This window comes from Streptomyces maremycinicus, assembly GCF_001184025.1.
Classification (GTDB): Bacteria; Actinomycetota; Actinomycetes; order Streptomycetales; family Streptomycetaceae; genus Streptomyces; species Streptomyces maremycinicus.
The window spans coordinates 55,971-169,566 of the sequence record NZ_BBYG01000008.1; the positions used below are offsets into that span (position 1 = coordinate 55,971).

The following is a 113,596-nucleotide window of genomic DNA, read 5'->3' on the forward strand; positions in this document are numbered from 1 at the left end:
CCGGCCGGGCCCGGATCGCACTGGCCGCCGCCCTGCACAACATCCCGGTCTGGAACCAGCCGACGCAGCCCCGGCCCGCCGCGACCGACTGGGACGCGCAGCAGGCCAACCAGTACGACGCCGTCAAGGGGCTGCTGAAGGTCGCCGCCTTCGACTGGCGGCAGGAGGCCGAGGTCCGGGCCGGCGGCAACATGTCCTGGAACACCGGCGTCGACTACGCGAAGCTGCTGGGCCGGTCCTCCGTCCGCAAGGAGGTCACCGAGCTGTACCGGAAGGCCGGACTGTCCCTGGCGGCGGACCTGGCCACCCTGAACCACGCCCCGCGCATCGCCGCCGACCCGGCCGCGGTGGCCTGGATGAGCGGCACCAGCTCCTTCACCGGTGAGCTCACCAAGCCGCAGCTCTCCGTCCACACCGTCGGTGACGCGCTCGTCCCGGTCCAGACCGAGAGTGCCCTGCGCCGGGCCGTGACCGCCGCCGGTTCCTCCGCCCTGCTGCGCCAGGCGTACGTCGACAACGCCGGCCACTGCACCTTCAGCCCCGCCGAACAGCTCGCCGCCCTGCACGCCCTGGAGAACCGCCTCACCACCGGCCACTGGCGGGGCAGCGACCCCACGGCTCTCAACTTCCTTGCCACGGAAGCCGATCCGACGACACCGGCCCGCTACGTCTCGTACCGTCCCACCGCCTACCTGCGCCCCTACGACCTGGCCCACCCGGGCGACCGCCGATAGACAGCCCCCACGACCGCCCGCCGCACCCGTCGGCGGGCGGTCGTACCCTTTCCCCCGTGGAGGACGACGACATCCCGGACACCATGCGGCACGACGTGCCGGACCCCTCGGACGACGGTGCCCCTCAACTGCGCCCGCAGTCCCTCATGCTCGCCTTCTTCGGCAACCACGTCCTGGAGGAGGGCGACCTGTGCGTCTACTCGGGCAGCATCATCGACGTGCTCGGCCGGGTCGGCGTCGGTGAACAGGCCGTACGGTCCACGCTGACCCGCATGGTCAGCCGGGGCCTGCTGCGACGCCAGCGGGAGGGCCGCAAGATGTATTTCGGCCTGACCGAGCAGGCCACGCGCGTCCTGCGGGACGGCCGCACCCGCATCTGGCGCGAGGGCGCGGTCAACGACGAGTGGGACGGCGACTGGACGCTGCTCGCCTTCTCCCTGCCCGAGTCCCGCCAGCGTGAGCGCCACGACCTGCGCTCGCGGCTCGCCTGGTCCGGTTTCGGCGCGCTGTACAGCGGGCTGTGGATCGCGCCGGGCAGGGTCGACGTGGCCTCCGTCGTCGCCGAACTCGGTCTGACCGCCCACGTGAAGATCTTCCACGCCTCGGCCGACGAGGCCACCGACATCGGCCTCATGGTCCGCGACACCTGGGACCTGGAGAGCGTCGCCGCCCGCTATGTCTCCTTCGACAAGCGCTGGACCGCCCACCTGGACGCGGACGCGGGCGAGGACCCGATCGGCACCCGCCTGCGCCTCGTCAGCGAATGGCTCTGGACGATCCGCACGGATCCCCGGCTCCCGGCCCGCCACCTCCCCCCGGACTGGCCGGCCGGACCCGCCCAGGAGACCTTCCGCCGCGTGGCCGACCGGACCGAAGCCCCGGCCCACCACGCGGCCCACAGCCTCCTGGAGACAACTCCCCTACGCTGACCGGCCGGTCCCGTCGGTCAGCCGTTCTTGCGGGCTACTCCGCCGTAGATGCCGATCGGTGGGGCGTCTCGCTGCGAGGGCTCCTCCGGGCGCCAGTCCGGGACCGGCACCAGGCCCGGGTCGAGGAGGGCGAAGTCGCCGAAGAGGTCCAGGACGCGGGCGTGGGGGCGCAGGTTCAGCGAGGCGCTGGCCTTCTTGTAGACGGAGGCCGCGTCCTCGCGCCGGTCCTCGTGGACGTCGCCCGTGGCGTGCGACAGGACCAGGTAGGAACCGGTGGGCAGCGCGTCCCGGAGTGTCGCGACGACCGCGTCCGGGTCGTCCGCGTCGGCGAGGAAGTGCACGACGGCCACCAGCAGCAGCGCCACGGGCTCGTCGAAGTCGATGATCTTGCGGACGTCGGGGTGGTCGAGGACGGCGCGGGGGTCCCGCAGGTCGGCCAGGACGACCGAGGTGTGCGCTTCGGTGCCCGGGTCGGCGTCGGCCATCAGGGCCATCGAGTGGGTGCTGACGATCGGGTCGTTGTCGACGTACGCGACCCGGGTCTCCGGGGCTATGGAGTGCGCGATCTGGTGCACGTTGGGCTCGGTGGGCAGGCCCGTACCGATGTCGAGGATCTGCCGGACACCGCCCTCCGCGACGACGTGCCGGACGGCGCGGTGCATGAAGTGCCGGTTGGCGCGGACCCCCTCCCGCACCTCGGGCGCCACCTTGATGAACTGCTCGGCGGCATCCCGGTCGACCTCGTAGTTGTCCTTCCCGCCGAGGAAGTAGTCGTACATCCGGGCGGGGTGCGGCTTGCTGGTGTCGATCTTCAAGAAGGGGCTGCCGGTGCCGCCGCTACCGGCGTCGCCGCTGCCGCTGAGGGGAGAGGTCATGCTGCCTGGCTCCGTCCTGGACTCGCGTCCACCACCGGATGGACCGCCGTGAGTGACTGTCGGATCATCATTCACCATGCGGGGTCGCTCGATGACCAGCCCCGTCCTCGTGGCGGTCGACACGCTCCGAGAACCTGAACGACCGGACCCGCAACGGGAGTTCCCGCCGATCCGACCACGCCGGAAAGGATGCGGTGAAGGGAAGCCGGGAAGCGAAAAGGGCGAGGTCCGAAGACCCCGCCCGCTGTCACCGAAACCTCAGCTCACGGCCACACCAGGCAGTACGGCTGATGCCCGGCCTCGTGCAGCCGGTGTGAGAAGTCCTGCCACTCGTGCAGCGATTGGCGGAAGCGGGGCGCTGACCTGGGGAATATCTGCGAAGAACGAGCTGACCTGCGGAACCATGTCTCCGTAGTTCTCACCGGTCAACGCTGATTTCCAGGCTCATGTGCCCTGGATGTGCCCTCGCGCTGTCGCTAAGCCTCTGCGACCACCGGCGTGCCGGTCAGTTCGACCCCCGCTCGCCGGAGGTCGTCGCGGGCCTGCTCGATCGTGTCGTGGTTCACGCCGGCGGTCAGGTCCAGCAGGACTCGGGTGGTGAATCCCGCTGCGGTGGCGTCCAGGGCGGTGGCTTTCACGCAGTGGTCGGTGGCGATTCCGACGACGTCCACGGCGGTGACGCCCTGCTCCCGCAGCCACGCGGTCATCCCCGTCCCGTCTTCGGCGGCGCCTTCGAAACCGCTGTAGGCGGCCTCGTAGGCGCCCTTGTAGAAGACGGCATCGACGGCATCGGCATGTACGGCGGGGAGGAAGTCCGGGTGGAAGTCCGAGCCTTGGGTGCCGGCCACGCAGTGCACGGGCCAGGAGGTCTTGAAGTCGGGGGTGTCGGAGAAATGGTCCCCGGGGTCGATGTGGTGGTCGCGGGTTGCCACGACGTGCTGGTACCCGGCCTCCGCTGCGCGCTCGACCAGGTCACGCACCTTCACGGCGATCTCGGCGCCACCTGCCACGGCGACACTGCCGCCCTCGCAGAAGTCGTTCTGCACGTCCACCACGATCAGTGCTCGTCCCATGTTCCTGTCCTTCGGTTCGGCGTTCACGTCGTTCACGGATCTACTGCTCGCCTTCGGCTTCCGGCCGCGGTGTCTCGTAGACGTAGGCGAGGGCGGTGTCCAGGAGGTGGCGCAGCTGGGCCGGTGTGGGGGCGACGGCGGTGGCGATGAGGGCCTGGGGGTCGGCGAGAGGGGTCAGTACGGCGTGTCCCTCTGCCGGGTCGTCGCCGATGACGTGCGGTTCCTGGGGCGTGTCCAGCGTCGGGTCGATCAGGAGGAGTTGCCCGGTCGCCCGGTGGGGTCCGAGGACGGCGGGGCCGTCCCACGCCGGTGCCGGGTAGCCGTAGGCGGTGTGCTGGTCGAGGAGCGGTCGTCCGCCGCGGCGTACGGTCAGGCGGGTGGTGAGGTGGCCCGGCGCCTCGCCCGAGCGGCCCAGGAGCTGTTCCTCCCGCAGGAGCAGGCGGGAGGTGGGGGCGAGGTCGACGGCGAACGTCTGGTGCAGGGTGCTGCCCCGGGTACTGATCAGGGGCTCGGGCAGCCAGTGCAGGGACGCGTCGTCGTCCACCCTGATCCGTACGTCGTACGTCGCCGGTGCGGTGGTGGGGCCGCGCAGGGCGATGGTGGCGGCTGCGCCGGTCACCTCCAGCCGGGCGCGTGTCTCGGCGGTGATGTCGAGGGCGAGCCGGTCTCCGCCGAGCGGCGCGCTCATCGCGCCGAGTACGCAGACACGCGCCTGCTCTTCGCGGGCCCGGAGCCGGCGCAGGTGGAAGGGACCGTCGCTGTGGAGGAGGGGGACCGTCGTGGCGCGGCCGTTGTGGGCGGCCCGGATGCGGGCGGTGGCGGTGACTCCGGACGGGTGTGCAGGGGAGGGTTCGGCGGAGCGCCGGCCGTGCGCTCCGCCGTCGGCGCGGAGGGGTGCGCCGGCCGGCGAACCGATCACGGTCGGCGTCTGCACGGTGGTGATGTTCACCGGGTGGATCCGTCGGCGTGCCAGGCGGCGAGGCAGCCGGTGACCCAGTCGGCGACCGGCTGGACGCCGTCGGTGCTGGTGAGGCTGGTGAAGGCGTACGGCAGGTCCTTACGCTGCCTGCGGGTGTCTGCCCTCATGGTGTCCAGGTCGACGCCGACGTAGGGGGCCAGGTCGGTCTTGTTGACCACGAGGAGGTCGGCGGTGGTGATGCCGGGGCCGCCCTTACGGGGGATGTCGTCGCCGCTGGCCACGTCGATGACGAAGACCTGGGTGTCGACGAGTCCCCGGGAGAAGGTCGCGGTGAGGTTGTCTCCGCCGGACTCGATGAGGATCAGGTCGAGCGGGTGCAGGGTCTGCTCGAGTTCTTCGACGGCTTCGAGGTTGGCGGAGATGTCGTCGCGGATGGCGGTGTGCGGGCAGGCTCCGGTCTCCACTGCGGTGATCCGCTCGGGCGGCAGGACGGCCTCGCGGCGCAGGAAGGCGGCGTCCTCCTGGGTGTAGATGTCGTTGGTGACCACGGCGATGGACAGCCGGTCGCGCAGGGTGCGGCACAGTGCGGCCACGGTCGCGGTCTTGCCCGAGCCGACGGGTCCGCCGAAGCCGATGCGCAGGGCGCGGCGGCTGCCGTCGGCGCGCAGTGGTTCGGCGCTGTGGGTGTGGCGGTGCGGCATGGTCACGGGGTGGTCGAGATGCACGGGATGCTCCAGGCAACGGTCGGTCTGGTCAGGAGGCGAAGAGCCGGACGGTCCAGGCGGCGTGCTGCTCACTGGTGATGTCCAGCAGGGGAGCGGAGGCGGCGGGAAGGGCGGTGAGCCCCTCGGTCATCGCCCGCCCCGCCGCGTCGGTCGCGGTGTCGGCGACGGTGTCGAGTTCGTCGGCGAGTCGCGCCAGTACGCCGGTGGCGTCGAAGGGGTCAAGGCTCAGCAGGCGTACCGCGGCGGTCGCCGGACCGCCCACGCTCTCGTAGGCGGCGGCCTGTGCGGCGTCGAGTGGAGTGAGTCCGGCGGCGCGTGCGGTGACGCCGAGCACGACCGGCTGGTGGGCGCCCTGGGGTCGGTGGCGGGCGAGGTGGTCGAGGTCGGTGCTGGGCCAGGTGGCCCGGGCCGCGCGCATCAGTTGCCGGCCCAGGCGGCGTGAGATGTGGCGCAGTGCCGGTACGGGGGTGCGGGTGTCGGCGGCCTCGTCCAGAGCGAGGGCGTCGTAGCCGTCGGCGGTGGCTGCGGCGAGGCCGGCCGCGACCAGTCCTGCGGTGTGCAGCCGCCCCCGGCAGAACGCCTCCAGGCTCGCGGTGTCATGGACCCGGCCGGAGGCGACGGCGGCCTCCATCCCGCCGGAGTGGGCGTGCCCGCCGGCGGGGAAGCGGCCGTCGGCCAGGAAGAGCAGGGCAGTGCGGCTCATGGGGCGGCGGGACCGCCTTTCGCGAGGAGGTGCCGGAGTCGGTCGGGGGGCGTGACCGGCCCCGGCCGTGGTGGTCAGAATCAGAAGCTGGGGTGGTCAGAAGAGGAAGTACCGCTGTGCCAGGGGCAGCTCGGTGGCGTAGTTCCGTCCGACTTCCTGCCCGTCGACCGTGGTGCGGACGTCGGAGGTGGTGGCGCCTCCGATGGTGACGTCGAAGGTGTCGGGGTCGATGTCGATCTTCGGGACGCCGTTGTTGTGGACCATGTCGGCCTTAGTGACTTCCCGGGTGGAGCGGATCGCGCGCAGGGGCTTGAGCAGCCCGATCTCGGCGAGTTCACCATCCAAGGCGGCCTCGGCCACGAAGTTGAAGGAGTTCGCCGCCGGGGCGCGGCCCTCAAAACCCCAGACGGGGCGCGGAAGGTAGGGCTGCGGGGTGGGGATGGAGGCGTTGGCGTCGCCGATCTGGGCGTAGGAGATCTGGCCGCCCTTGATGACCACGTGCGGCTTGACGCCGAAGAACTTCGGCTCCCACAGCACCAGGTCGGCGAGTTTGCCGGTCTCGACGGAGCCGACCTCGTGGTCGATGCCGTGGGTGATGGCCGGGTTGATCGTGTACTTGGCGACGTAGCGGCGGGCACGGAAGTTGTCCGCGTGCGCGTCGTCCTCGCGCAGGTGGCCGTAACGGGACTTCATGACGTGTGCCGTCTGCCAGGTCCGCATGATCATCTCGCCGATGCGGCCCATGGCCTGGGCGTCGGAGGACATCATCGAGATGGCGCCCATGTCGTGCAGCAGGTCCTCGGCGGCCATGGTGGAGGGCCGGATCCGGGAGTCGGCGAACGCCATGTCCGCCTCGACCTCCGGATTGAGGTGATGGCACACGATCATCATGTCGACGTGCTCCTTGACGGTGTTGACCGTGAAGGGCCGGGTCGGGTTCGTCGACGCGGGCAGCACGTTGGGCTTGCCGGCGAGGCTGATCATGTCGGGGGCGTGGCCACCGCCGGCGCCCTCGATGTGGAAGATGTGCAGGCTGCGGTACTTGGCCTTCTTGGACTTACGGTCCTTCTTGGTCGCGGCGAAGGTGCTCTGCACGAAACCGGCCTCGTTCAGCGAGTCGGCGTGCAGCGCGACCTGGACACCGGTCTCCTCGCACACCGTCAGCGCGGCGTCGATCACCGCCGGGGTGGCACCCCAGTCCTCGTGGATCTTCAAGCCGAGCGCGCCGGCCGCGACCTGGTCGTGCAGAGCCTTCTTCGAGACGGTGCTGCCCTTGGCGAGCAGGCCGATGTTCACCGGGAAGGCGTCCAGCGCCTCGAAGGTCCGCTGGATGTGCCACTTGCCCGGCGTCACGGTGGTGGCCGTGCTGCCCTCGGCCGGGCCGGTTCCGCCACCGATCAGTGTCGTCACGCCCGACGCCACCGCCTCGTGGATCTGGTTCGGGCACAGGAAGTGCACGTGGGTGTCGACGCCACCCGCGGTCAGGATGCGCCCCTTGCCGGAGATCACCTCCGTCTCGGGACCCACGACGAAGTCCGAGGCCCGCGGGTCGTCGTTGGGACGCGGCGTCATGGTCTCCGGGTTGTACGCCTTGCCGATGGCCCGGATACGGCCGTCACGCAGCCCGACGTCGGCCTTGACGACGCCCCAGTGATCCAGGATCAGCGCACCGGTGATCACGGTGTCCACCGGCTCGCGGGGGTCGTCGCGAGGGATGTGTGACTGGCCCATCGACTCACGGATCACCTTGCCGCCGCCGAAGACCATCTCGTCGCCGCTGCGCCCCGGCCCACCGCACCAGTCCGCTTCGATGCGCAGGACGAGATTGGTGTCGGCCAGCCGGACCCGGTCGCCCGCGGTCGGCCCGTACAGGTCGGCGTACCGGGAACGCAGCAGCGGGTCCCAGGGCTTGTCCTTCTCAGTCCCGTCCGGCATCGAGGTGCTTCTCCTCTTCGCTCTTGTCGGCCTGGAGCCCGTGGACGATCCGCTCGCCGGCGATCGGCACGAGCATTACGGTGCGCTTGTCACCGGGCTCGAACCGTTCGGAAGTGCCGGACGGGATGTGCAGCCGCATGCCGTGGGCCGCCTCGCGACGGAACTTGAGTCCCTCGTTGGCCTCGGCGAAGTGGAAGTGGGATCCCACCTGGACCGGGCGGTCCTTGGGGTTGCGCACGACCAGCGGCACGGGCGTCGCGCCGTCGTTGAAGGCCACCCGGTGTTCGTCCTCGTCCGGCAGCAGTTCCGGCTTGCCGGGATGGACGTCCACCTTGGTGGACGCCTCGTCGAACGGCTTGCTGATGGTCACCAGCTTCGTGCCGTCCGGGAACGTCGCCTCGACCTGGACGTTGTCGACCATCTCCGGCACGCCGTCCATGACCTCGCTGCGCTTCAGCACATGGCGCCCGGACTCCATCACCGCGTCGACCGTCGCCCCGGCCCGCGCCTCCTCGAAGACATGCGCCGTCAACAGCGCCATGACTTCGGGATAGTTCAACAGCAGACCGCGTTCACGCCGCCGCTGGGCGACATCGGCCGCCACGTGGATCAGCAAGCGCTCCTGCTCATGCGGAGTCAGATGCATGCTGGTCCCCCTTTCCTGGTCATCGGGACCGATCATGAGACAGGCAGGAGTCAATAGGTGGCGAGAACGGTGTGATCGACCCTGATGGGATGAACCGGAATCACAGGATGCGTGCGGGGGCGTGGGCGGACCGTGTGGCGTGCCCGCGGCGCCTCCTGCGCGACCGCGGGGTGGCCGGGTACCTGACGGTGCAGTATCTGCGTCAGCGCACCGGCCAGGCAGCCACCGCGCTGTCGCCGATCGTCCTGTTCACCGGCATCGGCACCGGCATCCTCTACCTGCAACTCATCGAGAACCGGGCTGTCGCCGCGTCCGGCTACCTGCGCACCAACGAGCAGCAGAACATCCAGACGCTCAACCTGGTCGTCATCGGCATGATCGCCCTGTTCGCGTGCATGTTGCGGCTTGCCGGCGCGACACCCCGACAGATGCTGCAGGCGATCCGCACCGAATCCGCGCTGGTGGCGGTCGGCAATGTCCTGGGCGCTGTGGCCGGCTCGGTCATCGTGGTCCCTTGCAGCGCGTCGCCCGCGCCGACCCCTGGCTGCCCGACATTCCGCTCCGGCTCCTGATCGCCCTCGTCGCAGTCGCGGCGACAGCGACCCTGGGTGCCGCACTGGGAACGGCGCGTCGGATGCTTCGTACCCCGGCTGTCAACGCAGTGGCACCCTGATCACATGTGAGCCGTATGGCAGCGATCTGGCCCAGTGGCCTGATCGCTGCCAAGTCGTTTTCCCTGAGGCGGCCAGGGCACGACCGGGGCCCTCACCCGAACCCATGTGCCCTCAGCCGGGAGGCGCTGCCCCGCAGCGCCACATGCCGTGGTCGGCTGCCGAGCGTTGAGAGTCAGGGGGCGGCCAGGGCGCTGAGCGCGGCGTCGAGTCGGGCAGTGGCTTCGTCGGCGACGGGCTTGAGGGTGTCCAGACCGGTGAGGGTGACCATGGTGCCCGGGTCGAGAGCCTGGACGAGCATCTGGTCACCGTCGCGGCGTACGACGACGTTGCAGGGAAGCAGTAGGCCGATGGAGCGGTCGGCCTCCAGCGCCCGGTGCGCGAGCGGCGGGTTGCAGGCGCCCAGGATCAGATAGTCCTCCATGTCGTGGCCGAGCTTGGCCTTCAGGGTGGCCGCCACGTCGATCTCCGTGAGGATGCCGAATCCCTGGTCGGCCAGGGCCTTGCGTACGGCAGTGACGGTGGTGTCGAAGTCGGTGGCGGCCAGGCGAACGGTGCGGTCGTAGGACACGGACACTCCCGGATGGTGCGGAACGATTGATTCCTCTATACCCCACCGGGTACCCGCAGGACGCCAGGCGACGCCTGAGCGGGATGGTTTCCATGCACGGAATACCCCCCCAGGTATAGCTGTTATGGTGAGCGTCAGATACCCCCCGGGGTAAACCGTCCGAGAGGAGTCGTGAGCCGTGTTCTTCGTCGACACCATGGAATTCGAGGGCCTGGGCAACCGCAGCTACCTGGCCGGCGGACCCAATGCCGCGGTGGCCGTCGACCCGCCGCGCGACATCGACCAGGTCATCGCCGCGGCGGCCCGCCGCGGGGTGCGTATCGCCTTCGTGGCCGAGACCCATGTGCACAACGACTACATCACCGGCGGCCTGGAGCTGGCCCGCGTCACCGGCGCCCAGTACCTGGTGCCGGCGGGAGCGCACGTGTCGTTCCCTCGTACTCCCGTTGCCGACGGCGACACGGTGACGGTGGATGAGGGGCTGGTGCTGCGGGCGATCGCCACTCCCGGGCACACCCCGCACCACACCTCCTACGCCCTGACCGAGGACGGGCGCGGTGTGGCGGCGTTCACCGGCGGGTCTCTGCTCATCGGCACCGTCGGCCGGCCGGACCTGGTCGAGCCACGGCTGACCGAGCAGCTGGCCCGAGCCCAGTACGCCTCCGCCCACCGGCTGGCCGACGAGCTGGACGACGAGGTTCAGGTGCTGCCCACCCACGGGTTCGGCAGTTTCTGCTCCTCCTCACAGGCCGAGGGGGACGCGACCACGATCGGCAAGGAGCGCGAGACCAACGACGCCATGACCCTGGACGTGGACACCTTCGTCGCCCAGATGCTCGCCGGGCTGGACGACGTGCCCGCTTACTACGCGCACATGGGCCCGGCCAACGCCGCGGGTCCCATGCCGGTCGACCTCACCCCGCCCGAGCGCGCGGACGGCGAGGAGATCGCATCCCGGCTGGCCGCGGGCGAGTGGGTGGTGGACCTGCGCAGCCGTATGGCCTTCGCCGATGGACATGTAGCCGGGTCGTTCAACTTCGAGGGCGAGGGCAAGCTCGCCACCTACCTGGCCTGGCTGATCCCCTGGGGCAAGCCGGTCACCCTGCTCGCCGACACTCCCGGGCAGATCGCCGATGCGCAGCGGGAGCTGGCGCGGGTGGGCATCGACCGCCCGGCCGCCGTCGCCACCGGCGATCCAGCCGGCTGGGTGCGTGAGGGCGAGCAGCTCGCTTCCTTCCCCCGCGCCCGCTTCGCCGATCTTGCCGAGGTTCGTGAGCGCGGCGATGACCTGGTCGTGCTGGACGTGCGCCGGGATTCGGAGCGCGTGGGCGGCTACATCGAGGGCTCGGTCCACATCCCGATCCACGAGCTGCACGGCCGTATCAGCGAGGTGCCGGAGGGGACGGTGTGGGTGCACTGCGCCGGCGGGATGCGCGCGGCGATCGCCGCCTCCCTGCTGGATGCCGTCGGCCGCGAAGTGGTCGCCGTCGACGACGGCTTCGACGCCGCGACGGATGCCGGGCTGTCCCTGGCCTCCGGCTGATTTCCGACCGTTCCCTCGCAAGGAAGGAAGCGTGTGATGTTCCTCTTTCGCCGAAACGGGCCCCGCGTCACGGTCGACGAGGCGCGCAGCCGCACCGGCGGCGATCAGCCCGACGCGGTCCTGCTCGACGTGCGTGAGAAGCCCGAATGGACCGCCGGCCATGCCCCGGGCGCCGTCCACGTGCCGCTGACGAAGCTGGTCGCCGACGGCATCCTGCCGGCCGAGGCGCAGGGGCGACCGCTGGTGGTGATCTGCCGCAGCGGGCACCGCTCCCAGCAGGCGGCGAAGCTCCTCGCCGAGCGCGGAGCGCGGGCGGTGGACGTTGAAGGCGGCATGAACGCGTGGGCCGCTGCCGGGCACCCGGTCGTCGACGAACGCGGGAACAGCGGCCGGATAGCGTGACCGTACTTGTTCTCGCCCTCATTGCCGGGGCCGTCATCGGTCTCGCCCTCGGAGCCCTCGGCGGCGGTGGCAGCGTCCTTGCCGTACCGGCACTGATCTACCTGCTCGGCTTCACACCCGCCGCCGCCACCACCGCCAGCCTGATCATCGTCACCGCCACCTCCGTCACGGCCCTGTACGCCCACACCCGCGACGGGAACGTGGCATGGAAGACAGGGGCGCTGTTCGCCGCGGCGGGCATCGTCCCCGCCTTCCTCGCGGGGGCCGTCGCCGGGAGCCTGCCCGAAGCCGTCCTGACGTCGGCGTTCGCGGTCATCGCCGCGCTGGCGGCCCTGCGCATGCTGCGTCCGTCCGCGTCCGAGCCGCCGGACCGGATCCGTCCCGGCAAGGCGGCCGGCGCCGGTGCCGGACTCGGTGCTGTGACGGGCTTCCTGGGAGTCGGCGGGGGATTCCTCGCCGTGCCCGCCCTGGTGAGCGTCCTGGGACTGACCATGCGGCGGGCGGTGGGCACCAGCTTGCTCGTCATCACGGTCAACTCACTCGCCGCGCTCGCCGCTCGCACCGGCACCGGTGGCGGGCTCCACTGGGAGATCATCGGCCCCTTCACCGGAGCTGCGATCCTCGGAGCCTGGGACGGCAAACGGCTGGCGACGAAGATCTCCGGCACCACCCTTCAGAAAATCTTCGCCGGCGTACTGCTGGCGGTGGCGGCCTTCATGCTCGTCGACGTGATCGTCTGAACACGAAGGCCGTCAACAGCCCAGAAGCAGGGACCGGGAGAGCTTTTCCGGCCGACGCGCATCTCAGGACCGCCTGCTGCCCGGCTCCCGTCAGATCAAGTTCCACCACGACTTCCGCACCCGTAAGGACATCTGCCATGACCACACCCACGGCCCTCGCCACCGACGAGGCGCGCACCCGCCTGCACGAACTGACCGTCATCGACGTGCGTACCCCGGGCGAATACGCCGGCGGTCACCTCCCCGGCGCGCTCAACATCCCCCTCGACCAGATCCAGCGCGCGCTGCCCGACATCCGGCACGCCGCCGACCGCGGTGACGTCCTGGTCGTCTGCGCCTCGGGCGCCCGCTCCGAGAACGCCGGCAGGATCCTCGCCGAGAACGGCGTCAGGGCCGCCACCCTGTCGGGCGGCACCGGCGCCTGGGCGGCCGACGGCCACGAGCTGCACCGCCCGCAGGGCGCCTCACGTGCCACCTGGGGCATGGAACGGCAGGTAAGGCTCACGGCAGGAGTGATCGTGCTGCTCGGTCTGCTGCTCGGGCTCGTCGTCCACCCAGCCTTCCAGCTGCTCTCCGCCGGCATCGCGGGCGGTCTGGTCTTCTCCGCCCTGACCAACACCTGCGGCATGGCCGCCCTGCTCGCCAAGCTGCCGCACAACCGTCCCCGCGCCGCCGACCTCGACAACACGCTAGCCGCACTGCGCAACCGATGAGCCACGCGAAAAGATTGGGGAGGGATCCGGAACCGGACCCCTCCCCCTTTCGCATGCCAGGCACGCGGCTGAAGGCGCACTATCCGTGCGCAGACGTCTCCTCTTCCGGCGACGGCTGCGGATCCCGCCCTCTCAAGGTGCGAAGCAGCACCAGCAGTGCCGCCAGCGCCGCCACAGCGGCCGTGATCAGCACGATCAGCCGGTCGGACACCGCTGCGCCGAGGTCGGACAACCGCTCTTCCAGGGCGAACTCGGTATCGGTGCTCAACACCGACGGCAGCGCGGACGTGCCGTCGAAGGAGAGGAAAGCCGCACCGAGCGCGATGAACAGCACGCCGCCGACGACCGAGGTGCTGTGCAGGGCCACCGGACCCACCCGGAAGACCCGCCCTCGCAGCCAGCGCTTGCGGCCCAGATCGAAGCGGTCCCACAACAACGCCAGCACGAACATCGGAACCGCCATCCCCAAGGCGTAGACGGCGAGCAGCATTCCGCCGTGCAGAGGGTCGCCGTCCACGGCCGCCACGGTCAGGATGCCTCCGAGGATCGGCCCTGCACAGAACCCCGCCAGCCCGTACACCGCGCCCAGCGCGAACACCGACAGCACCGAGCCCGAACGGCGTCCGCCCGCGGCCTGCGCCATCCGGCGGGAGCCGAAGCCCAACCCGGCGATCTGGGCCACGCCCAGCGCAATGACCGTCCATCCGCCCGCTGTCACCAGGGTGTCCCGATGTCCATAGAAGAGCCGGCTGGCGAACGAGCCGGCCACGCCGAGCGGCACGAGTGTCGTGCACAGGCCGAGGTAGAACAGGCCGGTGCGCGCCACCAGCCGGGTGCGACTGGTGAAGGAGTAGGCGAAGAAGGCAGGCAGCAACAGTGCGCTGCACGGGCTGAGCAGAGCGAGCAGACCGCCGAGGAATGCAACCGCCAATCCGGTCTCGCTCATCGCCCGGCCGCCTTCGCCGCCGCCTCGACGGCTTCCTTGAAGGTGGCCGTGGGCTGAGCCCCCAGAATCGGCCGGCCGTTGATCAAAAACGCCGGAGTGCTGGTCACACCGAGGTTGTAGCCCTCCTCCTGGTCCTTCTGCATGGCGCTGCGGGCCTTGCCGGATGCCATGTCCGCCTGGAACCGCTCGATGTCGGTGATTCCGGCCTCACGGGCCATGTCGATGAGGTTCTCGGCGCTGAACTCACCGGCGTTGCGTTCACGCGGCTTGCTGTAGGCGACGTCGTGGAACTCCCAGAACTTCTTCTGCTGCCCGGCCGCCCAGCCGGCGAGCGCGGCCTGTTCCGACTCCTCGCCGAAGACGGGAAAGTTGCGCCATTCGATGCGCAGGACGCCCTTGTCGACGTACGAGCGCAGCAGTTCGGGTTCGGTCTTGCGGGCGAACTGGCCACAGAACGGGCACTGGAAGTCGGAGTACTCGATCATCACCACCGGGGCGTCCGCCCGTCCGACGGCCAGGGCATCGGAGGGATCGCGGCGGGCAAGGGCGAGCAGGCTCTCGTCGGCAGGCGCCGGGGCGGCGGACTCGCTGACAATGGCGGATTCGCCCGCTGCCTCGTTGCGGCCCCCGGAGCCGTCCAGCGTGAGGGCGAAGGCCCCGGCCACCGCTGCGGCGGCGAGGACCGCGGCGGCCGCGATGGCGCGCCTGCGGGTGCGGCGGGACGAAGACGGTGTGGATGCAGTCATGGAACACCTCAGATGTGAGGGAGAAGGGGCAGAACCGGGCCGCAGATCAGGCAGACGCCGTGACCGGGCACGCGGTCTGGGAGGACAGGCGGCGCAGCGCGGCTTCCGCCAGCAGTCCCGCCGACACGAAAGCCAGCAGTGGCTGCAGGGGAGCCCAGTAGCTCAAGGCTCCGGAAGCTCCGAGGAGCAAGAGGACGAGCTTGTTGCAGACCGGGCAGCCGATGGCGAAGAAGGACAGCGCGCCGCCGACCATTCCCTGACGGCCGCCGTTGTGGGTCTTGGGCCCCGAGGGGGCAGCGGGTTGGCGCACATAGGTGGTCAGGACGATGCCTGCCAGTACGGCCGTGACGGCGAGGGCCGGGTAGTTCCACCACTGCACGGGGACCGACCGGCCGAACAGCGGATTGGGCACCACGTCGGTGGGTGCGCCGACCAGGATCGCTGTGGCCAGGGCACCGACGCCCGCCACAGTCCACTGCCGGGTCCGCCAACCACGCAGTGCTGCACCCGCCCGACTCAATGAGCGCGGGGAAGAAGACATACTGAAAAGCTCCGTTTCCAAGGATTTAGGAACACGACCGAAAGGCCGGTCTAAATCCGTAGAACGGAGTGAAGTGTCGTTGGCGGCGGCGGAGCCGGGCCGCCCGACAGCATCCCGGAGAGCTGTGAATGGGACGGCGTAGGGGCGGTATGAAGGGCTGCGGGACCGGGGCACGAAGCCGTCGGCGACACACTTTCTGCCCGCTGCGCGCTGTGATCGGCGAGCACCTTCTTGCCGCATGGCGCCGCCGTCCCGCCGGACCCCTCAGAGGCGATAGGTGCATGCACATGCTGCGCGGCGGACGGGGGCGTGCCGGGCCCGCCACGCTCCGCGTGTCCAAAGACGCACAACAGCGCCACCACGGCTACAAGCAGAGCCAGCACACCGCGGAAGCCGACGTGTGTCGGCCTCTGTGCCACTGCTCGCTTCATCATCGATCCTGCGTCCGCTCGGAGACTCAGCCACCATAGGACACCCGCACGGCTCCGTACCCTCGGCAGGCCGGGTGGGCGGAGACTCAGGCGGGTGAGTCGGATGCCGCGGTACCCAAGCTCAGGCCAGAGAGAGGAACAGCTTCTCCAGTCGGGTACGCATCTGCTCCCGGTCGCCGGAAGCGGCCATGTCCGCGTCGGTCAGGCAGTGCTGCAGACCGGTGGCGATGATCGCGAAACCGGCCTTGTCCAGAGCCCGGGACGCCGCGGCGAGCTGGGTGACGACGTCCTCGCAGTCCCGTCCCTCCTCGATCATCTTGATCACACCGGTGATCTGGCCCTGTGCCCGGCGCAGCCGGTTGACCACCGTCTTCAGTTCCTCAGCCGCCATCGCCAGTTCCACAACCCACACTCCTTCGAGATACCCCCTTGGGTATCTTACAGAAGGGACAACCCCGACCGGGCGAGGAAAAATCCCCGCGGCACCCACTGCCGTCACTGCTGATCAGGCCAACGACCGCCTGTACGGCTACACCATCATCGACGAGCGGCCTCGGCGAATACGCCGCCGGCCACCCGCCCGGCGCCCGCAACATTCCCCTCGGCCACCTGCGCACCGCCGTGTCTGCCCTCAAGACGGTCTGGCAGGGGTGGGGCGGGTCCGTGCAGAGTTGGAGTCAGGGGAACTCCTTGGACCCGCCCCGCTCACCGGCCACCTGCCCTTGGGCTGGCCGGCAGGTGAGGCTGGAGGCCCCGACGCGGGGATCTACGAGGCAGTGGCCAGATCGTTGAGTAACTCGTCGAGGCCCACGACGCGGAACGACTGGAGACGGCGAATCAACTGCGAGGCGAGGAACGTCCCGATGTTCGGATGGCCGTACGGCAACGGCGCATCCGGCTGTGCGATGACCTTCACACCGCTCTCGTCCCGGCTGTAAAGAGTGCCGTGCACGCCGTACAGGGGCGCGCTCCTGGCCAGGAACACCGTCGGGTCGCCCTCCAGGTGCGGACAAAGCCTCGCGGCGGCGCGGGTGTGCCTGCGGCACACCGGAGGCTGATTGGTGAGAATGCGCGGCTGCCGTGGATCGTGATCCCGAGGGCCGGCGAGAAAGATGAACCCGAGGGGCGTGCGGGCGGGACCTGTGCAGACCTGGCAGGTGAGCGTCTGCATGCACACCATCTGCCGGTGGGGGTGCATCAGCTTCCACTGTGGCTCACCGGAGATCCGGCCTTCGGCGTCGACAGGGTTCCACCCGCACCGGGCCCAGAGCACGCCCCGCGGGTCTCGGTCACGGGGGTCCTCGTCCGCGTAGTACAGCCGCGGGGCGGAGGAGTGGCGCGTGATGACGAGGTTGTCCGGCGCCGCGTCCTCCCCTTCCCTCTGGGTGATGTACGGGACCAGGGAAAGGTTCTTGCCGCTCGGCTCGACGGCCCGCGGGTTGTACGTGAGGCGGAGAGGCGGGAAGGTCACGACGCCTCCGTAAGGCACTGGTGGGCCAGCAGGCGTTCGAGGAGTTCGTCGAGCATCCACGCCATGCGCCGGATGCGTCCGACGGCCCGGCGGTGGTCGGTGGGTACTTCCTCGGTCCGGATGGTGAGCCCGCGCGCGATTAGGTCGGACACTTGCTCGTCCTGCTCGGACACCTTGGAGCCCACGGCGAGGTGGACGAGTCGCATCACGTCGCCACGGAGGCGCTGTGCGTGCTCGTCGACCTCGGGTTCGGTGGACGTGTAGTCGTCCAGGACGGCTGCCACGTCATCGAGCAGCAAGCCGTCGACATACGGAGCCCACCGCTGCACCTTCTCCAGGACCTTTCTCAAGCCGGCCTCGGTGAAGGGCTGTACGGCGGCTGGCACGGGATGGGGGCCAACCGGGGCGGAGGGCGGGGCCGTCACCGCTCCCTCTCCTCTGGCACAGCGAGGCGGAGCCGGTAGGCACCTCGTACGGGGGCGGGCACGGTGATCTCCTCTACGCGAAGTCGGTGATCCGGACGCCCCTGGAATGGGCCGGCCAATGGCTTCGAGGCTCCCGTCGCGGTAGTGGCGTTTCCACGCCGTTGCTACGCCGTCTCCCCGCCGTTTGGACGGCGGAGAAGCGTCGGTCGGACGGCGTGGAAACGCGTTGGGGACAGGAGGAACCTGTGGGTCACGCCCGTTCGTACGACCGGAAGAGCGACCGCGATGCTGAACGACTCAAACCCGGCGAGCCATCGTCCGCACACGCACTGGATGGTCCTGGCCGGTCGATGTGAGCCGATCGCCCCGGCCCGTGACCGGGTTCGTACCGTGCTGGCCGGCGTCGTGCCCTGCGTGGACGACGCGGTGCTGGTCGTATCCGAGCTGGTGGGCAACGCCGTGCGACACACGACGGCCGGCCCCGACTGTCTGACGATCGAAATTGACGGGGATCAGGTCGTCGTCGCGGTCCACGACCCGGAGCCTGACGATGCTCGTGTGCACCTGTCGGAGGCTGCTGCCGATCCGCTTGCCGAGTCCGGCCGTGGGCTGTGGCTGGTGCAGACGCTGGCACGTCGGTGGTACGTGGAGACCACCGCCGTCGGCAAGGCGGTCGTTGCCGTCCTGCCGCGCGGGAAAACGGCAGTCAGCCGAGCGGCAGGCTCTTGACGACGTCCCATCGATAGGCGCGGTCCTCGCGTCGCAGCTCCACCAACTGCACTTCCCGGACGTGCAGATCGACTGGTGCAAGGCCCCGGAGTGGGGTGACGGCCTCGATGACCGGAGCAGCGGGGCGTGGCCGGTTGTTGTAGGCCAGGCTCAGGTGCGGGCGGAACAGCGCGGTCGGCTTGCGGGGAGCGAGCCCCAACGGAGCCATGGACTCGCTGAGGGCCGCGTGCAGTGCCAGTACCGGGCCCCAAGGGGCGACCGTCAGGCGTACGGCTCCCCGAGAACCCGCGAGCGGGACCGCCCGCAGGCGGAAGGCCGCCGGGAGAAGTGGGGCCGCCGCGCTGATGACGTCATCGAGACGGCTCAGCGGCAACGCTGCGGCGGAACCGACGCGTGTGAGCGTGATGTGCAACCCGTCGTCGGGGACAGGATTCAGGTCGAGCGGCGCGAGGTGCTGCTGGCAGCGAAGAGCGAGGTCGGCCAGCGCTGGGCTGTCGGGGAAGGTGAGCATCCAGTAGTACGCCCGGGTCCGTGCCGTCCAGCCGGGCCGGTCCCAGTGATCGACCATGGTCTCCACGGCGTCGAAGGCGGCCTGGTCGTGCGCCGCGATCACCGCCGCGTCACTCAGGTCGGCCGGCGGGTGGGCAGGGAAGGCTGCGGGATCGGCGCTGAGCTGGATGTGCGGCCAAGACACCCGGCGAACTCCTTCGTGATCACCCCGCCTCGACAGGCGGGAGCTGACGGCCCCAGGCGCGGAGCTGTTCGCCATACTCGCGCACCGCCGGCCGGGACCGCCAAGGGGCTGCCCGCTCGTACAGGTCCCGGGAGCGTTGCCGTACCGAGCTGATCGGCAGCGGGCTGGCCAGAGTGATCGCCTGTTGCCCAAGGGACATGGCGTGCTCCACGTCGGGTGCTCGCTGTTGAAGCACCGCGGTGGCCACGTCGAGGCGGACCAGCGAGCGGCTCCACGCGGAGTCGGACCTCTCGACCAGGTCGTCGAGGTCTTCGGCATCTCTTAGCACGTGCCCGGTGTCCTGCAGAGCGACACGGGCGGTCAGTGCATTGGCCAGGGTGCGGGCCCGCCCATACGGCAAGAAAGAGATGCAGGAGGTCAGGCCGGGGGTCACGTCATGCCGGTCGGAGAGCTCCAGCGCTCGCCCGATGGCCCGCTCGCCCTGGTTCCGGTCACCGAGCTTGCCGAGCGCCCGAGCCCGGCCGTTGACCAGCAGCCGGATGGCCTGCGGATGGTTCGGCGCCCGGTCCACCGCGGCGGCGGCCCGCGCGTCGGCCTCGTCGTAACGGCCGGCGTAGTACGCCGCGAAGGACTGAGTGCCGCAAGCCCACATCTCGGTGTCGAGATCGCCGATCGCCCGGCTAAGTTCTAGCGCTTCGGCGCAGTACGCCTCAGCCAAGGGGAACGCGCCGGTGTTCACCGCCATGTAGCCGAGCAGCCCGCCGGCGCGTGCGGTGATCCGGAACAGTTCCCTGCGTGCGGCCGGAGGTTGCTGACCGGCGAGCAGGGTGTACCCCATGCTGCGCAGGCTCTTCGTCTGTCCCCACAGGCTGTCCGGCCCGTCCTTCTCGTACCGCTCGGTGATCACATCGATCCGGGAGGCGAGAAAGGACAGAGTGGTCTGGTCGACGTTGCCGCAGGCCAGCTGACGGGCTCGGGCGACAATCTCCGCCGGGTCGTCATCGTGGGTGGTCGGGCCGGCCTGGGGAGAAGGTGGAACGTCCGCAGGTAGTGGCTCTGGGGCGGTCGGCGAATAGGCGGAGGCCGAAGCGAAGAGGTCGCGGGCAGCTCTGCCCAGCAGCTCTTCCAGAATGCGGCACGTGTCGGGGCGGGGAAGCTGCTTCAGTTCCCCACTCAGCCACCGGTCGAACTGTCGCGAAGAGACCGCGACCGAGGCCAGCCGAGGGTCAGCCGCCTCCTTGGCCAGGTTCCGGGCCGCGCGGGAGAACTGCACCTCGAACGCCGTGTAAGTCGTGAGGTGGCGCTCTTCGAGTAACTGCCGCAGCAGCGTGTTCCGGGGCAAGGAAGACCTCCCAACACGTCGGCGGAACCAGGGGCTCCTCGGAGAATGGCACGCACGCCGGGCCGTGCGGCGTACGGGACGTCCTACGCAAGAGTGGCGACGCAAAGCACAACTAGGCAATATGTCTGGCTAAGTTGGCCCGTACGGGTTGTCCGCCAACGGGTGGATGGACAGACTGCCCTCATGGCACTGAAGAGGAAGCTGGTCCCTCAGTCGGTCTACCGACGCCAGCTCGCCACACGGCTGCGCGAGTTACGGGAGGCGTCCGGCCTGACCCTCACCGAGGTGTCGGAGCAGATCGAAGTCAACCAGGGGTCTCTCAGCCGGATCGAGACCGGCGAGCGCGGTACCACCCCAGTACTGGTTCGCGCTCTCCTCGACTGCTACGCCGTCACGGACACCGAGCTGCGTGACGACATCCTGGACTTGGTGCGTGCCGACAAGGAACAACAGAAGCCCTGGTGGCGCAAGTACTCCACGGTTCTCACCCCGACCCGCTACGACGGTTACCTCGCCCTGGAGGCAGGGGCCATCGCGCTGGCCAACTACCAGCCCTTGCTCGTCCCCGGCCTGCTTCAGACGGAGGACTACGCTCGCGCCGTCATCGCCCAGATGCGTCCTGATCTCGGCGCCGATCAGGTGGACGCTCTGGTCAAGGTACGCATGGAACGCCAGGAAAGCCGCTTGGCCGGTGAGCGCCCCGCCGAACTGCGGGCCGTCCTGGACGAAGGCGTCCTCCACCGCGTCATCGGCTCACCCACCGTGATGCGCCAGCAGTTCGAGCGCCTTGTCCAGGTCGGCGAACTACCGAACGTCACCATCCAGCTCCTCCCGTTCGCCCTCGGCGCCCATCCGGGCCTGTACGGCCCCTTCGTCATCCTCACCTTCCCCCAGCCCACAGCTCCGCTGGTCTGGCTGGAGAACCCCAACAACTCCGTGTATCTGGAGTCCCAAAGCGACGTCCAGAACTACACGGACACCTTCGACCAGCTCAGGGCCTCCGCCCTCAGCCCGTCCGAGACCCTTACCCGACTCACCCGCACCGCCGAGGAGCTCGAACCTTGAGCACGATTCCGCCCCGCCGCCCCAGCGCCGAGGAACTGCACAACGCGCAATGGCGCAGGAGCTCCTACAGCGGAGGTGCCAACGACTGTGTCGAGATCGCCGACCTCGGCGCGTACGCGGGGGTGCGCGATTCCAAGGCCCCTGACCTCTCACCCGTGATCCTCAGCCGTTCCGCCCTGGGCAATCTGCTGGACCACTACACCGACGGCGAGACTTGCATCGGCTGAGGCACTGCCGAGCCGCACATGCGCCCGTTGCAGCCGCCAACCAGGAGCACCGCGTGAGCGATCAGTCCGACAAGCTGTTCCTTCAGATTGTGGTCTGCGCGGCCGGAGTCGCAGCCGACGTCGGCCGGCTGATCACGGCAGCGCACGAGCGGCACTGGGATGTCGGCGTTGTCGCCACCCCGCAAGGACTCGGCTTCCTTGACGCTGAGGCGGTCGTGGACCAGACCGGCCGCCCCATCCGCTCGGCCTGGCGGTCACCGGCGGAGCCGCGCCCGAGTCGGGCTGCGGATGCGATCGCGGTCGCCCCGGCGACCTTCAACACGGTCAACAAGTGGGCCGCCGGGATCTCGGACAACTTGGCGCTGGGGATCTTGTGCGAGGCGCCCGCCATGGGCGTTCCGGTCGCCATGTTGCCGTACCTGAACTCCGCCCAGGCCGCCCATCCTGCATACCGTAGGAGTCTGGATCTGCTGCGCGAGATGGGTGTCCTGATCGGTTCCTACGAGCCTCACCGGCCGAAGGCGGGCGGTGGGGCCGACCGCTACCGCTGGGAGGAAGTGCTGGAGCTGCTTGCCCCGAGGTTGCCCGCGCGGTCGTGATCAGCGACGGCGTGCTCCCGGCGGCGGGGGCGCGATCGTGGCGGCTGCCCTCGTGTGGTTCGCGGTCACGGTGCTCAACGCGCCGGTGGAGACGGTGCTTGCCTCGTGGGCCGGAGTGCTGGGTGTCCCGTCGGGCCGCACTGTCCTGTGGGCCTGTGCTGCACGGGCGCATGCGTTGGGCGTCGGCCGTGCGCTCAAGCGTTGAATTCGCCATGCCAACGTCCTTGCGGGGGAGCGGGCGTCATCCAGGGCACGTAGGTCGGCGCCCTGTCTGAGGAGTCGCTCAGGGTCGTGCCCGAGTGCTTCCGCTTCGGCGAGTGCGGCGGTGAGGGCAGCAATCGAGGGATCTGCCAGGACGTGCTCCGAGTGCTTGGGTACGGCCCGACGGATGTGGTGGACGTGCCGGTCCACAGTCGGTTGTGGCGGTCGGCGCCGGATGAGGGCGGTCAGGGGCGCGGTTGCTGCCTGGTCGTATGCGGCTTGGAGGTGGAGCAGGGTCTGCTGGGTGGCGGCGACCTGCTGGTCGTGGTGGCGGAGCTGGTGCCAGCGAGTGGCCGCGATGGTGACGAGGATCGCGGCATCGAGGAGCATCGCCAGAGCCGTACCGTCCTTGAGGGCGGGCTCGCGGAGCATCGCCCTTGTGGCGCTTCGCAGGGCGCGGGCGTGGTGGTGTTCGGCCTCAATGCGGGAGCGCGTGGCGCGCTCGAAGGCGTGGGCGGCTTCGCGGAGCTGGGCGCGGATGGGCGCGGGGGCGAGAAGGGGCAGGGAGTCAAGGGCTTCACCGAAGGCGGCGAGGTGGGCCTGGGAGGCTCCATCGTCGTGACCGCTGAGGTGGTGGGGGATGCGCTCGGTGGCGGCGATGGCCTGGTGCCAGGGGTTGGGAGAGCGAGGAAAGCGCTTGTTCGGCTGGTTGGTGGGCTGCGGGTCGGTGGCCTGCAGGCGTGCTCGGATCCTGGGGAGGGACAGGTCCGGGGCGAGTGTGGAGCCGGAGTACCAGATGGGTTCCTTGGCGGCGGTGAGGCTGTCTTCGCTGGCGACCTTGTAGCCGCGTACGTCGCCGGAAGGGAAGTACACGGCTTCGACCAACACACCTTCGGTGCGGCTGAGCAGGCGGATGAACTCCTCGGTGCTGGTGGAGGCGGCCACGGCAGTGCGGACGATGGTGCGCAGGCGTTCACGAGCCGACTTGTCCTGCCCTTGGCGGTGTGCCTTTTCCTGCTCGGCGCGAGTAGAGCGTCTGGCGGCAGTGCGGTCTCCGCGGACGACTTGAAGGAGTCCGTACTCCTTCTCGATGGCGGCGAGTTCGCGGTCGGCGGTGAGGTAGTCGTTCCAGTGGCGGGCGGGGCGGAGGTCACCGCGGACCTTGGTGGCCGCGATGTGGATGTGGTCGGGGGCGTGGCGGACGGCGACCCAGCGGCAGCCGTCCGGGTCGTCTTGTGGCGCGAGGCCGGTGGCGGCCACGACGCGGCGGGCTATGTCGGCCCACTCCTCGTCGCTGAGGTGGCGGTCGGTCATGGCGGCGCGGAGGGAGCAGTGCCAGACGTGCCGCTCGGGTGCGCGGCCGAGTCGGCGGGCTTGCTTGACGCGGAGGTCGAGGTCAGCCACGAGAAGCCGCTTTGTGGCGGTGAAGTCGTCCGTGCGGCCGGGGTCGGGGGCGAAGCCGTCCCAGGAGGCGACGAGGTGGGGGTCGGTGTGGTCTTTGGCCTTCTTGGTGTCGAACAGGTAGCGGATCAGGCCGGCCGTGTCCTTTCCGCTGCTGATCTTGGCGATCACCGGGCGGCCTTGTTGGTGACGGCCTGGTTCGCCGCTGCCGCGATCTCGCTGATGGCAGTACGGACCGCGACCAGGGTGCGTTCGGTCTGGGCGAGGGCGGCGGTGTCCCCAGGGTGTGGATGACCGCCGGTGTTGAGCTTCCGGGCGATCTGATTGGTGTTGTTGCCGATCTTGGCGACCTGCTCGCGCAGGGCGGTCAGCTCGTCGATGTAGTCGTCCAGCGGGGTGCGCTGGCCTGGAAGGGCGAGGTCGCCGTGAATGTGGGCCATGACGACGGCGCCGACGTAGTGGGCGCCGGCGACGTTGAGGGACCGGGCCGTGGCGAGAATGGCGCTCTTCTCTTCGACGCTGTAGCGCACGTCGACGCGTTCCTTGCGCTGGGTGTCTTTGCGCTTGCGGCGACGGGCGATGCGGTGCAGGGCGGCGGCTTCGGCGGCACGCGGCAGGACGACGGGCGTGGCCTGGACGCGTTGTTCCTCCTCGGATGCCCCCTGGCTCCCGAGAGTTTCCGCCACCCCCGGGGCGGAACTCCCGTTGGACCGACCCTTGGACGGTCCAACGGCATACCTTGCTGGCTGGGTGACGCCCGTGCTCATCACCGGCTGTCCGGAGAGCAGGTCATATCGGGATTCGCGCATCGGTCAGTCCTGACTGGAATGGGTGGGCGGGGAGTGACGGCGACAGCCGGCCAGGCGCTTCGTGCCCTGGCCTGAGCAGTGCGATGACGGGCGGTAACGGCTGGTCAGCGCGCTAGGCGACGCGCTCGGGCGTGCGATCCAGTTCGGTCTGCAGGCGGCGCGTGATCTCGGTGAGGCGGTCTTTACCGATGGGGTGGCCCTGGGCCCGGATCGCCGATTCGACGTGGCGGCGGGAAATGCGCCCGTGGCGTCCCAGGGGTGCGGTGCGGCCGAGAGCCAGGAGCGTCTCCGTGGAAACGCTGGGCTGCCGGCCCTTGATCTGCTCTTGGGGCTGGCGGGCCCCCGCCACGTCGGCCGGGGGACCCGCCACATCCGCCATGTCTTGCGCCACAACTCCAGGCCGTGCCTGTGCCGCGTCCGTCGATGAATCGGACGTGTCGATGTCCGACTCGGGCCGCGGCGGGCTTTCGATGTGAGTGTGGCGCTGAGCGCTGACCGGTTCAGTCGAGTGCCGTCGTGTGGGGTGGCGGCGTATGACGAGGTCCAGGTGGACGGCTCCGGCGAGTGCGAGCGGGGCGATGGCCGACAGCGCACCGACGGTGACGTCGTCCAAGTGGAGCCCGGCGGCGTTGCTCTCCTGGTTGAGACGGACGGCGTGCAGGGCATTCGCCCAGATGCTCGTGATGGTGGCGATGCCGACGAGGGCCCAGACGTAGAGGCGAGAGCGCCAGGGGGCGGCACGAAGGATGAGCAGGGCTGCGACGCCGATGGCGATGAACCCGTCGATCACGAGAGGGAAGGCGTACGTCAGCACTCCGCGGATGTGGATGGCGACGGCCATCTGCCGCAGGGCGTCGTAGGAGAGGGCGAAGCCGATCGTGCCGACCGTAGCGACGCCCAGGCGGATCGCAGCGGTCATCACCGGTATCCGGGGCACGGTGGTGCGTGCAGGCAAGCGGGTGCTCCAAGCGGGAGGGGGTTCTGCTGGTCAGGGGAGGCGGACCCGTCGCACTCGTCGCACGGCTGGTCAGAGCAGGTACGGGTGACCGTCGTGGTACGAGACGACTCGTCGCAGCGACGACACCCGTCACGGGGTTGACCTGCGATGCGACGGGTGCGACGAGTCCTTACGGGTGCGGGCCCGGGTTCATCGGGGTGCTCTCGTCACTGCTCTCGGAGTCGGATTCCTCCCGGCAGTACCGCGCCCAGGCATCGGTGAAGCGAAGGCGGGCGAAACCCTTGGCCTGCCTGCCGCCCTCGAAACGGAGGGTGGCGGCCTTGATGTCGAAGTCCTTCAAGAGGAGCCCGAGGTGGCGAGGGCCGAGGCCGGTGGTGCCGTACTCGGCCCACGGAGCCTCCTGATCCTTGAGTAGCTCCTCCAGCAGGTCCCGGGTGCGCATGAGGTCCGGGTCGCCGCAGCGGGCGAAGGCGCGCCGGATGTCCTGCAGCAGGCGGGTCTTGAGATTGGACTCGTCGTCCTTGTCCGCCTCGGCGGCGCACATGGCCGCGCAGGCAGCGCGCGCATCGTCGGGCCAGGTGCCGCCGGCCAGCTCCGCAACGATCACGAGCGGTTCCCAGGTATCGGCCGCCCGGTCCTGCACCGGCATCCTCGGTACCAGGTCCGCGGCCGTGTCCATGAGCGGACGGATCCAAGCCGTAAGACGGTCCCGCAGGGCGTGCAGGGCCGGAATGTCGCGGCGGGAGCGGAACTGCTCGACGCGCTCCCCGTCCTTGCGGCGTTGCATGCGGATCACCACCGCCCGGTCCATGACCGTGTCCGGCAGAGCGCCGATACCGGCGAGCGCGGCCATGGCGAAGGTGGGGAACTTCCGAGGCTTGTGCTCGGGGCCGGAGATTCGCAGGGCGGGCCGGTTGCGCTGGTGGCCGGCGTTGAGCAGGCCGCGCAGTTCCTCGTTCTTCTCGGCGGCCTTGATGCTGCCGAAGATGGTGTCGGCCTCGTCTACCAAGAGGGTGGGCGGGTCGTCGCCGATGGCGCGGAAGACGACGGCCGGGCTGGTGTTCACGGTGATCAGCGGGTCGTGCGCCGTCTCCGTGATCACGTCCAGCAGACGGGACTTGCCGCACCGCTTCGCCGGCCCGACCACCGCCAGGCGCGGTGCGTGCTGCAGCGCGGGCTGGATGTGCGTGGCCGCCACCCACAACGTGACGGCAGTCAGCGCGTCACCGTTGGGCAGGATCACGTACCGGGCGATCGCCGCCCGCAGCTCGTCCAGCAGGGCGGCTCCTTCGTTGGAGTCGTCCAGTCCGCAACTCTCAGAAGGCGAGGGCTCGGGTGTCTGGCCTTGGCCGGGGACGTCCACGGGTGGCCAAGGCGGGGTACCGGCAGGTGGGGTGGGAGTGGAAGAAGTCGTAGATTCGTCCATAGGTGCTCCTCCCTGGCGGCCCAGGCGGGCAAGGCCCGGGCTCGCCGAGACAGATCGTTCAGGCATGGGCGATGAGGGCAGGGACCGCGCGGCTCCCGGCGGTGGCTCGCCGGGAGCCGCTTCGCTTCCCCCGCGAGGTGGGCTCAGACCGCGAGGTCGTACGCGGCCTGGGCGTTCAGCCAGGCGTCCACCTCGACCCACCGGTAGCGCAGGTGGCGGCCGACCTTGTGCACGTTGGGGCCGATGGCCCGGTACTTCCACTGATAGAGCGTCTTGACCGGCACCCCGAGGTACTCGGCGACTTCCGCCGGGGTGGCCAGAGGGCCGCGTCGGGAGGCGTCGGCGGCAGTGTGGGCAGGACGGGGGGAAAGGCTCGGCATAGGGCTCCCTTTTCGGTTTCGGACAACAGCGTGGACAACACAGCCACACCTCGGGTGGAGAAGTCCAGAGTTGGTTCTAGAAGGCTCCAGAAGTTCCCGTTGGTGAGCAGGGGAGGCATAACCGTAAGGGCGAATCGGCGGTTGACCAAAAAGTTGGCGCCAGTGCGACGGACGGATCGTAAGCGCAGGTCGCGGTCACTCCCTGGGCGCTGCAGTCAGTTGGACTGCGCTCACTTTGCGGCGAACGCTTAATCGGCAGCGTAGTTTCTAGTGCCGTGAGTCAGGTGCTATCCCGTGCAATGTGCGATCGGGCGGGATGCGACTTCTGTAGGGTTTGTGAACCAACTATTGCCAAAGGCTTCGGCTGTAAGTTACAGCTACCTGTTATGGCAACTCGACCTCTCGAAATAGGCCCTGCCGGCCTCTATACCGCCCGTGCCATCGAGCACATGCGGCTGGCGCTCGGCCTCACCCAGCATCAACTGGCCGCCCGCTGCACCGCGATGGGCCGCCCGATGACCAACACCGCGCTCAGCCGCACCGAGCGCGCCCACCGACGTTGCGACATCGACGACCTCGTCCTGATCGCCGAAGCTCTCGGTGTCATGCCGACGGCTCTGCTGCCTGCCGGGGCCTGCCCCGCCCACCCTCGCCACTCCGGAGCAGACATCCGCGACCGTGCCCAGGGGGTCCTTCTTGGCTGACGTGTACGACCGCTGGCACAAGTCCCATCCCAAGCCGGACGAGACCCAGTGCAGCGAGCACAAGAGCCGCACTCGGCGGATGGTCCCGACCTCGGACCACGGGATCGGGAAGCGCTGGCAGGTCCGGTACCGCGACCTGGACGGCCACCAGCGCAAGGAGAACTTCCACACGAGGGCCGAAGCCGACAAGCGGGCGGCCGAGGTCGACGTGGAGATCCGGAGCGGCAGTTATGTCGTCCCCGCCGAGACGAAGCAGACGCTCGGCGCCTACGCCCAGAAGTGGCTCGAGGCGAACTCGGTGGGTCCGACCACGGCCCTCCGGTACGAAGCCACCGTCCGCAATCACATCGCCGCCCATCTCGGCCGACGCGAGCTGCGGTCCCTGAACAAGCCCTCGGTCATTCAGGGCTGGATCCGCACCCTCCAGGACGGCGGCTTCGAGGTGTCGACGATCGAGGGCTTCTTCGACATCCTCTCCAGCATCCTCGGCATGGCCGTGGAGGACGGGTTGCTGCCGAAGAACCCGTGCAAGTCGAAGTCGGTCAAGCTGCCGACGGCGACCAAGAAGAAGATCGTCCCCTGGCCTCTGGAGCGCGTACGCGCCGTCATCGAAGGGCTGCCCAAACGCTTCCAGGCCGGCGGCAAGCTCGCCTTCGGCTGCGGTCTGCGACAGGGGGAGATCTTCGGCTTCGCCGTCGAAGACGTCGACTTCAAGGGCGGCTGGATTCACGTCAACCGCCAGGTGCGGCTCGTCGGCACGAAGCCCGTCTTCGCCCTGCCCAAGGGGAACAAGATCAGGTCGGTGCCACTGCCGGCTCAGGTGGCCGCTGCCCTCAAGGCCCATATGAGGGAGTTCCCGCCGACGGTGGTCACGCTGCCCTGGGCGAAGCCCGACGGCGATCCCAAGACTTTCCGCTTGCTCTTCGTCGATGAGAAGGGACGGGCGTACAACCGCAGCGTCTTCAACATGGGCGCCTGGAAGCGAGCCCTGGTCGCCGCCGGCGTGATCCCTCCCCGCGAGCGCGGGGCGAGGTACCTCCAGGCGGCCCCGGAGGACGGCATGCACGCCCTCCGGCATGCGTACGCCTCCGTGCTCCTGGACGCGGGGGAGAGCATCAAGGCGCTCTCCGAGTACCTCGGCCACTCGGACCCCGGCTTCACTCTGCGGACGTACACGCACCTGCTGCCGTCCAGCGAGAGCCGCACCCGCAAGGCGATCGACGACGCCTTCACCGAGACCGAAGCCGGGGAAGGCGAGGCGGAAGACAACGGTGACCCGCCCGCGACCGAGGGCACATCAGCACCCCCAGCAAAACCAATGTGCCCTCAATGTGCCCTGGCCGCCTGACGGCCCCTCCCGGCACATGACAAAGGCGGGACCCGAAAGCCCCGCCCGCACCCTACGAAACCCCAGCTCAAGGCCACACAAGGCAATAAGGCTGATGCCCCGCCTCATGCAGCCGGTGGGAGAAGTCCTGCCACTCGTGCAGCAGCTGGTACACGTTGAACGCGTCCCGGGGGCCGCCCCGGTCCGGGACCGTCGACCAGATGAAGGCCGCCGCGCCCACCGCTTCCTCGCCGATGTCCCGCAGCGGATCCACGACCGTCATGGGCAGCTTCACCACGGCGTAGTCGGGATGCAGGACGACCAGCTCCAGCGGGGGCACCTTGCTGAGGGGAACGCCTTCGATGCCCGTCAGCACCATCGCCGCCATGGTCTCCGGCTTGATCTTGGTGAACATGCCGTTCATACCGAGCTCGTCGCCGCCGAGCTCCTCGGGGCGCATCGAGATCGGCACGCGGGCCGCGGTCGCACCGTCGGGCGCGCCGAAATACTTGTACGTCACCCCCACCCGACCACCATTCCTGCTCCCCGCCCGAAGGGGATCGACCCGCTGGTCGACCCGCCGGTCGATCCGCTCGAACCCCTCGATGCTGTCGATCCGGTCGATCTGATCGATGCGGTCGATCCGCTCGGGCTCACTCGGTACACCTTGTGCCTGCGTCTGACGTGCTTCGTTGGCTTCCTCCGCGTCGCGCCGGTGCCTTCCCCGCCGGGCACGTCGAGGACCCAGGTCGTCAGTCCCCTCGCCCAGTCCGCCACCGCGATGCATATCTCCACCCGACTGCTTTTCTAGGACGCGTGGCCCCCGCCGCGCAACCCGATCATCGTGTCAGTGACCTCCCCCACGGCCGCCCGCCGAAACGTGCGTTGAAACACCTGTCCGCAGGATCTTCGCAGCCCCAAGACACTCGGTCGGTGTGAGCTACGTCTATCAGGCCCGTTCCGACTCAGTTTCGCAGATGGTGAAGCGGACGACGGCCCCGCCGGCCCCCGGCCGCCGCTGGCCTACCCTGGGAGGTCACTGACAACCGGAGCCCAGCAAGTCGGAGAAGGTCGGAGAAGTCGCAGGTCATGAGCGAACTGCCCTATTCATACGAGGCGCCTGTGTCGCAGGCGCTGTTCGACCGCGCGTCCGCCGTCACGCCGGGGGGTGTGAACTCGCCGGTGCGCGCGTTCCGCGCCGTGGGCGGGACGCCCCGGTTCATGGTGTCCGGTACCGGCCCGTATCTGACGGACGCCGACGGCCGGGAGTACGTCGACCTGGTCTGTTCCTGGGGGCCCATGATCCTCGGGCACTCGCACCCCGAGGTGATCGCCGCCGTCCAGGAGGCCGTCTCGCGCGGTACGTCCTTCGGTACGCCCGGTGAGGGCGAGGTCACGCTCGCCGAGGAGATGGTCGCCCGGATCGATCCCCTGGAGGAGGTGCGGCTGGTCTCCAGCGGCACCGAGGCCACCATGTCGGCCATCCGGCTGGCCCGCGGCTTCACCCGGCGCACCAAGGTGATCAAGTTCGCCGGCTGCTACCACGGGCACGTCGACTCGCTCCTCGCGGCCGCCGGATCGGGCGTCGCCACCTTCGCGCTGCCCGACACCCCGGGTGTCACCGGCGCCCAGGCCGGCGACACCATCGTCCTGCCGTACAACGACCTCGAGGCCGTGCAGGAGGCCTTCCACCGGCACCCCGGCGAGATCGCCTGTGTGATCACCGAGGCCTCGCCCGGCAACATGGGGGTCGTGCCGCCCCTGCCCGGCTTCAACCAGGGACTCAAGGACGCCTGCCAGAACAACGGCGCGCTCTTCATCTCCGACGAGGTCATGACCGGGTTCCGTACCAGCCGGGCCGGCTGGTACGGGATCGACGGCGTGCGGCCCGACCTCATGACCTTCGGCAAGGTCATGGGCGGTGGCTTCCCCGCAGCGGCCTTCGGCGGCCGGGCGGACGTCATGGCGCACCTGGCTCCCGCCGGGCCCGTCTACCAGGCCGGCACCCTCTCCGGGAACCCGGTGGCGACCGCCGCGGGGCTCGCCCAGCTGCGGCTCCTCGACGACGCCGCCTACGCCAGGATCGACGACGTCTCCACCCGGATCCAGTCGCTGGTGTCGGAGGCGCTGGCCAAGGAGGGGGTCGCGCACACGCTCCAGAGCGCCTCCAACATGTTCTCCGTCTTCTTCACGGACCGGCCGGTCCGTGACTACGAGGACGCCAAGGCGCAGGAGTCCTTCCGCTTCACCGCCTTCTTCCACTCGCTGCTGGCGAACGGCGTGTACCTGCCGCCGTCGTCCTTCGAGTCCTGGTTCGTGTCCACGGCCCACGACGACCGGGCCCTCCAGAGAATCGCCGACGCCCTTCCGGCGGCGGCCCGAGCGGCTGCGGAGGCCACAGCGGCATGACCACCCCGGAAAACGCCCCCGAGAATCTCCTGTCCCCGGGCGACAAGGACCTCACCGTCGTCCACCTCATGCGGCACGGCGAGGTGGACAACCCCGATGGCGTCCTCTACGGCCGTCTCGACGGCTACCACCTCTCCGAGCTGGGCCGGCGGATGGCCGACCGGGTCGCCGAGCACCTCGCATCGAGGGACATCACCCACGTCGTGGCGTCCCCGCTGGAGCGGGCGCAGGAGACGGCGACGCCGATCGCCAAGGCGCACGGGCTCGGCCTGGCCACCGACGCGCGGCTCCTGGAGGCGGAGAACGTCTTCCAGGGCAAGACCTTCGGTGTCGGAGACGGGGCGCTGCGCCGGCCCGAGAACTGGAAGCACCTCGTCAACCCGTTCAAGCCGTCCTGGGGCGAGCCGTACGTCGACCAGGTCGTCCGGATGATGGGCGCGCTGGACGCGGCGAAGGAGGCGGCCCGCGGGCACGAGGCGGTGCTGGTCAGCCACCAACTGCCGATCTGGATCGTGCGGTCCTACGTCGAGCGGCGGCGGTTGTGGCACGACCCGCGCAAGCGGCAGTGCACGCTGGCCTCGCTGACGAGCTTCACGTACCAGGGCGACAAGATCGTGTCCGTCGGCTACAGCGAACCCGCCATCGATCTGGTGCCCGCTCATCTCCGGGCCGGCGCCAAGCCGGTGCAGGGGAAGGGCAAGGCCTTCGGGGCGTAGTCCCGCGGGCCCACGCCCGTCCGGATCCGCTCACCGGAACCCACGGCCGCATCCGCCTACCGGAACCCAGGGCCGGATCCGCCCTCGGAACCCGCGGCCGGATCCGTCTACCGGAATCCGGGGGGCGGAACCCGCGGCCGTGTGCCGTGGCTGAAAAGGGCCACTCTGTTACGGAATCCGGAACTATCGGCGGAACCTCCTCGTTCGTCACGTCCTCTGAATGGGTGACCATCGGAAAATGTGACGAACGGGGTTGCCATGCGCGCCATCACCCGACGGGGAGCACTCGGACTCGGTGCCGGGGCCGCCGCCGCTGCCGGACTGGTGGGGTGCGGCAGCCTCACGGACTCGGACGGGCCGAGCACCCCCGGCGGTTCCAGCGGCTCCGGCAAACCCTCCGGCAGCGCCAGTCCGAAGGTCACCGCCCGACCCCTCGGGGACGGCTCCACCTCCTTCACCGGCAAACAGCCCCACCAGCCGGCCGAGCCCGTGCCGCTCCAGCCCGGCGAGGAGCCGCCGCAGTTCGTCGTCTTCTCCTGGGACGGGGCGGGCGAGGTCGGCAACGGCCTCTTCACGCGCTTCCTCGACCTCGCCGAGGAGCACGGCGCCGGCATGACCTTCTTCCTCTCCGGGCTGTACCTGCTGCCCGAGTCGAAGAAGCGGCTCTACGACCCCCCGAACAACCCGCGCGGGGCCTCCGACATCGGCTACCTCACCGACGAGCACGTCAGGATGACGCTCGACGGCGTCCGCCGCGCCTGGCTCGAAGGGCACGAGATAGGCACCCACTTCAACGGCCACTTCTGCTCCGGGCACGGGACCGTCGGCAACTGGACGCCCAAGCAGTGGCGCAGCGAGATAGACCAGGCGAAGTCGTTCGTGAAGGAGTGGCGGACCAACACCGGCTGGAGCGACCTGCCCGCGCTGCCCTTCGACTACGACAAGGAACTCGTCGGCGGCCGCACGCCCTGTCTGCTCGGCCAGGACAATCTGCTGCCCACCGCCCGCGCCCTCGGCTGGCGCTACGACGCCTCCTCGCCGGGCGGGCGTCAGGTGTGGCCGAAGAAGAAGGACGGCATATGGGATCTGCCGTTGCAGCAGATACCTTTCCCCGGCCGCGGTTTCGAGGTCCTCTCGATGGACTACAACATGCTCGCCAACCAGTCGATCAACTCGACCAAGGCGCCCAGCCACAACTACCCGGGCTGGCGGCAGCAGTCCGCGCAGGCGTACATCCAGGGATTCAAGCGGGCATTCGAGACGAACCGGGCACCGTTCTTCGTCGGCAACCACTTCGAGCAGTGGAACGGCGGCATCTACATGGACGCCGTCGAGGAGGCCTTCAAGCACATCGCGCGGGAGAAGGAGAAGGGCGCGGACGTGCGGCTGGTCTCCTTCCGGCAGTTCGTGGACTGGATCGACGTCCAGCAGCCGGAGGTCCTCGAGAAGCTGCGCACCCTCGACGTCGGGCAGCGGCCTGCCGGGGGCTGGAAGACCTTCCTGGGCGCGAGCACCCCCTCCGCCTCCGCCTCCGCCTCCGCCTCCGCGGCCTAGCACTCCGCCTCACCCCCGGCGGCCACCGCGCCCACCGCCGCCCGGACCACCGCCCCGACCCCCGCGGGCACCGCCTCCAACGCCGCCTGAAATGGGGTTTTCTCCCCGCAAGGGGGGTGCGCAAGATCCTCGGAACGGACATGCGAAACTTTTCACATGAGTGCCGCCAGCCGCGCCCCCCTGTGCTCGACCAGCCGGAACCGTTCGCGCCGTGCCGCCCTGACCGCGGCCGTCGGCGCAGCCGTCGCCGCACTGCTGCTGTCCGCCTGCACCTCCGGAGGCACCACCGGGGGAGGCGGTGACACCCACTTCGTGATGGGCAAGGACGGCATCTCCACCGCGAAGAAGGGGGAGCGCGCCGCCGCTCCCGACCTGTCCGGCAAGACGATCGACGGCAAGCAACTCGACGTCGCCGGCTACAAGGGCAAGGTCGTCGTCCTGAACGTGTGGGGCTCCTGGTGCTCCCCGTGCCGCGCCGAGGCCGCCGGCTTCCAGAAGGTCTATGAGGATCTCCGGGCCGAGGGCGTGCAGTTCGTCGGCATCAACACCCGTGACACCAAGGCCGCCAACGCCATGGCCTTCGACAAGCAGTACGGCATCGAGTACCCCAGCCTGTACGACCCGACGGGCAAGCTGATGCTCCGCTTCAAGAAGGGCACGCTCAACCCGCAGGCCATCCCCTCCACGCTCGTCATAGACCGGGAGGGCAAGATCGCCGCCCGGTCGCTGGCCGCGCTCAGCGAGGAGAAGCTGCGCAAGATGATCTCTCCGGTCCTCGCGGAGAAGTGACGTGAGCGCAGTCACCACGCTCGCCGTGACGGGCTACAACGACACGGTGCTCAACGGCGCCCTGCTCGTCGCCCTGCCCATCGCGCTGCTCGGCGGTCTCGTCTCCTTCTTCTCGCCCTGCGTGCTGCCGCTCGTCCCCGGTTACCTCTCGTACGTGACGGGGGTCGCCGGCACCGACCTCGCCGAGGCCCGTCGCGGGCGGATGGTCGCCGGCGCCTCCCTCTTCGTCCTCGGCTTCACCGCCGTTTTCGTCTCCAGCGGCGCCCTGTTCGGCTACTTCGGCGAGAACCTCCAGGCCAGCCAGGGCGTGCTGTCCAAGGTGCTGGGGGCGCTCATGATCCTCATGGGCGTCTTCTTCATGGGGCTGATGCCCTGGATGACCCAGCGCGAGTTCCGCTTCCACAAACGGCCCGTCGCCGGACTGGCCGGCGCCCCGCTGCTCGGCGCCCTGTTCGGCATCGGGTGGACCCCCTGCATCGGTCCCACCCTCGCCTCGGTGATCGCCCTCTCCTCCCAGCAGGGCAGCGCGGGGCGCGGTGCCATACTGACCGTCGCCTACTGCCTCGGCCTCGGTGTGCCCTTCGTGCTCGCCGCGGTCGCGTTCCGCAAGGCGCTCGGCGCCTTCGGCTGGGTCAAGCGCCACTACGTCTGGGTGATGCGGATCGGCGGCACGATGATGATCGTGACCGGTCTGCTGCTGCTGACCGGCGCCTGGGACCGCCTCGTGCAGGACATCCAGTCCTGGTCCGCCGGCTTCACCGTAGGGATCTGATTCATGAGCAAGAGCACTGTCGGCGCCGCCCCCGGCGAGACGCCGACCGCGCCCGGCGAGCCCACGGCCGCGACCGAAGAGCCCACGGCCGCGACCGAGGAGACCACGTCCGCGACCGAGGAGACCACGTCCGCGACCGGCGAACAGGACTTCGGCGCCGCGGATTCCCAGCTGTCCACCGCGCCCGTGGAGTCGCTCTCCTCCACGCCGGGCCTGGGCGTGACCGGCTGGGCCCGCTGGTACTGGCGGCAGCTCACCTCGATGCGGGTCGCGCTGCTCCTGCTCCTGCTGCTGGCCCTCGGCGCGATCCCCGGTTCGCTGATCCCGCAGACCGGCAACGACGCGACGAAGGTCGCCGACTTCCAGCAGCGGCACACCACCCTCGCGCCGGTCTACGACAAGCTGGGCCTGTTCCACGTCTACAGCTCGGTGTGGTTCTCCGCGATCTACATCCTGCTGTTCGTCTCCCTCATCGGCTGCATCGTGCCGCGCACCTGGCAGTTCGTGGGCCAGCTGCGCAGCCGTCCGCCGGGCGCGCCCAGGCGTCTGACCAGGCTGCCCGCCTACACGACCTGGCGTACGGACGCCGAACCGGAGCAGGTCCGCGAGGCCGCGCTCGTGCTCCTCAAGCGGCGCCGCTTCCGCGCCCATCTCGCCGGTGACGCGGTCGCCGCCGAGAAGGGCTACCTCCGCGAGGTCGGCAACCTCGTCTTCCACATCGCGCTGATCGTGATGCTGACCGCCTTCGCCTGGGGCCAGCTGTTCAAGACCGAGGGCAACAAGCTGGTCGTCGAGGGCGACGGCTTCTCCAACACCCTCATCTCCTACGACGACTTCAAGTCCGGCACCCTCTTCGACACCGGTGACCTGACGCCCTTCAGCTTCGTGTTGAACAAGTTCACCGGCACCTATGAGGAGAGCGGTCCCAACAAGGGCACCGCGCGCACCTACCAGGCCGCGATCACCTACAGCGTGGGCGCCTACGGCAAGGACAGGAAGACCCTCGTCAAGGTCAACCACCCGCTGGAGATCGGTGACTCCAAGGTCTACCTCACCGCTCACGGCTACGCCCCCCTGGTGACGGTCCGCGACGGCAAGGGCAACGTCGTCTACCACGACGCCGTTCCGCTGCTGCCGCTGGACTCCAACGTCACCTCCTCCGGCGTGATCAAGGTGTACGACGGCTACCGCAACGCCCAGGGCGTGAGCGAGCAGCTCGGCATCATGGCCACCCTCCTGCCGACGTACACGCCGGGCAACGAGACCACCTCGACGTTCCCGTCGCTGCGCAACCCGGTGCTGAACCTGACGCCGTACCACGGTGACCTCGGCGTCAACTCGGGCATCCCGCAGAGCGTGTACCAGCTCGACACGGCCCACATGAAGGGCTTCAAGGACTCCGACAAGCTCCAGCTGCGGGACAACCTCAAGCCCGGCGAGACCATGACCCTCCCGAACGGCGCCGGTTCGGTGACCTACGAGGGCACCCAGGAATGGGCGAATTTCCAGGTCACCCAGCAGCCCGCGAGCGGCTGGGCGCTGGGCGGCGCCATCGCCGCGATCTTCGGCCTCGCCGGTTCCCTGTTCCTCCAGCGCCGCCGGGTCTGGGTGCGCGCGGTGAAGGGCGACGACGGGGTGACGGTCGTCGAGATGGCCGGGCTCGGCCGCAGCGAGTCGGCCAAGGTGCCCGAGGAACTCGGCGACCTCGCCGGGATCCTGTACGACCGGGTTCCCTCGCCCCCGGATCCCGACACCCCTGACACGCCTCGCACTCCAGAACCGTCCGCGTCCTTCGAACCCGAAGCCGTACCTGCCGAAGCCGAAGGGGCTGAGAAGTGACTCTCGCCGCCGCCACCAACGAAAACCTCGCGAGCATCAGCAACACGCTGATCTACTCCGCGATGGCCGTCTACACCCTGGCCTTCTTCGCGTACATCGCCGAGTGGCTCCTCGGCAGCCGCAGCAAGGTGGGCCGTACGGCCGCCGCGCTCACCGCCCCGGCCGCGGCACAGGGCCCGGCCGTCACCGCCAGGAAGAACGGCGGAACGACCGTCCTGGAGCGGCCGCAGGTCGTCGTGCGCTCCGCGGCCGGCGCGCGTGACGTGCCCGACGGGCCCGGCGCGCACGGCGGTGACGAGCAGGGCGACATGTACGGCCGGATCGCCATCTCCCTCACCGTGCTCGCGTTCCTGGTCGAGCTGGGCGGCGTCGTCGCCCGCGCGGCCTCGGTGGAGCGGGCGCCGTGGGGCAACATGTACGAGTTCAACATCACCTTCTCCACGGTCGCCGTCGGTGTGTACCTCGGGCTGCTGGCCCTGAAGAAGAACGTGCGCTGGCTCGGCCTGTTCCTGATCACCTCGGTCCTGCTGGACCTGGGTCTCGCGGTCACCGTCCTCTACACGGCGAGCGACCAGCTGGTCCCGGCGCTGCACTCGTACTGGCTGTACATCCACGTCTCCACCGCGATCTTCTGCGGCGCGGTGTTCTACGTCGGCGCGGTCGCCACGATCCTGTACCTGTTCAAGGACGCCTACGAGAACAAGCTGGCGACCGGCGGCAAGCCCGGCAAGTTCGCCAACTCGGTGCTGGACCGCCTGCCCGCGTCCGCCTCGCTCGACAAGTTCGCCTACCGGGTGAACGCGGCCGTCTTCCCGCTCTGGACGTTCACGATCATCGCGGGCGCGATCTGGGCGGGCGACGCCTGGGGCCGCTACTGGGGCTGGGACCCCAAGGAGACCTGGTCGTTCATCACCTGGGTCGCCTACGCCTGCTACCTGCACGCCCGCGCCACGGCCGGCTGGAAGGGCCGCAAGGCCGCCTACCTGGCCCTGCTCGCGTTCGGCTGCTGGCTGTTCAACTACTACGGCGTCAACATCTTCGTCTCCGGCAAGCACTCGTACGCGGGCGTCTGAGACGCGACCGGTCCACGACCGAAGGCCGGTTCCCGTGACTCAGGTCACGGGAACCGGCCTTCGCCGTACGGACAGGCAGAGGGCGTGGACACGGATTTCCCCGGCCGGGCGCGGGGCGGGCCCGTCATCGCACCGTGATCGAGTCCAGTTTCGCCCGCAAATACACATGCGAGTCGACCGGCTCGTACGCCACCCGGCCCACGGGTGCCGGGACGGACTCCACGAGCGTCCCCGGGGTGCACTCGCCGAAGTAGACGAGGGACATGAGTTCCTCGGCGGGTGCGTCGGCCGGGGGCGGCAGTACGCGGTGCCTGCCCGAGCGCCATCGGTCGCCGGTCCAACGGGCCAGCAGGTCACCGATGTTGACGGTGAAGGCGGCCGGGTCGAAGGGCGCGTCCTCCCAGCCGCCCGCATCCGTCCAGACCTGGAGTCCGCCCTTGCCGGCCTGCCGGTCGAGGATGGTGACAGTGCCGAAGTCGGTGTGCGGGCCGATCCGGAACTGGCCCGGCTGGGGCTCCCCGACGACCTCCGTCCCCGGATACCAGTTGATGTTGAAACCGTAGGTCGGGTGCTCCATGTGCCGGGAGAAGAAGTCCGGTTCGAGGCCGAGGGCCTCCCCGAGCAGGGAGAGCAGCCGGTTTTCCAGCTCGGCCATCCGGGTCAGGTACTCCTCGCACAGCCCTTGGAGTTCCGGCACCTCCGCCGGCCACACGTTCGGGGCGTACCACTCCGCGTCGAGCACCGGGTCGTCGAAGGGCTCGTGCGTGGCGAAGGTCAGCGATTCCTTCAGGTCCGGCGGTGTCGCCGTCCCCTCCGCGTAGCCGTTGGCCTCCGCACCCGGTCCCAGCCAGCCACGCCCGCCGACCTTCGCGCCGTACGCCTGCTTGACGTCGGCGGGCAGCACGAAGAACGTCCGGGCGGCCCGCCGGATGCGGTCGCGCAGGCCGGGGTCGACGCCGTGCCCGGTGATCAGCAGGAAGCCGGCGGTCCGCAGGGCGTCGTCGACGGTCCGGGCGATCGCGGCGCGGGTGCCGGGGGTGCCGTCCAGCCAGGGCCCGAGGTCGATGGTCGGGATACGGGCGGAGGGAGCGGTCGCGGGAGTCGCGGGGGAGTCGGGGGAGGTGTGGTCGGCCTGGGGGCTACTCACCGATGTCCTCGTTCCAGAGAGCCGGGTTCTTCGCGATGAAGTCGCGCATCAGGGCAATGCACGCGGAGTCGTCGAGGAGCACGATCTCGACGCCGTGCTCCGCCAGCCAGTCGTGGCCGCCGCGGAAGGTGCTCGCCTCACCGACGAGCACCCGGGAGATGCCGAACTGGCGGACCAGCCCGGAGCAGTACCAGCAGGGGGACAGCGTCGTCACCATCGTGGTGCCGCGGTACGAGCGCCGGCGTCCCGCGGCACGGAAGGCCGCCGTCTCCGCGTGCGCCGAGGGGTCGTCGTCCTGGACGCGTCGGTTGTGGCCGCGGCCCAGCAGGGTGCCGTCCGGGCCGTGGAGCGCGGCGCCGATCGGGATGCCGCCCTCGGCGAGGCCGGCCCGCGCCTCCTCGACGGCGGTGGCGAGCCACGACCGTGCGGTCGCCTGATCCAGCCGGTCCATGCGGTCCTCCTCGATGGAGTGCGTGCCTTCACGACGATCCGTTCCCGGTGGGGCCCGCGCTGACGCGGGCCCTCACGCGATCGTGTGGGGAACCGGCCGGTGGGCCGACGGGTGGGCCGCAATCCCCCGGGAAACCTCCGCGATCGGGTCGAGTAACCTGTGCCGATCACCGCCGCAGGCGCGGCAGTTGAGCCCCGGCGGAAGGAAAGCTCATGGTTGCCGCTCCCGTTCTTGAGGAGCTGCGGGAGGTCTGCCAGCCGCAGGCCAAGCTCGCCAGTCGCAACGGCGAACACTGGGCGGGACGCCTCTACATGCGGCGCCTCTCGCTGCGGTTCACCCGCCAGCTGGTGCGCACCCGGGTCACCCCGGACCAGCTGACCTGGACGATGGTGGTGTGCGGGGTGCTGTCCGGCGCCGCGCTGCTGATCCCCGGCCTCACGGGGGCCGTGCTCGCCGCACTCCTGATGCAGTTGTTCCTGCTCTTCGACTGCGTGGACGGCGAGGTCGCCCGCTGGAAGGGACAGAACAGCGCGACCGGCATCTACGTCGACCGGCTCGGCGCCTATCTGGCCGACGCGGCGCTCATGATCGGCTTCGGCTTCCGGGCCGCGGAGTCCGGCCTCGGCGGCTGGGCGGGCTTCAACGGCTGGGTGTCGCTGGGTCTCGCGACCGCGCTCGGCGTCGTGCTGCTGAAGGCCTCGACCGACCTGGTGGACGTCGCCCGGGCCCGGCGCGGCCTCGCCGTCGCCGACGACGAGGCCACCGCGCCCCGCTCCCAGGGCGTCGCCTCACTGCGCCGCCTCGCCGCGGCCTTCAAGATCCACCGGGTCACCAACGGCATCGAGGCCTCCCTGGTCCTGCTCGCCGTGGCCGCCCTGGACGCGGCGACCGGCGGTGTCGGGCCGACCCGTTGGGCACTGGCGGCCATCGCCGCGATCACCTGGCTGATGGTCCCGGCGCACCTGCTGTCGATCCTGTCGTCGTCCCGCCTGCGGTGACCCGGGCGAGGCGGCCGCGGAGGGCGCCCACGCCCTCCGGCGTCGCAGGGGCGGGCCGTCGGCGGAACGAGAGCCCGGCGATGGACTGATCAGGTGATTTCATGATCGGTCCGGCTGCTGCCGGGGTGCGTCAGCCAGAGGGGATCCGTGTCCGCTCCTAGGGTCCGACCTTGTCGATCTCCGGTGTGCAGGGTGTGGAGGACCAAGGTGCGAAGACTCGGAAAGCTTCCGCTGCGTAAGGGCTTGATCGCCGGTGCCGCGCTGTCGGTCCTCACGGCCGCCGCGGTCGTGCCCGGCTCCGCGCGGGCCGCCGAGCCCGCGTCGGCCGGGCGGTGGATCGTACAGCTGAAGGACACGGTCACCGATCCGGGCAAGGTCGCCGAGGAACAGGCGAAGGGCCAGGCCTCGGACGGCGGGAGCCGGCTGCGCCATGTCTTCGACGCCACCGTGGACGGGACGGCCCTCAAGGGGTACGCCCTGGAGGCCACGGCGGAACAGATCGCGGCCATCCGCACCGACCCGCAGGTCGCCTCCGTCGAACCCGACGGACAGGTGTCCCTGCCCGAGCCGGTCGCCGGTTCGTCGCCGCGGGTGCCGCGGCAGCGGGCGGTCGCACCGGGCACCGGCGGTGTCGCCCACCAGGGCGATCCGCTGCTCGCCGGGCAGTGGGGCCTGTTCCGGATCGGCGCCGTGGCGGGCTCCGAGCACGGATTCCGGGTGCCCGCGGCCGCCCGGGTCGGGGTGGCGGTGCTGGACACCGGCGTGGACGCCGGTCACCCGGACCTGCGGGTGGCGGGGAACGTCAACTTCAGCGCCTCGCCGAGCGCTGACGACTTCGCCGGCCACGGAACGCACGTCGCGGGCATCGTCCAGGCGCTCGACAACGGCATCGGCGCGGTGGGCACCGCCCCCGGCACCCGACTGTGGAACGTCAAGGTCCTGGGTGACAACGGCTCAGGGCTCTTCTCCGACCTCATCGCGGGACTGAACTGGGTCGCCCGCAACGCCCGGGCGAAGAACATCCGGGTCGCCAACCTCAGCCTGGGGACCGCGACCGACAGCCCGCTGGTGCACCAGGCCGTCCGGCTGGCCGCCCAGGCGGGTGTCGCCGTGGTGGCCTCGGCGGGCAACACCGGCACGACCGCGCCGAACTACCCGGCGGCCTATCCGGAGGCGATCAGCGTCGCCGCCACCACGGTGTTCGACCAGCGGGCCCGCTTCTCCAACCACGGGGCGTCCTGGGTGGACATCGCCGCCCCGGGCAGCGACATCCTCTCCACGCTCCCCACCCGCGCGACGTCCCGCGGCGAGGACCACGGCTTCCTCTCCGGGACGAGCATGGCCGCGCCCTTCGTCACCGGCTCCGCGGCGCTGTGTCTGACCTCGGGTCACTGCCGGGGCACCGCCCGGGACATCCTGCGCACCCTCGGCCGGGACGCGCTGCCCGTCGCCGGCACCGGCTCGGACTACCGCTACGGACTCGTCCAGGTCGGCTGCTACTGGCGGAACGCCCCCCGGTGCGCGCCGAGGTCCGTCGCACACGACGCGGCCTAGACAGGGCCTCGGCCCCGGGCACCGCTGCGGCACCCGCGTCCCACCGGGACCGCGGGCGCCGCAGGCGTTCGTCAGCTCTGCGGAGGCTGGGGGTCCTCACCGGACTCGCGGCGCTTCAGCTCGTCCTCGCGGCGGCGCAGGTCGGCCTCCCAGTCCTTGAGCAGGGCCTCGTCGTTCTTGCCCTCGCCCTCGTTGTCCTTGTCGTTCTTGAGGGACTTGAGGAACTCGGGGTTGTCGTCCGGCGCGACCCACTCGGCGCGCCGGACGCGGGGCGACCCGCCCGCGGTGCCACCGCCCACGGGCGCGCGCCGCGCCTTGCCGGCCACCAGCCAGGCGACCGGACCGACGAGCACCTCGCCGAAGAGCAGGATGATGATGACCCAGACCACCTTCGGCAGCCCTCGCACCTCCTCCTCGGGGGTGTTGAGGCAGTCGATGAAGGCGTAGATCCACAGCGCCAGTACCAGCAGGAACGGCAGATACCTGAGCATGGTGGCGGGTTCCCCCAGGAGACGGCGACGGGGGCGCGGGACGGCCCCGGTGACCGGCCCAGGGTAGCGGGTGGCGGAAATCGCTCCCTCGCGGGCGGCCCCGGTGCGCGCCGGGGCGGGCGGCGTAACCCGGGGCGCGCGTCGGCGCCGGACGGGCCTCGGCGATACTGGGACACATGGCTTACGACGATCTTCGTTCCCTGCTCAGGGCACTGGAACGCGAAGGCGACCTCAAGCGCGTCAAGGCTGAGGTCGATCCGTATCTGGAGGTCGGGGAGATCGTCGACCGGGTCCAGAAGTCCGGCGGCCCCGCGTTGCTCTTCGAGAACGTGAAGGGGTCGAGCATGCCCCTCGCGATGAACGTGTTCGGCACCGACCGGCGGCTCCTGAAGGCCCTCGGCCTCAAGTCGTACGCCGAGATCAGCGAGAAGATCGGCGGCCTGCTGCGCCCCGAGCTGCCGCACGGCTTCGTCGGTGTCCGTGAGGCGTTCGGCAAGCTCGGCGCGATGACGCACGTCCCGCCGAAGAAGGTGAAGCCGCAGGACGCTCCCGTCCAGGAGGTCGTCCTGCACGGCGACGACGTCGACCTCGACGCCCTTCCCGCCCTCTTCACCTGGCCGCAGGACGGCGGCTCCTTCTTCAACCTGGGCCTGACGCACACCAAGGACCCGGAGAGCGGCATCCGCAACCTCGGTCTGTACCGCCTCCAGCGCCACGACAAGCGCACGATCGGCATGCACTGGCAGATCCACAAGGACAGCCGGAACCACTACCAGGTCGCGGCCCGCAAGGGCGAGCGGCTGCCGGTCGCGATCGCCTTCGGCTGCCCGCCCGCCGTGACGTACGCCTCCACCGCCCCCCTCCCCGGCGACATCGACGAGTACCTCTTCGCCGGCTTCATCGCGGGCAAGCGGATCGAGATGGTCGACTGCAAGACGGTCCCGCTCCAGGTGCCCGCTCAGGCCGAGGTCGTGATCGAGGGCTGGCTGGAGCCGGGCGAGATGCTGCCGGAGGGCCCCTTCGGCGACCACACCGGCTTCTACACCCCGCAGGAGCCGTTCCCCGCCCTGAAGATCGACTGCGTGACGATGCGCAAGCGCCCGCTGCTCCAGTCGATCGTGGTCGGCCGGCCGCCGACGGAGGACGGCCCGCTGGGCCGCGCCACGGAGCGGTTCTTCCTCCCGCTCCTCAAGGTCATCGTCCCGGACATCGTGGACTACCACCTGCCCGAGGCCGGCGGCTTCCACAACTGCGCGATCGTCTCGATCGACAAGAAGTACCCCAAGCACGCGCAGAAGGTCATGCACGCGGTCTGGGGCGCCCACATGATGTCGCTGACCAAGCTGATCGTGGTCGTCGACGCGGACTGCGACGTCCACGATCTGCACGAGGTCGCCTGGCGGGCGCTCGGCAACACCGACTACGCCCGTGACCTGTCCGTCGTCGAAGGCCCGGTCGACCATCTCGACCACGCCTCCTACCAGCAGTTCTGGGGCGGCAAGGCGGGTATCGACGCGACCCGGAAGTGGCCCGAGGAGGGGTACACGAGGGACGGCGGCTGGCCGGAGATGGTGCTGTCCGACCCGGATACGGCGGCGAAGGTCGACCGCCGCTGGAAGGAGTACGGACTGTGAGCTCCGCTTCCGCGGCGATGCCCCGGCCGGGACGCACGAAGGCCTTCCTGCGGCTGGTGATGATCGAGCACTCGGTCTTCGCGCTGCCCTTCGCCTACATCGCCGCGCTGACGGCGATGTTCCAGACCGACGGGAACATCCACTGGGGCAGGCTGCTGCTGGTCACCGTCTGCATGGTGGGCCTGCGCACCTTCGCCATGGCGGTCAACCGGATCATCGACCGCGAGATCGACGCCCGTAACCCCCGCACGGCACAGCGCGAACTGGTGACGGGCGCGATGTCGGTGCGGCACGCCTGGACCGGTGCCCTGATCGCCCTGGTGATCTTCCTGGGCGCGGCGGCGCTGCTGAACCCGCTCTGCCTGGCCCTGGCCCCCATCGCGGTGATCCCGATGGTGGTGTACCCGTACGGCAAACGCTTCACGAACTTCCCGCAGGCGATCCTCGGCCTGGCGCAGGCGATGGGCCCGATCGGCGGCTGGCTGGCGATCACCGGCGAGTGGTCCTGGGACGCGGTGATCCTGGGCCTGGCGGTGGGCGTCTGGATCGGCGGCTTCGACCTGATCTACGCCTGCCAGGACGTCGAGACGGACCGCGAGGTCGGCGTCATGTCGGTCCCGGCCCGTTTCGGTGTCCCGGCGGCGGTCAAGGGCGCGCGGGTCTGCCACGCGATCACGACGGCCCTGTTCGTCTGGTACGCCCTGGCCACGGACGCCGGCGTCTTCTTCTGGCTCGGCCTGGTGATCGTCGCGGGCGCCTTCGTCTACGAGCACACGATCGTGCGGCCGCATGATCTGACCCGTCTGAACAGGGCGTTCTTCTCGACGAACGGCTTCATCGGCATCAGCTTGTTCGGCTGCGCGCTGATCGACCTGCTGGTGCGCGGGCTCACGCTCTAGGCCGGTCCGGTCCGGCCGGTACGGACCTGTACTCCGTCCGGGTGAACGGGCGGGCGGGGGGAGCGAAGGGGGCGGGCGGGCTCCAGGGCCGACCGGTCCTGAAGACCTCGCCGCCCACCGGTACGCTCAAGGTGTGAACGCAGGAGAAACGCAGCGCGTGCCTTGGATCGTGGGGGTGTCCGGGGCGTCCGGTACGCCCTATGCCGCCGCTGTGCTGCGCGCGCTGCTCGTCGCGGGCGAGAGCGTCGACCTGGTGGTCAGCCGGGCCTCGCGGCTCACCCTGCTGGACGAGACGGGCATCTCCTTCCGGGACGCGCACTGGCGCGACGACCTGCGGGAATGGCTCGCGCGGGGGGCCGACGGGAAGCCGGCCGCCTTCGACGTGGACCTCGCGGACGAGGGCGACCGGGTGCGGTACTGGGCGGCCGGGGACCTGGCCGCCGGGCCGTCCTCCGGGTCGTACGCCACGAAGGGCATGCTGATCGTGCCCGCCTCCACCGCCTGTGTGGCCGGGGTCGCCCTCGGGCTCTCCAAGGACCTCCTCCAGCGGGCGGCGAGCGTGACGCTCAAGGAGCGGCGCCCGCTGGTCGTGTCCGTCCGGGAGACCCCGCTGAACGGCCAGACCCTGCGTCATCTGGTCGCCCTGGACGACGCGGGCGCGAGTGTCGTGCCGGCCTCCCCGGCGTTCTACGCGGGCGCCACCCACATCCAGGACCTGGTGGACTTCGTCGCCGGACGGGTCCTCGACGCGGCGGGCGTCGGGCACGGGCTGTACCGCCGCTGGAAGGGCGATATCGGCGGCGGCTCCCGTCCTCCCGCCTGAGCGCCGGGCGGCACGGACGGCACGCACCACCACTTCGGGAACCACCACTTCAGGACTCCCCCCACACTTCTTCATCTCTCCTCACCGGAAGGCTTCGATCGCATGGACGCGGTGGACAGGCAGCTCATCCAGGCCCTGAGGGAGAACGGCCGGGCCTCGTACGCGGAGCTGGGGCGCCTCGTCGGTCTGTCGGGACCCAGCGTCACCGACCGCATCAACCGGCTGGAGGCGGCCGGTGTCATCACCGGCTACCGCGCCACGGTGAACGCCGCCCAGCTCGGTCTCGGCGTCACCGCCCTCATCGGCATCTCCCTCTCCGACGCCGCCGACCACGAGGACGTGGCGAACCGCATGAAGGACCTCGGCGAGATCGAGGACTGCTGGTTCATCGCCGGGGACGACTCGTTCATGCTCAAGGTGCGGGCGAACGACGTGGACGGCCTGGAGCGGATCATCCGGCGGCTCAGCGGGACCAAGGGCGTGTCCCGGACCCGCACCACCATCGTGCTCTCCACCAAGTGGGAGAACCGGGTCGGGGAGCTTCCGGAAGAGGTATAGCCGTACGGTGGGTTGTCGGTTGTCGATGGGTCATCGCAGAACGTCGTGGAGAGGTGTGGGCATGGATGTCGGACTCAAGCGCGAGCTCGAGGAGAAGGTCAGGGCCGGTGAGCGGCTGACCCGTGAGGACGGCATCGCGCTGTACGAGTCGGACGACCTGGCGTGGCTGGGCGGACTGGCGCACGAGGTGCGGACCCGTAAGAACGGCGACGTCGTGCACTTCAACGTCAACCGTCACCTCAACATGACGAACGTGTGCACGGCGTCCTGCGCCTACTGCTCCTTCCAGCGCAAGCCGGGCGAGAAGGACGCGTACACGATGCGCATCGAGGAGGCGGTGAAGCTCGCCAAGGCGATGGAGGGCGAGAACCTCACCGAGCTGCACATCGTCAACGGCCTGCACCCGAACCTGCCGTGGCGCTATTACCCGCGCTCGCTGCGGGAGCTGAAGGCCGCGCTGCCGGAGGTCTCCCTGAAGGCGTTCACGGCGACGGAGATCCACCACTTCGAGACGATCAGCGGGCTGTCCGCCTCCGAGATCCTCGACGAGCTGATCGACGCCGGTCTGGAGTCGCTGACCGGTGGCGGCGCCGAGATCTTCGACTGGGAGGTCCGGCAGCACATCGTCGACCACCGCACCCACTGGGAGGACTGGTCGCGCATCCACCGGCTGGCGCACGAGAAGGGGCTCAAGACCCCGTGCACCATGCTCTACGGCCACATCGAGGAGCCCCGCCACCGCGTCGACCACGTCCTGCGCCTGCGTGAGCTCCAGGACGAGACGAACGGCTTCCAGGTCTTCATCCCGCTGCGCTACCAGCACGACTTCGTGGACATGAAGGACGGCAAGGTCCGCAACCGGCTCCAGGCCCGCACCCAGATGGCGACCGGCGCGGAGGCCCTGAAGACCTTCGCGGTCTCCCGGCTGCTCTTCGACAACGTGCCGCACGTCAAGGTCTTCTGGGTCATGCACGGCGTGCAGACCGCGCAGCTCGCGCTCCAGCACGGCGCCGACGACATGGACGGCTCGGTCGTCGAGTACAAGATCACGCACGACGCCGACAACTACGGCACGCCGAACAAGCTCACCCGCGACGACCTGCTGGACCTCATCCGGGACGCCGGCTTCCGCCCGGTGGAGCGCAACACGCGGTACGAGATCATCCGCGAGTACGACGGCCCCGACCCGGCGCTGCGCGAGTCGCCGCAGCCGATGCGGGTCTGAGGCGCTAGGCCTCTCTTTCGGATCTTGTCGGCGGCCGTGGGGTCTGGCACAGGGAACCGCCGCCGCAAAGCGACCTGATCCGAAAGAAAGGCCCTGGGAACGAGGACGGGGAAGTCGGGGCCGCGTAAGGATTACCATCCTTTCGTGGCCCTTACTTTCACTCTCGACCCCGCCGTCACCCCCGCCCTGCGTGACGGCATCCTCGACCTGTGGACGGACGTCTCCAACGCGGGCGGAGCGGTCGGCTTCGTGGCGCCGGTGGAGCGCGAGACGGTCCGGCCGGAACTGGTCCGCCACCTCGTCCAGATGGCCGAGGGCCGGACCCGGCTGCTCGTCGGGCACGACCCGGCCGGCGAGGTGGCCGCGACGGCGTTCTTCAGCTTCAACACCCACCGGCTCCAGACCCACTGGGTGATGCTGTACACGGTGATGGTGCACCCCCGGCACCAGGGCCGGGGTTACGGCCGTGACCTGCTGGCGGCGGCCGCCGAGGAGGCCCGCGCCTTCGACGGCATCGAGGCGATCCGGCTCACCTGCCGCGGCGGACTCGGCCTGGAGCGCTTCTACGGCTCCTGCGGCTACAAGGAGGTCGGCCGGATCCCCGGCGCCATCAGGGTCGCGCCGGACGACGACCGCGACGACGTCATCATGCTGCTGCCCCTCACCTGACCGCTCCGACCGCTCGCCCCCCGATGCAAGATCGGGACCCCGGCGTGCTTCACTGGATGACGGCCCCTTTTGGATTCGGAAGAGTGGATTGACATGCTCCGCTACACACTGATGCGCCTCGGTGTCTTCGCCGGCTGCCTCGTGGTCGTCTGGGGTCTCGTCTACTCGGGCGTCGTGCCGCGCGGTCTCGGCGACTCCAACATCATGTGGATCCTGCTGCTCTCGCTGGTGATCTCCGCGCCGATCAGCTTCGTGGTGCTGCGCAAGGAACGCGACCGCGCCTCGGTGAACGTCGTGCAGCGCGTGGACCGCATGAAGGCCAACCTGGAGGCCAACCGCTCCCAGGAGGACGCCACCGTCGACGAGGCGGCGCACGCGCAGACCCCCGCTCCGGGCCAGGCGCGGACCTCCTAGCAGGCGGCCCGCGGGAGCCGGACCGGGGGCCCGCGGGAGCCGGACCGGGCCGGGAGCCCGGCGGGCCCAACTACGCTGTGTCCATGGGTGCCGTGAAGACCAAGCGGATGCCGCGTGCGGTCCGTGAGCAGCAGATGCTGGACGCCGCCGTGGAGACCTTCGGCCGCCGGGGGTACATGGCGGCGTCGATGGACGAGATCGCCGAACTCGCGGGCGTGTCCAAGCCGTTGGTGTACCTGTACCTGAACTCCAAGGAAGACCTCTTCACCGCCTGCATCCGGCGCGAGGCCAAGGCGCTCGTCGCGGCGGTGCGCACCGGCGTGCGCACCGACCTGCCCGCCGACCGCCAACTCTGGGACGGCCTGCGGGCGTTCTTCGCGCACACCGCCGAGCATCCGCACGCCTGGTCCGTCCTGCACCTCCAGGCCCGCACCCATGGCGAGCCCTTCGCCGCCGAGGTCACGGCGATGCGCGAGGAGATCGTCGCGTTCGTCACCCAGCTGATCGTGGTCGCGGCCAGGGAGGCGCACCGCGACCCCGACCTTCCCGAGCGCGAGGTCGCCGGACTGGCCGAGGCGCTGGTCGGCGCCGCCGAGTCCCTCGCCGCCTGGGCCAACACCGCCGAGGGCACCACGGCCCGTCAGGCCGCGGCCACCCTGATGAACTTCGCCTGGGCGGGCCTGGGCAACCTCATGGACGGCCGTCCCTGGACCCCACCGGAGGCCTGAGGGCCCTCGGCGGGGTCACCGGGGTCGCCTCAGCCCAGCTCCATGGCGTCCGCCGGTACCAGCGCCGGGGCCTGCTCGCTGTCCGAGGCCGAGGAGTCGGATTCGGAACCGTACCCGGTGTCCACCCGCTCCTGGCCCTCGCAGTCGACCCGGAGGCTGACATGCGTGCCGCCGCCCGTCTGCGCCGCCGTGTGGATACGCAGCGCGAGCATGTCGGCGTTGGCGATGGTGTAGTCGGACTCACCGATGTTGGAGGCCTTGCTCGGCCAGTAGGGGCCGGGACGCTTGGAGTCGTCGCCGACGAAGAGTTCCATGTAGCAGACCATGCAGGGCCGCTTGACCCCGGCGATCGCGGAGACGCTTCCCGCCGGCGCGCTCTCCACGATGCGGCGTTCGGCGTGCAGGCCGTCCGTGGCGGCGTCCTCCCGCTTCGGAGGCACGCTCACCGAGCCGCCGAGAGCCTGGAGAACCGCGCTGTACGCCTCCCTGCCCTGCCCGTCACCCAGCAGACGTGAGGCCAGCTTCTGGGCGTGCCGCTGCTCGAGTGCCGTGCGGCTGGAGAGATGGGGCTCACCGGCCTTCAGGACGGCGGTGAGGAACTCCGCGGCGCTGGCCTTGCCCTCGTACAGGTCGGTGAGTGCCTTGTTGGCGCCGTCCTTGTTCGACGAGATGTACAGCTGGAACCGCGTGGCGACGCCGTCCGGCCCCTCCTGCTGGACGGCACTCACGCCCGCCTGTACTTCCTCGGGCTGCTTGCGCAGGTCGTTGAGGTAGTTGAAGGTCACGGTGGAGATCCAGCGCAGGGCCTGTTCCGGGCGTTCCGCCGAGAAGGAGCGTTCCTTCCGGATGTTCTCGGTGCCGTGGTACATCGCGCTCAGCGCGGCGCCCTTGAGCCCCTCGCTCTTCGCGTGCGCGGGGGCGTTGTCGGAGGCGATCGGGAAGTGCACGGTCTTGTTCTGCTGTCCGCCGTACTCCTTCCAGCCGTGGTTCTGCACGAGCGCCCTGGTGATCGCCTGTGCCACGGTCGCCTTCTTGCCGCCCCTGGCGGCCTTGGCCTTGGTGGCCTCCTTGGGCATCCGCTGCACGCTCTGCCGTTCGCCGGTCCCGGCCGCCGCCCGCTGTACCGGGGCCCCGTGTCCCGCCGAGCCGGGCAGCGAGAGGTCGGGGGTCGAACCCTGCGCGACCAGCCGGCCGTTGGTGGCCGACTGGCGCTCGAAGGCGTCACCCGGGTCGGACACCTTCACGCCCGAGCCGTTGTCCTTGCCCGCCACCGGGCCCTGCGACTGCTGCCGGACGTGGTCGAGTTCGTGGAACATCGTCTCGTCGTCCACCCGGGGCGAGCCGAGCACGATGTGATGGCCGACGGTCATGGCGTGGGCCTGGAACTCGGCGCTCGCGCGCTGGGCGGTCGCGTCGTTGTGCACCCGCACGTGACCGAGCGGCATCCCGTACGCCTGCTCGGCCTTGGCCCGGATGCGCGGGTCCAGGGAGCTGCCGCCGGATCCGGTCACCTCGGCCAGCGACACCTCGCGCTGTACCGTCGCCAGCTGTGCCTCGTCCGTCTCCGCCCGCTGGACCGACCGGTCCGCGTGGCCGCAGCCGGGGCCGTGCTCGTGCCGCTGGTCCTCGATGGCGCGCGTCACCGCCGCGTTGCCCGCCGAGCGCTGGAGCGCGAGCAGTCCCGCCGCCGGCCCCGGGAGCGACGACCGTGCGGAGCCCCTCCCGGCCTTGGACCGGGGGTTGCCACCCAGGTCTTTCTCCTGGTCCTGCGCGCGCATGGACGCTCCCTTCAGCGACAGAGCCATCTGAACCCACCACTGTGCTCGACGGGACGTGACCGGGGTAAGGACCTCGAGGGCAGTGTCGGGGTCCGATCGCGCAGGATCACCGGCCGATCCGGCACACCCGCACCGCGACGGACCGGGCGAGCGGCTACCCCCTGCCCGCGAGGCGGCGCACCGACCCGGGGTCCGGTCGCCCGGGGCCCGGTCACGGCGTGAGGTGGTCCACCCGGCCGCTCACGTGCACCCGTTCCGAGGCCCCCCTGCCGCGCAGTTCGAAGCGTGCGCCGTCCGCCGCGAAGGTCACCGTTCCCGGGAGCAGGACCGGTGCCCGGAACTCCGCGTGGATCCGTACGGCCTGGGGGGTGCCGTGGGCCGCGAGGCAGCGGGCCACCGTCCACATGCCGTGCGCGATGGCCCGGGGGAAGCCGAAGAGGCGGGCGGTGAGCGGGTGGAGGTGGATGGGGTTGCGGTCGCCCGACGCGGCACCGTAGCGCCGTCCGACATCCGCGGCGAGCCGCCACTCGTCGAGCACGGGGAGCGGCCGGGGGGCCGGTGCCGACGGTGGGGGACCGGGCCGCGGATCCGGCGGTGCGGATGCGGGTGCGGTCTCGGGTGCGGGTGCGGTTTCCGGAGCGAGCACGGGCTCGGGCACGGGCTCGGTGCGGTGCCGGGACAGATAGGTGCTCGTCGACTCCCACACGACCGCGCCGCCGTCCCGCAGCTCCGTGACGACGACCGCCTCGGTCCCGCGTCGGTGTGCGGCCAACCGCTCGACGTGCACGGTGAGTTCATGGCTGCCGGTGGCCGCGACCGCGGTGTGGCGGGTGATCTCGATCGACGTGTGGACGAGGCCGAGCAGCGGCAGCGGGAAGCCGCGGCCGCTCATGATCCGCATGGCCAGCGGGAAGCCCAGGACGTGGGGGTAGGTGAGCGGCAGGGAGTCCTCACCGGTCGGGAAGCCGCAGACCCGTTCGTAGGCGGCCAGCCGGGCGAGGTCCACCCGCAGCCCGGGCAGCACGAGCCGGTCGCCGGCGCCGGGGAAGGCGGCGCCGGGGCGGGGTCGCCTGAACGGCGAGCGCAGCGCGCCGAGGGCGAGCCGCGGACCGAGGGCGGGAGGCCCGGACAGGAGGGTCACCGTGCCGGTCACTCACGCCCCCAGCAGACTCTGGCCGCACACGCGCACGACCTGTCCGTTCACCGCGCCGGACGCCGGGTGGGCGAGCCAGGCGGTGGTCTCGGCGACGTCGGCGGGCAGGCCGCCCTGGGCGAGGGAGTTCATCCGGCGGCCCGCCTCACGGATGAACAGGGGCACGGCGGCCGTCATCCTCGTCTCGATGAAGCCGGGCGCCACCGCGTTCACCGTGACCCCGTGCTCGGCGAGCGCGCGCGGCGCGAGGGACCGGACCAGACCGGCGACGCCCGCCTTGCTCGCGCCGTAGTTCGTCTGCCCCGCGTTGCCCGCGAGTCCGGCGATGGAGGCGGTGGCCACGATCCGCCCGCCGGGTCGCAGGGTGCCCTTGGCGAGCAGCGCGTCCGTGCTGCGCAGCACGCTCGCCAGGTTGACGTCGAGCACGGAACTCCAGCGCTCGGCGGGCATGTTGACCAGCCGTCGGTCCCGCGTGATCCCCGCGTTGTGGATCAGTATGTCCAACCCGTCGGGCAGTTCGGCGGCGATCCGCTCGCCCGCGTCGGCGGCCGTGATGTCGAGGGTGAGGGCGCTGCCGCCCAGCCGTGCGGCGACCCGGCGGGCGTCGTCCGCGGCCTGCGGTACGTCCAGGACGACGACCTGGGCGCCGTCCCGGGCCAGCGCCTCGGCTACCGCCTCTCCGATGCCGCGGGCGGCGCCGGTGACGAGCGCGGTCCGGCCGGCGAGCGGCAGGTCCCACTCGACCGGGCCGTCGGGCCCCTCGGCCGCCACCCCGATCACCTGGCCGCTGACGTAGGCCGACTTGGGGGAGAGCAGGAAACGCAGGGTGGACTCGGCGGCGGAGGCGTCGGTCAGCCGGACGAGGTTCACCGTCCTGCCCCACCCGATCTCCTTGCCCAGGGACCGCACGAAGCCCTCCAGGGCCTGCTGCACGGCCGCCTGGTGGTGGTCCGCCGCGTCCAGGGGCGCGCCCAGCACGACGACCCGGCCGCTCGCCGCGACCGACCGTAGGACCGGGTGCAGGGCCGCGTGCACCTCGGCGAGCGCGTCGACGTCCCGGACCCCGGTCGCGTCGAGGACCACGGCGGCGACGGCGGGGCCTGCGGGACCTGCGACGGCGGGGCCTGCGGGACCTGCGACGGCGGGGCCGGTGGACCCGGTGGATCCACTGCCGGACCCGGCACCGGAACCGGCTCCCCACCCGGCGCCGGAGACCATGTCCCGCGTGGTCGTGGGCAGCCCGGTGCGGGCCAGGACCGGCGCGAGGTCGAGGCCGGACGGGCCGCCGGCCGTGAGGTGCAGCAAGTGGCCGTCGAGACGAGGCCGTTCGGCCGTCCAGCGGCGCAGCGCCGACGGTTGCGGGAGCCCCAGCCGCGAGGTGAGGAACCGGCCGGGGGCCGTGGCGGTGAAGCTCAGATAGCGGTCGGCCATGATGATCTCCCACGGGCTCGGCGCACACCTCGTACCGGGTGCTTACTCTGAAGTAAGGTTACCGTGGGTAAGTCTAGGTCACGGGTGAGGAGCAGGTCGAGATGAGTACCTCGGAACCGTCACGGGCGAGCCGGCGAGTGAGCCATCTGAAGGTCGCGGAGAGCGGCGCGCCGCAACCCCGGCCGGAACTGCCGCGCATCCGCCGCGTGGCGATCGTCGGCGGCACCCGCATCCCCTTCGCCCGCTCCGACGGCCCCTACGCCACCGCCTCCAACCAGGAGATGCTGACGGCGGCCGTGAACGGCCTGGTGAACCGCTACGCGCTCGACGTGCCGGGCGTCGTGGGCGAGTTGGTCGCCGGGGCCGTCCTCAAGCACAGCCGCGACTTCAACCTCGCCCGCGAGACCGTCCTCGGCTCGAAGCTGGACGCCCGCACCCCCGCCTACGACATCCAGCAGGCCTGCGGCACCGGCCTCCAGGCGGTGATCGCCGCCGCCAACAAGATCGCCCTGGGTCAGACCGGGTCCGCGATCGCGGGCGGCGCCGACACCGCGAGCGACGCCCCGCTCGGCGTCAACGACGGGCTGCGCCGGATCCTTCTGGAGGCCCGCCGGGCGAAGTCGACAGGCGCCCGCCTCGGCGCCCTCGCGCGGATCCGCCCCTCCCATCTGATCCCGGAGATCCCGCGCAACGCCGAACCGCGCACCGGTCTCTCCATGGGCGAGCACGGGGCGGTCACCGCCCGCGCCTGGGGCGTCGAACGCGAGGCGCAGGACGAACTGGCGGCCACCAGCCACCAGCGGCTCGCGGCCGCCTACGAACGCGGCTTCTTCGGCGACCTGGTGGTCCCCTTCCGGGGCCAGACCCGCGACCACAACCTCCGACCGGACTCCACGGTCGGCAAACTGGCCGCGCTCAAGCCGGTGTTCGGTACCGGCGGACCGAACCCCACCATGACGGCGGGGAATTCGACACCGCTGACCGACGGCGCGGCGGTCGTGCTTCTCGCCTCCGAGGAATGGGCCGAGGCGCGGGGCCTGGAGCCGCTCGCCTACCTGACGGCGTACGAGACGGCCGCCGTGGACTTCGTGCGCGGCGATGTCGCCGACGGCGAGGACGGACTGCTGATGGCGCCCGCGTACGCCGTCCCGCGCATGCTGGCCCGGACCGGCCTGGGCATCGAGGACTTCGACCTGGTCGAGATCCACGAGGCCTTCGCCTCGCAGGTGCTGGCGACGCTCGCGGCCTGGGAGAAGCAGGGGCTGGCGCCGGTCGACCGCGACCGGCTGAACGTGGCCGGCTCGTCCCTCGCCACCGGCCATCCCTTCGCGGCGACCGGTGCCCGCATCGTGGCCACCCTGGCCAAGCTGCTCGCCGAACGCGAGGGCCCCGCAAGGGGGTTGATCTCGATCTGCGCGGCGGGCGGACAGGGAGTCACGGCGATTCTGGAACGAACGTGAAGGTTCCTCATATAACCCCCGAGATTGCACATCCCCAGCTCCGGAACATCCCGGAAGGCGCACAAGCCCCACACGTGAGCGCCGTACGATCCCCTACCTAACTGGCGGTAACCCCTATCTGGGGGGCATCCCGCTTGAACGCCTCGGTGCGCGAGGCACGTACGTCATGCAGCAAGCAGTTTCGTCGCTGCACGCCCAGGGAGCCGCCCGTGTCCACCCCGTACCCAGCCGACGGTTCGGCCTACGCCGATCCCGACGCTCCCCCCACCCTGGTCGAACCCGAGACACGACGACTGGACGGTGTGGTCCGGGAGGCGTCCGTCGCGGCGCTGGCACGCCCGGTGACGTACGGCTCGCTCGCCGACCTGCCCTACGACAACGCGGCCGCCGACCCCGGTGCGGTGGTCCTCAGCCGCAAGGGGCAGGACGGCGAGTGGACGGACATCACGGCCGAGCGTTTCGCCTCCCAGGTCCACGCGGTGGCCAAAGGGCTGATCGCGGAGGGCCTCGTCCCCGGCGACCGGATCGCCATCATGGCCCGCACGACCTACGAGTGGACGCTGCTCGACTTCGCGGCCTGGGCGGCCGGCCTGGTCACCGTGCCGATCTACCCGACCTCGTCCGTCTTCCAGACCCGCTGGATCCTCCATGACTCCGGCGCGGTCGCCCTGGTCACCGAGAGCACCTCCCAGGCCGCCGCCCTCGGCCCCGAACTCGACCGGCTGCCCGACCTGCACCGCCTGTGGGTGATGGAGAAGGACCATGTGGACCGGCTGATCGAGGCGGGTGAGCACGTACCGGACGCCGAGGTGGAGATCCGCCGGGGGATGCTCGTCCCCGACACGCTCGCCACCCTCATCTACACCTCAGGCACCACGGGCCGGCCCAAGGGCTGCGCTCTCACCCACGGCAACTTCTTCGCCGAGGTCGACAACGCCATCGAACTGCTCTACCCGGTCTTCAAGTCGGACGCCGAGGACCTCTCCGTCCTCCTCTTCCTCCCCATGTCCCACGTCTTCGGCCGCATGGTCGCCATCGCCTGCGTCCGCGCCCGGGTCCGCCTCGGCCACGCACCGAGCCTGAAGGCCGACGAACTCCTCCCGGACCTGGCGGCCTTCAGACCCACCTGTCTGCTGGCCATCCCGTACATGCTCGAGAAGATCTTCAACACCGCCCGCGCCAAGGCCGAGGCCGGCGGCAAGCTGTCCTCCTTCGACCGGGCGGCCAACGTGGCCCGCCGCTACGGCGAGGCCGTCGAGGCACACAAGACCGGCCGGGGCTCCGGTCCCGCGGCCACCCTCCGCGCCGCCCGCACCTTCTACGACCCGCTCGTCTACCGCCGCATCCGCAACGCCATGGGCGGCCGCGTCCGCCACGCCATCTGCGGCGGCTCGCCCCTCGGCCAGCACCTCTCCGCCTTCTACCTCGGAGCGGGCATCGAGATCTACGAGGGCTACGGCCTGACGGAGACGACCGGCGCGTCCACGGTCACCCCGCCGCTCAAACCCCGCCTGGGCACGGTCGGCTGGCCGCTGCCGGGGACGAAGATCCGCATCGCGGCGGACGGCGAGATCCTGATCGCCGGCGAACACGTCCTGCGGGGCTACTGGGACCCGGCGGCGGGCGGAGTGGTCCCGGCCGCCCCCGACGGCTGGCTGCCCACCGGCGACATCGGCGAACTGGACGACGAGGGCTATCTGACGATCACCGGCCGCAAGAAGGAGATGATCATCACGGCGGGCGGCAAGAGCGTCGCCCCCGCGCCCCTGGAGAACTGGCTGCGCTCCCACCCCCTGGTCTCGCAGGCCATGGTCCTCGGCGACGGCCGCCCCTATGTCTCCGTCCTCCTCACCCTCGACCCGGACGGCCTCACCCACTGGCGCCAGATGAACGGCAAGCACCCGGTCCCGGTGGAGCTGCTGATGGACGACCCGGACCTGCACGCCGTGCTCCAGCGGGCGATCGACGAGGCCAACAAGCTGGTCTCGCGCCCCGAGTCGATCCGCCGCTTCGCCATCCTGCCGACCGACTTCTCGGAGCACGCAGGCCACCTCACCCCCTCGATGAAACTCCGCCGGGAGGCGGTCCTGGCGGACTTCGCGGACCAGGTGGAGGGGCTGTACCAGCACTGAAAGGGCTGGCGGGGATGCCGTCCGGACGGGAAGCATGCGCGGGGTGAACACCATCGAGTTCTTCCACTGTCCCTGGGACGAGCGGCCCGCCGCCCCGGTCTGGGGCGCCCGCGTCGACGGTGTCGATCTGCGGGCGCTGACCGCCTGGGCGACACGGGAGCTGTGGCGGCCGGAGCTGGAGGGGCAGTTCGAGGACCAGCGACGGGAGTCGGCCGAGCTGATCTGGGGTCAGCACGGCGGGCTGGGCGTGCTCGACTTCACCGACAACCCGTTCCTGCGGACGGCCGACCGGACCCCGCTCCTCGGCTGCCCCTGCGGCATCTGGCAGTGCTGGCCCCTCATGGCCCGCCTCGCCATGACGCCCACGACGGTCACCTGGTCCGGCTTCCACTACCCGGAGCGCGAGGAGTGGGGCGAACTGCCCCTGGGCCCTTTCGTCTTCGAGCGGCAGGCCTACGAGGAGGCGCTCAGCGCGCCGGAGGTGTCGGCGGCGGACCCGCTGGGCCCGGCCCCGGGGTCCTTGGGCTGCGTTCCCTGATCCTTCTCGGCGGCGACGGCGGCGGCGGACAGGAGGGTCGCACCGGCGAGACCGCCCCAGAGCGCGGCCGGTCCGTGGGGTGCGAGAGCCGTGATGACCGCCGGGGACACGGCGAGGCCGAAGCCCGTGGACAGCTCGAAACGGGCGAGGGTACGGCCCAGGGCGTGGGCCGGGGCCAGCACGGTGACGAGCGCGGTGGCGCTGCCGGCGTAGATGATCTCGCCGAGGGTGCAGACCAGGGACACCGCGGCGACGGCCGGGGCGCCCCAGCCGTGCCCCGGCGAGGCGGCCACGAGAAAGGTCAGGTAGGACACGGTGAGCACCACACCGGCGAGCGCCAGCACGCTCAGCCGGGAGACCTTCGCGGAACGGCTGCTCGCCGACCCGGCCGCCGTACGGGCGCGGGTGCGCGACACCCTCGAACAGTGCGGGGCGGCCTTCTTCGACGCCGCCTGGGCGGGCGCCGCCGTGCGTATCGCCACCGACCTGCGCGTGAAGAACGACCTGCTGAGGCGCCAGGGCATCGGGGCGGCCCTCGCCGCCGTCTCCGACGCGGTCACCCTGGCACCGGACGGCGACTGCGTCATCGTCGACAAGCTCCAGGACAAGGCGACCTCCGCGCACCCGCGCGGCGGCCTCCCGCACCCGCCGGTGACAGCCCGAACGTCGCTCCCGCAGCAGCTTCAGCATCTTGCCCAGGGCCGTGAGCAGCCCTGTCGTCCTGTCGGCCTCCGCCGGTGTCTCCGGCCTGCGGTCCTCCGTCACGTGCGCCACCGCTCTCCCGCCTCCGTGGGCACGGCCGACGACCCGTACGTCTGCCCCACCGCAGCCGTACAACTACGCAGAGTCGCCGGGCCACTCCTGGTCAGGGTAGGGACAACCGGCCACGCTCAGTCAGGTGAACTCCGAAATCTCCACCCAGATCTCCACCCAGATCTCCACCCGGGAACCCGCCCGGGACACCCCGCTCGGTGAGCTGCGCCTGCGCCTCGGCGCGACGCCGCGCGTGCCCGGCTGGCCCGGCGTCTCACCGGTCACCAGCTCACGGCCTGGGGGTATCCGCACGACGGCGACGCACCACACCGCGCAGCTGGTGGTCGCGGAGCTGGCCGCCAACGCCGTCACGCACGGACGGGTCCCGGGCCGGGACTTCGAGCTGCGGCTCCGGCTGCTCCCGGAGGACGCGCTGCGTGTCGAGGTGAGCGACGCCCGCTCCGACCGGCGGCTGCGGATCGTCACGAACCCGGAGGAGGAGGGCGGCCGGGGACTGATCCTCGTCCGGGTGCTGGCCCGGACGTGGGGTGTCGCGGAGCGGGACGTCGGCAGGACGGTCTGGGCCGAACTGCCGCTCCGTCCCCGACCGCACCGGACGCTCGGCGGCGCGGCCCCGCATGCGCCCCGCGGAACCTAGGGGTGCGAGGGGTGCCGGTACGGGGTGAGTGTCTCGGCCAGCCGGTCCAGGAACTGGGTGACGAGGTCGAGGCCCGGCCCCTCGCGGGCGATCCGGAACCCGTGGCGGCGCCCGTGGAAGGCGGCCTGGACGAGGTGGAGGTGGGCCCAGCGGCGGGTGCGTTCGCGGTCGAGCCCGGCGGCCTCGGCGAAGTGGTCCAGGATGCGGTGGGCGGCCCGGCGCAGATCTCCGTCGCCGTGCCGCATGACGTGCTGGAAGATCAGCGGCTTGAGCAGGGTGCCCCCGTCGTACGCGGGGTCCCCGACCCATCCCTTGGGGTCGACGGCGAGCCACGGCTCCCGTTCGGCGCGCAGGATGTTCTTGGCGTGCAGATCCCCGTGCACCAGCAGATCGGGCTGGCCGCGCCCGAGCTCCCGTACGGTGTCCAGGGCCGCGTCGACGGTCCGCGCGGGCAGGGCCTGGTCGAACTCGGCCTGGTCGAGGAGCAGTTGTCGCCGCCACCCGCCGGCCTTGTCGCTCAGCCGGGGCAGGCCGTCCGGCGCGGGAACGGCGAGCCGCCGGCTGATCCGCCCGGCGACGGCGGCGACCTCCCCGGTGTCCTCGACCTCGGCGAGGGACGACTCGCGCACCCGCTCCAGCAGCATCGCGAAGCGCGCGTCGTCCCGCTCGTAGAGCCGCACGGCCCCCTGCCCGCCCCAGGCGGCGAAGGCGTCGGGTTCGTGGACGTTGCCCGGGTGCGGGAAGGAGACCTTGATGACGGCGCGGATCCGGTCGGCGCTCCGCCGTACGGGGACGACGATCCCGACCCCGCCGTGCAGGACCTCACCGTCGGGCGCGCAGCCCCAGCGATCGAGCAACTCGGCCACCAGCGCGGGGAGTCCCTCGACCCAGCCCGCCCCGCGCTTCCCCTCCCGCTGGACGGTGCTGTTCACGAAGGCCTGCGGTACCTCGATCATGGCCCCATTGTGCCGGGACCGCCGCCCGCGGATCAGCGGCTCGGACGGGTGCCGCGCGCGGCGGTCTCGCTGTCGGGGTGCAGGGGGAAGATCTGGTCGAGGCCGACGATGCGCAGGATGCGCAGGGTGTTGGCCGGGACGGCGGCCAGCGCGATGTCCGCGTGGGCGGCCTGGGCGTGGTGGTGGGCCGCGATCAGCGCCGTGATGCCACTGGAGTCGCAGAAGTCCATGCCGGCCAGGTCCAGGACGAGGCGCTGGCCCGGCTGGAGGGTCAGCGTGGTGAGCAGCTCACGCAGCTCGCCTGCGTTCGCGTAGTCGAGGTCGCCGAGAACCGCCAGGACGGGACCGGTCGCCGTGTCTCGGGTGGTGATCTTCAGCGGGCTCATCGCGTGCTCTTCGTCGCCGGGTCGGGGTCGGTGTCGGGGTGGGAGTCGGGCCGGGGGGCGGGGGCGGGGACACCGAGCGCGAGCAGGGCGGTGTCGTCGTCGAGTCCGTCGCCGAACTCCTCCAGCAGGACGGTCAGTGCCTGGACGACGGCCCGCGGGGACCGGCCGGCGTGCTGGGCGGCGAAGGCGCGCAGCGCCTCGTCCCCGTACAGGCTGCCCCGGTCCTCGCCGGTCCGGGCCTCGGTGAGCCCGTCGGTGTAGAGCAGGAGGGTGTCGCCGGGCGCGAGGACCGTGGTCGCGGCGACGAAACGCGCGTCGGGCAGGACACCGACGAGGAGACCGCCCGGGGTGGGCAGGAAGTCGGCCGTGCCTTCGGCCCGCAGGACGAGCACCGGAGGGTGCCCGCCCGAGGCGAGCCGGACGGCGACCAGTCCGGTCGCGGGGTCGGGTTCGAGGACCCCGAAGACGGCGGTGCAGTACCGCGGATCACCGCCGGCCGCGTACCGCTCGTGCAGCACCTTGTTGAGGGTCGACAGGGCCGCGACCGGGTCGGAGTCGTGCAGAGCCGCCGCCCGCAGGGTGTAGCGGGTCAGCGAGGTGACGGCGGCGGCCTGGGGACCCTTGCCGCACACATCGCCGAGGAAGAACGCGAAGCGTTTGCCGTCCACCGGGAAGACGTCGTAGAAGTCGCCGCCGAGCCGGTCGGGGGAGGCCGTGCAGTAGTGGGCGGCCGTCTCCACCCCGGGCACCGGCGGCAGGGTGGCGGGCAGCAGCGACTGCTGGAGCACCGCGAGGGCCTCCTGAAGCCTGGCGCGGTCGGCCTCCGCCTGCTTGCGCGCCTCTTCGGCCGCCTTCCGGCCGCGCAGCAGTTCCTCCTCGTAGGCGCGGCGGTCCCGGGCGTCGAACACGGTGGTGCGGATCATCAGCGGCTCGCCGCCGCCGCCGTACTTGACCACGGACGAGACCAGCACCGGCATCCGGGCGCCGTCGGCCTGCTTCATCTCCAGGGCGATGCCGCCGATGCGGCCCTGCATGCGCAGCAGCGGCTCGAAATGGGTCTCGTGGTAGAGCCTGCCGCCCACGGTCAGCAGATCGGTGAACCGCATCCGGCCCACCACCGCCTCCCGCTCCAGGCCGAGCCAGTCCAGCAGGGTGGTGTTGATCTTCGCGATGGTGCCGTCCATCAGCATGGACAGGTATCCGCAGGGCGCGCTCTCGTACAGGTCCTCGGCGCTGTCCTCCAGCAGTTCGGCGAACGCCGCGTCCGAGGTCTTCCCGTTGTCGGCGTCGGCCGGGTCGGGCTGCCGGCCCGTTCGGCACATCACAGCAGCCCCGCGAGGAAGCCGGTGATCGCCGCGTTGGTGGCCTCGGGCGCGGACAGGTGCGGGCAGTGCCCGGTGGCGTCGAGAGTGATCAGCGTCGAGCCGGGGATCGCCCGGTGGACGAAGGCGCCGACCTCCGGGGGCGCGATGGCGTCGCGGGTGCAGTCCAGGACCAGCGTCGGCACCCGGACGCTCTTCAGGTCGTCGCGCGAGTCCGACAGGAACGTCGTCCGGGCGAAGACGCGCGCCATGTCCGGGTCGGTGGCGCAGAAGCTGTTCTTCAGCTCCTCACCGAGTGCGGGCCGCTCCGCGTTGCCCATGATCACCGGGGCCATCACCGCCGACCAGCCCAGGTAGTTCGACTCCAGCGACGTCAGCAGCTCGTCGATGTCCGGCGCGCTGAAGCCGCCCCGGTAGTCCTCGTCGTCGATGTAACGCGGGGACGGGGCGATCATCACCAGCGCCCCGATGCGCTCCGGTGCCAGGTCGGCGGCCAGCACGCCGATCATCGCGCTGACCGAGTGCCCCACGAACACCGCGTCGCTGAGGTCGAGCGCCTCGCACACCTCCACCACGTCCCGCGCGTAACCGTCGAGCGAGCTGTAGCGCTCCTCCGAGAACGCGGACAGATCCGATCGGCCCGCCCCCACGTAGTCGAACAGCACCACCCGGTACTTCTCGGCCAGGGCGGGCACCGTGAGACGCCACATGTTCTGATCACACCCGAACCCGTGTGCCAGCACCACGGTCCGCCCCTGCGGGTTACCGGTGACGGTGACGTTGTTCCTGCGATCGGTGTCCATACCCTCCAGTTTCCCAAAGCTCACGGCTCACTCGGGTACCCGGGCGATCAGGAAGGCATGGGGGGTCGACTCGCCGAGGCCGGGGTCCGGCTCCCGCACGGTGCGCGACAGCATCGCGAATCCGGCCGCCGTGAGCAGCGCGGCCATCTGTTCCGGGCGGCGCCGCTCGAAGTCGATGGCGACCGGGTGGCCCCAGGGCTGGTCGTAGTGGCGCGGTTCGTCGCCGACCTGGAAGGCGAGGAGGAGATGACCGCCGGGTGCGAGCACCCGGTGGAACTCGGCGAAGAGGGCGGGCAGCTCGTCCACAGGGGTGTGGATGGAGGAGTAGAAGGAGACGACGCCGGCCAGACTCCCGTCGGCGAAGTCCAGCTCCAGCATCGAGCCCTGCTCGAAGCGGATCGCCGGGTTCTCGCGGCGGGCGATCGCGAGCATCGACTCCGACAGGTCGAGCCCGGAGATGTCCAGCCCCCGCGAGGCCAGGAACCCCGTCGACCGGCCGGGCCCGCACCCGAGGTCCGCCACCCGCCCACCGGCCCCGACGAGCTCGGCGTACGCGGTGAGGACGGCCCGCTCCAGCGGCCTGGCCACCAGCTCGTCACGGAAGCGCTCGGCGTAGTCCTCGGCGATGGCGTCGTAGAAGGTGCGGGTGACGACGACGAAGCCGGGCGCGTCGGAGGCGGCCCGCGAGGCGGTGGCGACCGGGTCCGGTGCGGTGGAGATGGGGGTGGACGGGGAGGCGGGGCCGGGGTTCGTGATGTCGGTCATGGGCGGGGAGCTTAGGAGGCACCACCGACAGCGGGGGCGGTTCCACGCCACGCCGGCCAGCGGCACCCCGACCGTGCCGACGGGAAAAGGCAGGAGCCCCGTGCCGACCGGCACAGGGCTCCTTGGGTACTGCTCTCAGACTTGCGATCTCAGGGTTCTGAAGATCAGACGGGGGTGACGTTCTCCGCCTGGGGACCCTTCGGGCCCTGCGTCACGTCGAAGGAGACCTGCTGGTTCTCCTCGAGCGAGCGGAAACCCTGCGCGTTGATCGCGGAGTAGTGGACGAAGACGTCGGGGCCGCCGCCTTCTTGGGCGATGAAGCCAAAGCCCTTTTCGGCGTTGAACCACTTCACGGTTCCGGTAGCCATAAGCCCTCCTTGGGCCCAAAGGGTTGCCCTGCTCCAGAACCCTGCAAGCGTGAAAGCAAGTGCCGCACAACTGCATACGTCTGAAAACGACGAGAGCCCGCGGTTACATGCTCCGCAGGCTCTGTACTGCAAGGGAAACCAAACTGCAACTTGCGGCGAGCCTAGCATGCAGGCACCCGAAAGCAATAGAGGTCAAGATCACGTCACCCGGATGTTTGAAGATCCCCGGAAGGGGTTGACCGAGGGGGTGGAGTGCCCACACTATCCGGCGGGGTCTAGCCTCGCGATGTGGACAATTCTCGCACCCGGCCGCGCGTCGGCCACATCCAGTTCCTCAACTGCCTGCCCCTCTACTGGGGGCTCGCGAGAACCGGCACCCTCCTCGACTTCGAGCTGACGAAGGACACCCCGGAGAAGCTCAGCGAGCGCCTGGTGTCGGGCGACCTCGACATCGGGCCCATCACCCTCGTCGAGTTCCTGAAGAACGCCGACGACCTGGTCGCCTTCCCCGACATCGCCGTCGGCTGCGACGGCCCGGTGATGTCCTGCGTGATCGTCTCCCAGGTCCCGCTGGACGAGCTGGACGGCGCCAGGGTCGCCCTTGGTTCGACCTCACGCACCTCCGTGCGCCTCGCCCAGCTGCTGCTGGCGGACCGTTTCGGCGTGCGGCCGGACTACTACACCTGCCCGCCCGACCTCAGCCTGATGATGCAGGACGCCGAGGCGGCCGTCCTCATCGGGGACGCGGCGCTGCGCGCCAACCTGCTGGACGGACCGAAGTTCGGTCTGGAGGTGCACGACCTCGGGGCGCTCTGGAAGGAGTGGACCGGACTGCCGTTCGTCTTCGCGGTCTGGGCGGCCCGCCGCGAGTACCTGGAGCGCGAGCCGGTCATCACCCGTCAGGTCCACGAGGCCTTCATCGAGTCCCGCAACCTCTCGCTGGAGGAGGTCGGCAAGGTCGCCGAGCAGGCCGCCCGCTGGGAGGAGTTCGACGAGCGGGTGCTCGAGCAGTACTTCACCACCCTCGACTTCCGCTTCGGCGGCCCCCAGCTGGAGGCCGTCGCCGAGTTCGCCCGCCGGGTCGGCCCGACGACGGGCTTCCCGGCGGACGTGAAGGTCGAGCTGCTCCGGCCGTAGCCACGGCACTACGCTGCTGCCGAGTCGCATGGGGCCCCGCGCGGGCGCCTTTCGGGGGAGAGGTGGACGTCCAATGCAGCCGCTCGGAGCCGACGAACCCACGACCGTGGGGCCCTACCGGCTGCTCGGCCGCCTGGGCGCCGGCGGGATGGGCCGTGTCTACCTGGGCCGCAGCGCCGGCGGCCGCACCGTCGCCGTGAAGATCGTGCACCCGCACCTCGCGCTCGACGAGGAGTTCCGCGCCCGCTTCCGGCGCGAGGTCGAGGCCGCGCGGCGGGTCGGCGGCGCCTGGACCGCGCCGGTCCTGGACGCCGACCCGGAGGCGCCGGTGCCCTGGGTCGCCACGGGCTTCGCCGCCGGTCCCTCCCTGGCCGCCGCGGTCGCCTCCGGCGGCGGACCGCTGCCCGAGCACTCCGTACGGGTGCTGGGCGCGGGCCTGGCGGAGGCACTGGGAGCCGTGCACGAACTGGGCCTGGTGCACCGGGACGTGAAACCGTCCAACGTCCTGCTCACGGTGGACGGCCCGCTGCTCATCGACTTCGGCATCGCCCGCGCGACCGACGGCACGGCCTCGCTCACCTCGACCGGCGTCTCGGTCGGCTCACCCGGCTACATGGCTCCCGAGCAGATCCTCGGCAGGGTCGCCTCCGGCGCGGCCGACGTCTTCTCCCTCGGCGCGGTGCTCGCGTACGCGGCGACCGGCCGGCCCCCCTTCCCCGGGGACTCCTCGGCCGCCCTCCTGTACAAGGTCGTCCACGAACAGCCCGAGCTGGGCGAACCGGACAGCGGACTGCGGGGCGAACTCCGGGCGGTGGTCGAGGCCTGTCTTTCCAAGGACCCGGCCGCCCGGCCGGCCCCCGCCGAGGTGGCCCGGCGGCTCGCCCCCGAGGGCGCGGCCCGGCTGGTGGCGGGCGGGTGGCTGCCGGGCGCGCTGGTGGAGCAACTGGGGCGGAGCGCCGTACAGCTGCTGAACCTGGAGGCGACGGGGGCCGGGGCGCAACCGCAGGCGTCCGGGCCGGTGGGGTTCAGCAGTCCGGCCGTCACCTCGGGGAAGTCGGCGGTGGTGCTGGGCGAGTTCGGGCCGCCGCCGGTGATGGGCGGGGGACCCGCCACTCCGGCCGACGCGCCACGCCCGGTCCCCGAGCCCCGTCCCGCCTCCGAGCCGAGGGACGCCGGGCCGGCCGCCACCGGCCCGGACCGGCCGGGCAAGGTCTCCGTGACCGTGGCCGCCACCGCGACCCCGGGGGAGGGCGGGCGCGGGCGGCGGCTGAGCTGCACCGTCGCGCTGGCGGTCGCGGGCGCGATGGCGGCCGTCACGGTCGGGTCGGTGTTCCTGTTCGACCTGCTGCCGGGCGACGACGGCCAAAACGACGCCTCCGGCAGCGACGCCCACTCCTCGGCGCCCGCGAACGGTTCGAGTTCCGGTCCCGCCGCCTCGCAGGCGCCCACCGCGCTCCCGGGCCGCTATGTCGGCACCTGGGAGGGCGAGGGCAGCGGGCTCGGCGGCACCCTCCCGATGGGCACCTTCCGGGTGACGGTCCGACAGGCGAACGTGGGCGACACCCTGGGTCAGCTGCGGCAGACCGACGTGCTCGGCGGCACCTGTGTCGACGTCCTGACGCTGAAGCAGGTGACGGAGAAGGAGGTCGTCGCCACCTCGGTCGGGGCCGAGAGCAACCACAGCGGCTGCAATCCCACGCCCCACACGATCCGGCTCACCCCGACCGGCGACGACCTGACGTACGCCTCGGACAGCGCGGCGGAGGGCAATCCGGTGGCGCGCATGTCGAAGGTCGGACGGTGAACCGGTTCCGGGCCCGTGACGGCTGGGGTCTCGCCGGCGGCGTCCTCTTCCTCGTCGCCGTCCTCGCCGTCCTGCTGTCCGCCCTGGGCCTGTGGAGATGGTTCGTGCGCGTGACCGCACCGGCGCTGGTGGACCTGCCCGGCGGCGGATGGACGGCCGGCGCGCTGCTCGGGCTGCTGTCGGTGGCCGGCTGGGCGGGCGGCGTGTGGTGCTCCGCCCCGGAACGGAACCCGGGGGGCGACGGGGTCCCGGCGCGGATCGGGCTCGCGATCGGGGGAGCGGTCTGCTGGACGGTGGCCTTCGGCGCGGCGATGTACGTCCTCGGCGCCCTGCCCGGCCGCAACTGCCGCTCGGGCGGGGCGATGTGCGCGTACATCCCGGGCACGGGCAGCGCGTTCCTCTCCTACGCCGTCACGGCCGTGCTGCTCGGCGTCCTCCGCCACCGCCTGCGCGCCACCGCGGCCGCGGCCCGGCGCGCGGAGGAGCGGGCCCGCACGAGAAGACTGCGCAAGAAGGGCAAGGGCAGGAGCAGGGCGGCGGGCACGTCATGAGGCCGACTCAGGACCGTGGGGATCGCCGCCGATGACCACACCTCCCGGCGTCCTGGCGCTGGTGACCGTCGCCGCGCTCTGGGGCGCCCTCGCGGGAGCCCTGCTGCCGCGGGCCGCCCACCGGTTCTCCGTCCCGTGGGAGGAGCGGGACGGCGGCTGGCGGGCGGCCTGCCCGGGCGGGCATCCGATCCGGGGGTGGCTCGGACCGGCGCGGTGCGCCCGGTGTGCCGAGCGGCGTTCCGGGCGCCCGGCGGACGCGGGCCCCGCGGCCCCCGCCGCCCCGTACGCGTCCGGTGCCGTCCGGCTCCCCCTGCTCACCGCCGTCGTCTGCGCCGCGCTCGCCGCCGCGACCGGGGTCCGGCCCGAACTCGTCGTCTGGCTGCTGCTCGCGCCGGCCGGGGTGCTGCTGGCCGCCGTCGACCTGCGGGTGCGCCGGCTGCCCGATCCGCTCACCCTGCCGCTCGCCGCCGCCGCGCTCGCCCTGCTGGGCCCCGCCGCGCTGCTGCCCGAGCACGCAGGCCACTGGACGACGGCCCTGCTGGGCGCGCTCGCCCTCGGCACCGGATATCTCGCGCTGCATCTCGCCAACCCCGGCGGCATGGCCTTCGGCGACGTGAAGCTTGCGCTCTCGATGGGCGCCGTCCTCGGCTGGTACGGCTGGGCGACGGTGATGCTGGGTACGTTCGCCGCGTTCCTGCTCGGGGCGCTGTACGGCGGCGCGCTCGCCGTCGCGGGACGGGCCGGCCGCCGGACGATGATCGCCTTCGGCCCCTTCATGCTCGCCGGGACCCTCGCCGGGCTGCTCGTCGGTGCGTACGCGGCCTGACGTCCGGGTGCCGGGACCCCTGGCGTAGGCTGGTTCGGTCCGCCCACAACCCTTGACGAAAGGGACCATCCGGTGCCCGAGAAGGCCGACCTCCAGTCTGTGCTCGACCGTGCCGCGGACGGCGGGCGGATCACCCCGGAAGAGGCCCTCGACCTCTACCGCGACGCCTCCCTGCACGCGCTCGGCGCCGCCGCCGACGCCGTGCGCCGCCGCATGTACGCGGGCACCGAGCACATCGCCACGTACATCATCGAGCGGAACATCAACTACACGAACGTGTGCGTCACGGCGTGCAGGTTCTGCGCCTTCTACGCCGCCCCCAAGGACACCGCCAAGGGCTGGACGCGCGACCTCGACGACATCCTGCGGCGGTGCGCCGAGACCGTCGAGCTCGGCGGCACCCAGATCATGTTCCAGGGCGGCCACCACCCGGACTACGGGGTGGAGTACTACGAGAAGCACTTCGCGGCCATCAAGGAGGCGTTCCCTCAACTGGTGATCCACTCGCTGGGAGCGTCCGAGGTCGAGCACATGGCGCGCATCTCGAAGGTCACCGTCGAGGAGGCCATCACCCGGATCCACGCGGCCGGGCTCGACTCCTTCGCAGGCGCCGGCGCCGAGCTGCTCCCCGCCCGTCCCCGCAAGGCCATCGCCCCGCTCAAGGAGTCCGGCGAGCGCTGGCTGGAGATCATGGAGACCGCGCACGGCCTGGGCGTCGAGTCGACGTCCACCATGCTGATGGGCACCGGCGAGACCAACGCCGAACGCATCGAGCACCTGCGGATGATCCGTGACGTGCAGGACCGGACGGGCGGCTTCCGGGCCTTCATCCCGTACACGTACCAGCCCGAGAACAACCACCTGAAGGGCCGCACCCAGACGACCCTCTTCGAGTACCTGCGGATGATCGCGATCGCCCGCCTGTTCTTCGACAACGTCCGTCACATCCAGGGCTCGTGGCTGACGACCGGCAAGGAGGTCGGCCAGCTCTCCCTGCACTACGGCGCGGACGACCTCGGCTCGATCATGCTGGAGGAGAACGTCGTCTCGTCGGCCGGCGCCAAGCACCGCTCCAACCGCCTCGAGATCATCGACCTGATCCGGAAGGCGGGCCGGGTCCCGGCCCAGCGCGCGACGACGTACGAGCACCTCGTCGTGCACGACGACCCGGCGAACGACCCGGTGGACGAGCGGGTCATGTCGCACATCTCGTCGACCGCGATCGCCGGCGGCACCGCCCACCCCGAACTGAAGCTCCTCACCTCCAACTAGGGCCCTCTTGCTGACGATCCACGCCGACTCCAGGGGCCGCGCGCTCGCCGTCGAGGGCCCCCGGATCGCCGGGGCAGGCCCGCTGGAGCAACTCGTCGCCGCGTACCCGTCGGCACGGGTGCGCCGGTGGCCGGGCATCCTGACGCCCGGTCTGGTCAACCCGCACGGCACGGAGTTGCTGGCCGGGGCCTATCACCCCGACCCGCGCGAGGCCGCCGAGCTGGGCACCGAGCCGCTGACCGGGGACGCGCTCGACGCGCTGGCCCCGGACGAAGCCCGCTGGGGCGCGAGCGCCCGGCGCGGTGTGCAGCGCATGCTCGCCCACGGCACGGTCGCGGTGGCCTGCGGGGAACTGCGCCGGCGCGCGGTGCGGGACGCCGTGGCCCGCTCCGGTCTCGCGGTCGTCGCCCGGCCCGCGGCGGGTCCCGGCGGGGTGCCCTCGCTGGACCCGTACGCCTGCGGTCTGCCGGTGGAGTTCGCCCCGCCCCGCGAGCGCGGCTCCGCCGCCCGCTTCGCCGTCTTCGACGTACCCGACGAGGCGGCCCTGTCGACCCGGGGCGCGGGAACCTGCGTGGCCACGGTGATCGAGGGCCGCCTGGTGTACCGGAGGCGATGACCCCCGCCCTCCAGGGGCGCGGGGCTGTGACATCGTGCGGCTGCGCCGCGTGAGCGCGCCCGGCCGCGACGGACCGGCCGCGACGGACCGGCCGCGACGGACCGGCCGCGACGGACCGGCGGCGACGGACCGGCGGCCGGCACGGGACCGGACCCGCGCGTCCTACTCCGAGAACGCCTCGGCGAACGCGCCCGCACTCTGCTCGACCCCACTGCAATTGGTCAACGCGTCATCCGAGGCGGAGCCGTCCTCGCACTGCTGGTCGCGGAACGTCGACCACATGGAGACCCAGGAGATGCCCTTCTCCTCGGCGAACGTCCGCACCTCCGCCGCGTCCGCGAGCGTGAACGTCTCGTTGTCGACGTCGTTGGTGCCGATCATCGAGGTGAGCGCCATCCCCTTCCAGGCGTCGGCGTCCGTCGTCCCGAAGATCTTCTTGAGCTGTGCCTGCGCCGCCGTCGCCGAGGTGATCGCGTATCCGCCCATGTCCCCGGCGTACGACTCGCCGTAGTTCATCGTCATGAGGTTGACGGTGGAGACCTGGACGTCGTACTTGTTCGCGGACGTCAGCAGCGCCAGGCTGTCCGCGTCCAGCCCGGAGGGCATCACCGGGAGGGTGAAGGACACCTCGAGGTCCGGGCGTTCCTCCTGGAGGGCCGCGATCGCCCGGGACCGCAGGGCGACCGAGTCGGCGTCGGTCAGTTCGTCGCCCTCGATGTCGAAGTCGGCCTGGCTGGAGCCGGCCGCGTCGAGCGCCTCGCCGTACGCCCGGGTGAGTTCGGACACGCTGTCACAGGTGGCCGCCAGCTCCTTGCCCGAGGCCCCGCCGAAGGAGACGCGGGCCGTGGCGCCCGAGGCGGTCAGCGCCGAGATCCGGGACTTCACGGCGGAGTCCCCGATGGCGTTCGTGCCGTTCCACTTCGGCGTACAGCCGCTGCCGCCGGAGATGACGAACGCCAGGTTGTACGTCGCCGGTGAGCCGGCCGAGTCGTTGTCATTGGCCTCCACCGCGCTCACGTAGGGCGCGTAGGAGGTGCCGGTACTCGATGGTGTGGCGCTGCTCGACGGCGACGGACTGCTCGCCTGTTCGCTCTCCGCGGGTGCTGCCGCGTCCGACGTGCTGTCGGACCCCGCGGAGCATCCTGTAACGGCCAGGGCAAACAGGCAGGTGACCCCGGCCATCGGCCTCAGGAAACTCCTCATTGCGTATGCACCCGCTCTCGTGATTTCTGTCTCAGCATGGAAACAAAGTGCGTTTCCCAAATGGAAATGTCTCACAAGTGGGCGGCTCGCGCGGGAACAGTGAACACACAGACAGGTCATGGAAATAAGCGTGCAAAACATGATAAGTAACCGCCTAAAAGGGATAATCAACCCTCCCTTGTCGGGCAGGTGCCGTGCGGGTGATTCGGGCATCTCTCAGGGAAGAGACAGGTTCACCTGTTTCTCATGGGTTGCTCACAACAGACGCAGAGTTTGTGCCACATAAAGGCTCTCTAATATCCGTGGAATGCAATCCGAGCCTGCCATCGAAAGCCGTGCCGCTGCTCGCGGCAGCCGTCGCAGCCGCAAACGTGACGACGCCTCCGCCGAGGGGCCCGTGTTCGTTGACAACTCCGGACGCAGGTCCAAGCTGCTGCGCCGGATCGGCCTCCTCATGGGGGTCGGCTGTCTTGTGTACGCCGTCGTCCTCGGCGCGGCCTTCATGGGCTGGGGCACCTCCCTGGCCCCGTCCTCCCTGCTGCCCTTCGGCAACGGAGGCCCGGGCGGTGCGCAGAACTCCGGCCCCGGTGGCTACCAGCCGCAGGGCGGTATCGGCACCCCGCCCTCGATGCCCACCGGCACTCCGCCCTCGGGCGTCGCCACCGGCGAGCCGCCGAGCTCCGCCCCGACCGCGACCGCGACCGCCTCCGCGGCCGCCAACTGACCGGAGTTCAGGCACTCCCATGACGACCACTTCCTCTCGCGGCCGCCGTCGCGCCCCGTCCCGCATCGAGCGGGCCGCGGGCAAGGCCGCGGCGCTCCAGAAACCGCGCGTCATCCTCGCCCTGCTGCTTCTGCTCGCGCTGACCAGCGTGATGCTCCTCGACGGTTATCTGCGCGCCGAGGTCGGCGGCGACCAGCGCGTGCGCACCGGGGCCAGCGCCAGCAAGGTGCCCGACAAGGTCCTCGACGGCGGCCCGATCCTGACCTTCCAGGGCGGCCAGGCCACCACCGTCTCGGTGCCGGACAAGACGATCGCGCTGACCTTCGACGACGGCCCGAACCCGACCTGGACGCCCCAGGTGCTGGAGATCCTCCAGGAGTACGACGTGCCCGGCACGTTCTTCCTGGTGGGCTCGATGGTCTCGCGCTACCCGGACATCGTGAAGGACATGGTCGACGAGGGCAACGAGGTGGGCATCCACACCTTCACCCACGTCGACCTCTCCTACCAGTCCGACGCCCGCGTCGACCGTGAGATGGAGCAGACCCAGCTCGCACTGGCGGGTGCGGCAGGCATCACCACGACGCTCTTCCGCGCCCCGTACTCCTCCGAGACGGACGCCATCGACAACTACAGCTGGCCCATCTACAAGAAGCTGGGCGAGGACGGCTACACCAGCGTCTTCGTCGACACCGACAGCGACGACTGGAAGAAGCCGGGCGTCTCGAAGATCATCAAGTGGGCCACGCCCGAGGACGGCAAGGGCGCGTCGGTGCTCTTCCACGACGCGGGCGGCGAGCGCTCCCAGACGATCAAGGCGCTCCCGACGTACATCGAGAAGATGAAGGCCGCGGGCTACACCTTCACCACCATCAGCGGGGTGATGCAGGAGCAGAACGCCGCCGCCCGCCAGGCCTCCGGCACCGGCGGCCAGCAGGCCGCGGGCGCGGCGGCCGGTGCGAACGGCGAGCAGGCCGGCAACGTGCCCAACGGTCAGGGCGGAACCGGCGGCAACGGCGCCAACGGCGCCAACGGCCAGACCGTCGACCGTCTCCAGGCGGCCCACCGCGAGGCCACCGGCGTCACGCTCTACGAGGGCAAGGCCCTCATCGCGGCGGTCACCCTCGCCGAGTGGACCGTCCCGACCCTGTCGGTGGGGCTGATGGTCGTCGGCGTGGCGGTCATGGGCCGGTTCGGGATGATGCTGATCCTGGCCCGCCGGCACTACAGAAAGCGCAACAAGCGCCGCTTCAGCTGGGGGCCGACCGTCACCCGGCCGGTCAGCGTGATCGTCCCGGCGTACAACGAGAAGGAGTGCATCGCCAACACCCTGAAGTCACTGGCGAAGAGCACCCATCCGATCGAGATCATCATCGTGGACGACGGTTCGGACGACAACACGTCCGAGATCTCGCGCGAGGCGGCGAGGGCCCTCGGCATGACGAACGTCCGCGTCATCCGGCAGGAGAACGCGGGCAAGCCGGCCGCCCTGAACAACGGTGTCCGCAGCGCCCGCTACGACATCGTCGTGATGATGGACGGCGACACGGTCTTCGAGCCGGACGCCGTGCACCACCTCGTGCAGCCCTTCGCCGACCCGAAGGTCGGCGCGGTCGCGGGCAACGCCAAGGTCGGCAACCGGAACACGGTCATCGGCGCCTGGCAGCACATCGAGTACGTGATGGGCTTCAACCTCGACCGTCGCATGTACGACCTGCTGCGCTGCATGCCCACCATCCCCGGCGCGATCGGCGCGTTCCGCCGCGAGGCCGTGCTCGAGGTCGGCGGCATGAGCGAGGACACCCTCGCCGAGGACACCGACATCACCATCGCCATGCACCGCGCGGGCTGGCAGGTCGTCTACCAGGAGCACGCCAAGGCCTGGACCGAGGCGCCCGGCTCCCTGAAGCAGCTGTGGTCCCAGCGCTACCGCTGGTCGTACGGCACCATGCAGGCGCTCTGGAAGCACCGCAAGTCCCTGACGGACAAGGGTCCTTCGGGTCGCTTCGGCCGGGTGGGCATGCCGCTCGTGGTCCTCTTCCAGATCATCACGCCGGTCTTCGCCCCGCTGATCGACGTGTTCACGATCTACTCGATGATCTTCATCGACTTCCAGGCGGCCTTGCTCGCCTGGCTGGCGGTCCTCGGCGTCCAGCTCGGCTGCGCGGCCTACGCGTTCCGCCTGGACCGGGAGAAGTACCGCTACCTGCTGATGATGCCGCTCCAGCAACTGGCCTACCGCCAGATGATGTACCTCGTCCTCATCCACTCCTGCATCACCGCCCTCACCGGCGGCCGCCTGCGCTGGCAGAAGCTGAAGCGCACCGGTGAGGTCGGCACCCCCGCCGGGGTGAGCTGATGACCTGGGAGCAGCAGGGCCAGGGCCACGGCCCTGGCCCCGGCCAGGGTCAGGGCCAGGGCCAGGGTTACGGCCACGAGTACGGGCAGCCGTCGCCGTACCCGTACGGGTATGACGGGTACGGGCAGCAGCCGTACCCGCAGCAGCAGCATCCCCAGCAGTACGGGCAACAGCCCTATCCGCAACAGCCGTATCCGCGGGAGTACGCGGAGCACGCGCGGAACACGGAGTACGCGGAGCACACGGCGTACGCGGAGTACCCGCAGTACGGGCAGGGTGTCGCCGTCGACGAGACGGCGCCCCTGCCGACGGTGGACCCGGACCTGGACCCCGACCCGGGCCCGTACCCGGACCGGGACCCGGATCCGGACGCGGAGCCCGTCCGGGGGCCCGGGGCGCCGGCGTCCGTCACCGAGGAGGTGACGGACGGGCCCCCGCCCCCGTCGAAGCCCGCTGCCCCCCAACGCGACCGCTACTTCGACTCGCTGCGCGCCCTCGCCCTCATCCGGGTGGTCGCGTACCACACCTTCGGCTGGGCCTGGGCGGGCATGGTCTTCCCCTCCATGGGGATCATGTTCGGCCTGGCCGGCACCCTGATGGCGAAGTCCCTGGAGCGTCCGGCGCCGAAGGTGGTCAGGAGCCGCCTGCGCCGGCTCCTGCCGCCCTTCTGGTTCTGGGGCGCCTTCGTCGTCCTGGCGATGCTGATCCACGACTGGGTACCGGGCTGGCAGATCGTCTACTGGGTCGTGCCGCTGGGCGACCCGCCCGGCAACGCCTGGGGCGAGCAGGCCTGGGAGATCCTCTGGTACCTGCGGACGTACCTCTGGTTCGTCCTGCTCTCCCCGCTCCTGCTGCCGCTGTTCCGGCTGGCCCGGATCCCGGTCCTGGCGCTCTCCCTCGCGCCGATCCTGGTGCTCACCTTCGTCTGGGCCGGCCCCGACAACCGCGTCGGCACCGCGATGTGGGACCTGTCGACGTACCTCTTCTGCTGGACGCTCGGCTTCGCGCACCGCGACGGCGTGCTCCAGCGGATGAAGCCGGCCCTGGTGGTCGTGGTGTCGCTCGCGGCGATCGGGTTCGGCGGCTGGTACGCCTTCACGCACCAGGCCGAGTTCGGCACCTACGACCTCGACGAGGACCCCCTCGCGCAGGCGTTCTGGTCGGCGGGCTTCGTCATGCTGCTGATGTGGGCGAAGGCGTACTTCGGGATCGACTTCGCCTGGCTCACCCGCTTCCGGCGCACCAACCGGATCGTCACCGTCTTCAACGCGCGCGCGGTGACGATCTACCTCTGGCACGAGATCGCCCTGATCCTCGCCGTGCCGCTGATCGACCGGTTCTGGGACATCCCCGCGTTCGAGAAGTACCTGCCGCTGGAGAGCCAGTGGTTCATGTTCGGCGTGGGTTGGCTGCTGATCGTCCTGTTCGTGCTGCTCTGCGGGTGGGTCGAGGACGTCGCGGCGCGGAAGAAGCCGAGGCTCCTGCCGTGAGCCGGTGAGGGCGGGGCTGCCACAATGGGCGGGTGACCCGTGCTTCCCTGAACAAGCAGCCCCACGAAGTCGCCTCGATGTTCGACCGCGTGGCGGAACGGTACGACCTGACCAACGACGTGCTGTCGCTCGGCCAGGACCGGCGGTGGCGCAAGGAGGTCGCGAAGGCGGTCGACGCCCGCCCCGCCCAGAAGGTCCTGGACCTCGCGGCGGGTACGGCGACCTCCTCCCTCCCCTTCGCGCGGACCGGCGCCTATGTCGTCCCGTGCGACTTCTCCCTCGGCATGCTCCAGGTCGGGAAGAAGAACCACACCTGGCTGCCCTTCACCGCCGGGGACGCCACGCGACTGCCCTTCAAGGACGATGTCTTCGACGCCGTCACGATCTCCTTCGGCCTGCGCAACGTGCAGGACTTCGACGCAGCCCTGCGCGAGATGTACCGGGTGACCCGACCCGGAGGACGCGTCGTGATCTGCGAGTTCTCGCACCCGACCTGGGCGCCCTTCCGGACCGTCTACACCGAGTACCTGATGCGCGCGCTGCCCCCGGTCGCCCGCGCGGTCTCCTCCAACCCGGACGCCTACGTCTACCTCGCCGAGTCCATCCGGGCCTGGCCGGACCAGCCCGCCCTCGCCGAGCACCTGCGCAAGGCCGGCTGGTCGAAGGTCGCCTGGCGCAACCTGACGGGCGGCGTGGTCACCCTGCACCGGGGCTTCAAGGACGCCTGAGTCCGGCCCGGAACCGCACCGCACCGCATGACCCGGCGCGGCGCGGCCCGGCACCCTCGCCGTTATCCGGTGATCGCCTCGAAGGGGTGTCCGGGCTGCCCGGGCCGGTCCAGTTCGCGCTGGAGTCCGCCCCCGCCCGGTCTGGGCACCCGGGGCTCGCGCACGCCCGCGCCTCCGCCGCCCTCTCCTTCGCCGAACTCGAACCACACGGTGACGACGGCGCCGCGCGGCACATCGACACCGGGCGGCGGGTACTGCCGTACGACGTAGTCCACGACCGCGCGGTGGAACTCGGGCCGGTCCGGTGCGGCCAGCAGCACGCCTTGCGCCGCGGCCGCCTCGCGCGCGTCCACGGCCATCAGACCGACGAGTCTCGGTACGCGCACTTCGGGTGTCTTGGGTGGTATGAGCACAAATGTCACCCCCAGCGGTACTGGAAGAGTAACCGCCCGGGGGTGTCGTCCGGAAGGGCCGGGTGTCTTTCTGTAGCCAATAACTACGGAGAGTGACGACATCGAGGATGTGTCCGTGCGCCGGGGGAGGAAGTCACCAGGCGAGGCGGTAGCAGCGCCCCTCGCGCTTCTGCTCCGGGGTCGTGAAGACCTCCGCGAGCCGCATGCCCAGCCGTTCGGTCACGGCGATGGACCGCGCGTTGCGCGCGTCGACCATGGCCACCACACCCGGCACCCCGGCCGCCCGCACCCGTTCCAGGGTCATCTGCGCGGCCGCCGTCACATACCCCTGCCCCCAGTGCTCCCGCCCGAGCCGCCAGCCGATCTCGATCTCGCCCCTGGGGCCCCACTCCTGGGGCCACGGCTGGGCGCCGGTGAACCCGATGACCCGGTCGTCCCGGTCCAGCATCGTCCACAGACAGAAGCCGTGCTCGGCGTCGTGCCGGCGCTGGCGGGCGGTGAGTTCCTCGTAGGCGGACAGCTCCGCGGAACGGCCGCCGTGGAACTCCATCACCTCCGGGTCGTCGAAGACCCGGTGCCAGGCGACCGCGTCCTCGTCCGTGGGGACGCGCAGCCGTACTACGGGGAGAGCTCGGTTCACGGGGGCAGCCCTTCAGCCGGGTGATCAATTCTGCTGAATAGACTGCCCATGTCCAGTGCCGGTCGGCACGAAGATTCCGAACTTGGGGAGATCCCGCCGTGACCGTCGTGAACGAGCTCCTCTCCGAAAGCACCGCCGATGTGATCGTCGTCGGCGCGGGGCCGAGCGGCTCCACGACCGCGTACTACCTCGCCAAGGCCGGACTCGACGTACTCCTCCTGGAGAAGACCGAGTTCCCGCGCGAGAAAGTGTGCGGTGACGGCCTCACCCCACGAGCCACCAAGCAGCTCGTGGCCATGGGCATCGACATCTCCGAGGAGGCCGGCTGGCTGCGCAACAAGGGCCTGCGCATCATCGGCGGCGGGGTCCGCCTCCAGCTGGACTGGCCGGATCTCGCCTCCTTCCCCGACTACGGACTCGTCCGCAAGCGCGACGACTTCGACGAGCAGCTCGCCCGCCAGGCCCAGAAGGCGGGCGCCCGCCTCTACGAACGCTGCAACGTCGGCGCCCCGATCGTCGACGACCGCACCGGCCGCATCACGGGCGTGCACGCCAAGCTGGGCGAGGAGAAGCGCGAAGTCGTCTTCCGGGCCCCGCTCGTGGTCGCCGCCGACGGCAACTCCAGCCGCCTCTCGCTGGCGATGGGCCTGCACCGCCGCGAGGACCGCCCGATGGGTGTCGCGGTCCGCACCTACTTCACCTCCCCGCGCCACGAGGACGACTACCTGGAGTCCTGGCTGGAACTGTGGGACCGCCGCGGGCCGGGTGAGGACCGTCTGCTGCCCGGCTACGGCTGGATCTTCGGCATGGGCGACGGGACGTCCAACGTCGGCCTGGGTGTGCTGAACACCTCCGACTCCTTCAAGGAGCTCGACTGGCGCGAGGTCCTCAAGGCCTGGTGCGCGTCCATGCCGGAGGACTGGGGTTACACCCCCGAAAACATGACCGGCCCGATCCGCGGCGCCGCCCTCCCCATGGCCTTCAACCGCAAGCCGCACTACACCAAGGGCCTGCTGCTGGTCGGCGACGCCGGCGGCCTGGTGAACCCCTTCAACGGCGAGGGCATCGCCTACGCCATGGAGTCCGGTCAGATCGTCGCCGACGTCATCGTCCAGGCGCACGCCCGCGCCACCCCCGCCCAGCGTGAACTGGCCCTTCAGCGCTACCCGCAGGTCCTCGCGGACACCTACGGCGGCTACTACACGCTGGGCCGCGCCTTCGTGAAGCTCATCGGCAACCCGAAGGTCATGAAGATCGCGACCCAGCGCGGCCTGACCCATCCCCTCCTGATGAAGTTCACCCTGAAGATGCTCGCCAACCTGACGGACCCCACGGGCGGCGACGCGATGGACCGCATCATCAACGGCCTGAGCAAGGTCGCCCCCAAGGCCTGACCACGGCGGAGCCCTCTCCGCGGTCGAGAACGGGAGCACCAGAACGGGAGCACCGGCGGCCCCGGCGCGAAGCCCACTTCCGCCGGCCCGCCACCCGTCCGTTCCGGCCTGCCTCCAGCCCGCGGCGCGGAACCCGCGGACCGGCCGACGGCCCCTTGAACCGCCGAGGAGCCGGGACCGGAGCGGTCCGTACCCGGAGCGGCCCGCACCCGAACTCCAGCCCCACGCCGGACCCCCACCGGAACAGCCCCGGCCCGCGCCGGTCCAGAACCAGCCCGGAACCGGTCCGGATCCGCTCGATTCCTGCTTGAGTCCCGATCGGGACCCGATCGGCTCCCGCGTGGCCGTCGCACGGCCACGCCCGGAGTCACGCCCGGAGTCACGGCCGCAGCCGCCGGCAGCCCGGCTGGACGGGGCTGGTCCGGCGCCGGATTGACGGTGTGTCCGACATGTCGGACAACACGGGTCGATGTGTCACCGCCTCGGCTCAGCCGACGGCAGGGGGAGCCGCGCGGGATCACGGCGGGAGCGGCCGCGCGTCCGACCGGCACGGCCTGTGGGCCGCCCGTGCGCGCCACGAGACCGACTCAGGCCCCGGCGGTCACCCGTAGGCGGCCGGAGGCCTCCACAAGGCCCCGAGGGCGGCTGGAGGCCTCTACGCGCGTCCCGGAGGCGGCTGGGCGGCTGGGTGGCTTGGCCCGCGCGCGCCGGCGGACTGCCGGGCGGGCCCGAGCACGCCTACCGCAGACAGACACCGGCCGGACGAACGCGCGGACCGCACGCGGACACCGGCCGGCCGTCCACACGCGAGCACCGGCCGTCCACACGCGAACACTGTCCACACGCGAGCACCGGCCACACGCGAGCACCGGCCATACGCACGCGTACGGTCCACGCGTGGGCCGCACGCGCCGAGGGTGCCCGAAGGGCCGCTGCCCCCGAGCGGCTGCGGCCCTTGCGTGCGTGAGGTGCCCCCTCAGGGGCACCCGGTGGCGTCAGAGCACCCGGACCGCGCCGGTCGGCGGGTCGTACGACATCGGCTTCTCCGCCACACCGGTGGACGGGTTCTGCGCGCCGACGAACATGCCGTCGCCGACGTACACCGCCACGTGGTACGCGCTGCCCGCGCTGCCCCAGTAGACGATGTCGCCCGGCAGCAGGTTGTCCAGCGACACCTGGGTGCCGAAGGTCGACTGGTCCTGTGAGACGCGCGGCAGGTCGACGCCGACCTGCTTGAAGGCCGTCTGCATGAGGCCCGAGCAGTCCCACGAGTTGGGCCCGGTGCCACCGGAGACGTAGGCGTCTCCGATCTGCGCCTTCACGAAGGCGATGACGGCCGCGGCCGAACCGGTCGCCGTGGAGCTGCTCGTGCTGTCGGAGCTGCTGCTGCTCGACGTCGTGCTGAGCGTGGTCCGCTCGGCGGCGCGCGTGGCGCGCTCGGCGGCGGCCTTGCGGGCGGCCTCGGCCTTCTTCTTCGCCTCGGCCTTGGCGTCGGCGAGGTCCTTCTTGGCCTCCTTGGCGGCGGCGGACGCGGCCGCGTCGCGCTCGGCCTGGAGCTGGTAGTTCGCCGCGGCCTGCTGCGTGGCCTGAGCGGACTGCGCGACCTGGGCGGCCAGGTCGCCCGTGAGGACGGGCAGTTCGAGCGTCTGCGTCACCGGCTCGGCCGCGTTGGCCGAGCCAGCTGCTGTGGCGACGGCCAGCGTGCCGAGGACACCACTGGCGACTCCGGCCCGCATCGCGATCGTCGACGCGCTGCGGCGGGGTTTCCGGTGGCTGCGTATGTGAGCGGTGTGGGACATGGGTACAACCGGTATCAGGGGCTCCTCCATACCTTCAAGAAACGTGTGCTGCGCCACAGTTGTTCAACGGGTGCCTCAAATTCCCTGCCCCGGGTTCTTTATTGACGCCGTAACGGACATTGCGGACGCAGGTGATCAAGCCTGTGATCATGGACTTTCGTCGTTACGTCCGGATTGCCCGCGACCTACCACCGGTTGCGACGGTTGGCCAAGCCCGGTTCTTAGGCGCCCCTCACGGATGTGGCGGAGGTCACGGAACGGTCTCCGTGAGGGCTGCGTCTCCACGCGCCCGGCACAGTCGCCTCCGCTTGTGAACGCGTACACGCGTCCACACCCCGGCCCCGCCTCCCCCTGATGTGTGAACGCGCGCCACTATCAGGGCACCCGGTCCATCGCCAATTTGCATGCAAGGGAAGCCTCTTGATATGGAGACGACCTTCGTTTCATGCGGTGACGAGCGCAAATGTCACTTCTTGTGATCACTCTGACGCTTCACGTATGAAGATCACTGTCGATATGACTTCATGATCCTTCGTCAGGTGGTGGAGATCACAAAGCTTGTGTAATACCCCGTGTCGCAGATCACAGAGCGGCGGGCATAAGATGCGGAGCAGTTGGGCTTGTGACCTGCTTCACATGTTCGCGATCTTCGCCGGGACGGGCGGGGTTCGCGGTACCTGGGGCCACTGGGTCCGACGTCATCGCCAGCAGTCAGTGCCGACTGAGAGGAGCGAGGAGCGGTGAACGCGTATGCGCCCATCCTCGTACTGGGAGCCCTCGGGGCAGGCTTTGCGATCTTCTCCGTGGTCATGGCCACGCTGATCGGGCCTAAGCGGTACAACCGCGCCAAGCTCGAGGCCTACGAGTGCGGTATCGAGCCGACCCCCACGCCGGCCGGCGGCGGGCGCTTCCCCATCAAGTACTACCTGACGGCGATGCTCTTCATCGTCTTCGACATCGAGATCGTCTTCCTCTACCCCTGGGCCGTCACCTTCGACGCCCTGGGTGTTTTCGGGCTCGTGGAGATGTTGCTCTTCGTGCTCACCGTCTTCGTCGCGTACGCGTACGTATGGCGGCGCGGCGGCCTGGAATGGGACTGAGGGGCCTTTAACCATGGGACTCGAAGAAAAGCTGCCGAGCGGATTCCTGCTGACCACCGTCGAGCAGGCCGCGGGCTGGGTGCGCAAGGCGTCCGTCTTCCCCGCCACGTTCGGCCTCGCCTGCTGTGCCATCGAGATGATGACCACCGGCGCGGGCCGCTACGACCTGGCGCGCTTCGGTATGGAGGTCTTCCGGGGTTCGCCCCGCCAGGCGGACCTGATGATCGTCGCCGGCCGGGTGAGCCAGAAGATGGCGCCGGTCCTCCGGCAGGTCTACGACCAGATGCCGAACCCCAAGTGGGTCATCTCCATGGGCGTGTGCGCCTCCTCCGGCGGCATGTTCAACAACTACGCGATCGTCCAGGGCGTCGACCACATCGTGCCCGTCGACATCTATCTCCCGGGCTGCCCGCCGCGCCCCGAGATGCTGATGGACGCGATCCTCAAGCTCCACCACAAGATCCAGAACACCAAGCTCGGCGTGAACGCCGAGGAGGCGGCCCGCGAGGCGGAGGAAGCGGCGCTCAAGGCCCTGCCCATGATCGAGATGAAGGGCCTGCTGCGGTGAGCGACGCGAACGGCACCCACGGCGCGAACGGCCCCTCGGACGGGGGGAAGGGGTCGAACGGGGTGAACCCCGAGAAGGACCTCTCCGCCTCCAACCTCCCGGGCCAGCGCGGCCAGGGCGGTGAGGAGGTCCGCGTCCAGCGCGGCATGTTCGGCGCCGACAACGGCGGCGACACCTCCGGATACGGCGGCCTGGTCCGCTCCGTCCGGCTCCCGGGAGCGGCGAGCCGGCCCTACGGCGGCTGGTACGACGAGGTCGCCGACGAACTCGAGGGCGCACTGGAGGAGCAGGGCCTGCTCCCCGCCAACGCGATCGAGAAGACCGTCGTCGACCGCGACGAGCTCACGTTCCACATCGAGCGCGAGCATCTGCTCCGGGTGGCCCGCACCCTGCGCGACGACCCGGCCCTGCGCTTCGAGCTCTGCACCGGCGTCAGCGCCGTGCACTACCCGAACGACAAGGGCCGTGAACTGCACGCCGTCTACCACCTGCGCTCGATCACCCACAACCGGTTGATCCGCCTGGAGGTCAGCGCGCCGGACGCCGACCCGCACATCCCGTCGCTGGTCTCCGTCTATCCCACGAACGACTGGCACGAACGCGAGACCTACGACTTCTTCGGGATCGTCTTCGACGGTCACCCGGCCCTGACGCGGATCATGATGCCGGACGACTGGCAGGGCCATCCGCAGCGCAAGGACTACCCCCTCGGCGGCATCCCCGTCGAGTACAAGGGCGCCCAGATCCCGGCTCCGGACCAGCGGAGGTCGTACTCGTGAGCACGCAGTCAGCATCCGCCCGTGAGACCACCGAGGGCACCGTGTACACGGTCACCGGTGGCGACTGGGACGAGGTCGTCCAGTCCGCGACCCGGGCCGACGACGAGCGCATCATCGTCAACATGGGTCCCCAGCACCCCTCCACCCACGGGGTGCTCCGCCTGATCCTGGAGATCGAGGGCGAGACGGTCACCGAGGCCCGCTGCGGCATCGGCTACCTCCACACCGGCATCGAGAAGAACCTCGAGTACCGCACGTGGACGCAGGGCACCACGTTCGTGACGCGCATGGACTACCTGACGTCCTTCTTCAACGAGACCGCCTACTGTCTCGCCGTCGAGAAGCTCCTCGGTATCGAGGACCAGATCACCGAGCGGGCCAAGATCATCCGGGTGCTCCTGATGGAGCTGAACCGGATGTCCTCCCACCTGGTGTGCATCGCCACCGGCGGCATGGAACTCGGCGCCACCACGATCATGATCTACGGATTCCGCGATCGTGAATTGATTCTCGACATCTACGAGCTCATCACGGGCCTGCGCATGAACCACGCGTTCATCCGCCCCGGCGGACTCGCCCAGGACCTGCCGCCCGGCGCGGTGGACCAGATCCGCGAGTTCGTGAAGAAGATGAAGAAGAACCTTCCCGAGTACGACAAGCTCGCCACCGGGAACCCCATCTTCAAGGCCCGTATGCAGGACGTCGGCTATCTCGACCTGGCCGGCTGCATGGCCCTCGGCGCCACCGGCCCGATCCTGCGGTCCACCGGCCTCCCGCACGACCTGCGCAAGGCGCAGCCGTACTGCGACTACGAGACATACGACTTCGATGTCCCGACCGCGGACTCCTGCGACTCCTACGGCCGCTTCCTGGTCCGCCTGGAGGAGATGCGCCAGTCGCTCCGCATCGTCGAGCAGTGCCTGGACCGGCTCCAGCCCGGCCCCGTCATGGTCGCCGACCGGAAGATCGCCTGGCCCGCGCAGCTCGCCCTGGGCCCCGACGGTCTGGGCAACTCCCTGGACCACATCAAGAAGATCATGGGCACCTCCATGGAGGCCCTGATCCACCACTTCAAGCTGGTGACCGAGGGCTTCCGCGTCCCGCCGGGACAGGCGTACGCGGCCGTCGAGTCACCCAAGGGCGAGCTCGGGGTGCACGCCGTCTCCGACGGAGGCACCCGCCCTTACCGGGTCCACTTCCGCGACCCGTCCTTCACCAACCTTCAGGCCATGGCAGCGATGTGCGAGGGCGGCCAGGTCGCCGACGTCATCGTCGCCGTCGCCTCCATCGACCCCGTAATGGGAGGCGTCGACCGGTGACCACCTCTTCTTCCGAGCGGGGCGTCAGCCTGGGTATGCCCGAACTGCCCGCGCCCGCCTACCCGGACGACGTCCGGGCCCGGCTGGAGGCGGATGCGCGCGAGATCATCGCCCGCTATCCCGACTCCCGGTCCGCGCTCCTGCCGTTGCTGCATCTCGTGCAGTCGGAGGAGGGACACGTCACGCGCACCGGGATGCAGTTCTGCGCGGACGTGCTGAAACTGACCACGGCCGAGGTCACCGCGGTCGCCACCTTCTACACCATGTACCGGCGGCGCCCCAGCGGCGACTACCAGGTGGGCGTGTGCACCAACACGCTGTGCGCGGTGATGGGCGGCGACGCGATCTTCGAGCAGCTCCAGGAGCACCTGGGCATCGGCAACGGCGAGACCACCGACGACGGCAAGATCACCCTGGAGCACATCGAGTGCAACGCGGCCTGTGACTTCGCGCCGGTCGTGATGGTCAACTGGGAGTTCTTCGACAACCAGACCGTGCAGAGCGCGAAGCGCCTGGTGGACGACCTGCGGATCGGTCACACCGTCTCGCCGACGCGCGGCGCGCCGCTGTGCACCTTCAAGGAGACCGCCCGGATCCTGGCGGGCTTCCCCGACGAGCGGGACGGGGCCGTCGAGGCGAGCGGCAGCGCGGGACCGGCGTCGCTGGTGGGTCTTCGCCTGGCAAGGGGAGAGACCGCACCCGCGCGCGTGGTCCACCCCCGGGACGGCGGGCCGCACGACGAGCCGCAGGACCGGGCGGTGCACGAGCCGTCGTCCGCGCAGCACCTGAGTTCGCACGACGCGCCGCAGGACACGTCGGCCTCCGACCCGGCCCACCCGGCAGGGCCTACCGCCGAGGAGGGGGAGTGATGACCTTGGCACCCGAGTTGAAAGGCAGCAGCCCGGAGAAGCTGCTCGCACCCGTGCTGTCGGCCTTCTGGGACGAGGACCGGTCCTGGAGTCTGGACGTCTACCGAAGGCACGAAGGGTACGAGGGTCTCCGCAAGGCGCTGGCCATGTCGCCGGACGACCTGATCGCGTACGTCAAGGACTCCGGTCTGCGAGGGCGCGGCGGCGCGGGATTCCCGACGGGGATGAAATGGCAGTTCATTCCGCAGGGTGATGGAAAGCCGCACTATCTAGTTGTCAACGCCGACGAATCGGAGCCCGGGACCTGTAAGGACATCCCGCTCCTCTTCGCGAACCCGCACAGCCTCATCGAGGGCATTGTGATCGCGTGTTATGCCATCAGGTCGTCTCATGCCTTCATCTATCTGCGTGGTGAAGTCGTCCCCGTTCTGCGGCGGTTGCACGAGGCCGTGCGCGAGGCCTACGCGGCGGGCTACCTCGGCGAGAACATCCTGGGCAGCGGACTCGACCTCGAACTCACCGTGCACGCCGGCGCCGGCGCGTACATCTGCGGTGAGGAGACCGCGCTGCTCGACTCGCTCGAAGGCCGCCGTGGTCAACCGCGGCTGCGCCCTCCTTTCCCTGCTGTCGCGGGCCTCTATGCGTGCCCGACTGTGGTGAATAACGTCGAATCGATCGCGTCAGTTCCCGCGATTCTGCAAAACGGCAAAGACTGGTTCAGGTCGATGGGAAGCGAGAAGTCCCCGGGCTTCACGCTCTACTCGCTCAGCGGCCATGTCGCGTCCCCCGGCCAGTACGAGGCCCCGCTCGGCATCACCCTGCGCCAGCTCCTCGAGATGAGCGGCGGCATGCGACCCGGGCACCGGCTCAAGTTCTGGACACCGGGCGGTTCCTCGACGCCGATGTTCACCGACGAGCACCTCGACGTCCCTCTTGACTACGAAGGAGTGGGTGCTGCGGGTTCCATGCTCGGCACCAAAGCTCTCCAGTGCTTCGACGAGACGACCTGCGTCGTGCGGGCCGTCACCCGGTGGACCGAGTTCTACGCCCACGAGTCCTGCGGCAAGTGCACCCCGTGCCGCGAAGGAACGTACTGGCTCGTGCAGTTGCTGCGGGACATCGAGGCCGGCAAGGGAGTCCTCTCCGACCTCGACAAGCTCAACGACATCGCCGACAACATCAACGGCAAGTCCTTCTGCGCTCTCGGCGACGGCGCGGCCTCGCCGATCTTCTCCTCGCTCAAGTACTTCCGTGAGGAGTACGAGCAGCACATCACGGGCCGCGGCTGCCCCTTCGATCCGGCCAAGTCGACGGTCTGGGCGGACAAGCACACGGAGGTGAACGCATGACGGTGACCACCAGCGCTCCCTCCGGAGGCGGCGAGGCGGCGGTCCCGCCGGAAGATGTCGTGACGCTGACGATCGACGGCGCCGAGATCAGCGTGCCCAAGGGCACCCTGGTCATCCGGGCCGCCGAGCAGCTCGGCATCGAGATCCCGCGCTTCTGCGACCATCCCCTCCTCGATCCGGTCGGCGCCTGCCGGCAGTGCATCGTCGAGGTCGAGGGCCAGCGCAAGCCGATGGCGTCCTGCACGATCACGTGCACGGACGGCATGGTGGTGAAGACCCAGCTCAGCTCACCGGTGGCCGAGAAGGCGCAGCAGGGTGTGATGGAGCTGCTCCTCATCAACCACCCGTTGGACTGCCCGGTCTGCGACAAGGGCGGCGAGTGTCCCCTCCAGAACCAGGCCGTGTCGCACGGCCAGGCCGAGTCCCGCTTCGAGGGCAGGAAACGGACGTACGAGAAGCCCCTGCCGATCTCCACGCAGGTGCTGCTCGACCGTGAGCGGTGCGTGCTGTGCGCGCGCTGCACCCGCTTCTCCAACCAGGTGGCGGGCGACCCGATGATCGAGCTGATCGAGCGCGGCGCGCTCCAGCAGGTGGGGACCGGCGAGGGCGACCCCTTCGAGTCGTACTTCTCCGGAAACACCATCCAGATCTGCCCGGTCGGCGCGCTGACCTCGGCGGCGTACCGATTCCGCTCCCGGCCCTTCGACCTGGTCTCCTCGCCGTCGGTCTGCGAGCACTGCTCCGGCGGCTGCGCCACGCGCACCGACCACCGGCGCGGCAAGGTCATGCGGCGCCTGGCCGCCAACGACCCCGAGGTCAACGAGGAGTGGATCTGCGACAAGGGGCGGTTCGCGTTCCGGTACCCCCAGCAGCGGGACCGGCTCGAGACGCCGCTGGTGCGCGACGCCGAGGGTGACCTCGTACCGGCCTCCTGGCCGGAGGCGTTGCAGATCGCGGCCCAGGGCCTGCTGGCCTCGCGTGGCAGGACCGGTGTCCTGACCGGCGGTCGCCTCACCATCGAGGACGCCTACGCGTACAGCAAGTTCACGCGGGTGGCGCTCGACACCAACGACATCGACTTCCGCGCGCGCGTGCACAGCAGTGAGGAGGCCGACTTCCTGGCCGCCCACGTCGCGGGCCGCGGCCGCGACCTCGACGGTACGGGCGTCACGTACACCCTCCTGGAGAAGGCGTCCGCCGTCCTGCTCGTCGGCTTCGAGTCGGAGGAGGAGGCGCCCGGCGTCTTCCTGAGGCTGCGCAAGGCCTGGCGCAAGCACGGACAGCGGGTGTTCTCGCTGGCCACGCACGTCACCCGGGGCCTGGAGAAGGCGGGCGGCACCCTGTTGTCGGCCGCCCCGGGCACCGAGACGGAGTGGCTGGACGCGCTCGCGGGCGGCGTCGGCCTGGAGGACGCGGGCGGCCGGGCCGCCGAGGCGCTGCGCGGCGACGGCGCGGTGATCGTCGTCGGCGAGCGGCTGGCCGGTGTGGCCGGCGGTCTCACCGCCGCCGTGCGGGCCGCCGCGGCGACCGGTGCCCGACTGGTGTGGATCCCCCGCAGGGCGGGCGAGCGGGGCGCGATCGAGGCGGGTGCCCTGCCGTCGCTGCTGCCGGGCGGCCGTCCGGCCACCGACCCACGCGCGCGTGAGGAGGTCGCCGCGGCCTGGGGCCTGGCCGACCTTCCGCACCGCTTCGGCCGGGACACCGGACAGATCATCGAGGCCGCCGCGTCCGGCGAACTCCAGGCGCTGCTCGTCGCGGGCGTCGAGGTCGCCGACCTGCCCGACCCGGCACGCGCGCGTGCCGCGCTGGCCGAGGCCGGCTTCGTCGTGTCGCTGGAGCTGCGGCCCGGTGAGGTCACCGAGCACGCCGATGTCGTCCTCCCGGTGGCCGCGGTCGCCGAGAAGGCGGGCGCCTTCCTCAACTGGGAGGGCAGGGTCCGCTTCTTCGAGGCGGCACTGAAGCCCGACCAGATGACACGCCGCGCGGCGCCCACCGACGCGCGCGTGCTCCAGATGCTCGCCGACGCCATGGACGTCCACCTCGGCCTGCCGGACCTGCGCACCGCCCGCGCGGAGCTCGACCGGCTCGGCGCGTGGGACGGGCCGCGGGCCTCCGCACCCCTGGAGACCGCCGCCCATCTGCCACGTCCCGCCGCGGGCGAGGCCGTGCTCGCCGGTCACCGCCTGCTGCTCGACCAGGGAGTCCTCCAGCAGGGTGACGAGGCGCTCGCCGGGACGCGGCATGCCGCACACGCGCGTGTGTCGCCCGCGACGGCCGCCGAGGTGGGGGTCAAGGACGGCGACGTCCTCGCCGTGACCGGGCCCGCGGGGGCGGTCGAACTCCCGCTGCTGATCACGCAGATGCCCGACCGGGTGGTCTGGCTCCCGCTGAACTCCACGGGCGCGGGCGTCGCCTCCGACGCCGGGGTGACGCCCGGCGCGCTTGTCCGTATCGGTCCGGCGACGCTCATCGCCGACGCCCCCGAGGAGGTGGAGGCATGAGCCCGTACTTCGCCGCTGAAGACCTCTCGATGTTCGGCCGCGACCCCTGGTGGCTGGTCGTCCTCAAGGCGGTCTTCTGCTTCGCGTTCCTGCTGCTGTCCGTGCTGTTCGCCATCGTCTGGGAGCGCAAGGTCGTCGCCTGGATGCAGCTGCGCGTCGGCCCGAACCGGCACGGCCCCTGGGGCATGCTCCAGTCGCTCGCCGACGGCATCAAGCTGATGCTGAAGGAAGACCTCATCGTCAAGCGCGCGGACAAGGTGGTGTACATCCTCGCGCCGATCATCGCGGCCATCCCGGCCTTCATGGCGATCGCGGTGATCCCCTTCGGTCCGGCCGGCAACGAGGTCTCGATCTTCGGTCAGCGCACCACGATGCAGCTGACCGACCTGCCGATCGCGATGCTGTACATCCTGGCGTGCGCCTCGATCGGCATCTACGGCATCGTCCTGGCGGGCTGGAGTTCCGGTTCCACCTATCCGCTGCTGGGCGGACTGCGGTCCTGCGCGCAGATGATCTCCTACGAGATCGCGATGGGCGCCTCGTTCGCCTCGGTGTTCCTCTACTCGGGGTCGATGTCGACGTCGACGATCGTCGAACAGCAGCAGGACCGCTGGTACATCCTCCTGCTGCCGGTCTCCTTCATCCTGTACGTCATCACGATGGTCGGCGAGACCAACCGCGCCCCCTTCGACATGCCGGAGTCCGAGGGCGACCTGGTCGGCGGCTTCAACACCGAGTACTCGTCGATCAAGTTCGCGATCTTCATGCTCGCCGAGTACGCGAACATGATCACGGTCTCCGCGGTGTCGACCACGCTCTTCCTCGGCGGCTGGCGGGCCCCCTGGCCGATCAGCACCTTCTGGGAGGGCGCGAACCACGGCTGGTGGCCGATGCTCTGGTTCATCGCCAAGGTGCAGCTGCTGCTGTTCCTCTTCATCTGGCTGCGCGGCACGCTGCCCCGCGTCCGCTACGACCAGTTGATGAAGCTCGGCTGGAAGGTCCTGATCCCGGTCTCGGTGGCGTGGCTGATGCTCGTCGCGACCGTACGGACCCTGCGCAACGAGAACTACGACTTCGCCGAGATCGCTCTCTACGTCTGCGGCGGCGTGCTGGCCCTGTTGCTGCTGTCCTTCATCGCGGACATGTTCCGCAACGGGCGCAAGGAAGCGCAGGCCCCCGCCGAGCCCGCCGGCTTCGACCCGATGGCGGGCGGATTCCCCGTACCGCCACTGCCGGGTCAGGAGCTGCCGCCGGTGCCCAGGCGCCGCCCGCACCACGAGCGAGAGCTCGTTGTCAGTGGCGGAGTGGACACTGTGAGTGACGGATCGCAGGATGGAAAGGAGGCGTCCGATGGCTGAGGAGCCCAAGGAGACCAAGCCCGGTTTCCAGAACCCCGTGGCCGGCTTCGCCGTGACCTTCAAGGCCATGTTCAAGAAGCGGCTGACCGAGCAGTACCCGGAGCAGCAGAAGACCACAGCTCCCCGGTTCCACGGACGGCACCAGCTCAACCGCCATCCGGACGGCCTGGAGAAGTGCGTCGGCTGCGAGCTGTGCGCCTGGGCCTGCCCCGCCGACGCCATCTATGTCGAGGGCGCGGACAACACCGACGAGGAGCGCTACTCCCCGGGCGAGCGGTACGGGCGGGTCTACCAGATCAACTACGCCCGCTGCATCCTGTGCGGCCTGTGCATCGAGGCGTGCCCCACGCGCGCGTTGACGATGACCAACGAGTTCGAGCTCGCCGACTCCAGCCGCGCCAATCTGATCTACACCAAGGAACAACTGCTCGCCGGCCTCGAGGAGGGCATGGTCGACTCGCCGCACGCGATCTACCCGGGTACGGACGAGCAGGACTACTACCGGGGTCTGGTGACGGAGGCGGCGCCCGGCACGGAACAGCAGCCGGCCGTCTCCAAGGGCGAGGCCCCGCAGGAGGGTGCCGCCTCGTCCGGCCCGGCCGAGCCCGCCTCGGGGGAGGTGATCGGCCGATGAGCGCACAACTCGCCGCCTACTCCACCTCGACCGGCGAGGCCGTCCAGTTCTGGGTGCTCGGCACCGTCGCGGTGATCGGCGCCCTGTGCACCGTCTTCATGAAGAGGGCCGTGCACAGCGCGCTCTGCCTGGCCGGCACCATGATCGTCCTCGCGGTGTTCTACCTCGCCAACGGCGCCTACTTCCTGGGCATCGTGCAGATCGTCGTCTACACTGGCGCGATCATGATGCTGTTCCTGTTCGTGGTGATGCTCGTCGGCGTCACCGCGGCGGACTCCCTGAAGGAGACGATCAAGGGTCAGCGCTGGCTGGCCCTCGTCAGTGGCCTCGGCTTCGGCATCCTGCTGATCGCCGGCATCGGCAACGCCTCCCTGACGGAGTTCAGCGGCCTCGCCGAGGCGAACGCGAACGGCAACGTGGAGGGCCTCGCCGCCCTCATCTTCACCAAGTACGTCTTCGCCTTCGAAATCACCGGCGCCCTGCTCATCACGGCCACCGTCGGCGCCATGGTGCTCACCCACCGCGAGCGCACCGAGCGCGCCAAGACCCAGCGCGAGCTGGCCGAACTGCGGGTCCGCGAGGGCAAGCACGTGCCGCCGCTGCCCGCGCCGGGCGTGTACGCGCGGCACAACGCCGTGGACATCCAGGGGCTGCTGCCCGACGGCACGCCGTCGGAACTCACGGTCAGCAAGACGCTGCGCGAGCGCGGTCAGATCCGGGACGTGTCCACCGAGGCGATGAACGACCTCAAGGCCCTGGAGCAGCGCGCCGAGGAGCGCCTGGAGCGGGCCGCGATCGAGCCGCCCCACCTGAAGCGGACGGAGGAGGCGTCGAAGTGAACCCCGTCAACTACCTCTATCTCGCTGCCCTGTTGTTCACGATCGGTGCGACGGGTGTGCTGATCAGGCGCAACGCGATCGTCGTCTTCATGTGCATCGAGCTCATGCTCAACGCCTGCAACCTCGCGTTCGTCACCTTCTCCCGGATGCACGGCAATCTCGACGGCCAGATCATCGCCTTCTTCACGATGGTCGTCGCCGCCGCGGAGGTCGTGGTCGGACTCGCGATCATCGTGTCGCTGTTCCGTTCCCGCCACTCGGCCTCGGTCGACGACGCCAGCCTGATGAAGCTGTAAGGGGTCGGAAGAATCGTGGAGAACCTGATTGCGCTGCTGATCGCGGCGCCCCTGCTCGGAGCTGCCGTCCTCCTGGTCGGCGGCCGGCGGCTCGACGCCGTCGGCCACTGGATCGGCACGCTCCTGTCGTCCGTCTCCTTCGTGTTCGGTGTCATCCTCTTCAGCGACCTGCTGAGCAGGGACGCCGAGGACCGGACGCTGACACAGCACCTGTTCAGCTGGATCCCGGTCGGGGGCTTCCAGGCGGACGTCGCCTTCCGCCTCGACCAGCTGTCCATGACCTTCGTGCTGCTGATCACGGGCGTCGGCTCGCTGATCCACCTGTACTCGGTCGGGTACATGGAGCACGACGAGCGGCGCCGCCGCTTCTTCGGCTATCTGAACCTGTTCCTGGCGGCGATGCTGCTGCTCGTCCTCGCCGACAACTACCTGCTGCTGTACGTCGGCTGGGAAGGCGTCGGGCTCGCGTCCTACCTGCTCATCGGCTTCTGGCAGCACAAGCCCAGCGCCGCCACCGCCGCGAAGAAGGCCTTCCTGGTCAACCGCGTCGGCGACATCGGCCTGTCGATCGCCATCATGCTGATGTTCACCACCTTCGGGACCTTCGCCTTCGGCCCGCTGCTCGGGGCGGAAGGCGAACCGGGCATCGCGGGTGACGCGAGCGAGGGCCGGCTGACCGCCATCGCCCTGATGCTGCTGCTCGCCGCCTGCGGCAAGTCCGCCCAGGTGCCGCTCCAGTCCTGGCTCGGGGACGCGATGGAGGGCCCGACCCCGGTCTCGGCCCTCATCCACGCGGCGACGATGGTGACGGCGGGTGTGTACCTGATCGTCCGCTCGGCGGCGATCTTCAACGGCGCACCCGACGCGCAGCTCGTCGTCACCGTCGTCGGTGCCGTCACGCTGCTGTTCGGTGCGATCGTCGGTTGCGCGAAGGACGACATCAAGAAGGCGCTGGCCGGCTCGACCATGTCGCAGATCGGCTACATGGTGCTGGCCGCGGGCCTCGGCCCCATCGGCTACGTCTTCGCGATCATGCACCTGGTGACGCACGGCTTCTTCAAGGCCGGGCTGTTCCTCGGCGCCGGTTCGGTCATGCACGGCATGAACGACGAGGTCGACATGCGCAAGTACGGCGGCCTCAGGAAGTACATGCCGATCACCTTCGTCACCTTCGGCCTCGGCTACCTCGCCATCATCGGCTTCCCGGGCCTGTCCGGCTTCTTCTCCAAGGACAAGATCATCGAGGCGGCGTTCGCCAAGGGCGGCACCGAGGGCTGGATCCTCGGCGGCTGCGCCCTGCTCGGCGCGGCCATCACCGCCTACTACATGACGCGCGTGATGCTGATGACGTTCTTCGGTGAGAAGCGCTGGCAGCCCGACGCCGAGGGGCACGAGCCGCACCCGCACGAGTCGCCCAGGTCCATGACCATCCCGATGATCGTGCTGGCCTTCGGGTCGGTCTTCGCCGGCGGGTTCTTCAGCATCGGCGACCGCTTCCTGCACTGGCTGGAGCCGGTCACCGGCCACTCGCACGGCGACTCCCCGGTCAGCGCCCTGACCGTCACCCTCGCCACGATGGTGGTCCTGGTGGTCGGTGTGGCGATCGCGTACGCCCAGTACGGCCGCCGTCCGGTCCCGATCGTCGCCCCACGCGGGTCGCTGCTCACCCGGGCCGCCCGGCGCGACCTCTTCCAGGACGACTTCAACCACGTCGTCCTGGTCCGCGGCGGCGAGCACCTCACGCGCTCCCTGGTCTACGTCGACCACACCCTGGTCGACGGAGTCGTCAACGGCACGGCGGCCTCGGTCGGCGGCCTCTCCGGGCGCCTGCGCCGGGTCCAGAACGGCTTCGCGCGCTCGTACGCGGTCTCGATGTTCGGCGGTGCGGCGGTCCTCATCGCCGCGACCCTGCTGATGAGGGCGGTCTGATACCGATGTCCTTTCCTCTGCTGACAGCGACGGCGGCGCTCCCGGCGATCGGGGCGGTCCTCACGGCCGCCGTACCGGCCGCCCGGCGCAACGCCGCCAAATCGCTGGCCCTGGTGTTCTCCCTCGCGACACTCGCCCTGGCGATCGTCGTCCTGGTCCGCTTCGACCCGGACGGCGGCCGCTACCAGCTCACCGAATCGCACTCCTGGATCGCGGACTTCGGGGTCAGGTACGAGCTCGGTGTGGACGGCATCGGGGTGGCGCTCGTCGTGCTGACCGCGCTGCTGATCCCGTTCATCATTCTCGCGGGCTGGCACGACGCCGACCCGCTGGAGACGGGCGACGCCTCCCTCAGCAGCTACGCCGCGGGGCGCTGGCGGCCGACGCAGGGCTTCTTCGCCCTGATCCTGGCCGTCGAGGCGATGGTGATCATCTCCTTCGAGGCCACCGACGTCTTCGTCTTCTACATCTTCTTCGAAGCCATGCTGATCCCGATGTACTTCCTCATCGGCGGCTTCGGGGACCGGGCCCACGAACACGGCGAGGAGGCGGCGTCCACCCAACGGTCGTACGCGGCCGTGAAGTTCCTCCTCTACAACCTGGTCGGCGGTCTGATCATGCTGGCCGCGGTGATCGGCCTCTATGTGGTCGCCGGGAACTTCTCGCTCACGGAGATCGCCGAGGCCCGCGCCAACGGCACGCTCGACATGGCGACGAACACCGAACGCTGGCTGTTCCTGGGCTTCTTCTTCGCCTTCGCCGTGAAGGCGCCCCTGTGGCCGCTGCACACCTGGCTGCCCAACGCCATGGGTGAGTCGACCACCCCGGTCGCCGTGCTCATCACGGCGGTCGTCGACAAGGTGGGCACCTTCGCGATGCTCCGGTTCTGCCTCCAGCTGTTCCCGGAGGCGAGCAAGTGGGCGACGCCCGCCATCCTCGTCCTCGCGGTGATCAGCATCATCTACGGGGCGCTGCTCGCCGTGGGTCAGCGGGACATCAAACGGCTGGTGGCGTACGCGTCGATCTCGCACTTCGGGTTCATCATCCTGGGCATCTTCGCGATGACCAGCCAGGGCCAGTCCGGCGCGACGCTCTACATGGTCAACCACGGCATCTCGACGGCCGCCCTGATGCTGGTGGCGGGCTTCCTGATCTCCCGGCGCGGCTCGCGGCTCATCGCCGACTACGGCGGGGTGCAGAAGGTCGCCCCGGTGCTCGCCGGCACCTTCCTGATCGGCGGTCTGGCGACGCTGTCGCTGCCGGGACTCGCGCCGTTCGTGAGCGAGTTCCTGGTCCTCGTCGGCACCTTCGAGCGGTATCCGGCGATCGGCATCGTCGCCACCTTCGGCATCGTCCTCGCCGCGCTCTACACCCTCGTCCTCTACCAGCGGACGATGACGGGTCCGGTGAAGCCGGAGGTCTCGGCGATGCCCGACCTGCGCGCGCGTGAGCTCCTGGTCGTCGCCCCGCTGATCGTGCTGCTGATCTTCCTGGGCGTCTATCCGAAGCCGGTCACGGACATCGTGGATCCGGCGGTCAAGCAGACCCTGTCCGACGTACACAAGAAGGACCCCCAGCCCGAGGTGGAGGCGGCCAAGTGAGCGCATCAGCCGTCCACAGCCTGTGGACAACGGCGGCAACCGCGGCCGAACCGATCTCGAAGATCGACTCGCCGAAGATCGAGTACGGGCAATTGTCGCCCACCTTGATCGTCGTCGGCGCGGCGATCATCGGAGTGCTGGTCGAGGCGTTCGTGCCGCGCAAGCACCGCTACTACGCACAACTGTTCGTATCCGTCGTGGCGCTGACCGCCGCCTTCGCCGCGGTGGTCGCCCTGGCGCAGGGCGGGTACGGCACCACGAAGGCGCGCATCGCGGCCATGGGCGCGATCGCGGTCGACGGACCGGCCCTCTTCCTCCAGGGCACGATCCTGCTGGCCGCCCTGGTCGGCCTGTTCACCTTCGCCGAACGGCGCCTCGACCCCGAGGTGCACGGCAACCGGGTCGACTCCTTCGCCGCCCAGGCGGCGTCCGTGCCCGGCAGCGACAGCGAGCAGGCCGCGGTCAAGGCCGGATTCACGACCACCGAGGTCTTCCCGCTGCTGCTGTTCGCGGTCGCCGGCATGCTGGTCTTCCCTTCGGCCAACGACCTGCTGACCCTGTTCATCGCCCTGGAAGTCTTCTCGCTGCCGCTGTACCTGCTGTGCGCGCTGGCCCGCCGCAAGCGGCTCATGTCGCAGGAGGCCGCGGTCAAGTACTTCCTCCTCGGCGCGTTCGCCTCGGCGTTCACCCTCTTCGGCATCGCCCTGCTGTACGGGTACGCGGGCTCGGTGTCGTACGGCACGATCGCGCAGGTCGTCGACGGCACCGTCCAGAACGTGAACCCGGCGCTCGCCGACACCATGGGCAACGACGCGCTGCTCCTCGTCGGCGCCGCGATGATCGTCATGGGGCTGCTGTTCAAGGTGGGCGCGGTGCCGTTCCACATGTGGACGCCCGACGTCTACCAGGGCGCGCCGACCCCGGTCACCGGCTTCATGGCAGCGGCGACCAAGGTGGCCGCCTTCGGCGCGCTGCTGCGCCTGCTCTATGTCGTCCTGCCCGGCCTGCGCTGGGACTGGCGGCCGGTCATGTGGGGCGTCGCGATCGTCACCATGCTGGGCGGCGCGATCGTCGCGATCACGCAGACCGACATCAAGCGCCTGCTGGCGTACTCGTCCATCGCGCACGCCGGATTCATCCTCGCCGGTGTCATCGCGACCACCCCGGACGGCGTCTCCTCGGTGCTCTTCTACCTGGCCGCGTACTCGTTCGTGACGATCGGGGCGTTCGCGGTGGTCACCCTCGTTCGGGACGCCGGCGGCGAGGCGACCCACCTGTCCAAGTGGGCCGGGCTCGGGCGCAGGTCCCCCCTGGTGGCGGCCGTGTTCGCGGTGTTCCTGCTGGCCTTCGCCGGTATCCCGCTGACCTCCGGGTTCGCCGGTAAGTTCGCCGTGTTCAAGGCGGCGGCGGAGGGCGGCGCGGCCCCGCTGGTCGTGGTCGGTGTGATCTCGTCGGCGATCGCGGCGTTCTTCTACATCCGTGTGATCGTGCTGATGTTCTTCAGCGAGCCGCGGCCCGAGGGGCCGACCGTCGCCGTCCCGTCGCCACTGACGATGACGGCGATCGCGGTGGGCGTGGCGGTCACGCTGGTGCTCGGTGTGGCGCCGCAGTACTTCCTCGACCTGGCGAACCAGGCGGGAGTGTTCGTGCGCTGAGCCGCGCATCCGGCTGCGCCGGTCCGCGGGTGCCTGTGACGACGGGCCCGGCTCCCCAGGCGGGGGCCGGGCCCGTCTGCGTCGTACAGGTGAGCGGGCGGGGCGATTTCCACCGGCCTGTCACCCGGAGTCACCGGACCGAACCTGTGGATAACTCCGGCGCTGTCAGTCCGGACCCCTATCGTGGAGGCAGTGGTCGAGAGACGACGTACGGGGGACCAGTCGATGGGCGGGACGGGCGGGATCAGCGAGATGACAGGTATCACCGGGACACCGGAGCGGACCGACAGCGAGGCACTGGCCACGCTGCACCGGGTCTTCGGATACGACGCCTTCCGCGGCGAGCAGGAAGCGGTCATCGAGCACGTGGTGGCCGGCGGGGACGCGGTCGTCCTCATGCCCACCGGCGGCGGAAAGTCGCTGTGCTACCAGATCCCCGCCCTGGTCAGACCCGGCACGGGCATCGTGGTCTCGCCGCTGATCGCCTTGATGCAGGACCAGGTGGACGCGCTGCGGGCGCTCGGCGTCAACGCCGGGTTCATGAACTCCACGCAGGACTTCGACGAGCGGCGCGTGGTCGAGGCCGAGTTCCTCGCGGGCGAGCTGGACCTGCTGTACCTGGCCCCGGAGCGCCTGCGCCTGGACTCCACCCTGGACCTCCTCTCGCGCGGCAAGATCGCGGTCTTCGCGATCGACGAGGCGCACTGCGTCTCCCAGTGGGGCCACGACTTCCGGCCCGACTACCTGTCCCTCTCGCTGCTCGGCGAGCGCTGGCCGGACGTCCCGCGGATCGCGCTCACCGCGACGGCCACGGACGCGACGCACCAGGAGATCACCCAGCGGCTGCACATGCCGTCGGCCCGGCACTTCGTGGCGAGCTTCGACCGGCCCAACATCCAGTACCGGATCGTGCCGAAGTCCGACCCCAAGAAGCAGCTGCTGAGCTTCCTGCGCGAGGAGCACGCGGGTGACGCGGGCATCGTGTACTGCCTCTCGCGCAACTCCGTCGAGAAGACAGCCGAGTTCCTCTCGCGCAACGGCGTGGAGGCCGTGCCGTACCACGCGGGCCTGGACGCGGGCACGCGCGCGGCGCACCAGTCCCGCTTCCTGCGGGAGGACGGCCTGGTCGTGTGCGCGACCATCGCCTTCGGCATGGGCATCGACAAGCCGGACGTACGGTTCGTCGCCCACCTCGACCTGCCCAAGTCGATCGAGGGCTACTACCAGGAGACGGGGCGTGGCGGCCGCGACGGCCTGCCCTCCACCGCGTGGATGGCCTACGGCCTCAACGACGTCATACAGCAGCGCAAGCTGATCCAGTCCGGTGAGGGCGACGAGGCCTTCCGGCGGCGCGCCGCCGCACACCTGGACTCGATGCTGGCGCTGTGCGAGACCTCCCGGTGCCGTCGCGGACAACTCCTCGCCTACTTCGGGCAGGAACCGGGCGCGACGGGCTGCGGCAACTGCGACACCTGCCTCACCCCTCCGGAGACCTGGGACGGCACGGTCGCGGCCCAGAAGGTGCTGTCGACGGTGGTGCGGCTCCAACGGGAGCGCGGGCAGAAGTTCGGCGCCGTGCAGATCGTCGACATCCTGACGGGCAAGCGCACGGCCAAGGTGATCCAGTTCGACCACGACCAGTTGTCGGTGTTCGGCATCGGGGCGGATCTCTCCGAGGGCGAATGGCGCGGCGTCGTACGGCAGTTGCTGGCGCAAGGGCTGCTCGCGGTCGAGGGCGAGTACGGCACGCTGGTGCTCACGGAGGCCAGCGGGTCGGTCCTGCGCCGCGAGCGGGACGTGCCGCTGCGCAAGGAGCCGAAGAAGCCGGCGGCTGCGAAGGGGTCGGGCTCGTCCTCCTCCGGCAGGGGCAAGGCCAAGGCCGCCGCGGCCGAGCTGCCCGAGGAACTGGTGCCGGCCTTCGAGGCCCTGCGTGCCTGGCGGGCCGAGCAGGCCCGTGAGCAGGGCGTCCCGGCGTACGTCATCTTCCACGACGCCACGCTCCGGGAGATCGCCACGGCCTGGCCGACCTCGGTGAAGCAGCTCGGCGGCATCAGCGGCGTCGGCGAGAAGAAGCTGGTCACGTACGGGGAGGGCGTGATCGCGGTGCTGGCCGCACTGGGCGGGACACCGGACACCGCCGCTCCGGGGACCGAGGACAGCTCCGGCCCGGCGCCGACCCCGGGTGCCGGGGCCGCCACCCGGCCCGGCACCGGCGCGGATCAGGGGGACCCGGACTACTGGCCCGAGATGGACGCGGAGCCGGAACCCGAGGACTGGATGTAGGCGGACCGTCTCCGGCCGGTGCCGGACCGGTGCCCCACGGAGCGCGGCGTCTCACAGAGCGCGCGTCGCGTACGCCCTGACGTCCGCGTCGGAGTCCGTCGTCGCCGTGGCGAGGGCCGCGCGGGCGGCTTCCGAGGCGCGGTGCCGGGTCAGGGCCAGGACGGCGGCCTTGCGGACGTCGGCATTCGGGTCGGCCAGGGCCTTGGCCAGGACGGGCAGGGCCGTGTCGGGGTGGGCCACGGACAGCGCGGTGGCGGCACCGGCGCGGACCTGCCAGGCGGGGTCGGCCAGGGCGCGCACGGCCCGGGCGGCGAGCGGCGCCGGGCAGCCGGTGGTGCCCAGCGCCCCGTAGGCGGCGGCACGCACCAGGGCATCGGGGTCGTCGACGAGCCCGACCAGGGCCGCGTGGACGGCGTCGAGTCCCGGGACGAGGCCCGCATCGGAGCCGGAGCCGGTGCTGAAGCCGGAGCCGTTGCTGGAGCCGGAGCCGGAGCCGGAGCCGGAGCCGTTGCTGGAGCCGGAGCCGGAGCCGGAGCCGTTGCTGGAGCCGGAGCCGGAGCCGGTGCTGAAGCCGGTGCCGGTGCCGGGTTTGTCAGCGTCGCCGGGGGGCGTGTTCGGGGCGGTGTCGGTCGGTGAGGTGCCGCTCAGGCGTCCGGCCGCCACCGTGGCGAGGGACTTGGCGATCGTGACGCGCACCTCGCGGGACGGGTCGGCGGCCGCCGCGCGGGCCAGTTCCTCGGCGGCGTCGACCGAGACCAGGGCGCGGACCGCCTCGATCCGGACGGCGATGTCGGAGTCTGTGAGCAAGCCCGCGAACAGGGCGGCGTCACCGAGGCGCAGGGCACGCAGTACGTCCAGGGCCGCCGCGCGGACGACGGGGTCGGGCTCGGACAGGGCAGCGGCGAGGCCCTCGCGCAGGGCGGGTTCCGCCGGCAGGGTCTCGACGAGTTCGCGCAGCGAGGCCGCCGCCGCGGCGCGCACCTCCGCGGCGGGGTCGCGCAGCGCCTCGGCAAGGGCGGGGCCGGTGCCCGACGGCACGGTCTCGGTGAGGACGGCCACGGCCTCGCGCCGGACGGCGGCCACCGTGTCGCTCAAGTAGGGCAGCAGGGAAGCGAGTTCGGGCTCGTCCTCGGCGAGAGCGACGAGTTCGAGAAGACGGACGGACGACCGGGGAGAGGAGCGATCGAGGGCGGGTTCGGGCGTCACGGGCGCCGAGGGGCCCGTGGGCTGCGGGGCGGCTGCCTCGGCGCCGGTGGCGAGGGGTGCCACGTCACGTGAACCGGCCGTGGCCACGTCCTCGGGATGGACTTCGCCGAGCGGCCGGGACGGACCGCCGACGGGGGTGAACCCGTCGACCGGAACCAGATACGGAGCCACGGGCCGGGCCGTGAACTCCATCGCACCGGAGGGGGACTTGTGCAGATCGAGGTGATGGAACCAGGACGCGTCGTCGCGGCGAGGGTGGTCGAGGCGGTCGTGGTACAGGCCCCAGCGGGACTCGGTACGGGCCAGGGAGGCCCGCGCGGCCATCTCCGCGCAGTCACGGATGAAGGAGACCTCCGCACACCGCATCAACTCGTGCGGGTTGCGGGCACCCATCTCGGCGATGTCGTCGCGCATCCGCTCGAAGGACTCCAGGGCCAGCGACAGCCGCGCGCCCGACTTCGGCGGGGCCACGTAGTCGTTCACGAAACGGCGCAGCTTGTACTCGACCTGGGGCTGCGGCGGGCCCTCCGGGTTGCGCAACGGGCGGTAGATCAGCTCGTGCGCCGCGCGCAGCTGGTCGGCGGGAAGCTCACCGTCGTACGCCGTGTACCGGGCCGCGTCGGCGCCGGCCAGGTCGCCGAAGACGAACGCGCCGATCATGTAGTTGTGCGGGACGCAGGCCAGGTCACCGGCGGCGTACAGGCGCGGGACGGTCGTGCGGGCGTGCTCGTCCACTCGCACGCCCGAGGCCGAATGACCGCCGCACAGGCCGATCTCCGAGATGTGCATCTCGATGTCGTGCGTGCGGTAGTCGTGACCGCGCCCGGAGTGGAAGGTGCCCCGGGTCGGACGCTCGGTGGAGTGCAGGATCGACTCCAGGGCCGAGATCGACTCCTCGGGGAGGTGGCTCAGCTTCAGGTACACCGGGCCCCGGTCGCTGGCGACCTCCGCCGCGAACTCAGCCATCATCTGGCCCGACCAGTAGTCGGAGTCGACGAAGCGTTCGCCGTGCCGGTTGACCTGGTAGCCGCCGAAGGGATTGGCGACATAGGCGCAGGCGGGGCCGTTGTAGTCCTTGATCAGCGGGTTGATCTGGAAGCACTCGATGCCGGTCAGCTCGGCGCCCGCGTGGTAGGCCATGGCGTAGCCGTCACCGGCGTTGGTGGGGTTCTCGTACGTGCCGTACAGGTAGCCGGAGGCGGGCAGGCCGAGGCGGCCGCAGGCGCCGGTCGCCAGGACCACCCCGCCCGCGCGGACGGTGACGAACTGCCCCGTGCGGGTGTTGAAGCCGACCGCCCCGATGGCGCGTCCGTCCTCGGGCGAGGTCAGCACACGCACCGGCATCACCCGGTTCTCGATGCGGATCCGCTCCCGCATCTCGCGCCGCCGCAACTGCCGGTACAGCACCTTCTTGACGTCCTTGCCCTCCGGCATGGGCAGCACATAGGAGCCGGAACGGTGGACCTGGCGGACCGCGTAGTCGCCGTGCTCGTCCTTCTCGAACTTCACGCCGTACGACTCCAGGCGCTGCACCATGGCGAAGCCGCGGGTGGCGGTCTGGCGGACGGTGGACTGGTCGACGATGCCGTCGTTGGCGCGGGTGATCTCGGCGACGTAGTCGTCCGGCTCGGCGCGGCCGGGGACGACCGCGTTGTTGACGCCGTCCATGCCCATCGCGAGGGCCCCGGAGTGGCGTACGTGGGCCTTCTCCAGGAGCAGGACGTCCGCGCCGTGCTCGGCGGCGGTCAGCGCGGCCATGGTGCCGGCGGTCCCGCCCCCGATGACGAGGACGTCGCAGGTCAGCTCCTCGGCGTCGCCGAGCGCGGGGATCTGGAGGAGGGTGTCCACCGGGGTGCCTTTCAGATGCTCAGTGAGGTCAGGACATCGCGGCGCAGCGCCACGCGCGCGGGGTCGTCATGGGCGGCGCGATCGCGGGGACGCGGTACGTCCCGTACGGCGACGAGGCGGCCCGCGCCGAGGAGGACCACGCGGTCGCCGAGGAACAGGGCCTCGTCCACGTCGTGGGTGACGAAGACGACGGTCGCGCCCGTGCCGTGCAGCACTTCCACCAGCAGGTCCTGCATGCCGGCGCGGGTCTGGGCGTCGAGGGCGCCGAAGGGTTCGTCCATGAGGACGGCGCGCGGGCCGGCGGCGAGCGCCCGCGCCAGTTGCGCCCGCTGGCGCTGGCCGCCGGAGACCCGGTGCGGCAACTGCCGTGCGCGGTCGGCGAGTCCGACCCGCTCGAGCCAGGCCGCGGCCTGCTTCCTGCGCTCCGCGCGCGGCGCGCCCTGGATGGCGAGGGGCAGTTCGACGTTGGCCAGCAGGCTGCGCCAGGGGAGCAGGGCGTCCTCCTGGAAGACCAGCGCGCGGTCCGCCGCCGGTCCGCCGATCGGCCGGCCGTCCTGCTCCACGGCTCCGGACAGCGCGGGCAGCAGCCCGGCCAGCGTGCGCAGCAGCGTCGACTTGCCGCAGCCCGAGGGACCGACGACGGTGAGGATCTCGCCCGGCGGGACGTCCAGGTCGACCTCGGCCAGAGCGGCGGCGTCGGGGCGGCCGAGGGTGGCCGCGCGCAGGGTGAGCCGGGTGCCGCGAACCGCCGTACCGGGTACGCCCGTCGCGGTGGCCGGGGCGGCGACCGCGTCCGCGGTGTCCGCGCGGGTGGTCTCGCGGGTCTCAGACGAGGTGCTCATCGCGTGCCTCCTCGGGTTCGGGTCCGGTGGGGACGGCGGGGGAGACCGCCGGTGCCGGAGCGGCCGGAAGGGGACTCCTCGGCCGGGCCCGGCCGGTGGGGACGTACGAGGTGCGCGGCAGCCAGCGGGTGAGGCGGCGACCGAGGAGTTCCACGGTCGTGGACGTGGCCCAGCCGAGCACGCCGATCGTGACCATGCCGACGAACACCCCCGGGTAGTCGACGACCGTGAAGTCCTGCCAGGTGCGGTAGCCGACACCGTACTGACCGGAGATCATCTCGGCGGAGATCACACAGATCCACGACACCCCGATGCCGACCGAGAGGCCGCCGAAGATGCCGGGCAGCGCCCCGGGCAGGACGACCGAACCGAGGATCCGCCACCGGCCGCCGCCCATGGTGCGGACCGCCTCCTCCCAACCGGGGGGCAGCGCGCGGACGGCGTGCCGGGTGGAGACCAGGACCGGGAAGAAGGCGGCGGTGAAGGTGATGAAGACGATGCCCTGTTCGTTGGAGGGGAAGAGCAGGATCGCGACGGGCACCAGGGCGATCGCGGGGATCGGGCGGACGACTTCGAGGATCGGTCCGAGCAGGTCCTCGGCGAGGCGCGAGCGCGCCACGAGCACGCCCGTGGCCACACCGAGGACGGCGGCCAGGAGGAAGCCGGTGACGATGCGGGTCAGGCTGTCGGTGAGGTCGGTCCAGTAGTCGTCGCCGGCCAGGCGCTCGGCGAAGGCGCGGGCCACGTCGGCGACCGTGGGGAACTGCGAGAAACGCAACCACAGATCGACGTCCATGCTGGTCAGCAACTGCCACAGGCCGAGTGCGCCCGCGACCGACGCCACCCGCAACGCGTACCGGGTCACGACGCCCGCCCCAGCGCGTCGGCGTACGTGACGACTCGGGCGCCGCCGTGGGTGCCGATGTAGGCCTGGGCGGTGGCCGGGGCGACGAACGGCAGGAGCGTCGCGCCGTCGGCCACCCATACGGACTTGTCGGCGAACCACAGAGTGCCGGTGGTGGCGTCGGGGACGTAGGCGGCGCGGATGCCGTCCTTGTGCTGCGCGACGTAGGCCAGCAGCTCGGCGGGTGTCGTGAAGGATCGGGTCTCGGTGGCGTCCTCGGGCCAGACCTCGCTCGCGGCGGGCGGGGGCGTGGCGGCGAGCTGCTTCGCGTAGGACGGGCCGAGCGCCTTCTTCACGTACCGGTCGTCGACGAAGGCGTCCACGTCGATGTCTCCGGTCAGCTTGGCCGCCTTCAGGATCGAGACGTCCTCCTTGAGCGCGGCGACCAGCCGGGGCTTGACGGCCGGGTCGAAGGTGGAGATGCCGTGGGCGCCGTTGTAGAGGTAGACGACCTCGGCGGGCAGGCCGGTGGCCTTCGCGACCTTCTCGGCGGCGGCCACCGGGTGCGTGTCGAGGTAGTCGGTGGCCTGCGCCTGCGCCTTCAGGAACGCCTCCAGTACGGCCGGGCGCTTCTTGGCGAAGTCCTCGCGGGCGGTGACCCCGTGGAAGGTGGGCAGGTCCAACTGGGCGCCGTCGTAAAGGGCTTTCGCCTTGCCCTGGTAGGCGAGCAGGCCGGGCCAGGCGACGAACTGCGAGAGCGCGTCGGCGCTGCCCGCGGAGAGGGCCGACGCCCCCACGGCCGGCTGCTGGTTGAGCTTCTCGATGCCCTTGGCCGGGTCGATGCCGGCGCGCTTCAAGGCCCGTACGAGGGTGCCGTCGGCGGCGGAACCGATGCTGGTGGAGACCTTCTTGCCCTTGAGGTCCTCGATGGAGGCGAGCGTGGAGTCGGGCGCCGTGACGATGGTGTTGAGGCCGCCGCGGAGGTTGTAGCCGGTGACCGAGACCAGGTGGGTGGGCTTGCCGAGCTGCTTGCCGCGGGCCGCGTTGATGAGCAGCGGGAAGTCGCCCATCGAGCCGATGTCGATCTTCCCGGCGGTCATCTGCGCCGTGATGGGCGCGCCGGTGGCGTAGTCCTGCCAGTCCACCTTGTAGGTGGTGCCGTCGCCGAGGGCGTTCAGCTCCTTCTCGAAGTAGCCGAGCGAGCGCAGGAGGGTGCCCGCCGTGACCGTGTTGATGGTCTTGGACTGGTAGCCGACGGTGACGGTGACCGTGGAACCGCTACCGGCCTCGGCGCTGCCGCATCCGGTGAGAGGGAGCAGCAGGAGGGCGGCGGACGCGGCTGTCGCTGCTGTCGCTTTGGGTTGCATGGGGGTTCGGGCCTTTCACCGGAGCAGATAGGGCATGTTGACCGTGACGGCACCGGTGGGACAGCGGGCCGCGCACGGGCCGCAGTACCAGCACTCGTCGACGTGCATGTAGGCCTTGCCGTTGCTCTCGTCGATGGCGAGGGAGTCCAGCGGGCACATGTCCACGCAGAGCGTGCAGCCGTCGATGCACTTCGACTCGTCGATGGTCACGGGCACGTCGGCCCGCTGGGGCGCCAAGGTCATGGCTGTCTCCAGAAAAGTCCCGAGAAATTCTGAGAAATCCGGCTCGACGGTGAACCGATGAGGTCGTGCCGAACGATGAAGAGGTGAGGGCGGCGAAGAGAACGCAGAAGCGGAGAACGAAGAAGGGAGCGGAGGGGCGGTGGTGAAGGCGATGTCGGTGCGAGAGGTCAGAGCGAGCGGTGCAGCAGGCCGCTCATCGAGATGCGGTCCCCGCGGAAGCGGATGAACTCCAGGTCCACCGGGCGGCCATCGGCGAGGTGGGTGAGGCGTTCGAGCATCAGGACGGCCGCGCCACGTGGTGCCTCCAGTACGGCGGCGGAGTGGGCGTCCGCGTTCACCGCCTCCAGCGTGATCTCGGCGTGGCCGAGCCGCTGGCCGGTGACCGCCTCCAGGAGCCGGAAGACGTCGGTGTTCTCCAGATCGGCGCCGAGCAGGGCGGTTCCGATGTCGAGCGGGATGTAGGTGAGGTCGAGAGAGAGGGGGAGACCACCGAGCCTGCGCAGGCGTTCGATGTAGAGCACGTCGGTGCCGGGCGCGACGTGAAGGCGGTCGGCCACCGGGGCCGGCGCGGCGACGGGGCCCATCGTGCGGACCTCGTTGGTGACATGGCCGTGCTCGTGCAAGGTCTCCGCGAGGCCCATCAGACAGTCCAGACCGTGCGGGTACTTCTGCGCCACGACGACCGTGCCGACGCCGGGCAGCCGCTCCACCAGGCCCTCCGCCCGGAGGAGGTCGAGAGCTTGGCGGACGGTGTTGCGGGAGGCGCGGTAGTCACAGGCGAGGGTCGACTCGTGAGGGAGCGTGCCGTCCGGGAAGCCGTCGCTGAGCAGCTGGCGGCGCAGGAGGTCCGCGAGCTGCCGGGCCTGGTCCGCGCGCAGCCGACGGCGCGCACGGTGGGCGGCGACGGTGGTCGCGCCCTGGCCGGCGTGGTCTCGGATGCGGTCGGTGGCTGGCATGTTTCGAACCATAGCGAGCCGGTAGGGAAAGCGGTGTTGCCGGAGTGTTGCGCCACCTGCGGAGGCGTCAGACACGTCGCTGACCTGGGGAAACCGGACCGGCGCACACAAGATCTGCCAGGTCGGGACAGCGCCGTCGGGACAGCGCCGTCGGGACAGCGCCGTCGGGACGGCGTCGTCAGGCCGGTGTCGTCAGGGAGGCGTCGTCAGGCCAGTGCCGTCAGTCCCGGGGCGAAGGTGATCAGCAGGGGCAGCAGCGGCACGAGCGTGGCCACCGTCGTCGTCAGCGCCCGCTGTCTGCGGAGCAGGCGCGGGGGCGGCTCCAGCAGGCGGTCGACCCGCTCGCCCAGGAGACGGTGGCTGGAGGCGCAGGACAGCACGCCCCGGTGCTGGTTCAGCTCGATCAGGGCCAGCGCCGTCGTCAGGTGACCGCAGCGGCGGGACGCCGTGTCGTCGGCGGCGAGTTCGACCAGGCGGTGGGTCTGGTCGCAGAAGTGGGAGAAGAGCGGAATGCGGGGGAAGCCGGTGGCAAGGGCGGTCGACAGGTGGAGCAGCCAGTCGTGGTGGGCGCGGGCATGGCCGCGCTCATGGGTGAGGACGGCGTCCAGCTGGTGGGAGGTGAGGCGGTGCAGGGCGCCGGTCGTCACGATCAACTGGGGCGGGTGGCCGGGCATCCACCAGGCGTCCGGATACTCGTCCTCCAGCACCAGCAGCGGGCCCCGGGCGGACGGCAGGCCGGCGGGCAGGTCGGGGGCGCGCTCCCGCAGGTGGTCCCTGGCCCGGCCGCGGCGGCGGCGCGCCTCGACGAGCTCGCGGGCCAGCATCGCGGTGGTCCAGGCGGCCCCGCAGGCCAGCAGCAGGGTCAGGGCCACCGCCCACAGGGGGGCGGCGGAGAGGTCGTACGCCTCGGAGACCCCCGGGGGTGCGGGGGCGAAGACCCGGGCGCGGACGGTGTGGAACACGGCGGCGGCGCCCAGGGTCAGGGCGGTCAGGCAGCACAGCAGGACCGTGGCGACCAGGCACTGCCACACCCACAGTCCGACCACGGGCTCCCGCTCGGGCCAGGCGGACCGGGTGAGCGCGCGCGGTGCCGGCCCGGCGGCGGCCAGGGCGACGACGCTCAGCAGGAGCAGGCAGAGGGTCATGCCATGGGCTCCGGATCCTGGTCGGGAAGGGGGCGGGGACCACGTGCGCGCGGGGTGGTTACGGCGTGTCCGCGTGCGTGCGGCCTGCCATGGGCGGCGGGCTCGGCACGAGAACCGTGCCCGCCGCCAGTATGACGGCGGTTGCTCCGGGAGTCAGCCCGGGACGACGCCCGGATCCGGCACCGGCCGCCTCCGCTCCCTACCCGGCGATCACCCGGCCGCTCACCTCTCCCAGGCCCACGCGCGCTCCACCTGGGCCGGGAGCCCAGGCCGTGAGTGTCACCACGTCGCCGTCCTCCAGGAACGTCCGCTTGCCGTCGGGGAGTTCCAGCGGGTCGCGGCCGTTCCAGGTCAGTTCGAGCAGGGAGCCGCGCTGGTGCGGCTCGGGACCGCTCACCGTGCCCGAGCCGTACAGGTCGCCCGTGCGCAGGGAGGCGCCGTTGACCGTGAGGTGGGCGAGTTGCTGGGCGGCCGTCCAGTACATGGTGGAGAAGGGCGGGTGGGAGATCGCCTGACCGTTGAGCGCGACGGAGATGCGCAGGTCGTAGCCGGCGGGTTCGGTCGCCGCGTCGTCCAGATAGGGCAGGAGGGGGTGGGTCCGCTCCGGGGGTGTCACCCGCGCGTTCTCCAGGGCCTCCAGCGGGGTGATCCACGCCGACACCGACGTGGCGAACGACTTCGCGAGGAACGGGCCGAGCGGGACGTACTCCCAGGCCTGGAGGTCGCGGGCGGACCAGTCGTTGAGCAGGCACAGGCCGAAGACGTGCTCGCGGAAGTCGGTCAGCGCGACCGGGCTGCCCTGCCGCGAGGGCGCGCCGACCACGAAGCCGACCTCGGCCTCGATGTCGAGCCGCACGGAGGGGCCGAAGACCGGGGCCTGGTCGGTGGGCGCCTTGCGCTGGCCCGACGGGCGGACGACGTCCGTGCCGGAGACCACGACCGTGCCGGCCCGGCCGTGGTAGCCGACCGGCAGGTGCTTCCAGTTGGGCAGGAGGGTGTCCCCGGCGTCCGGACGGAAGATCGCTCCCGCGTTCCGGGCGTGGTGCTCGGACGAGTAGAAGTCGACGTAGTCGGCGACCTGGAAGGGAAGGTGCAGGGTCACGTCGGACAGGGGCTGGAGGAGCGGTTCGACGGTGAGCCGGTGGGCGGGGTCGGTCACCCACTCCGTCAGGGCGCGGCGCACCTGCGACCAGGTCGTGCGTCCCGCCGCCAGCAGCGGGCCGAGCGTCGGCGAGGCGAGCAGGTCGGCGTGCGGCGAGTCGAACGCACGGGCCGCCGCGCCCGCGTCGAGGACATGGTCACCGAGCCGGACGCCGACGGTCCGCTCCGCGGAGCCCGGCAGGGAGAAGACGCCGTACGGGAGGTTGTGCGGACCGAAGGGGTCGCCTTCGGGAAGGTCGAAGGGGGGCATGGGGTAGTGCCTCACTTTCGTGCGGTCTCTGGTGCTCGCCATGTCGGGCCTGCCGGACCCCGAGCGGGTGCCGCGGGGGTGCGCCGAGCCGCGGCACACGTTACGGCTGACGCGGGGGAACCGACACGGGCGCCGGACGGGGGCGGCCTGCCGGGCGGCTGCTCTCCGCTTCCGGACGCTCACCCGGTGTCATCCGTCGGCCGGTACGCAATCTTGACGGAGTGGTGCGAAAGCGGAGACTCTGGGCGGGTGCCGGAGGGCCTCGGGGAGGGGGTCCTCCCCTGGCACGACTGGGGGGCGGATGGTCATAGGGGAGGCCGGCCTCGGGTCGGCGCGGCGTGGCCCACGGCCGAAGCGGCTGGAAGCGACGATGCGCGACAGACTCGGCCGGGAATGCGTGTACGTACCGTCGTGCAGATTCGGGCTGTACGTGGCCTTGCGCCACTGGTGCCCGCCCGGCGGACGGGTACTGATGTCGCCGGTCAACGACGACGTGATCTTCTTCGTCCTGCTCGCGGCCGGACTGCGGCCCGTGCAGGCGCCGTTGAACCCGCTGGACGCGTCGATCGACGTCGATGCCGTGCCCGAGGAGATGTGGGGCTCGCTCTCCGGCGTCCTCACGACGAATCTGTACGGCAACCCGGACGACACGACACGCCTGCGGGCCGAGTGCGACGCGCTGGGCATCCCGTTGTTCGAGGACGGGGCGCACGCCATCGGCAGCGAGGTGGGTGGCAGACCGGTCGGGGCCTGGGGGGACGCCGCCGTCTTCAGCCTGTCCAAGCATGTGGGTGCCAAGGCCGGTGGATTCCTGGCCTGCGCCGACCCGGGACTGCGCGATGCCCTGGAGAAGGCCGGCGAGGACCTGCTGCTGCCGGGACGGATCACGGCGGAACTCGCCTACACCGTCCGGCCGTACGCGGAGGCGACCGTGCGCGGGCTGCGGCTGCGGCGGGCCGCCTGGTCCACGATGCGGCTGCTCGGGCTGATGGAGCGGGAGGAGATCCGGATGCCGCTGCGGCCGGCCGAGCTGGCCCGCGCGGTCGACGCGGCGCCGGACCTCACCGCGCACGACTCCTGGGTCCGCGTCGACATGCACGACTACCGGCTGCGCTCAGGGCCGCTGAGAACGAGCCGCATCGGCCGCGGACTCGACCGCCTCGACGAGGTGCTGGCGGCCTGCCGGGCGGGCACGGAACTGCTTCTGGGCACACCGTGGGCGCGGCCCGGAACCCCCCGCGCCGACCGGGTCCAACCCCTCTTCCGGGTACCGCTGTTCGTCGCCGACCGGGACGCCGCGCGGACGGCTCTCGCGCGGCGGGGCATCGTCGTCGGATACCTGTACGACCCGCCTCTGGACGACTATGCGGGTGCCGCCTTCACCGATCCGTCGCCCGATCCCGCGGGGGCCCGCTGGTTCGCCCGGCACGCGCTGCCGGTGGATCCGCTGCGGGCCCGGCAGGTCGTCGAGGTGCTCCGGGAGTCCGGCGTACGGCCGGCCGAGGCGCCGGGAGGGCTGGAGCCGACCCGTGGCTGAGACGCAGGCCGGGATGCAGGTATCCGGGTCCTCGGCGCCGCCCGCCGGAAAGGAGACGGTCGGCGCGCCGCCGGCCGACCGGACCCGCGGCTCCGGATCCCTGTTCAGGAACGCCTACTTCCTGATGCTCAGCACGGGTGTGTCCGCCGTGCTGGGTCTGGGCTTCTGGCTGGTGGCCGCCCGCTACTACTCCGAGGAGGCCGTCGGCCAGGGCTCGGCCGCGATCGCGGCGATGCGGCTGCTGGCCGGCATCACGGCGACGACGATGATCGGGGCCGTCGTCCGCTTCGTGCCGCGCGCGGGGCGGGCCACCGGCTCGCTGGTGTGGCGGGCGTACGCGGCCAGTTCGGTGGTCGTGGCCGTCGCCGCCGTCGCCTTCCTGCTCACCCTCGACCTGTGGGGGGCGACCTACGCGCCGCTCGGCACGGCCGCCGCGGGGACGGCGTTCGTCGTCGCGTGTGTGGCGTGGGCGCTGCTCACGCTCCAGGACGGGGTGCTCACCGGTCTGCGCAGGTCGGGCTGGGTGCCCGTCGGCAACGCGGTGTTCTCCGTCGGCAAGCTGTTCCTGCTGGCCGTGTGCGCGACCGCGCTGCCGGTGCTCGGGATCTTCGTGTCCTGGGCCGTCGCGATCGCGTTCTCGACCCTGCCGCTGGGCTGGTTGATCTTCCACCGGCTGATCCCGCGCCAGGCCGCCGCCGACCACGACCTGGAGCCGCCGCGACTGCGCGAGATGGGCCGCTTCCTGGCCGGGGACTCGCTGGGCGCGCTGTTCAGCCTGGCGATGATCAACCTGCTGCCGGTGATGGTCGCGGTCCGCTTCAGCGCGGCGGACAACGGCTACTTCTACGTGGCGTACACCGTCGGCGGCACGATGGAGTTCATGGCCATCAACATGGCCTCCTCCCTCACCGCGCACGCCTCGCACGATCCTCGCCAGCTCGCCGAGGGCGTGCGCGGGGCGCTGCGCCGGATGACGCTGCTGCTGGTGCCGGTGGTGCTGTTCCTGGTGGTGTTCGCCCCGCGGATCCTGCTGCCGTTCCAGGAGGACTACGCCGAGCACGGCACCACCGTGCTGCGGCTGCTGGCCGCCGGGGCGCTGCCCCGGGTCGTGGTCGAGCTGTACATCGGGGTGCTGCGGGTGCAGGGCCGGACCGTCGCGCTCGCCGCGCTCCAGGGCGCCATGTGCGTGCTGGTACTGGGCAGCGCCGCCCTGCTGTTCGGCCCCGCCGGGATCGCGGGCGCGGGCTGGGCGGTGCTGATCAGCATGACGCTGATCGCCGCCGTCTCCGCCGTCGGCCTGCGCTCCGCCCTGCG

Annotated in this window: 107 protein-coding genes and 3 pseudogenes (2 of these 110 only partly in view); 63 read left to right on the plus strand and 47 right to left on the minus strand. The window is 70.7% G+C overall.

All coding sequences use genetic code 11. The features are described from left to right. On the plus strand, window positions 1–734 hold the 3' portion of the coding sequence (locus AOQ37_RS00295; RefSeq protein ID WP_062639965.1) for an alpha/beta hydrolase family protein. Its footprint begins 694 nt before the window's first position; 734 of the gene's 1,428 nt are visible here — the last part of the coding sequence; the start codon falls outside the window, past its left edge; the stop codon is at window positions 732–734. Window positions 735–790: 56 nt separating this feature from the next. After that, window positions 791–1,663 carry a PaaX family transcriptional regulator gene (locus AOQ37_RS00300; protein WP_374701466.1) on the plus strand — a complete coding sequence of 291 codons (873 nt, stop codon included), beginning with the start codon at window positions 791–793 and terminating at the stop codon, window positions 1,661–1,663. A gap of 17 nt (window positions 1,664–1,680) precedes the next feature. Here the strand turns inward: AOQ37_RS00300 and AOQ37_RS00305 are convergent, their stop codons facing one another. From AOQ37_RS00305 to AOQ37_RS00335, 7 genes are all read right to left on the minus strand, one after another. Continuing rightward, complete coding sequence (locus AOQ37_RS00305; RefSeq protein WP_199824899.1) at window positions 1,681–2,538, minus strand: SAM-dependent methyltransferase; 858 nt, start codon at window positions 2,536–2,538, stop codon at window positions 1,681–1,683. 476 nt (window positions 2,539–3,014) lie between these two features. Beyond that, the gene (locus AOQ37_RS00310; RefSeq protein ID WP_062641304.1) at window positions 3,015–3,611 is read right to left on the minus strand and encodes an isochorismatase family protein; all 597 of its coding nucleotides are present in this window, start codon (window positions 3,609–3,611) and stop codon (window positions 3,015–3,017) included. A gap of 40 nt (window positions 3,612–3,651) precedes the next feature. After that, a complete protein-coding gene (locus AOQ37_RS00315; RefSeq protein ID WP_078889985.1) occupies window positions 3,652–4,527 on the minus strand; it encodes an urease accessory protein UreD in 876 nt (291 codons plus the stop codon). A 29-nt stretch (window positions 4,528–4,556) separates the two neighbouring features. Beyond that, window positions 4,557–5,255, minus strand: coding sequence for an urease accessory protein UreG (gene ureG / locus AOQ37_RS00320; RefSeq protein WP_062639968.1), 699 nt, complete (start codon window positions 5,253–5,255; stop codon window positions 4,557–4,559). Window positions 5,256–5,283: 28 nt separating this feature from the next. Beyond that, on the minus strand, window positions 5,284–5,958 hold the full coding sequence (locus tag AOQ37_RS00325; RefSeq protein WP_062639970.1) for an urease accessory protein UreF: 675 nt from the start codon (window positions 5,956–5,958) through the stop codon (window positions 5,284–5,286). A 96-nt stretch (window positions 5,959–6,054) separates the two neighbouring features. After that, on the minus strand, window positions 6,055–7,893 hold the full coding sequence (locus AOQ37_RS00330; RefSeq protein WP_062639972.1) for an urease subunit alpha: 1,839 nt from the start codon (window positions 7,891–7,893) through the stop codon (window positions 6,055–6,057). Further along, complete coding sequence (locus AOQ37_RS00335) at window positions 7,877–8,539, minus strand: urease subunit gamma (RefSeq protein ID WP_063781094.1); 663 nt, start codon at window positions 8,537–8,539, stop codon at window positions 7,877–7,879. The genes AOQ37_RS00330 and AOQ37_RS00335 overlap by 17 nt, the downstream gene beginning before the upstream one ends. 71 nt (window positions 8,540–8,610) lie before the next feature. Between AOQ37_RS00335 and AOQ37_RS00340 the strand changes: the two genes are divergently transcribed. After that, on the plus strand, window positions 8,611–9,111 hold the full coding sequence (locus tag AOQ37_RS00340; protein ID WP_159401277.1) for a hypothetical protein: 501 nt from the start codon (window positions 8,611–8,613) through the stop codon (window positions 9,109–9,111). Between the two features lie 274 nt (window positions 9,112–9,385). On the opposite strand, the gene AOQ37_RS00345 is transcribed toward AOQ37_RS00340, so the two are convergent. Continuing rightward, window positions 9,386–9,781, minus strand: coding sequence for a DUF302 domain-containing protein (locus AOQ37_RS00345; protein WP_062641308.1), 396 nt, complete (start codon window positions 9,779–9,781; stop codon window positions 9,386–9,388). Between the two features lie 178 nt (window positions 9,782–9,959). Here AOQ37_RS00345 and AOQ37_RS00350 point away from each other — a divergent pair, with 178 nt between their 5' ends. From AOQ37_RS00350 to AOQ37_RS00365, 4 genes are all read left to right on the plus strand, one after another. Further along, window positions 9,960–11,324, plus strand: coding sequence for an MBL fold metallo-hydrolase (locus AOQ37_RS00350; protein ID WP_062639976.1), 1,365 nt, complete (start codon window positions 9,960–9,962; stop codon window positions 11,322–11,324). Window positions 11,325–11,360: 36 nt separating this feature from the next. Then, a complete protein-coding gene (locus tag AOQ37_RS00355; RefSeq protein ID WP_062639978.1) occupies window positions 11,361–11,726 on the plus strand; it encodes a rhodanese-like domain-containing protein in 366 nt (121 codons plus the stop codon). Then, window positions 11,723–12,466 carry a sulfite exporter TauE/SafE family protein gene (locus AOQ37_RS00360; RefSeq protein ID WP_062639979.1) on the plus strand — a complete coding sequence of 248 codons (744 nt, stop codon included), beginning with the start codon at window positions 11,723–11,725 and terminating at the stop codon, window positions 12,464–12,466. The genes AOQ37_RS00355 and AOQ37_RS00360 overlap by 4 nt, the downstream gene beginning before the upstream one ends. A gap of 137 nt (window positions 12,467–12,603) precedes the next feature. Then, window positions 12,604–13,179 carry a rhodanese-like domain-containing protein gene (locus AOQ37_RS00365; protein ID WP_062639981.1) on the plus strand — a complete coding sequence of 192 codons (576 nt, stop codon included), beginning with the start codon at window positions 12,604–12,606 and terminating at the stop codon, window positions 13,177–13,179. 79 nt (window positions 13,180–13,258) lie between these two features. On the opposite strand, the gene AOQ37_RS00370 is transcribed toward AOQ37_RS00365, so the two are convergent. From AOQ37_RS00370 to AOQ37_RS00395, 6 genes are all read right to left on the minus strand, one after another. Continuing rightward, entirely contained in the window at window positions 13,259–14,125 is an 867-nt protein-coding gene (locus AOQ37_RS00370; protein WP_062639983.1) for a cytochrome c biogenesis CcdA family protein, read from the minus strand. Beyond that, window positions 14,122–14,871, minus strand: coding sequence for a DsbA family protein (locus AOQ37_RS00375; protein ID WP_062639986.1), 750 nt, complete (start codon window positions 14,869–14,871; stop codon window positions 14,122–14,124). The genes AOQ37_RS00370 and AOQ37_RS00375 overlap by 4 nt, the downstream gene beginning before the upstream one ends. A gap of 46 nt (window positions 14,872–14,917) precedes the next feature. Continuing rightward, window positions 14,918–15,412: a hypothetical protein gene (locus tag AOQ37_RS00380; protein WP_062639988.1), complete on the minus strand. Its 495-nt coding sequence runs from the start codon at window positions 15,410–15,412 to the stop codon at window positions 14,918–14,920. Window positions 15,413–15,964: 552 nt separating this feature from the next. Beyond that, window positions 15,965–16,246: a metal-sensitive transcriptional regulator gene (locus AOQ37_RS00385; protein ID WP_062639990.1), complete on the minus strand. Its 282-nt coding sequence runs from the start codon at window positions 16,244–16,246 to the stop codon at window positions 15,965–15,967. Window positions 16,247–16,609: 363 nt separating this feature from the next. Further along, window positions 16,610–17,314 (minus strand): hypothetical protein, encoded by a 705-nt coding sequence (locus tag AOQ37_RS00390; protein WP_062639992.1) that lies wholly within the window; start codon window positions 17,312–17,314, stop codon window positions 16,610–16,612. Then, complete coding sequence (locus AOQ37_RS00395; protein WP_159401278.1) at window positions 17,311–17,664, minus strand: DUF6415 family natural product biosynthesis protein; 354 nt, start codon at window positions 17,662–17,664, stop codon at window positions 17,311–17,313. The genes AOQ37_RS00390 and AOQ37_RS00395 overlap by 4 nt, the downstream gene beginning before the upstream one ends. A gap of 360 nt (window positions 17,665–18,024) precedes the next feature. Here AOQ37_RS00395 and AOQ37_RS00400 point away from each other — a divergent pair, with 360 nt between their 5' ends. Beyond that, the gene (locus tag AOQ37_RS00400; protein ID WP_062639996.1) at window positions 18,025–18,468 is read left to right on the plus strand and encodes an ATP-binding protein; all 444 of its coding nucleotides are present in this window, start codon (window positions 18,025–18,027) and stop codon (window positions 18,466–18,468) included. On the opposite strand, the gene AOQ37_RS00405 is transcribed toward AOQ37_RS00400, so the two are convergent. Further along, window positions 18,446–19,162, minus strand: a complete 717-nt coding sequence (locus AOQ37_RS00405; protein ID WP_062639998.1) for a 2'-5' RNA ligase family protein — start codon at window positions 19,160–19,162, stop codon at window positions 18,446–18,448. The genes AOQ37_RS00400 and AOQ37_RS00405 overlap by 23 nt on opposite strands. Before the next feature lie 19 nt (window positions 19,163–19,181). Then, complete coding sequence (locus AOQ37_RS00410) at window positions 19,182–20,504, minus strand: NsdA family TPR-like regulatory protein (RefSeq protein WP_062640000.1); 1,323 nt, start codon at window positions 20,502–20,504, stop codon at window positions 19,182–19,184. A 183-nt stretch (window positions 20,505–20,687) separates the two neighbouring features. Between AOQ37_RS00410 and AOQ37_RS00415 the strand changes: the two genes are divergently transcribed. From AOQ37_RS00415 to AOQ37_RS00425, 3 genes are read left to right on the plus strand one after another with little or no spacing between them, the layout of a single operon-like run. Next, entirely contained in the window at window positions 20,688–21,569 is an 882-nt protein-coding gene (locus AOQ37_RS00415) for a helix-turn-helix domain-containing protein (RefSeq protein WP_062640002.1), read from the plus strand. Continuing rightward, window positions 21,566–21,796: a DUF397 domain-containing protein gene (locus AOQ37_RS00420; RefSeq protein ID WP_199824902.1), complete on the plus strand. Its 231-nt coding sequence runs from the start codon at window positions 21,566–21,568 to the stop codon at window positions 21,794–21,796. The genes AOQ37_RS00415 and AOQ37_RS00420 overlap by 4 nt, the downstream gene beginning before the upstream one ends. A 53-nt stretch (window positions 21,797–21,849) precedes the next feature. Continuing rightward, entirely contained in the window at window positions 21,850–22,395 is a 546-nt protein-coding gene (locus AOQ37_RS00425) for a flavoprotein (RefSeq protein ID WP_062640004.1), read from the plus strand. On the opposite strand, the gene AOQ37_RS00430 is transcribed toward AOQ37_RS00425, so the two are convergent. From AOQ37_RS00430 to AOQ37_RS38210, 5 genes are all read right to left on the minus strand, one after another. Further along, the gene (locus AOQ37_RS00430) at window positions 22,396–24,168 is read right to left on the minus strand and encodes a relaxase/mobilization nuclease domain-containing protein (RefSeq protein WP_062640005.1); all 1,773 of its coding nucleotides are present in this window, start codon (window positions 24,166–24,168) and stop codon (window positions 22,396–22,398) included. After that, window positions 24,165–24,683: a plasmid mobilization relaxosome protein MobC gene (gene mobC / locus AOQ37_RS00435; protein WP_062640007.1), complete on the minus strand. Its 519-nt coding sequence runs from the start codon at window positions 24,681–24,683 to the stop codon at window positions 24,165–24,167. Before mobC ends, AOQ37_RS00430 begins: the two co-directional genes overlap by 4 nt. Before the next feature lie 235 nt (window positions 24,684–24,918). Further along, window positions 24,919–25,734, minus strand: a complete 816-nt coding sequence (locus tag AOQ37_RS00440) for a DUF2637 domain-containing protein (protein ID WP_062641311.1) — start codon at window positions 25,732–25,734, stop codon at window positions 24,919–24,921. A gap of 199 nt (window positions 25,735–25,933) precedes the next feature. Then, entirely contained in the window at window positions 25,934–27,190 is a 1,257-nt protein-coding gene (locus AOQ37_RS00445) for a DUF3631 domain-containing protein (protein WP_062640009.1), read from the minus strand. Window positions 27,191–27,333: 143 nt separating this feature from the next. Further along, entirely contained in the window at window positions 27,334–27,570 is a 237-nt protein-coding gene (locus AOQ37_RS38210) for a helix-turn-helix transcriptional regulator (protein ID WP_078889916.1), read from the minus strand. A 386-nt stretch (window positions 27,571–27,956) separates the two neighbouring features. Here AOQ37_RS38210 and AOQ37_RS00455 point away from each other — a divergent pair, with 386 nt between their 5' ends. Both AOQ37_RS00455 and AOQ37_RS00460 read left to right on the plus strand, forming a co-directional pair. Next, the gene (locus AOQ37_RS00455) at window positions 27,957–28,274 is read left to right on the plus strand and encodes a helix-turn-helix domain-containing protein (protein ID WP_062640010.1); all 318 of its coding nucleotides are present in this window, start codon (window positions 27,957–27,959) and stop codon (window positions 28,272–28,274) included. A gap of 1 nt (window position 28,275) precedes the next feature. Continuing rightward, window positions 28,276–29,622: a tyrosine-type recombinase/integrase gene (locus AOQ37_RS00460; protein WP_062641314.1), complete on the plus strand. Its 1,347-nt coding sequence runs from the start codon at window positions 28,276–28,278 to the stop codon at window positions 29,620–29,622. Window positions 29,623–29,689: 67 nt separating this feature from the next. Here the strand turns inward: AOQ37_RS00460 and AOQ37_RS00465 are convergent, their stop codons facing one another. Further along, window positions 29,690–30,127: a hypothetical protein gene (locus AOQ37_RS00465; protein ID WP_020130078.1), complete on the minus strand. Its 438-nt coding sequence runs from the start codon at window positions 30,125–30,127 to the stop codon at window positions 29,690–29,692. Window positions 30,128–30,690: 563 nt separating this feature from the next. Between AOQ37_RS00465 and hemL the strand changes: the two genes are divergently transcribed. From hemL to ccsB, 7 genes are all read left to right on the plus strand, one after another. After that, window positions 30,691–32,010, plus strand: coding sequence for a glutamate-1-semialdehyde 2,1-aminomutase (gene hemL / locus AOQ37_RS00470; RefSeq protein WP_062640012.1), 1,320 nt, complete (start codon window positions 30,691–30,693; stop codon window positions 32,008–32,010). Then, window positions 32,007–32,726 carry a histidine phosphatase family protein gene (locus AOQ37_RS00475; RefSeq protein WP_062640014.1) on the plus strand — a complete coding sequence of 240 codons (720 nt, stop codon included), beginning with the start codon at window positions 32,007–32,009 and terminating at the stop codon, window positions 32,724–32,726. The genes hemL and AOQ37_RS00475 overlap by 4 nt, the downstream gene beginning before the upstream one ends. A gap of 258 nt (window positions 32,727–32,984) precedes the next feature. Then, window positions 32,985–34,280, plus strand: a complete 1,296-nt coding sequence (locus tag AOQ37_RS00480; RefSeq protein ID WP_062640016.1) for a polysaccharide deacetylase family protein — start codon at window positions 32,985–32,987, stop codon at window positions 34,278–34,280. Between the two features lie 156 nt (window positions 34,281–34,436). After that, window positions 34,437–35,069, plus strand: a complete 633-nt coding sequence (locus AOQ37_RS00485; protein WP_062640019.1) for a TlpA family protein disulfide reductase — start codon at window positions 34,437–34,439, stop codon at window positions 35,067–35,069. Window position 35,070: 1 nt separating this feature from the next. Beyond that, window positions 35,071–35,841, plus strand: a complete 771-nt coding sequence (locus tag AOQ37_RS00490; RefSeq protein WP_062640021.1) for a cytochrome c biogenesis CcdA family protein — start codon at window positions 35,071–35,073, stop codon at window positions 35,839–35,841. 3 nt (window positions 35,842–35,844) lie between these two features. Beyond that, complete coding sequence (gene resB / locus AOQ37_RS00495) at window positions 35,845–37,680, plus strand: cytochrome c biogenesis protein ResB (RefSeq protein WP_078889918.1); 1,836 nt, start codon at window positions 35,845–35,847, stop codon at window positions 37,678–37,680. After that, window positions 37,677–38,753 carry a c-type cytochrome biogenesis protein CcsB gene (gene ccsB, locus AOQ37_RS00500; RefSeq protein ID WP_062640022.1) on the plus strand — a complete coding sequence of 359 codons (1,077 nt, stop codon included), beginning with the start codon at window positions 37,677–37,679 and terminating at the stop codon, window positions 38,751–38,753. Before resB ends, ccsB begins: the two co-directional genes overlap by 4 nt. Window positions 38,754–38,877: 124 nt before the next feature. On the opposite strand, the gene AOQ37_RS00505 is transcribed toward ccsB, so the two are convergent. Both AOQ37_RS00505 and AOQ37_RS00510 read right to left on the minus strand, forming a co-directional pair. Then, a complete protein-coding gene (locus AOQ37_RS00505) occupies window positions 38,878–39,828 on the minus strand; it encodes an isopenicillin N synthase family dioxygenase (RefSeq protein WP_062641317.1) in 951 nt (316 codons plus the stop codon). Window positions 39,829–39,892: 64 nt separating this feature from the next. Next, entirely contained in the window at window positions 39,893–40,351 is a 459-nt protein-coding gene (locus tag AOQ37_RS00510) for a nucleoside deaminase (protein ID WP_062640024.1), read from the minus strand. A 212-nt stretch (window positions 40,352–40,563) separates the two neighbouring features. Here AOQ37_RS00510 and AOQ37_RS00515 point away from each other — a divergent pair, with 212 nt between their 5' ends. Both AOQ37_RS00515 and AOQ37_RS00520 read left to right on the plus strand, forming a co-directional pair. Further along, window positions 40,564–41,349, plus strand: coding sequence for a CDP-alcohol phosphatidyltransferase family protein (locus AOQ37_RS00515; protein ID WP_062640026.1), 786 nt, complete (start codon window positions 40,564–40,566; stop codon window positions 41,347–41,349). Window positions 41,350–41,556: 207 nt separating this feature from the next. Continuing rightward, entirely contained in the window at window positions 41,557–42,903 is a 1,347-nt protein-coding gene (locus AOQ37_RS00520; RefSeq protein WP_159401279.1) for a S8 family serine peptidase, read from the plus strand. A 71-nt stretch (window positions 42,904–42,974) separates the two neighbouring features. Here AOQ37_RS00520 and AOQ37_RS00525 read toward each other — a convergent pair whose 3' ends face one another. Further along, window positions 42,975–43,394: a PLD nuclease N-terminal domain-containing protein gene (locus tag AOQ37_RS00525; RefSeq protein ID WP_062640029.1), complete on the minus strand. Its 420-nt coding sequence runs from the start codon at window positions 43,392–43,394 to the stop codon at window positions 42,975–42,977. A 176-nt stretch (window positions 43,395–43,570) separates the two neighbouring features. Between AOQ37_RS00525 and AOQ37_RS00530 the strand changes: the two genes are divergently transcribed. From AOQ37_RS00530 to AOQ37_RS00565, 8 genes are all read left to right on the plus strand, one after another. Next, entirely contained in the window at window positions 43,571–45,028 is a 1,458-nt protein-coding gene (locus AOQ37_RS00530; protein ID WP_062640031.1) for a menaquinone biosynthesis decarboxylase, read from the plus strand. Further along, window positions 45,025–45,927: a menaquinone biosynthesis prenyltransferase MqnP gene (gene mqnP / locus AOQ37_RS00535; protein WP_062640034.1), complete on the plus strand. Its 903-nt coding sequence runs from the start codon at window positions 45,025–45,027 to the stop codon at window positions 45,925–45,927. Before AOQ37_RS00530 ends, mqnP begins: the two co-directional genes overlap by 4 nt. Before the next feature lie 157 nt (window positions 45,928–46,084). Next, on the plus strand, window positions 46,085–46,750 hold the full coding sequence (locus tag AOQ37_RS00540; RefSeq protein ID WP_062640036.1) for a UbiX family flavin prenyltransferase: 666 nt from the start codon (window positions 46,085–46,087) through the stop codon (window positions 46,748–46,750). A 102-nt stretch (window positions 46,751–46,852) separates the two neighbouring features. After that, window positions 46,853–47,308: an Lrp/AsnC family transcriptional regulator gene (locus AOQ37_RS00545; RefSeq protein WP_020130097.1), complete on the plus strand. Its 456-nt coding sequence runs from the start codon at window positions 46,853–46,855 to the stop codon at window positions 47,306–47,308. Between the two features lie 61 nt (window positions 47,309–47,369). Beyond that, window positions 47,370–48,533 carry an aminofutalosine synthase MqnE gene (gene mqnE / locus AOQ37_RS00550; protein WP_062640038.1) on the plus strand — a complete coding sequence of 388 codons (1,164 nt, stop codon included), beginning with the start codon at window positions 47,370–47,372 and terminating at the stop codon, window positions 48,531–48,533. Between the two features lie 144 nt (window positions 48,534–48,677). Then, window positions 48,678–49,202, plus strand: coding sequence for a GNAT family N-acetyltransferase (locus tag AOQ37_RS00555; protein ID WP_062640041.1), 525 nt, complete (start codon window positions 48,678–48,680; stop codon window positions 49,200–49,202). A gap of 93 nt (window positions 49,203–49,295) precedes the next feature. Next, on the plus strand, window positions 49,296–49,616 hold the full coding sequence (locus AOQ37_RS00560) for a DUF4229 domain-containing protein (RefSeq protein ID WP_062640043.1): 321 nt from the start codon (window positions 49,296–49,298) through the stop codon (window positions 49,614–49,616). Between the two features lie 83 nt (window positions 49,617–49,699). Beyond that, complete coding sequence (locus AOQ37_RS00565) at window positions 49,700–50,344, plus strand: TetR/AcrR family transcriptional regulator (RefSeq protein WP_062640045.1); 645 nt, start codon at window positions 49,700–49,702, stop codon at window positions 50,342–50,344. A gap of 29 nt (window positions 50,345–50,373) precedes the next feature. On the opposite strand, the gene AOQ37_RS00570 is transcribed toward AOQ37_RS00565, so the two are convergent. The 3 genes from AOQ37_RS00570 to AOQ37_RS00580 form a co-directional block, all read right to left on the minus strand. After that, complete coding sequence (locus tag AOQ37_RS00570) at window positions 50,374–52,122, minus strand: eCIS core domain-containing protein (protein ID WP_062640047.1); 1,749 nt, start codon at window positions 52,120–52,122, stop codon at window positions 50,374–50,376. A 211-nt stretch (window positions 52,123–52,333) separates the two neighbouring features. Continuing rightward, entirely contained in the window at window positions 52,334–53,275 is a 942-nt protein-coding gene (locus tag AOQ37_RS00575; protein WP_062640049.1) for a MaoC family dehydratase, read from the minus strand. Continuing rightward, window positions 53,276–54,706, minus strand: coding sequence for a 3-oxoacyl-ACP reductase (locus AOQ37_RS00580; RefSeq protein WP_062640051.1), 1,431 nt, complete (start codon window positions 54,704–54,706; stop codon window positions 53,276–53,278). 101 nt (window positions 54,707–54,807) lie between these two features. Here AOQ37_RS00580 and AOQ37_RS00585 point away from each other — a divergent pair, with 101 nt between their 5' ends. From AOQ37_RS00585 to AOQ37_RS00595, 3 genes are all read left to right on the plus strand, one after another. Beyond that, the gene (locus AOQ37_RS00585) at window positions 54,808–56,166 is read left to right on the plus strand and encodes an acetyl-CoA C-acetyltransferase (protein ID WP_374701467.1); all 1,359 of its coding nucleotides are present in this window, start codon (window positions 54,808–54,810) and stop codon (window positions 56,164–56,166) included. A 209-nt stretch (window positions 56,167–56,375) separates the two neighbouring features. After that, on the plus strand, window positions 56,376–58,298 hold the full coding sequence (locus tag AOQ37_RS00590) for an AMP-dependent synthetase/ligase (protein ID WP_062640053.1): 1,923 nt from the start codon (window positions 56,376–56,378) through the stop codon (window positions 58,296–58,298). 43 nt (window positions 58,299–58,341) lie between these two features. Continuing rightward, window positions 58,342–58,836 carry a hypothetical protein gene (locus AOQ37_RS00595; protein WP_062640055.1) on the plus strand — a complete coding sequence of 165 codons (495 nt, stop codon included), beginning with the start codon at window positions 58,342–58,344 and terminating at the stop codon, window positions 58,834–58,836. On the opposite strand, the pseudogene AOQ37_RS00600 reads toward AOQ37_RS00595, so the two are convergent. Beyond that, a pseudogene (locus AOQ37_RS00600) lies at window positions 58,752–59,192 on the minus strand (MFS transporter); the annotation flags it as partial. The gene AOQ37_RS00595 and the pseudogene AOQ37_RS00600 sit on opposite strands and share 85 nt — an antisense overlap. Here AOQ37_RS00600 and AOQ37_RS41970 point away from each other — a divergent pair. Next, window positions 59,191–59,469, plus strand: a pseudogene (locus tag AOQ37_RS41970) (DUF5937 family protein); the annotation flags it as partial. The pseudogenes AOQ37_RS00600 and AOQ37_RS41970 overlap by 2 nt on opposite strands. 289 nt (window positions 59,470–59,758) lie before the next feature. Then, a pseudogene (locus AOQ37_RS00605) lies at window positions 59,759–60,247 on the plus strand (ATP-binding protein). Here AOQ37_RS00605 and AOQ37_RS00610 read toward each other — a convergent pair. The 6 genes from AOQ37_RS00610 to AOQ37_RS00635 all read right to left on the minus strand — a co-directional run bounded on the left by AOQ37_RS00610 (window position 60,244) and on the right by AOQ37_RS00635 (window position 64,847). Then, window positions 60,244–61,203 carry an aminoglycoside phosphotransferase family protein gene (locus tag AOQ37_RS00610; RefSeq protein WP_062640057.1) on the minus strand — a complete coding sequence of 320 codons (960 nt, stop codon included), beginning with the start codon at window positions 61,201–61,203 and terminating at the stop codon, window positions 60,244–60,246. The pseudogene AOQ37_RS00605 and the gene AOQ37_RS00610 overlap by 4 nt on opposite strands. A gap of 32 nt (window positions 61,204–61,235) precedes the next feature. Further along, window positions 61,236–61,589 carry an STAS domain-containing protein gene (locus tag AOQ37_RS00615; RefSeq protein ID WP_062640059.1) on the minus strand — a complete coding sequence of 118 codons (354 nt, stop codon included), beginning with the start codon at window positions 61,587–61,589 and terminating at the stop codon, window positions 61,236–61,238. After that, entirely contained in the window at window positions 61,586–62,911 is a 1,326-nt protein-coding gene (locus tag AOQ37_RS00620) for a PP2C family protein-serine/threonine phosphatase (RefSeq protein WP_062640061.1), read from the minus strand. Before AOQ37_RS00620 ends, AOQ37_RS00615 begins: the two co-directional genes overlap by 4 nt. Beyond that, the gene (locus tag AOQ37_RS00625; RefSeq protein ID WP_062640063.1) at window positions 62,911–63,714 is read right to left on the minus strand and encodes an alpha/beta fold hydrolase; all 804 of its coding nucleotides are present in this window, start codon (window positions 63,712–63,714) and stop codon (window positions 62,911–62,913) included. Before AOQ37_RS00625 ends, AOQ37_RS00620 begins: the two co-directional genes overlap by 1 nt. Before the next feature lie 27 nt (window positions 63,715–63,741). Further along, on the minus strand, window positions 63,742–64,479 hold the full coding sequence (locus AOQ37_RS00630; protein ID WP_078889922.1) for a class I SAM-dependent DNA methyltransferase: 738 nt from the start codon (window positions 64,477–64,479) through the stop codon (window positions 63,742–63,744). 164 nt (window positions 64,480–64,643) lie between these two features. Further along, a complete protein-coding gene (locus tag AOQ37_RS00635) occupies window positions 64,644–64,847 on the minus strand; it encodes a cold-shock protein (protein ID WP_003974443.1) in 204 nt (67 codons plus the stop codon). 288 nt (window positions 64,848–65,135) lie between these two features. Here AOQ37_RS00635 and AOQ37_RS00640 point away from each other — a divergent pair, with 288 nt between their 5' ends. The 6 genes from AOQ37_RS00640 to AOQ37_RS00665 all read left to right on the plus strand — a co-directional run bounded on the left by AOQ37_RS00640 (window position 65,136) and on the right by AOQ37_RS00665 (window position 71,053). After that, window positions 65,136–65,984, plus strand: coding sequence for a menaquinone biosynthetic enzyme MqnA/MqnD family protein (locus tag AOQ37_RS00640; RefSeq protein WP_062640065.1), 849 nt, complete (start codon window positions 65,136–65,138; stop codon window positions 65,982–65,984). A gap of 73 nt (window positions 65,985–66,057) precedes the next feature. After that, on the plus strand, window positions 66,058–67,788 hold the full coding sequence (locus tag AOQ37_RS00645; RefSeq protein ID WP_062640067.1) for a serine/threonine protein kinase: 1,731 nt from the start codon (window positions 66,058–66,060) through the stop codon (window positions 67,786–67,788). After that, window positions 67,785–68,339 (plus strand): hypothetical protein, encoded by a 555-nt coding sequence (locus AOQ37_RS00650; RefSeq protein WP_062640069.1) that lies wholly within the window; start codon window positions 67,785–67,787, stop codon window positions 68,337–68,339. Before AOQ37_RS00645 ends, AOQ37_RS00650 begins: the two co-directional genes overlap by 4 nt. 31 nt (window positions 68,340–68,370) lie before the next feature. Beyond that, window positions 68,371–69,165 carry a prepilin peptidase gene (locus AOQ37_RS00655; protein ID WP_062640071.1) on the plus strand — a complete coding sequence of 265 codons (795 nt, stop codon included), beginning with the start codon at window positions 68,371–68,373 and terminating at the stop codon, window positions 69,163–69,165. A 72-nt stretch (window positions 69,166–69,237) separates the two neighbouring features. Further along, window positions 69,238–70,437, plus strand: coding sequence for a cyclic dehypoxanthinyl futalosine synthase (mqnC, locus tag AOQ37_RS00660; protein ID WP_062640073.1), 1,200 nt, complete (start codon window positions 69,238–69,240; stop codon window positions 70,435–70,437). 7 nt (window positions 70,438–70,444) lie between these two features. Continuing rightward, on the plus strand, window positions 70,445–71,053 hold the full coding sequence (locus AOQ37_RS00665) for an amidohydrolase family protein (RefSeq protein ID WP_062640075.1): 609 nt from the start codon (window positions 70,445–70,447) through the stop codon (window positions 71,051–71,053). Window positions 71,054–71,215: 162 nt separating this feature from the next. Here AOQ37_RS00665 and AOQ37_RS00670 read toward each other — a convergent pair whose 3' ends face one another. Next, on the minus strand, window positions 71,216–72,256 hold the full coding sequence (locus AOQ37_RS00670; protein ID WP_199824904.1) for a chitinase: 1,041 nt from the start codon (window positions 72,254–72,256) through the stop codon (window positions 71,216–71,218). A gap of 307 nt (window positions 72,257–72,563) precedes the next feature. On the opposite strand from AOQ37_RS00670, the gene AOQ37_RS00675 reads away from it, so the two are divergent. The 4 genes from AOQ37_RS00675 to AOQ37_RS00690 are packed head-to-tail and all read left to right on the plus strand — an operon-like array spanning window position 72,564 to window position 77,557. Continuing rightward, on the plus strand, window positions 72,564–72,980 hold the full coding sequence (locus AOQ37_RS00675) for a hypothetical protein (protein ID WP_078889923.1): 417 nt from the start codon (window positions 72,564–72,566) through the stop codon (window positions 72,978–72,980). A gap of 19 nt (window positions 72,981–72,999) precedes the next feature. Next, window positions 73,000–75,339, plus strand: coding sequence for a bifunctional polysaccharide deacetylase/glycosyltransferase family 2 protein (locus AOQ37_RS00680; RefSeq protein ID WP_062640081.1), 2,340 nt, complete (start codon window positions 73,000–73,002; stop codon window positions 75,337–75,339). Continuing rightward, window positions 75,339–76,829, plus strand: a complete 1,491-nt coding sequence (locus AOQ37_RS00685) for an acyltransferase family protein (RefSeq protein WP_062640083.1) — start codon at window positions 75,339–75,341, stop codon at window positions 76,827–76,829. The genes AOQ37_RS00680 and AOQ37_RS00685 overlap by 1 nt, the downstream gene beginning before the upstream one ends. A 32-nt stretch (window positions 76,830–76,861) precedes the next feature. Then, the gene (locus AOQ37_RS00690) at window positions 76,862–77,557 is read left to right on the plus strand and encodes a demethylmenaquinone methyltransferase (protein WP_062640085.1); all 696 of its coding nucleotides are present in this window, start codon (window positions 76,862–76,864) and stop codon (window positions 77,555–77,557) included. A gap of 62 nt (window positions 77,558–77,619) precedes the next feature. On the opposite strand, the gene AOQ37_RS00695 is transcribed toward AOQ37_RS00690, so the two are convergent. Beyond that, window positions 77,620–77,943 carry a PASTA domain-containing protein gene (locus AOQ37_RS00695; RefSeq protein ID WP_063781097.1) on the minus strand — a complete coding sequence of 108 codons (324 nt, stop codon included), beginning with the start codon at window positions 77,941–77,943 and terminating at the stop codon, window positions 77,620–77,622. A 160-nt stretch (window positions 77,944–78,103) separates the two neighbouring features. Then, the gene (locus AOQ37_RS00700; protein ID WP_062640089.1) at window positions 78,104–78,610 is read right to left on the minus strand and encodes a GNAT family N-acetyltransferase; all 507 of its coding nucleotides are present in this window, start codon (window positions 78,608–78,610) and stop codon (window positions 78,104–78,106) included. Between the two features lie 98 nt (window positions 78,611–78,708). Here AOQ37_RS00700 and AOQ37_RS00705 point away from each other — a divergent pair, with 98 nt between their 5' ends. After that, complete coding sequence (locus AOQ37_RS00705; protein ID WP_062640092.1) at window positions 78,709–80,004, plus strand: geranylgeranyl reductase family protein; 1,296 nt, start codon at window positions 78,709–78,711, stop codon at window positions 80,002–80,004. A gap of 995 nt (window positions 80,005–80,999) precedes the next feature. On the opposite strand, the gene AOQ37_RS00710 is transcribed toward AOQ37_RS00705, so the two are convergent. Next, a complete protein-coding gene (locus AOQ37_RS00710; RefSeq protein WP_062640094.1) occupies window positions 81,000–81,803 on the minus strand; it encodes a C40 family peptidase in 804 nt (267 codons plus the stop codon). A 740-nt stretch (window positions 81,804–82,543) separates the two neighbouring features. Between AOQ37_RS00710 and AOQ37_RS00715 the strand changes: the two genes are divergently transcribed. The 15 genes from AOQ37_RS00715 (at window position 82,544) to recQ (ending at window position 100,883) form a co-directional block, all read left to right on the plus strand. Next, entirely contained in the window at window positions 82,544–82,903 is a 360-nt protein-coding gene (locus AOQ37_RS00715) for an NADH-quinone oxidoreductase subunit A (RefSeq protein WP_007383963.1), read from the plus strand. 13 nt (window positions 82,904–82,916) lie between these two features. Further along, entirely contained in the window at window positions 82,917–83,471 is a 555-nt protein-coding gene (locus tag AOQ37_RS00720; RefSeq protein ID WP_062640096.1) for a NuoB/complex I 20 kDa subunit family protein, read from the plus strand. After that, complete coding sequence (locus tag AOQ37_RS00725; RefSeq protein WP_062640098.1) at window positions 83,468–84,250, plus strand: NADH-quinone oxidoreductase subunit C; 783 nt, start codon at window positions 83,468–83,470, stop codon at window positions 84,248–84,250. Before AOQ37_RS00720 ends, AOQ37_RS00725 begins: the two co-directional genes overlap by 4 nt. Next, the gene (locus AOQ37_RS00730; RefSeq protein ID WP_062640100.1) at window positions 84,247–85,569 is read left to right on the plus strand and encodes an NADH-quinone oxidoreductase subunit D; all 1,323 of its coding nucleotides are present in this window, start codon (window positions 84,247–84,249) and stop codon (window positions 85,567–85,569) included. The genes AOQ37_RS00725 and AOQ37_RS00730 overlap by 4 nt, the downstream gene beginning before the upstream one ends. Continuing rightward, window positions 85,566–86,438 (plus strand): NADH-quinone oxidoreductase subunit NuoE, encoded by an 873-nt coding sequence (gene nuoE / locus AOQ37_RS00735; RefSeq protein WP_062640103.1) that lies wholly within the window; start codon window positions 85,566–85,568, stop codon window positions 86,436–86,438. Before AOQ37_RS00730 ends, nuoE begins: the two co-directional genes overlap by 4 nt. Further along, window positions 86,435–87,787 (plus strand): NADH-quinone oxidoreductase subunit NuoF, encoded by a 1,353-nt coding sequence (nuoF, locus tag AOQ37_RS00740; protein WP_199824906.1) that lies wholly within the window; start codon window positions 86,435–86,437, stop codon window positions 87,785–87,787. The genes nuoE and nuoF overlap by 4 nt, the downstream gene beginning before the upstream one ends. Beyond that, window positions 87,784–90,288, plus strand: coding sequence for an NADH-quinone oxidoreductase subunit G (locus AOQ37_RS00745; protein ID WP_062640106.1), 2,505 nt, complete (start codon window positions 87,784–87,786; stop codon window positions 90,286–90,288). Before nuoF ends, AOQ37_RS00745 begins: the two co-directional genes overlap by 4 nt. Next, window positions 90,285–91,646 (plus strand): NADH-quinone oxidoreductase subunit NuoH, encoded by a 1,362-nt coding sequence (gene nuoH, locus AOQ37_RS00750; RefSeq protein WP_062640108.1) that lies wholly within the window; start codon window positions 90,285–90,287, stop codon window positions 91,644–91,646. The genes AOQ37_RS00745 and nuoH overlap by 4 nt, the downstream gene beginning before the upstream one ends. After that, complete coding sequence (gene nuoI, locus AOQ37_RS00755; protein ID WP_062640110.1) at window positions 91,639–92,280, plus strand: NADH-quinone oxidoreductase subunit NuoI; 642 nt, start codon at window positions 91,639–91,641, stop codon at window positions 92,278–92,280. The genes nuoH and nuoI overlap by 8 nt, the downstream gene beginning before the upstream one ends. After that, the gene (locus AOQ37_RS00760) at window positions 92,277–93,119 is read left to right on the plus strand and encodes an NADH-quinone oxidoreductase subunit J (RefSeq protein ID WP_062640112.1); all 843 of its coding nucleotides are present in this window, start codon (window positions 92,277–92,279) and stop codon (window positions 93,117–93,119) included. The genes nuoI and AOQ37_RS00760 overlap by 4 nt, the downstream gene beginning before the upstream one ends. Beyond that, window positions 93,116–93,415 (plus strand): NADH-quinone oxidoreductase subunit NuoK, encoded by a 300-nt coding sequence (gene nuoK, locus AOQ37_RS00765; protein WP_020130147.1) that lies wholly within the window; start codon window positions 93,116–93,118, stop codon window positions 93,413–93,415. Before AOQ37_RS00760 ends, nuoK begins: the two co-directional genes overlap by 4 nt. 15 nt (window positions 93,416–93,430) lie before the next feature. Continuing rightward, window positions 93,431–95,344 carry an NADH-quinone oxidoreductase subunit L gene (gene nuoL, locus AOQ37_RS00770; protein WP_062640114.1) on the plus strand — a complete coding sequence of 638 codons (1,914 nt, stop codon included), beginning with the start codon at window positions 93,431–93,433 and terminating at the stop codon, window positions 95,342–95,344. A 5-nt stretch (window positions 95,345–95,349) separates the two neighbouring features. Beyond that, window positions 95,350–96,945, plus strand: a complete 1,596-nt coding sequence (locus tag AOQ37_RS00775; protein WP_062640116.1) for an NADH-quinone oxidoreductase subunit M — start codon at window positions 95,350–95,352, stop codon at window positions 96,943–96,945. Next, window positions 96,942–98,600, plus strand: coding sequence for an NADH-quinone oxidoreductase subunit NuoN (gene nuoN / locus AOQ37_RS00780; RefSeq protein WP_062640118.1), 1,659 nt, complete (start codon window positions 96,942–96,944; stop codon window positions 98,598–98,600). The genes AOQ37_RS00775 and nuoN overlap by 4 nt, the downstream gene beginning before the upstream one ends. 225 nt (window positions 98,601–98,825) lie before the next feature. Next, window positions 98,826–100,883, plus strand: coding sequence for a DNA helicase RecQ (gene recQ, locus AOQ37_RS00785; protein ID WP_062640120.1), 2,058 nt, complete (start codon window positions 98,826–98,828; stop codon window positions 100,881–100,883). 51 nt (window positions 100,884–100,934) lie between these two features. On the opposite strand, the gene AOQ37_RS00790 is transcribed toward recQ, so the two are convergent. The 8 genes from AOQ37_RS00790 to fahA form a co-directional block, all read right to left on the minus strand. Next, window positions 100,935–103,937: a fumarate reductase/succinate dehydrogenase flavoprotein subunit gene (locus tag AOQ37_RS00790; RefSeq protein WP_199824908.1), complete on the minus strand. Its 3,003-nt coding sequence runs from the start codon at window positions 103,935–103,937 to the stop codon at window positions 100,935–100,937. Window positions 103,938–103,948: 11 nt separating this feature from the next. Continuing rightward, window positions 103,949–104,779, minus strand: a complete 831-nt coding sequence (locus tag AOQ37_RS00795; protein ID WP_107085066.1) for an ABC transporter ATP-binding protein — start codon at window positions 104,777–104,779, stop codon at window positions 103,949–103,951. Continuing rightward, window positions 104,763–105,644, minus strand: coding sequence for an ABC transporter permease (locus AOQ37_RS00800; RefSeq protein ID WP_062640124.1), 882 nt, complete (start codon window positions 105,642–105,644; stop codon window positions 104,763–104,765). Before AOQ37_RS00800 ends, AOQ37_RS00795 begins: the two co-directional genes overlap by 17 nt. Next, the gene (locus AOQ37_RS00805; protein WP_062640126.1) at window positions 105,641–106,990 is read right to left on the minus strand and encodes an ABC transporter substrate-binding protein; all 1,350 of its coding nucleotides are present in this window, start codon (window positions 106,988–106,990) and stop codon (window positions 105,641–105,643) included. Before AOQ37_RS00805 ends, AOQ37_RS00800 begins: the two co-directional genes overlap by 4 nt. A 15-nt stretch (window positions 106,991–107,005) precedes the next feature. Continuing rightward, window positions 107,006–107,233, minus strand: coding sequence for a 4Fe-4S dicluster domain-containing protein (locus AOQ37_RS00810; RefSeq protein ID WP_020130156.1), 228 nt, complete (start codon window positions 107,231–107,233; stop codon window positions 107,006–107,008). Between the two features lie 167 nt (window positions 107,234–107,400). Continuing rightward, entirely contained in the window at window positions 107,401–108,189 is a 789-nt protein-coding gene (locus AOQ37_RS00815) for a GntR family transcriptional regulator (RefSeq protein ID WP_062640129.1), read from the minus strand. A gap of 206 nt (window positions 108,190–108,395) precedes the next feature. Beyond that, entirely contained in the window at window positions 108,396–109,334 is a 939-nt protein-coding gene (locus AOQ37_RS00820) for a M56 family metallopeptidase (RefSeq protein WP_062640131.1), read from the minus strand. 199 nt (window positions 109,335–109,533) lie between these two features. Further along, window positions 109,534–110,745 (minus strand): fumarylacetoacetase, encoded by a 1,212-nt coding sequence (gene fahA, locus AOQ37_RS00825; protein ID WP_062640134.1) that lies wholly within the window; start codon window positions 110,743–110,745, stop codon window positions 109,534–109,536. 301 nt (window positions 110,746–111,046) lie between these two features. Here fahA and AOQ37_RS00830 point away from each other — a divergent pair, with 301 nt between their 5' ends. Continuing rightward, window positions 111,047–112,282 (plus strand): DegT/DnrJ/EryC1/StrS family aminotransferase, encoded by a 1,236-nt coding sequence (locus AOQ37_RS00830; RefSeq protein WP_078889924.1) that lies wholly within the window; start codon window positions 111,047–111,049, stop codon window positions 112,280–112,282. Beyond that, window positions 112,275–113,596, plus strand: the 5' portion of a protein-coding gene (locus tag AOQ37_RS41020; protein ID WP_062640139.1) for a lipopolysaccharide biosynthesis protein. 1,249 nt of this gene lie beyond the right edge of the window; 1,322 of the gene's 2,571 nt are visible here — the first part of the coding sequence; it begins with the start codon at window positions 112,275–112,277; the stop codon falls past the right edge of the window. The genes AOQ37_RS00830 and AOQ37_RS41020 overlap by 8 nt, the downstream gene beginning before the upstream one ends.

What these genes read in the sequence shown, in the direction of transcription:
- AOQ37_RS00305 (WP_199824899.1), bottom strand. Translation starts at nt 2,538, where the DNA reads ATGACCTCTCCCCTCAGCGGCAGCGGCGACGCCGGTAGCGGCGGCACC.
- AOQ37_RS00310 (WP_062641304.1), bottom strand. Translation starts at nt 3,611, where the DNA reads ATGGGACGAGCACTGATCGTGGTGGACGTGCAGAACGACTTCTGCGAG.
- AOQ37_RS00325 (WP_062639970.1), bottom strand. Translation starts at nt 5,958, where the DNA reads ATGAGCCGCACTGCCCTGCTCTTCCTGGCCGACGGCCGCTTCCCCGCC.
- AOQ37_RS00330 (WP_062639972.1), bottom strand. Translation starts at nt 7,893, where the DNA reads ATGCCGGACGGGACTGAGAAGGACAAGCCCTGGGACCCGCTGCTGCGT.
- AOQ37_RS00335 (WP_063781094.1), bottom strand. Translation starts at nt 8,539, where the DNA reads ATGCATCTGACTCCGCATGAGCAGGAGCGCTTGCTGATCCACGTGGCG.
- AOQ37_RS00355 (WP_062639978.1), top strand. Translation starts at nt 11,361, where the DNA reads ATGTTCCTCTTTCGCCGAAACGGGCCCCGCGTCACGGTCGACGAGGCG.
- AOQ37_RS00365 (WP_062639981.1), top strand. Translation starts at nt 12,604, where the DNA reads ATGACCACACCCACGGCCCTCGCCACCGACGAGGCGCGCACCCGCCTG.
- AOQ37_RS00370 (WP_062639983.1), bottom strand. Translation starts at nt 14,125, where the DNA reads ATGAGCGAGACCGGATTGGCGGTTGCATTCCTCGGCGGTCTGCTCGCT.
- AOQ37_RS00375 (WP_062639986.1), bottom strand. Translation starts at nt 14,871, where the DNA reads ATGACTGCATCCACACCGTCTTCGTCCCGCCGCACCCGCAGGCGCGCC.
- AOQ37_RS00380 (WP_062639988.1), bottom strand. Translation starts at nt 15,412, where the DNA reads ATGTCTTCTTCCCCGCGCTCATTGAGTCGGGCGGGTGCAGCACTGCGT.
- AOQ37_RS00400 (WP_062639996.1), top strand. Translation starts at nt 18,025, where the DNA reads ATGCTGAACGACTCAAACCCGGCGAGCCATCGTCCGCACACGCACTGG.
- AOQ37_RS00415 (WP_062640002.1), top strand. Translation starts at nt 20,688, where the DNA reads ATGGCACTGAAGAGGAAGCTGGTCCCTCAGTCGGTCTACCGACGCCAG.
- AOQ37_RS00445 (WP_062640009.1), bottom strand. Translation starts at nt 27,190, where the DNA reads ATGGACGAATCTACGACTTCTTCCACTCCCACCCCACCTGCCGGTACC.
- AOQ37_RS38210 (WP_078889916.1), bottom strand. Translation starts at nt 27,570, where the DNA reads ATGCCGAGCCTTTCCCCCCGTCCTGCCCACACTGCCGCCGACGCCTCC.
- AOQ37_RS00455 (WP_062640010.1), top strand. Translation starts at nt 27,957, where the DNA reads ATGGCAACTCGACCTCTCGAAATAGGCCCTGCCGGCCTCTATACCGCC.
- hemL (WP_062640012.1), top strand. Translation starts at nt 30,691, where the DNA reads ATGAGCGAACTGCCCTATTCATACGAGGCGCCTGTGTCGCAGGCGCTG.
- AOQ37_RS00475 (WP_062640014.1), top strand. Translation starts at nt 32,007, where the DNA reads ATGACCACCCCGGAAAACGCCCCCGAGAATCTCCTGTCCCCGGGCGAC.
- AOQ37_RS00480 (WP_062640016.1), top strand. Translation starts at nt 32,985, where the DNA reads ATGCGCGCCATCACCCGACGGGGAGCACTCGGACTCGGTGCCGGGGCC.
- AOQ37_RS00485 (WP_062640019.1), top strand. Translation starts at nt 34,437, where the DNA reads ATGAGTGCCGCCAGCCGCGCCCCCCTGTGCTCGACCAGCCGGAACCGT.
- resB (WP_078889918.1), top strand. Translation starts at nt 35,845, where the DNA reads ATGAGCAAGAGCACTGTCGGCGCCGCCCCCGGCGAGACGCCGACCGCG.
- AOQ37_RS00510 (WP_062640024.1), bottom strand. Translation starts at nt 40,351, where the DNA reads ATGGACCGGCTGGATCAGGCGACCGCACGGTCGTGGCTCGCCACCGCC.
- AOQ37_RS00515 (WP_062640026.1), top strand. Translation starts at nt 40,564, where the DNA reads ATGGTTGCCGCTCCCGTTCTTGAGGAGCTGCGGGAGGTCTGCCAGCCG.
- AOQ37_RS00525 (WP_062640029.1), bottom strand. Translation starts at nt 43,394, where the DNA reads ATGCTCAGGTATCTGCCGTTCCTGCTGGTACTGGCGCTGTGGATCTAC.
- AOQ37_RS00530 (WP_062640031.1), top strand. Translation starts at nt 43,571, where the DNA reads ATGGCTTACGACGATCTTCGTTCCCTGCTCAGGGCACTGGAACGCGAA.
- AOQ37_RS00545 (WP_020130097.1), top strand. Translation starts at nt 46,853, where the DNA reads ATGGACGCGGTGGACAGGCAGCTCATCCAGGCCCTGAGGGAGAACGGC.
- mqnE (WP_062640038.1), top strand. Translation starts at nt 47,370, where the DNA reads ATGGATGTCGGACTCAAGCGCGAGCTCGAGGAGAAGGTCAGGGCCGGT.
- AOQ37_RS00560 (WP_062640043.1), top strand. Translation starts at nt 49,296, where the DNA reads ATGCTCCGCTACACACTGATGCGCCTCGGTGTCTTCGCCGGCTGCCTC.
- AOQ37_RS00565 (WP_062640045.1), top strand. Translation starts at nt 49,700, where the DNA reads ATGGGTGCCGTGAAGACCAAGCGGATGCCGCGTGCGGTCCGTGAGCAG.
- AOQ37_RS00570 (WP_062640047.1), bottom strand. Translation starts at nt 52,122, where the DNA reads ATGCGCGCGCAGGACCAGGAGAAAGACCTGGGTGGCAACCCCCGGTCC.
- AOQ37_RS00580 (WP_062640051.1), bottom strand. Translation starts at nt 54,706, where the DNA reads ATGGCCGACCGCTATCTGAGCTTCACCGCCACGGCCCCCGGCCGGTTC.
- AOQ37_RS00585 (WP_374701467.1), top strand. Translation starts at nt 54,808, where the DNA reads ATGAGTACCTCGGAACCGTCACGGGCGAGCCGGCGAGTGAGCCATCTG.
- AOQ37_RS00610 (WP_062640057.1), bottom strand. Translation starts at nt 61,203, where the DNA reads ATGATCGAGGTACCGCAGGCCTTCGTGAACAGCACCGTCCAGCGGGAG.
- AOQ37_RS00615 (WP_062640059.1), bottom strand. Translation starts at nt 61,589, where the DNA reads ATGAGCCCGCTGAAGATCACCACCCGAGACACGGCGACCGGTCCCGTC.
- AOQ37_RS00620 (WP_062640061.1), bottom strand. Translation starts at nt 62,911, where the DNA reads ATGTGCCGAACGGGCCGGCAGCCCGACCCGGCCGACGCCGACAACGGG.
- AOQ37_RS00625 (WP_062640063.1), bottom strand. Translation starts at nt 63,714, where the DNA reads ATGGACACCGATCGCAGGAACAACGTCACCGTCACCGGTAACCCGCAG.
- AOQ37_RS00630 (WP_078889922.1), bottom strand. Translation starts at nt 64,479, where the DNA reads ATGACCGACATCACGAACCCCGGCCCCGCCTCCCCGTCCACCCCCATC.
- AOQ37_RS00635 (WP_003974443.1), bottom strand. Translation starts at nt 64,847, where the DNA reads ATGGCTACCGGAACCGTGAAGTGGTTCAACGCCGAAAAGGGCTTTGGC.
- AOQ37_RS00645 (WP_062640067.1), top strand. Translation starts at nt 66,058, where the DNA reads ATGCAGCCGCTCGGAGCCGACGAACCCACGACCGTGGGGCCCTACCGG.
- AOQ37_RS00655 (WP_062640071.1), top strand. Translation starts at nt 68,371, where the DNA reads ATGACCACACCTCCCGGCGTCCTGGCGCTGGTGACCGTCGCCGCGCTC.
- AOQ37_RS00670 (WP_199824904.1), bottom strand. Translation starts at nt 72,256, where the DNA reads ATGAGGAGTTTCCTGAGGCCGATGGCCGGGGTCACCTGCCTGTTTGCC.
- AOQ37_RS00675 (WP_078889923.1), top strand. Translation starts at nt 72,564, where the DNA reads ATGCAATCCGAGCCTGCCATCGAAAGCCGTGCCGCTGCTCGCGGCAGC.
- AOQ37_RS00680 (WP_062640081.1), top strand. Translation starts at nt 73,000, where the DNA reads ATGACGACCACTTCCTCTCGCGGCCGCCGTCGCGCCCCGTCCCGCATC.
- AOQ37_RS00685 (WP_062640083.1), top strand. Translation starts at nt 75,339, where the DNA reads ATGACCTGGGAGCAGCAGGGCCAGGGCCACGGCCCTGGCCCCGGCCAG.
- AOQ37_RS00710 (WP_062640094.1), bottom strand. Translation starts at nt 81,803, where the DNA reads ATGTCCCACACCGCTCACATACGCAGCCACCGGAAACCCCGCCGCAGC.
- AOQ37_RS00720 (WP_062640096.1), top strand. Translation starts at nt 82,917, where the DNA reads ATGGGACTCGAAGAAAAGCTGCCGAGCGGATTCCTGCTGACCACCGTC.
- AOQ37_RS00745 (WP_062640106.1), top strand. Translation starts at nt 87,784, where the DNA reads ATGACGGTGACCACCAGCGCTCCCTCCGGAGGCGGCGAGGCGGCGGTC.
- nuoH (WP_062640108.1), top strand. Translation starts at nt 90,285, where the DNA reads ATGAGCCCGTACTTCGCCGCTGAAGACCTCTCGATGTTCGGCCGCGAC.
- nuoI (WP_062640110.1), top strand. Translation starts at nt 91,639, where the DNA reads ATGGCTGAGGAGCCCAAGGAGACCAAGCCCGGTTTCCAGAACCCCGTG.
- AOQ37_RS00760 (WP_062640112.1), top strand. Translation starts at nt 92,277, where the DNA reads ATGAGCGCACAACTCGCCGCCTACTCCACCTCGACCGGCGAGGCCGTC.
- AOQ37_RS00775 (WP_062640116.1), top strand. Translation starts at nt 95,350, where the DNA reads ATGTCCTTTCCTCTGCTGACAGCGACGGCGGCGCTCCCGGCGATCGGG.
- recQ (WP_062640120.1), top strand. Translation starts at nt 98,826, where the DNA reads ATGGGCGGGACGGGCGGGATCAGCGAGATGACAGGTATCACCGGGACA.
- AOQ37_RS00795 (WP_107085066.1), bottom strand. Translation starts at nt 104,779, where the DNA reads ATGAGCACCTCGTCTGAGACCCGCGAGACCACCCGCGCGGACACCGCG.
- AOQ37_RS00805 (WP_062640126.1), bottom strand. Translation starts at nt 106,990, where the DNA reads ATGCAACCCAAAGCGACAGCAGCGACAGCCGCGTCCGCCGCCCTCCTG.
- AOQ37_RS00810 (WP_020130156.1), bottom strand. Translation starts at nt 107,233, where the DNA reads ATGACCTTGGCGCCCCAGCGGGCCGACGTGCCCGTGACCATCGACGAG.
- AOQ37_RS00815 (WP_062640129.1), bottom strand. Translation starts at nt 108,189, where the DNA reads ATGCCAGCCACCGACCGCATCCGAGACCACGCCGGCCAGGGCGCGACC.
- AOQ37_RS00820 (WP_062640131.1), bottom strand. Translation starts at nt 109,334, where the DNA reads ATGACCCTCTGCCTGCTCCTGCTGAGCGTCGTCGCCCTGGCCGCCGCC.
- fahA (WP_062640134.1), bottom strand. Translation starts at nt 110,745, where the DNA reads ATGCCCCCCTTCGACCTTCCCGAAGGCGACCCCTTCGGTCCGCACAAC.
- AOQ37_RS00830 (WP_078889924.1), top strand. Translation starts at nt 111,047, where the DNA reads ATGGTCATAGGGGAGGCCGGCCTCGGGTCGGCGCGGCGTGGCCCACGG.